The sequence below is a fragment of the Enterococcus hulanensis genome, assembly GCF_005405485.1.
Classification (GTDB): domain Bacteria; phylum Bacillota; class Bacilli; order Lactobacillales; family Enterococcaceae; genus Enterococcus_A; species Enterococcus_A hulanensis.
On sequence record NZ_BJED01000001.1, the window covers coordinates 57672 to 173014 of the forward strand.

General features: G+C 40.2%; 105 protein-coding genes and 1 riboswitch (2 of these 106 cut by a window edge). Of the genes, 85 read left to right on the top strand and 20 right to left on the bottom strand.

Going from position 1 to position 115343, the window contains the following annotated elements; genetic code table 11:
* The 8 genes from xylB to FFR60_RS00285 form a co-directional block, all read left to right on the top strand.
* Positions 1–666, top strand: the final stretch of a protein-coding gene (xylB, locus tag FFR60_RS00250) for a xylulokinase (protein WP_249354916.1). Its footprint begins 807 nt before the window's first position; the window shows 666 of its 1473 coding nt (coding positions 808–1473); its start codon lies off the left edge, out of view; it ends in the stop codon at positions 664–666.
* 293 nt (positions 667–959) lie between these two features.
* Complete coding sequence (locus FFR60_RS00255; protein WP_137662499.1) at positions 960–1943, top strand: AraC family transcriptional regulator; 984 nt, start codon at positions 960–962, stop codon at positions 1941–1943.
* A 148-nt stretch (positions 1944–2091) separates the two neighbouring features.
* A complete protein-coding gene (locus FFR60_RS00260) occupies positions 2092–3420 on the top strand; it encodes an MFS transporter (protein ID WP_137662500.1) in 1329 nt (442 codons plus the stop codon).
* A gap of 26 nt (positions 3421–3446) precedes the next feature.
* Positions 3447–5036, top strand: a complete 1590-nt coding sequence (locus FFR60_RS00265) for an alpha-L-rhamnosidase-related protein (RefSeq protein WP_137662501.1) — start codon at positions 3447–3449, stop codon at positions 5034–5036.
* 108 nt (positions 5037–5144) lie between these two features.
* Positions 5145–6506, top strand: coding sequence for an MFS transporter (locus FFR60_RS00270; RefSeq protein ID WP_137662502.1), 1362 nt, complete (start codon positions 5145–5147; stop codon positions 6504–6506).
* Between the two features lie 94 nt (positions 6507–6600).
* Positions 6601–7494, top strand: a complete 894-nt coding sequence (locus FFR60_RS00275; protein WP_137662503.1) for an AraC family transcriptional regulator — start codon at positions 6601–6603, stop codon at positions 7492–7494.
* 131 nt (positions 7495–7625) lie between these two features.
* The gene (locus FFR60_RS00280) at positions 7626–10004 is read left to right on the top strand and encodes a glycyl radical protein (protein WP_137662504.1); all 2379 of its coding nucleotides are present in this window, start codon (positions 7626–7628) and stop codon (positions 10002–10004) included.
* Between the two features lie 3 nt (positions 10005–10007).
* The gene (locus tag FFR60_RS00285; protein WP_137662505.1) at positions 10008–10784 is read left to right on the top strand and encodes a glycyl-radical enzyme activating protein; all 777 of its coding nucleotides are present in this window, start codon (positions 10008–10010) and stop codon (positions 10782–10784) included.
* 48 nt (positions 10785–10832) lie between these two features.
* On the opposite strand, the gene FFR60_RS00290 is transcribed toward FFR60_RS00285, so the two are convergent.
* A complete protein-coding gene (locus FFR60_RS00290; protein WP_137662506.1) occupies positions 10833–11666 on the bottom strand; it encodes a Cof-type HAD-IIB family hydrolase in 834 nt (277 codons plus the stop codon).
* A gap of 555 nt (positions 11667–12221) precedes the next feature.
* Between FFR60_RS00290 and FFR60_RS00295 the strand changes: the two genes are divergently transcribed.
* The 3 genes from FFR60_RS00295 to FFR60_RS00305 are packed head-to-tail and all read left to right on the top strand — an operon-like array spanning position 12222 to position 13789.
* Entirely contained in the window at positions 12222–12659 is a 438-nt protein-coding gene (locus tag FFR60_RS00295) for a hypothetical protein (RefSeq protein ID WP_137662507.1), read from the top strand.
* A gap of 9 nt (positions 12660–12668) precedes the next feature.
* Positions 12669–13298 carry a TetR/AcrR family transcriptional regulator gene (locus FFR60_RS00300; RefSeq protein WP_137662508.1) on the top strand — a complete coding sequence of 210 codons (630 nt, stop codon included), beginning with the start codon at positions 12669–12671 and terminating at the stop codon, positions 13296–13298.
* Positions 13299–13303: 5 nt separating this feature from the next.
* Complete coding sequence (locus FFR60_RS00305; protein ID WP_137662509.1) at positions 13304–13789, top strand: flavodoxin domain-containing protein; 486 nt, start codon at positions 13304–13306, stop codon at positions 13787–13789.
* A gap of 251 nt (positions 13790–14040) precedes the next feature.
* On the opposite strand, the gene FFR60_RS00310 is transcribed toward FFR60_RS00305, so the two are convergent.
* The 3 genes from FFR60_RS00310 to FFR60_RS00320 all read right to left on the bottom strand — a co-directional run bounded on the left by FFR60_RS00310 (position 14041) and on the right by FFR60_RS00320 (position 15839).
* Positions 14041–14487: a pyridoxamine 5'-phosphate oxidase family protein gene (locus FFR60_RS00310; RefSeq protein WP_137662510.1), complete on the bottom strand. Its 447-nt coding sequence runs from the start codon at positions 14485–14487 to the stop codon at positions 14041–14043.
* Positions 14487–15086, bottom strand: coding sequence for an ECF transporter S component (locus tag FFR60_RS00315; protein ID WP_137662511.1), 600 nt, complete (start codon positions 15084–15086; stop codon positions 14487–14489). The genes FFR60_RS00310 and FFR60_RS00315 overlap by 1 nt, the downstream gene beginning before the upstream one ends.
* Before the next feature lie 128 nt (positions 15087–15214).
* A riboswitch (FMN riboswitch) is annotated at positions 15215–15331 on the bottom strand.
* Between the two features lie 88 nt (positions 15332–15419).
* The gene (locus tag FFR60_RS00320) at positions 15420–15839 is read right to left on the bottom strand and encodes a GNAT family N-acetyltransferase (RefSeq protein WP_137662512.1); all 420 of its coding nucleotides are present in this window, start codon (positions 15837–15839) and stop codon (positions 15420–15422) included.
* A gap of 228 nt (positions 15840–16067) precedes the next feature.
* Between FFR60_RS00320 and FFR60_RS00325 the strand changes: the two genes are divergently transcribed.
* The 10 genes from FFR60_RS00325 to FFR60_RS00370 all read left to right on the top strand — a co-directional run bounded on the left by FFR60_RS00325 (position 16068) and on the right by FFR60_RS00370 (position 26027).
* Positions 16068–16316, top strand: coding sequence for a PspC domain-containing protein (locus FFR60_RS00325; RefSeq protein ID WP_137662513.1), 249 nt, complete (start codon positions 16068–16070; stop codon positions 16314–16316).
* 351 nt (positions 16317–16667) lie between these two features.
* Complete coding sequence (locus FFR60_RS00330; protein WP_137662514.1) at positions 16668–17150, top strand: PTS sugar transporter subunit IIA; 483 nt, start codon at positions 16668–16670, stop codon at positions 17148–17150.
* Between the two features lie 20 nt (positions 17151–17170).
* The gene (locus FFR60_RS00335) at positions 17171–18007 is read left to right on the top strand and encodes a PRD domain-containing protein (RefSeq protein WP_088934719.1); all 837 of its coding nucleotides are present in this window, start codon (positions 17171–17173) and stop codon (positions 18005–18007) included.
* Between the two features lie 124 nt (positions 18008–18131).
* Positions 18132–19583 (top strand): PTS transporter subunit EIIC, encoded by a 1452-nt coding sequence (locus tag FFR60_RS00340; RefSeq protein WP_137662893.1) that lies wholly within the window; start codon positions 18132–18134, stop codon positions 19581–19583.
* A gap of 27 nt (positions 19584–19610) precedes the next feature.
* Complete coding sequence (locus tag FFR60_RS00345; protein WP_137662515.1) at positions 19611–20459, top strand: Nif3-like dinuclear metal center hexameric protein; 849 nt, start codon at positions 19611–19613, stop codon at positions 20457–20459.
* Between the two features lie 24 nt (positions 20460–20483).
* Complete coding sequence (locus FFR60_RS00350; RefSeq protein WP_137662516.1) at positions 20484–21224, top strand: ChbG/HpnK family deacetylase; 741 nt, start codon at positions 20484–20486, stop codon at positions 21222–21224.
* Positions 21225–21500: 276 nt separating this feature from the next.
* A complete protein-coding gene (locus FFR60_RS00355) occupies positions 21501–21785 on the top strand; it encodes a PspC domain-containing protein (RefSeq protein ID WP_242550696.1) in 285 nt (94 codons plus the stop codon).
* Between the two features lie 208 nt (positions 21786–21993).
* Positions 21994–23745: a daptomycin-sensing surface protein LiaX gene (liaX, locus tag FFR60_RS00360; protein WP_137662517.1), complete on the top strand. Its 1752-nt coding sequence runs from the start codon at positions 21994–21996 to the stop codon at positions 23743–23745.
* A gap of 15 nt (positions 23746–23760) precedes the next feature.
* Positions 23761–24051 (top strand): PspC domain-containing protein, encoded by a 291-nt coding sequence (locus FFR60_RS00365; RefSeq protein WP_137662518.1) that lies wholly within the window; start codon positions 23761–23763, stop codon positions 24049–24051.
* Between the two features lie 416 nt (positions 24052–24467).
* Positions 24468–26027, top strand: a complete 1560-nt coding sequence (locus tag FFR60_RS00370) for an AcpB/EbpR/MafR family transcriptional regulator (RefSeq protein WP_137662519.1) — start codon at positions 24468–24470, stop codon at positions 26025–26027.
* A gap of 169 nt (positions 26028–26196) precedes the next feature.
* On the opposite strand, the gene FFR60_RS00375 is transcribed toward FFR60_RS00370, so the two are convergent.
* Positions 26197–27015, bottom strand: a complete 819-nt coding sequence (locus FFR60_RS00375; protein WP_137662520.1) for a helix-turn-helix domain-containing protein — start codon at positions 27013–27015, stop codon at positions 26197–26199.
* A 442-nt stretch (positions 27016–27457) separates the two neighbouring features.
* Between FFR60_RS00375 and FFR60_RS00380 the strand changes: the two genes are divergently transcribed.
* The 7 genes from FFR60_RS00380 (at position 27458) to FFR60_RS00410 (ending at position 34583) form a co-directional block, all read left to right on the top strand.
* A complete protein-coding gene (locus FFR60_RS00380) occupies positions 27458–28435 on the top strand; it encodes a C-terminal binding protein (RefSeq protein WP_137662521.1) in 978 nt (325 codons plus the stop codon).
* A gap of 11 nt (positions 28436–28446) precedes the next feature.
* Positions 28447–29613 carry a hypothetical protein gene (locus FFR60_RS00385; protein ID WP_137662522.1) on the top strand — a complete coding sequence of 389 codons (1167 nt, stop codon included), beginning with the start codon at positions 28447–28449 and terminating at the stop codon, positions 29611–29613.
* A 29-nt stretch (positions 29614–29642) separates the two neighbouring features.
* Positions 29643–30860 (top strand): LeuA family protein, encoded by a 1218-nt coding sequence (locus FFR60_RS00390; RefSeq protein WP_137662523.1) that lies wholly within the window; start codon positions 29643–29645, stop codon positions 30858–30860.
* A gap of 23 nt (positions 30861–30883) precedes the next feature.
* Entirely contained in the window at positions 30884–31945 is a 1062-nt protein-coding gene (buk, locus tag FFR60_RS00395; RefSeq protein WP_137662524.1) for a butyrate kinase, read from the top strand.
* A 16-nt stretch (positions 31946–31961) separates the two neighbouring features.
* On the top strand, positions 31962–32876 hold the full coding sequence (locus FFR60_RS00400; protein ID WP_137662525.1) for a phosphate acyltransferase: 915 nt from the start codon (positions 31962–31964) through the stop codon (positions 32874–32876).
* A 131-nt stretch (positions 32877–33007) separates the two neighbouring features.
* The gene (locus FFR60_RS00405) at positions 33008–33706 is read left to right on the top strand and encodes an alpha/beta hydrolase family protein (protein ID WP_171004835.1); all 699 of its coding nucleotides are present in this window, start codon (positions 33008–33010) and stop codon (positions 33704–33706) included.
* Between the two features lie 298 nt (positions 33707–34004).
* On the top strand, positions 34005–34583 hold the full coding sequence (locus tag FFR60_RS00410; RefSeq protein ID WP_137662527.1) for a lytic polysaccharide monooxygenase auxiliary activity family 9 protein: 579 nt from the start codon (positions 34005–34007) through the stop codon (positions 34581–34583).
* Between the two features lie 72 nt (positions 34584–34655).
* Here FFR60_RS00410 and FFR60_RS00415 read toward each other — a convergent pair whose 3' ends face one another.
* From FFR60_RS00415 to FFR60_RS00430, 4 genes are all read right to left on the bottom strand, one after another.
* The gene (locus tag FFR60_RS00415) at positions 34656–35429 is read right to left on the bottom strand and encodes a response regulator transcription factor (protein WP_137662528.1); all 774 of its coding nucleotides are present in this window, start codon (positions 35427–35429) and stop codon (positions 34656–34658) included.
* A complete protein-coding gene (locus tag FFR60_RS22870; RefSeq protein WP_249354917.1) occupies positions 35426–36220 on the bottom strand; it encodes a GHKL domain-containing protein in 795 nt (264 codons plus the stop codon). The genes FFR60_RS00415 and FFR60_RS22870 overlap by 4 nt, the downstream gene beginning before the upstream one ends.
* Positions 36221–36879: 659 nt before the next feature.
* Positions 36880–37488, bottom strand: a complete 609-nt coding sequence (locus tag FFR60_RS00425) for an accessory gene regulator B family protein (RefSeq protein ID WP_137662531.1) — start codon at positions 37486–37488, stop codon at positions 36880–36882.
* An 81-nt stretch (positions 37489–37569) separates the two neighbouring features.
* Positions 37570–37929: a LytTR family DNA-binding domain-containing protein gene (locus tag FFR60_RS00430; RefSeq protein ID WP_137662532.1), complete on the bottom strand. Its 360-nt coding sequence runs from the start codon at positions 37927–37929 to the stop codon at positions 37570–37572.
* A gap of 346 nt (positions 37930–38275) precedes the next feature.
* On the opposite strand from FFR60_RS00430, the gene FFR60_RS00435 reads away from it, so the two are divergent.
* Together FFR60_RS00435 and FFR60_RS00440 are read left to right on the top strand one after the other, a co-directional pair.
* The gene (locus FFR60_RS00435) at positions 38276–39439 is read left to right on the top strand and encodes an NlpC/P60 family protein (RefSeq protein WP_137662533.1); all 1164 of its coding nucleotides are present in this window, start codon (positions 38276–38278) and stop codon (positions 39437–39439) included.
* 211 nt (positions 39440–39650) lie between these two features.
* A complete protein-coding gene (locus FFR60_RS00440; RefSeq protein WP_137662534.1) occupies positions 39651–40082 on the top strand; it encodes a hypothetical protein in 432 nt (143 codons plus the stop codon).
* 98 nt (positions 40083–40180) lie between these two features.
* Here the strand turns inward: FFR60_RS00440 and FFR60_RS00445 are convergent, their stop codons facing one another.
* The gene (locus FFR60_RS00445; protein ID WP_137662535.1) at positions 40181–41635 is read right to left on the bottom strand and encodes a helix-turn-helix domain-containing protein; all 1455 of its coding nucleotides are present in this window, start codon (positions 41633–41635) and stop codon (positions 40181–40183) included.
* Positions 41636–42066: 431 nt separating this feature from the next.
* Here FFR60_RS00445 and FFR60_RS00450 point away from each other — a divergent pair, with 431 nt between their 5' ends.
* The 13 genes from FFR60_RS00450 to FFR60_RS00510 all read left to right on the top strand — a co-directional run bounded on the left by FFR60_RS00450 (position 42067) and on the right by FFR60_RS00510 (position 62577).
* Complete coding sequence (locus FFR60_RS00450) at positions 42067–42783, top strand: WxL domain-containing protein (RefSeq protein ID WP_137662536.1); 717 nt, start codon at positions 42067–42069, stop codon at positions 42781–42783.
* A gap of 23 nt (positions 42784–42806) precedes the next feature.
* On the top strand, positions 42807–43502 hold the full coding sequence (locus FFR60_RS00455; RefSeq protein WP_137662537.1) for a WxL domain-containing protein: 696 nt from the start codon (positions 42807–42809) through the stop codon (positions 43500–43502).
* 23 nt (positions 43503–43525) lie between these two features.
* A complete protein-coding gene (locus FFR60_RS00460; protein WP_137662538.1) occupies positions 43526–44599 on the top strand; it encodes a WxLIP family cell surface protein in 1074 nt (357 codons plus the stop codon).
* Positions 44600–44607: 8 nt separating this feature from the next.
* Positions 44608–44934, top strand: coding sequence for an LPXTG cell wall anchor domain-containing protein (locus FFR60_RS00465; protein WP_137662539.1), 327 nt, complete (start codon positions 44608–44610; stop codon positions 44932–44934).
* Positions 44924–48520, top strand: a complete 3597-nt coding sequence (locus FFR60_RS00470; protein ID WP_137662540.1) for a WxL domain-containing protein — start codon at positions 44924–44926, stop codon at positions 48518–48520. Before FFR60_RS00465 ends, FFR60_RS00470 begins: the two co-directional genes overlap by 11 nt.
* Positions 48521–49067: 547 nt before the next feature.
* Positions 49068–49466 carry a DUF4430 domain-containing protein gene (locus tag FFR60_RS00475; RefSeq protein ID WP_137662541.1) on the top strand — a complete coding sequence of 133 codons (399 nt, stop codon included), beginning with the start codon at positions 49068–49070 and terminating at the stop codon, positions 49464–49466.
* Positions 49453–50016: an ECF transporter S component gene (locus FFR60_RS00480; RefSeq protein ID WP_137662542.1), complete on the top strand. Its 564-nt coding sequence runs from the start codon at positions 49453–49455 to the stop codon at positions 50014–50016. The genes FFR60_RS00475 and FFR60_RS00480 overlap by 14 nt, the downstream gene beginning before the upstream one ends.
* Before the next feature lie 30 nt (positions 50017–50046).
* Positions 50047–50403, top strand: coding sequence for a hypothetical protein (locus FFR60_RS00485; RefSeq protein ID WP_137662543.1), 357 nt, complete (start codon positions 50047–50049; stop codon positions 50401–50403).
* A 736-nt stretch (positions 50404–51139) separates the two neighbouring features.
* Positions 51140–51703 carry a winged helix-turn-helix domain-containing protein gene (locus tag FFR60_RS00490; RefSeq protein WP_171004836.1) on the top strand — a complete coding sequence of 188 codons (564 nt, stop codon included), beginning with the start codon at positions 51140–51142 and terminating at the stop codon, positions 51701–51703.
* A 217-nt stretch (positions 51704–51920) separates the two neighbouring features.
* Positions 51921–59939 carry an InlB B-repeat-containing protein gene (locus FFR60_RS00495; protein WP_137662545.1) on the top strand — a complete coding sequence of 2673 codons (8019 nt, stop codon included), beginning with the start codon at positions 51921–51923 and terminating at the stop codon, positions 59937–59939.
* Positions 59940–60069: 130 nt separating this feature from the next.
* Complete coding sequence (locus FFR60_RS00500) at positions 60070–60738, top strand: response regulator transcription factor (protein WP_137662546.1); 669 nt, start codon at positions 60070–60072, stop codon at positions 60736–60738.
* Positions 60722–62083, top strand: coding sequence for a sensor histidine kinase (locus FFR60_RS00505; RefSeq protein ID WP_137662547.1), 1362 nt, complete (start codon positions 60722–60724; stop codon positions 62081–62083). Before FFR60_RS00500 ends, FFR60_RS00505 begins: the two co-directional genes overlap by 17 nt.
* Entirely contained in the window at positions 62080–62577 is a 498-nt protein-coding gene (locus FFR60_RS00510; RefSeq protein WP_137662548.1) for a hypothetical protein, read from the top strand. Before FFR60_RS00505 ends, FFR60_RS00510 begins: the two co-directional genes overlap by 4 nt.
* 123 nt (positions 62578–62700) lie before the next feature.
* Here FFR60_RS00510 and FFR60_RS00515 read toward each other — a convergent pair whose 3' ends face one another.
* From FFR60_RS00515 to FFR60_RS00530, 4 genes are read right to left on the bottom strand one after another with little or no spacing between them, the layout of a single operon-like run.
* Positions 62701–64242: a glycoside hydrolase family 43 protein gene (locus tag FFR60_RS00515; protein WP_137662549.1), complete on the bottom strand. Its 1542-nt coding sequence runs from the start codon at positions 64240–64242 to the stop codon at positions 62701–62703.
* Positions 64236–64916, bottom strand: a complete 681-nt coding sequence (pgmB, locus tag FFR60_RS00520) for a beta-phosphoglucomutase (protein WP_137662550.1) — start codon at positions 64914–64916, stop codon at positions 64236–64238. Before pgmB ends, FFR60_RS00515 begins: the two co-directional genes overlap by 7 nt.
* The gene (locus FFR60_RS00525; RefSeq protein WP_137662551.1) at positions 64909–67734 is read right to left on the bottom strand and encodes an alpha-L-rhamnosidase; all 2826 of its coding nucleotides are present in this window, start codon (positions 67732–67734) and stop codon (positions 64909–64911) included. The genes pgmB and FFR60_RS00525 overlap by 8 nt, the downstream gene beginning before the upstream one ends.
* A 14-nt stretch (positions 67735–67748) precedes the next feature.
* Positions 67749–69437 (bottom strand): glycoside hydrolase family 3 protein, encoded by a 1689-nt coding sequence (locus tag FFR60_RS00530; protein ID WP_137662552.1) that lies wholly within the window; start codon positions 69435–69437, stop codon positions 67749–67751.
* A gap of 278 nt (positions 69438–69715) precedes the next feature.
* On the opposite strand from FFR60_RS00530, the gene FFR60_RS00535 reads away from it, so the two are divergent.
* Positions 69716–70735: an AraC family transcriptional regulator gene (locus FFR60_RS00535; RefSeq protein WP_137662553.1), complete on the top strand. Its 1020-nt coding sequence runs from the start codon at positions 69716–69718 to the stop codon at positions 70733–70735.
* A gap of 13 nt (positions 70736–70748) precedes the next feature.
* Here FFR60_RS00535 and FFR60_RS00540 read toward each other — a convergent pair whose 3' ends face one another.
* Positions 70749–71711: an AraC family transcriptional regulator gene (locus FFR60_RS00540; protein WP_137662554.1), complete on the bottom strand. Its 963-nt coding sequence runs from the start codon at positions 71709–71711 to the stop codon at positions 70749–70751.
* 115 nt (positions 71712–71826) lie between these two features.
* Here FFR60_RS00540 and FFR60_RS00545 point away from each other — a divergent pair, with 115 nt between their 5' ends.
* The 9 genes from FFR60_RS00545 to FFR60_RS00585 all read left to right on the top strand — a co-directional run bounded on the left by FFR60_RS00545 (position 71827) and on the right by FFR60_RS00585 (position 80612).
* Positions 71827–74217, top strand: coding sequence for a DUF4982 domain-containing protein (locus tag FFR60_RS00545; protein ID WP_137662555.1), 2391 nt, complete (start codon positions 71827–71829; stop codon positions 74215–74217).
* A gap of 138 nt (positions 74218–74355) precedes the next feature.
* Positions 74356–75573: an MFS transporter gene (locus FFR60_RS00550; protein ID WP_137662556.1), complete on the top strand. Its 1218-nt coding sequence runs from the start codon at positions 74356–74358 to the stop codon at positions 75571–75573.
* Between the two features lie 163 nt (positions 75574–75736).
* On the top strand, positions 75737–76099 hold the full coding sequence (locus FFR60_RS00555; RefSeq protein ID WP_088934796.1) for a MoaF-related domain-containing protein: 363 nt from the start codon (positions 75737–75739) through the stop codon (positions 76097–76099).
* A 254-nt stretch (positions 76100–76353) separates the two neighbouring features.
* Positions 76354–76947, top strand: coding sequence for a type IV toxin-antitoxin system AbiEi family antitoxin domain-containing protein (locus tag FFR60_RS00560; RefSeq protein ID WP_137662557.1), 594 nt, complete (start codon positions 76354–76356; stop codon positions 76945–76947).
* Between the two features lie 10 nt (positions 76948–76957).
* On the top strand, positions 76958–77107 hold the full coding sequence (locus FFR60_RS00565; protein WP_242551333.1) for a hypothetical protein: 150 nt from the start codon (positions 76958–76960) through the stop codon (positions 77105–77107).
* Positions 77108–77162: 55 nt separating this feature from the next.
* On the top strand, positions 77163–77963 hold the full coding sequence (locus FFR60_RS00570; protein ID WP_137662558.1) for a DUF4931 domain-containing protein: 801 nt from the start codon (positions 77163–77165) through the stop codon (positions 77961–77963).
* Between the two features lie 73 nt (positions 77964–78036).
* Complete coding sequence (locus FFR60_RS00575; protein ID WP_137662559.1) at positions 78037–78903, top strand: helix-turn-helix domain-containing protein; 867 nt, start codon at positions 78037–78039, stop codon at positions 78901–78903.
* A gap of 265 nt (positions 78904–79168) precedes the next feature.
* The gene (locus FFR60_RS00580; protein WP_137662560.1) at positions 79169–79915 is read left to right on the top strand and encodes an LPXTG cell wall anchor domain-containing protein; all 747 of its coding nucleotides are present in this window, start codon (positions 79169–79171) and stop codon (positions 79913–79915) included.
* Positions 79916–79955: 40 nt separating this feature from the next.
* On the top strand, positions 79956–80612 hold the full coding sequence (locus FFR60_RS00585; protein ID WP_137662561.1) for a CPBP family glutamic-type intramembrane protease: 657 nt from the start codon (positions 79956–79958) through the stop codon (positions 80610–80612).
* Between the two features lie 99 nt (positions 80613–80711).
* Here FFR60_RS00585 and FFR60_RS00590 read toward each other — a convergent pair whose 3' ends face one another.
* Positions 80712–80948, bottom strand: a complete 237-nt coding sequence (locus FFR60_RS00590) for a hypothetical protein (RefSeq protein ID WP_137662562.1) — start codon at positions 80946–80948, stop codon at positions 80712–80714.
* Positions 80949–81258: 310 nt separating this feature from the next.
* Between FFR60_RS00590 and FFR60_RS00595 the strand changes: the two genes are divergently transcribed.
* The 7 genes from FFR60_RS00595 to FFR60_RS00625 all read left to right on the top strand — a co-directional run bounded on the left by FFR60_RS00595 (position 81259) and on the right by FFR60_RS00625 (position 90759).
* A complete protein-coding gene (locus FFR60_RS00595; protein ID WP_137662563.1) occupies positions 81259–82476 on the top strand; it encodes an MFS transporter in 1218 nt (405 codons plus the stop codon).
* Positions 82477–82844: 368 nt separating this feature from the next.
* Positions 82845–83624, top strand: a complete 780-nt coding sequence (gene proB / locus FFR60_RS00600) for a glutamate 5-kinase (RefSeq protein ID WP_137662564.1) — start codon at positions 82845–82847, stop codon at positions 83622–83624.
* 21 nt (positions 83625–83645) lie between these two features.
* Entirely contained in the window at positions 83646–86885 is a 3240-nt protein-coding gene (locus tag FFR60_RS00605) for a M14 family metallopeptidase (protein ID WP_137662565.1), read from the top strand.
* Positions 86886–86900: 15 nt separating this feature from the next.
* Positions 86901–87581, top strand: a complete 681-nt coding sequence (locus tag FFR60_RS00610; RefSeq protein ID WP_137439081.1) for a 5-oxoproline transporter, DUF969 family subunit — start codon at positions 86901–86903, stop codon at positions 87579–87581.
* Positions 87582–87593: 12 nt separating this feature from the next.
* Positions 87594–88538, top strand: coding sequence for a DUF979 domain-containing protein (locus tag FFR60_RS00615; protein WP_088934841.1), 945 nt, complete (start codon positions 87594–87596; stop codon positions 88536–88538).
* A 29-nt stretch (positions 88539–88567) separates the two neighbouring features.
* Entirely contained in the window at positions 88568–89212 is a 645-nt protein-coding gene (pcp, locus tag FFR60_RS00620; protein ID WP_137662566.1) for a pyroglutamyl-peptidase I, read from the top strand.
* Between the two features lie 95 nt (positions 89213–89307).
* A complete protein-coding gene (locus FFR60_RS00625; RefSeq protein ID WP_249354918.1) occupies positions 89308–90759 on the top strand; it encodes a DUF2142 domain-containing protein in 1452 nt (483 codons plus the stop codon).
* Between the two features lie 44 nt (positions 90760–90803).
* Here FFR60_RS00625 and FFR60_RS00630 read toward each other — a convergent pair whose 3' ends face one another.
* Complete coding sequence (locus FFR60_RS00630) at positions 90804–91451, bottom strand: FusB/FusC family EF-G-binding protein (RefSeq protein ID WP_137662567.1); 648 nt, start codon at positions 91449–91451, stop codon at positions 90804–90806.
* Positions 91452–91730: 279 nt separating this feature from the next.
* Here FFR60_RS00630 and FFR60_RS00635 point away from each other — a divergent pair, with 279 nt between their 5' ends.
* The 4 genes from FFR60_RS00635 to FFR60_RS00650 all read left to right on the top strand — a co-directional run bounded on the left by FFR60_RS00635 (position 91731) and on the right by FFR60_RS00650 (position 94864).
* On the top strand, positions 91731–92174 hold the full coding sequence (locus tag FFR60_RS00635; RefSeq protein WP_088934844.1) for a MarR family winged helix-turn-helix transcriptional regulator: 444 nt from the start codon (positions 91731–91733) through the stop codon (positions 92172–92174).
* 15 nt (positions 92175–92189) lie between these two features.
* Positions 92190–92684, top strand: a complete 495-nt coding sequence (locus tag FFR60_RS00640) for a GNAT family N-acetyltransferase (RefSeq protein ID WP_137662568.1) — start codon at positions 92190–92192, stop codon at positions 92682–92684.
* Positions 92685–92927: 243 nt separating this feature from the next.
* Positions 92928–93944 carry an NADH:flavin oxidoreductase gene (locus FFR60_RS00645; RefSeq protein WP_137662569.1) on the top strand — a complete coding sequence of 339 codons (1017 nt, stop codon included), beginning with the start codon at positions 92928–92930 and terminating at the stop codon, positions 93942–93944.
* Positions 93945–94252: 308 nt separating this feature from the next.
* Positions 94253–94864, top strand: a complete 612-nt coding sequence (locus tag FFR60_RS00650; RefSeq protein ID WP_137662570.1) for a DUF6287 domain-containing protein — start codon at positions 94253–94255, stop codon at positions 94862–94864.
* A 234-nt stretch (positions 94865–95098) separates the two neighbouring features.
* On the opposite strand, the gene FFR60_RS00655 is transcribed toward FFR60_RS00650, so the two are convergent.
* Positions 95099–95500 (bottom strand): effector binding domain-containing protein, encoded by a 402-nt coding sequence (locus tag FFR60_RS00655; protein WP_137662571.1) that lies wholly within the window; start codon positions 95498–95500, stop codon positions 95099–95101.
* 97 nt (positions 95501–95597) lie between these two features.
* Here FFR60_RS00655 and FFR60_RS00660 point away from each other — a divergent pair, with 97 nt between their 5' ends.
* The 10 genes from FFR60_RS00660 (at position 95598) to FFR60_RS00705 (ending at position 102736) form a co-directional block, all read left to right on the top strand.
* Complete coding sequence (locus FFR60_RS00660; protein ID WP_137662572.1) at positions 95598–96494, top strand: helix-turn-helix transcriptional regulator; 897 nt, start codon at positions 95598–95600, stop codon at positions 96492–96494.
* 324 nt (positions 96495–96818) lie between these two features.
* Entirely contained in the window at positions 96819–97088 is a 270-nt protein-coding gene (locus FFR60_RS00665; protein ID WP_242551139.1) for a DUF2187 domain-containing protein, read from the top strand.
* Entirely contained in the window at positions 97078–97299 is a 222-nt protein-coding gene (locus FFR60_RS00670) for a hypothetical protein (RefSeq protein ID WP_249354919.1), read from the top strand. Before FFR60_RS00665 ends, FFR60_RS00670 begins: the two co-directional genes overlap by 11 nt.
* A gap of 218 nt (positions 97300–97517) precedes the next feature.
* Positions 97518–97901: a hypothetical protein gene (locus tag FFR60_RS00675; protein WP_137662573.1), complete on the top strand. Its 384-nt coding sequence runs from the start codon at positions 97518–97520 to the stop codon at positions 97899–97901.
* A gap of 49 nt (positions 97902–97950) precedes the next feature.
* Positions 97951–98646 (top strand): DUF2922 family protein, encoded by a 696-nt coding sequence (locus tag FFR60_RS00680; RefSeq protein WP_137662574.1) that lies wholly within the window; start codon positions 97951–97953, stop codon positions 98644–98646.
* A gap of 439 nt (positions 98647–99085) precedes the next feature.
* Positions 99086–99742: a YczE/YyaS/YitT family protein gene (locus tag FFR60_RS00685; RefSeq protein WP_137662575.1), complete on the top strand. Its 657-nt coding sequence runs from the start codon at positions 99086–99088 to the stop codon at positions 99740–99742.
* A 417-nt stretch (positions 99743–100159) separates the two neighbouring features.
* Positions 100160–100741, top strand: a complete 582-nt coding sequence (locus FFR60_RS00690) for an Asp23/Gls24 family envelope stress response protein (RefSeq protein ID WP_137662576.1) — start codon at positions 100160–100162, stop codon at positions 100739–100741.
* Between the two features lie 26 nt (positions 100742–100767).
* A complete protein-coding gene (locus tag FFR60_RS00695) occupies positions 100768–101016 on the top strand; it encodes a GlsB/YeaQ/YmgE family stress response membrane protein (protein WP_137662577.1) in 249 nt (82 codons plus the stop codon).
* A gap of 335 nt (positions 101017–101351) precedes the next feature.
* Complete coding sequence (locus FFR60_RS00700) at positions 101352–101927, top strand: hypothetical protein (RefSeq protein WP_137662578.1); 576 nt, start codon at positions 101352–101354, stop codon at positions 101925–101927.
* A gap of 236 nt (positions 101928–102163) precedes the next feature.
* A complete protein-coding gene (locus tag FFR60_RS00705; RefSeq protein ID WP_137662579.1) occupies positions 102164–102736 on the top strand; it encodes a hypothetical protein in 573 nt (190 codons plus the stop codon).
* Between the two features lie 159 nt (positions 102737–102895).
* Here FFR60_RS00705 and FFR60_RS00710 read toward each other — a convergent pair whose 3' ends face one another.
* Positions 102896–103333: a MarR family winged helix-turn-helix transcriptional regulator gene (locus FFR60_RS00710; RefSeq protein ID WP_137662580.1), complete on the bottom strand. Its 438-nt coding sequence runs from the start codon at positions 103331–103333 to the stop codon at positions 102896–102898.
* Positions 103334–103549: 216 nt separating this feature from the next.
* On the opposite strand from FFR60_RS00710, the gene FFR60_RS00715 reads away from it, so the two are divergent.
* From FFR60_RS00715 to FFR60_RS00750, 8 genes are all read left to right on the top strand, one after another.
* Positions 103550–105289: an ABC transporter ATP-binding protein gene (locus tag FFR60_RS00715; RefSeq protein WP_137662581.1), complete on the top strand. Its 1740-nt coding sequence runs from the start codon at positions 103550–103552 to the stop codon at positions 105287–105289.
* The gene (locus FFR60_RS00720) at positions 105276–107156 is read left to right on the top strand and encodes an ABC transporter ATP-binding protein (protein WP_137662582.1); all 1881 of its coding nucleotides are present in this window, start codon (positions 105276–105278) and stop codon (positions 107154–107156) included. The genes FFR60_RS00715 and FFR60_RS00720 overlap by 14 nt, the downstream gene beginning before the upstream one ends.
* Before the next feature lie 132 nt (positions 107157–107288).
* Complete coding sequence (locus tag FFR60_RS00725) at positions 107289–108044, top strand: hypothetical protein (protein ID WP_137662583.1); 756 nt, start codon at positions 107289–107291, stop codon at positions 108042–108044.
* 348 nt (positions 108045–108392) lie between these two features.
* The gene (locus FFR60_RS00730) at positions 108393–109136 is read left to right on the top strand and encodes an SDR family oxidoreductase (RefSeq protein ID WP_137662584.1); all 744 of its coding nucleotides are present in this window, start codon (positions 108393–108395) and stop codon (positions 109134–109136) included.
* Between the two features lie 16 nt (positions 109137–109152).
* On the top strand, positions 109153–110007 hold the full coding sequence (locus FFR60_RS00735; RefSeq protein ID WP_137662585.1) for an aldo/keto reductase: 855 nt from the start codon (positions 109153–109155) through the stop codon (positions 110005–110007).
* Positions 110008–110020: 13 nt separating this feature from the next.
* The gene (locus tag FFR60_RS00740; protein ID WP_137662586.1) at positions 110021–110422 is read left to right on the top strand and encodes a MerR family transcriptional regulator; all 402 of its coding nucleotides are present in this window, start codon (positions 110021–110023) and stop codon (positions 110420–110422) included.
* Between the two features lie 27 nt (positions 110423–110449).
* Positions 110450–111142, top strand: coding sequence for a flavodoxin (locus FFR60_RS00745; protein ID WP_137662587.1), 693 nt, complete (start codon positions 110450–110452; stop codon positions 111140–111142).
* An 80-nt stretch (positions 111143–111222) separates the two neighbouring features.
* Entirely contained in the window at positions 111223–111801 is a 579-nt protein-coding gene (locus FFR60_RS00750) for a histidine phosphatase family protein (protein WP_137662588.1), read from the top strand.
* Between the two features lie 40 nt (positions 111802–111841).
* Here FFR60_RS00750 and FFR60_RS00755 read toward each other — a convergent pair whose 3' ends face one another.
* Positions 111842–112714 (bottom strand): MurR/RpiR family transcriptional regulator, encoded by an 873-nt coding sequence (locus tag FFR60_RS00755; RefSeq protein ID WP_137662589.1) that lies wholly within the window; start codon positions 112712–112714, stop codon positions 111842–111844.
* Between the two features lie 251 nt (positions 112715–112965).
* On the opposite strand from FFR60_RS00755, the gene FFR60_RS00760 reads away from it, so the two are divergent.
* The 3 genes from FFR60_RS00760 to FFR60_RS00770 all read left to right on the top strand — a co-directional run.
* Positions 112966–113985, top strand: a complete 1020-nt coding sequence (locus FFR60_RS00760; RefSeq protein ID WP_137662590.1) for a Gfo/Idh/MocA family oxidoreductase — start codon at positions 112966–112968, stop codon at positions 113983–113985.
* Between the two features lie 21 nt (positions 113986–114006).
* Positions 114007–114984, top strand: coding sequence for a Gfo/Idh/MocA family protein (locus FFR60_RS00765; protein ID WP_137662591.1), 978 nt, complete (start codon positions 114007–114009; stop codon positions 114982–114984).
* An 82-nt stretch (positions 114985–115066) separates the two neighbouring features.
* On the top strand, positions 115067–115343 hold the beginning of the coding sequence (locus FFR60_RS00770; protein WP_137662592.1) for an aldo/keto reductase. It continues 704 nt past the right edge of the window; the window shows 277 of its 981 coding nt (coding positions 1–277); the start codon lies at positions 115067–115069; its stop codon lies beyond the right edge, outside the window.

Consider the following 115343-nt stretch of genomic DNA (forward strand, 5'->3'; position numbering starts at 1 on the left):
ACAGATGCGGAAGAACCTAAAAATTTAGGTAAATATCATTATTTTAATTCTGTAATAGAAAACGTTCATTATAAAATGGGAGTGACTCTTTCGGCAGGTTATTCTCTGGATTGGTTCAAAAAAATCCTCTCGCCAACAGAATCATTTGAAAATTTCACGAAAACCGCTGAAGAAAGTATGATCGGAAGTCATGGAATTACCTTTTTGCCATATCTTTTTGGTGAACGAAGTCCCTATTTTGATACTAATATGACTGGTTCGTTGATTGGTTTACGAGCGCATCATAAAAAGGAAGATATTGTTCGAGCAATCATGGAAGGAATTGCCTTTTCACTAAAAAATGTATACGAAAATATGGGGTACGGGCAAACTAGTCGAATCAAGACTTTTCGTATGACAGGCGGAGTCACCAAAAACCCATTTTGGTTACAAATGTTCGCAGATATATTTCAAGCGAAAATCGAAATACTGGCCTTTGATGAAGGACCGGCATACGGCGCACTATTATGTGCGGTGTCAGGAATGCAGGATGAAGAAATAATCGAAAGCTGGATAGATACTAATTATGTTAAGCATACTTACATTCCAACAAAAGAGGGCAAAAAATACGAAATACCTTACCAGCGGTTTATTCAATTTTCTAGACAGCAATTGACTAATCATTAAATCTTTAAAACTAAAATCAATCAAATAGTAAGCAAATAAGTGTACTCAAGCTTATTTGCTTTTTTCTATTCTTGAGTAGCTAAATGAATTATTTTTGAGAAATTTTATCGTGAAGACTATGATTTAAAATCGTTTTTGAGATAATAGAGACAAAATAAATTCTATTATTAGTGAGAAAACCCTTATGAATAGAGACAGTTTATAAGGACAAGCAGCGTATCAATTCACTTCAAAGATTTAGTTGCTTTTAAGGTGGAACAGTTAGTGTCTGACGCAATTTTGGAGGAACTCAAATGAAACTAGAGGAACTAAAGGATTTACTGTTGCAAGAAAATGAAATCGAAAAGATCCAACGTACAAAGGGCTATAATGTCAATGATCAGCATCTGCCTTTTGAAGAAGTTGAGATTCCTAAAATGCCAAGCAGCAGCTTTTTTAAAGAGGGCAACATTTTCATTAATAAACATCATCGGTATTCAGAAATGCCCAAGCACACGCATGAATTTGTGGAGTTCAACTATATGCTGTCTGGAAGCTGCACACAGTATGTTAATGAGAAAAAGGTGGTGTTGAATGAAGGTGAAATCATTTTGCTAGATAAGGATATCGTTCAACGAATTGATCCATTAGGTCAAAATGATTTATTGATCAATATTTTGCTGAAGGATGAATCAATCACAACGGATATCATCATCAATATGGTCAAATCGACGGGATTAGTCAACGAATTTCTAATGAATGCTTCAAATAAATCTGGCGCACATGATGCTTTTATTCACTTTCATTGTGGGAAGAATGATGAGGTTCAGGAGATCATTCATAATCTGATCTTGGAATATTTTCAAAAGAAAAGGTATTTTATGCGCGCGGCCAACCTATTGCTGTCTCTCTTATTGATCGAATTAACGCGGATGATCGAAGAGGAGAGCTTGGACAATTACCAGAAAAAAGATGAAGAAATCATCAATATCTTAAAGTATATCGATGTTCATTTTAGACACCTTAGTTTGAAAGACTTAGCCGATGAGTTTGGCTATAATCCAAACTATATGGGAAATAAATTGAAAAAGGAAACTGGCAGGACCTTTCAGGATTTGATCAATTCTGCCAAATATCAGACGGCCTTGGAGCTGATGAAGGAAACGGATAAAAGTATCGAAGATATCGCCTATGAAGTTGGTTTCTATTCATTGCCTTCACTGTACAAATTGTTTGCTAGATTCACCGAAAAGACGCCGAAGCAAGTGAAAATACAGATAATTAAAAATGAAATTTAAAAGACTTTCCTTTTTTGAAGGAAAGTCTTTTTCTGTAGTTTGGATAAAAAACATCTGGTCATAGACCATAGTTGGAAATGTGTAATACGCTTACAATTAGCTCGTAAGTTGATCAGCTGATTAGAAAGATGAAATGGAGTGTGTGATTGTGAGTAAAAAAAATGATTCAACAAATTCATTAGTGAAAAGGTATTCACCTTTGGCGACTGCGGCTGGAATAGGTTCTATGCTGGGCTCAGGCTGTATCGTCGGCTTGTCTGCGACGATTCCTGTTTGGCAAAAGGGGTTGGAATTAACGACTGGACAAGTTGGGATTCTTTCAGGTGGTTTGACTTTTGCGATTGCCTTTGGCTCGATGTTTGCAGGAAATATCAGTAATGGATTCGGCTTGATTCGATCGTTTAATTGGCTAAATCTTTTCTATGCGGTTGGTGCGGCGATCTGTATTTTTTCAAATAGTTTCTTGATGCTGTTAGCAGGAGTGATCGTTATGGGAGCGTCATCTGGAGCAGATTTACCAATTAGTTTGACTGTGGTTTCCCATGATGCACCGGATGAAACGACATCGGCTAAGCTGGTTTCTTCAACACAAATCTTTTGGCAAATCGGTGTTTTTATTTCTTATATCTGTTCCTTCTTACTTTCTGGGATCGAAGGTGTTCTGGGGGCGCGGATCGTTTTTGCTATTTTATTCGGCTTTGCAGTAGTGACTTGGCTATGGCGGACACTTTCAGCGAAGTTCAAAATCTTCCATGAAGAAGGCTATGCCCGCCAAGCGGCTAACAAGACGATTACTGAACAAGGCCAAGAGGTATCCTTTAAAACCGTGCTTTTTGGTCAGAACAAAAATAAATATTTAGGGTTCTTCTTAGCCATTATTACTTTTTATGTGTGTTGGAATTTATTGGCAAATACATGGGGTCAATTCCAGACCTATGCGTTAACAAATGCTGGCGCAACTCAAACCCAAGCTACTGGATTGGGAATCGTGCTAAACATTGTTTCTTTAGCTACTACAATTATTTTCGCATCGATTTCTGGTGGGAAATTCCGCAACAAGGCTTTCTTCATCGGTGCTTTCGTACAATTTGCGGCGATGGTAGGCATGGCATTAATCGGCGGCGGAGCTGGCTTTATCGCTTTAGCTATTACGATTGCTTTTTATAATTTCGGTAATCCATTAGCTGGTGAAGCGATTTATAAAGTGTGGACCCAAGAATCATTTCCTGCTGAAACTAGAGCATCGCTTCAAGGCTTCATCAATGGTTTTTCACGATTATGCTGCGGACTTTTTGCTTTTGTTACTCCTTACTTGGTGATGCCGGATCGCATCCAATCATCAATGATTGGATTTGCAGGAATCGTCCTGTTAGCGACCATCGCTGGGATCGTCATGATGAGATTGCAGAAAAAATATGGAACGTCTGAGAATCATAACGTCGAGGCTATTCAAGATACCGATGTCACAGTGCAATAAAAAGAGAGTTAGTGAGGAGAATGAGCATGGCTTTTACCTTTCAAATTAATAATGATGTGGTTTGGGATTATGATAAAAATTTATTAGAAAGAGCAGAGGCGAATATTCCTGCATTGCTTGAAACAGAAGTTCGACCAATTCGGATCGTGGAGCGGATTCCTGAAGATCAGCGAGTAAATGACTTTGAATTACGCGAAAGCAAAAAGAATATTTTGTCATTAAATGATTACTCACTTGGCAGAGATGAGTCGTTGATTTTAGATTTAGGGGATCACTATGTCGGGCAATTTAGTGTTGATATCGCTTCGGTCGGGTCACCGATGGATGCACCGCTATATTTACGATTGAAATTTGCGGAGGTGCCCTCAGAATTGTATGCCGATTCAGCGGATTATGACGGTTGGCTATCGCGATCATGGATTCAAGAGGAATATGTCCACCTAGATGTATTGCCTGCAACATTGAAATTACCTAGGCGTTATAGTTGCCGTTATGTGGAGTTGACGGTGATCGATACTTCGCCTAAGTGGAAAGCAAGCCTCAGTAATCCGTTGTTTGTCGCTAAAAGTTCGGTTTCAATGGATCAATTGCCAGCTGTCACTATTGAAGATGAGGAACTGAAAGCAATCTACAATGTTTCTGTAAAGACGCTGCTGGATTGTATGCAGACTGTTTTTGAAGATGGCCCAAAACGAGATCGCCGATTATGGCTGGGGGATCTGCGTTTGCAGGCTTTAGCAAATTATTACACCTTCAATGATTTGTTTTTGGCTAAGCGCTGCTTATATCTTTTTGGCGGCATGCGTACAAATGATGGGAAAATCCCAGCGAATGTGTTCACAGAGCCAGAGCTGACACCGGATGACACGTTCTTATTTGACTACAGTCTCTTTTTCGTGACCTCGCTATATGATTATGTTGAGCACACAAAAGATTATGATGCCTTAGAAAATCTGTATCCCATCGCCAAAAAAGCTGTCGATTTAGCGCTTGAGCAAGTGGATAGTCAAGGCCGATTAGTTTTAACAGAAGATTGGCCGGTCTTTGTCGATTGGTCCAATGATTTCAAAAAATCAACGGCTGGACAGGCCATCATGATCTATACCTTGAAAAGATTTTTAAAAATAGCAGAAGCCTACAACGAATCGGAAAAAGCACACTATCAAAAACTATTAAATCAGATGGTCGATTTTTCCAAACAAGCCTTATTTGATACTGAACAAAAACAGTTCATTATCGAAGGAACGAATGAAGTGAATGTCGCAAGTCAGGTTTGGATGGTCTTGGCGGAAGTCTTTGATAAGAGAACAAATAAACGCATCATGCGAGAAATGATGAAGAATCATTTTCCTATAAAAGGAATCGCGACACCTTATATGTATCACCATGTGGTAGAGGCACTGTTTATTGCCGATTGCTCAGAAGAAGCGATTAAGTTGATGAAAGACTATTGGGGAAAAATGATCGAGCTTGGAGCAGACACTTTTTGGGAAGCCTTTAAACCAGAAGATCTAGAGTTCTCCCCCTATGGCAGCCCGATCCTCAACAGCTATTGTCATGCTTGGAGCTGTACACCGGCCTATTTGATTGGGAAATATTTGTTGGTAAACAAGTAAAGACAGTTGTCTTTGGATAAAGATGGCTCGAAAAAGCAGCTAGTATTCGAGCCATCTGCTAACACGTCGTTTGTAAGAAATGTCATGGTTATAAAAAGGAGTATTATTATGGAAACTACACAAACGAATCAATTGAAAAGAAAGCGGCTAATGAAGTGGCAGCAGCGGATTGGTTATGGCGTGTCGGATTTGGCCTGCAATCTGATTTGGCAAATGATCTCGCTGTATCTTTTGTACTTTTATACCGATATTATGCATCTGAATGCTGCATCCATTAGTTTGATGTTCGTTGTTACTAGGTTTGTGGATGGTATTACGGATTTGCTGGTAGGCTATTTGATTGATCACACCAATACACGATGGGGGAAATCACGCCCATATTTTCTTTTCGGCGCGATTCCATTTGCTCTTTTTGCATTTCTTTGCTTCAATGTGCCTGATTTTTCAGCTTCAGGAAAGTTAGCGTATGCCTATGTGACGTATTTCGGTTTATCATTGGCCTATACTTTAGTAAATGTTCCGATGGCTTCGATCTTGCCTAGTCTTACGAATGATACGGAGGAAAGAACCGCACTATCGACGTCGCGTAAATTCTTTGCCTTTTTAGGAGCAACGATCGTAAGCTCGACAGCGTTGACTTTAGTGGCGTTTCTCGGAAATGGTAATGAAAGAGTTGGCTTTAAGATTGTTATGGGAATTTTTGGGATCGTCGGCTGTCTTTTATTCTTCTTCACCTTCTTTAGCGTGCGAGAATTGCCGGCCCAAGGATCAAAAAGTCTTTCGCTGAAAACGGTCTTTCACTCTTTAAAGCAAAATAAACCTTGGTTGATCTTTGCTGTTAATATTCTCTTTATGTGGACCAGCTTCTTCATTCAATCAAGCGCGTTGGTTTATTATTTTACAGTTGTTGTTGGAAATAAAGCACTCTCGATCACTGTCGCAACTATTATGTCGATCGTTCCAATGTTCGCAAACTTTTTCGTCCCGATCTTAGCCAAAAAAATCGGGAAGAGAAATCTCTATACGTTGTCTTCCAGTATTCAATTACTAGGATTGGTAATCATTATGTTCGCTGATAAGGCAGTATCCGGTATTTTGTTTGGTGCATTTATTTCAGCGATCGGCTACGGAATAAAGGAAAGCATCTATTTTTCGATGCAGGCAGATCCGGTTGATTATGGCGAATGGAAGACTGGGGTCAATGTCTCTGGTTCACTTTCAGCCATCAATGGATTTTTAGGAAAAGTCGCGCAGGCAATCTCTGGCGGATTAGCTGGCGCTTTACTTGCTTGGGGAATGTACCAGCCAGGTGAGGCGATTCAAAATGGAAAAGCACTTTTCGCGATTCAAGCCATGTATCTATATGTTCCAATGATTTTGATTATATGCTCAATTATCACGATGCAGTTTTACAATTTAGATAAGATTTATCCGAAGATCAAAGCTGAGTTAGAAGAAAGAAAAGAATGAGTAGGGATCGAATTGAAAATTTGTTAAATAACTTGTATTAATCTTGCTAAACATCGTTATAATTAAAGAAAAGCTCTCCATGGAAAGGCGAAGAATGATGGTTAAAAAAGCAGATTTGTATGAGAAAAACAAATATGAAAATACGTCGTTTCCTTTTGAAATCTATTATGTAAAAAAATACTCGATGACTCCGCTAGGTCGCGGATTTGATAATCTTCATTGGCATGAGGAGATTCAATATACGGTAGCGATCCAGGGCGATTTGACTATTCAGATTAATGGTCAAAGCTATCTGCTTAAAGAAGGTGAAGCGATCTTTATTAATTCACAGTATCTGCATATCACTAAACAGATGAATGAAACTGGTCGCTACTTTAGTATCAATTTCAGTACTAAGTTGTTGTCTTTCTTTTTAGGGAGTCTAATGGAACAGGAATATGTGGTTCCATATGTAAATGATTATCTATTGCCTGTTATCATTTTTGAACCAGAGGTAGCTTGGAAAGAACAAGTGTTGAAGAAGTTGTTTGAAATAGAAGCCATTTACTCAAGCAAAACAGATTTTGCTTGGCAATATAAAATTTCCTCATTATTGTGTCAAATTTGGTATTTGATTTTGTCGAATGCTGAGGTAAAGCAAAAAGCGAATATCAACTTACTAAAAAAGAAGCAAGAAAGAATTCAATTGCTAGTTGATTATGTAAAAAATCACTTCACCGAAGAATTGAGTATCGAAGATATTGCTGAAGCCGCGCACATTTCTGTTTCAGAATGCAATCGATGTTTTAAACAATATACGGATTATTCACCTTATGAATATTTGATTCAATATCGAATTTCTGAAGCGTCTGCTCTGCTGCTTCAGTCGGATCAAACAATCGATAATATTGCAATCAAAACAGGCTTCAACGATACTTCTAGTTTTATTCGCGCCTTTAAAAAAAGGATTGGTTTAACACCGCTTAAGTACCGTAAATCTCATAGTTAAGTAAAAACTTGCTGATTCAGCAAGTTTTTCATTTTGACAAGATATGTCGATTTTTTGGTTAGATATCGAAACAATTTCATTTGTAAATAGCGTATGTTAAACCTATCACAATAAGTTTGGAGGTCATATTAATGAAAGAGTATCTAAAAAGAATTCAGCGCATGAAAGAAACTGTCACTAATACACGCCCTGAAGTTGACTTGGAAAATGCGCGTATTTTGACTAAATCGTTTCAAGTTACAGCTGGTCAGCCGCTAGTTATTCAAAAAGCGAAAGCATTCAAAGCACAGTGTATGGAAAAAACAGTCAGAATCTATGATGACGAGTTGATCGTCGGTTGTGCAGGCAGCAAGCTTCGAGGCGGAATCATTTGTGCTGATACATGCTGGTCGATACTAGATGATGAACTAGAAACGATCAGTGAACGGAAGTATGATCCATTCTATTTAACTTCAGAGGACAAACAAATCTTTCTTGATGAAATCAAACCTTACTGGAAGGGGCGTTCGACTTTTGAAGCATGGCTAGAGCAAATTCCTGAAGAAACAAAGGATTTGCGAGATACAGGTGTCATTTATATCAATCGAAAAGCGGTCCGTGGATTTGGAGAGGTAACGGCTGGGTATAAACAAGTCATTAATGAAGGTTTAGAAGGGATTCGCAAAAATATCTGCACACAAAAAGAAAAACTTGATCTGACTAGACCGGGCGATTATGAAAAAGACGTCTATTTGCAATCATTGCTGATCACGATCGACGGAATTGAGATATTAGCTTGTCGCTATGCTAAGGAAGCCGCCAAATTGGCTCTCAAAGAAAAAGATCCAATTAGAAAACATGAATTGGAGACAATTGCGGAAACCTGTGAACGTGTGCCTAAATATCCTGCTCGAAATTTTCGTGAGGCACTGCAATCGCTATTTTTTTATCAAATTTCAATTTTTATGGAACAGAATGCGGCCAGCTATAATCCCGGCAGGATGGATCAGTATCTTTATCCCTTTTATAAGAAGGACATTGCTCAAGGAGAATTGACTGGAGAACAGGCTCAGGAGTTGCTGGATTGTCTATGGGTAAAATTTAGTGAATCCTGTTTATTCCAAGACGCTGAAACTGCGGAATTTGCGGCAGGTTATCCAATGTTTCAAAATATTTGTGTTGGGGGAGTCGATACTTCGGGAAAGGACGCAGTCAATGATTTGTCGTATCAAATTATTCAAGCAACAATGGATGTTCAATTATATCAGCCATCATTATCCGTACGCTACAGTCTAGCCAAAAATCCGAATAAGTTTTTGCGCAAAGTCGTAGAATTAATTAAATTAGGAACAGGTTTTCCTGCATTTCATAATGATGACATTGGGATTCGGATGCTAATGAATAAAGGTGTTCCGTTAAAAGAAGCGTTTGATTGGAACCCTTGTGGTTGTGTGGAAACGAATCTTGAGGGACGAACAAAGCAATATACAGCTTTAGCTGATATCAATTTAGGCAGTATGTGTGAGTTTGTTTTTACTAATGGAGTTAATCGTAAATCTGGTCGCAAAGTATCAGTTGAAACAGGAGATCCTAAGGAATTTCGAAACTATCAAGCATTTGAAGGTGCTGTTAAGGAACAGTTGGTTTATGCAATCAGAGCATGCGTGATGGGGAGTCATGTTATTGATGAAATCTGTATGAATCGACCAGTGCCGGCGCTTTCCCTTACCCACCGAAAATGTATCGAAAAATGTTTGGACTATTCGCAAGGCGGCGCAAAATACAATGTCGGTAACGGTATTATTATGATTGGTGTGGCCGATCTGATCAATAGTTTGGCAGCAGTAAAGTCGTTGGTCTATGATCATCATTTAGTAACCATGGACGAACTAACCCGAGCATTAGCATCCGATTTTGTTGGCTATGATGAAATCAAAGAACTGTGTGAACGAGCGCCCAAATATGGCAATGATGATGAAGCAGTCGATGATATCGCCAATGAGATATTTACTTTCATTGCGGATGAAATTGAAAACTATCAAAGTAAATTTGGAAAAATGACACCGGGTATTTTGCCGGTATCAGGGAATACACCGTTTGGTCTAGTGGTTGGGGCACTTCCCTCTGGCAGAAAAGCTTGGACGCCATTAGCTGATGGCGTGAGTCCTAGCGGCGGAACCGATACGAATGGACCGAGTTCAGTCATCAAGTCCGTATCTCACATTCCACATGATCGGTTTGTTCAAGGAACACTCTTGAACATGAAAGTAGAGCCGGATTTATTGAAAGACGAAGCAGGGATCGCTCAAATGATGGCCCTATTAAAATCGGTTTGTTCTTTAGGCTTGTTCCATGTGCAGTTCAACGTAATTGATCGCGAAGTTTTGCTAAAAGCCCAAGCACAACCTGAAGCTTATAAAGGATTATTGGTTCGAGTTGCCGGGTACACCGCTTATTTTGTTGAACTAGGCAAGGATGTGCAAGACGAAATTATTGGCAGAACTCCGCAAAAAGGCTTTGTCACAGGTTGATTTATGGGACAAGGGACTGTATTGCGCATAGAGAAAACATCGATTTATGATGGAGCAGGCTTGAGAACGGTCATTTATTTAAAAGGCTGTCCATTGAGATGTCAATGGTGTTCGACTCCAGAATCACAAAATCGTAAAATCGAAAAAGGGTTCGGTCAGGTTATGACAACGAAGGAAGTAATGAAGGAGATCGAAAAGGACGCTGTATTCTTTTTTCATTCTCAAGGAGGAGTGACGATCAGTGGTGGGGAGGCGTTGATTCAGGTTGATTTTGTACGAGAAGTGTTGAGGGAGTCCGTTTATTTAGGAATCAATACGGCGTTGGAAACCAGTTTTTTTGTCGATTATCCTGAAATCAGGAAGATTGGCCCGTTCCTGAATACCATTTATATCGATATTAAACTTTTTGATGCTGAAAAACACAAACAATGGACTGGAGTTTCTAATGAATTGATTTTTCGAAACATTGAAAAATTTACTCAGGAGTTCCCAGATTGTTCAGTACACATTAGAATTCCAGTCATTCCAACAGTGAACATGGATCAGGACGAACTTTTGAATATTGTGAAGTTTGTAGGAGAACTCTCTGCTGTGGAAGACTTAGAATTATTACCATATCATCGTTATGGACTTCAGAGTTATCAACAATTAGGTGTGAAATATAGTATGAAAGAGATAGAAACACCGTCAGAAAGCGAGATGTTTGAGCTGGCGGAATTCCTCACAGCTCGAGTTCCAAACGTAAAGGTCTTAACTATGTCGAAAATTTTTGAAAAATAAGTAACAAAAAAACCAGCTAAGTTGAAAAGGTTAGCTGGTTTTCAATATTTATAAGTATTTCTCCAACCCAACCGCGATCCCATCTTCATCACATGAAAGGGTTACGTCATCGGCTATTTCTTTCAAATCATCGACAGCATTTCCCATAGCGACACCGATTCCGGCGTATTCAATAATCGAACGGTCATTATGGCCATCACCGAATGCGATCATATTATAAGAATGAATGCCTAATTCAGGGAAAACAGTATTTAACGCTTTGGCTTTATCAATTCCTTTATCTGTGAACTCAAAATAGAAGGGAGCCGAAAATGCGGCAGTGACTGTTTCCTTAAATGGCGCATAGATTGCTTCAACATTCTCCTGTAGATATTCCGGTTGCGCTGCGATCAAAATTTTATTGATCGGGAAGGCAGCGAAGTTTGCCAGATCGTCGATTTCACAAAGCTTAAAGTTACCGCCGCGAGCTTCATACTCAATAATGTTGAAATCACCATCAGGTAAATGCAGCGTCCCGTTGTAAACGTCATTTACATAAAGATAGTCTTCTTTGTCAATCATCGGCAAAACATCGAAATGTTTCAAATGATCTAAGATTGCTTGTCCTGTTTCGACACTCATCGCTTGATTGAAAACAACTTGTTTTGTTAGGCAATCCGTTACTTGCGAACCATTATAAGAAACGAGATAGCCTTCATATTTTGTCATTTCCAGCTCTTCTGCCAATTCAAACATCCCCGTCGTTGGGCGTCCTGAAGCTAAAATCACCTTGATGCCTTTTTCTTGAGCTGCGATCAAGGCTTGTTTAGTTTTTTCTGAAATGATTTTTTCTGAGGTTAATAGCGTACCATCAATATCCAGTACGATTGCTTTGATATCCATTCCATCACATCCTAATTATTCTTACCTCAAGTCTACTATCAGCAAGTTCGAGTGTAAATGGTTTCATTTGTAAATCGCGTTGGAATTTGTTTCTATCTAAAAGCTTTCGGACTGCGGGATGTTCTGTCAAAATCAATACCGAGAAGTGTCCTCAGACTTTACTTGAGCCAGACTAAATTTATATGTGACAAATAAATAGTTAAAGCTAGTGAACGTATCGATCGTACCATAAACTGCAACCAAAGATCTGCTTTATTCATGCAGCCACAAATCAAATTACCAAACAAAATCAGTAGACCGAGAATAGTGCGTTATGATCAATTGATTATGCGAACATCTCGGATTTTTCTCCAATCCAGATCAGGATAACCATTAAAAGCAAAGAAACATAAACCATGTTAGTATCGCTGGATCAACAGTAGATATTGGATATGGAACAATCGTATTAAAGGAGAATTTTTGAAAAAGGGCAAGAACATATTGACAGGATAACGATTGTTCGCTAAACTACAGAAAAGAGAACGATCGTTAGCTAAAGTCTGAAAGGAGATCACAATGAACCTCTATTTTGGTGATGCAATCAGCATCAAAACAACTATTTTGCTTATGAGCTTCCTTATTTTTCTATGTATTATGGTTAAGAAAAGAGCAGAAGTCCGTCATTGGGGATGGTTTATTCTAGGCACTTGTTTTGTTGGTTTGTATATTTGTATTTTGGGAGCGACTAGAGATGGTCTGCACTTCACAGTGCAACAAGCGATTGATGGTTCAGTTGATAGGGGTCTTTTTCCGTTAGTCAGTATGCAAGCGATTTTCGGTGCAGTCTTAGGAATCGTCATTGTCATTTCTGCTATTCTTTGTCTATTTCTTAAAAAACAAAGCACGAGAAAAAAATTGTTTTTCATTATTGTTGGAAGCATGCTTTTAAAAATTATTATGATCGAAGCATCCAGAATCATGCTTGTTGTCACTTCAGCAAAGCTATTTTTATAGGAGGCCATCATGTCAAAACCAAATACAAAAGAAAAAATATTACTTTCTGCCTTAGAGCTCTTTTCAACAAAGGGCTATGAAGGAACATCTGTCCGTGATCTTGCAAGAGCAGTTGGTATACGCGAAAGCTCGCTGTATAAGCATTTTAAGAATAAGCAAGCGATTTTTGATGCGATCTTAGAGTATATGGAGAGCTATCACAATGAAAAAATGAAGGAAATGGCGATACCGTTAGGAGAAATTGAAGAAGTAGCAGGCGAGTACAGTGCGTTTTCCTTAGATCATCTCTATCAAATCAGCTCAGCCTTATTCTTAATGAGTTTCAAAGATAAAGTGGAAATCCAATTCAGACGCATGCTGACAATTGAACAATTTTCAAATCCTGAAATAAAGAAAAGCTATAAAAAATATTTTATCTCGGATATTTTAAACTACCAAACGACACTTTTTTCCAAGATGATCCAGCAGGGTCGTTTTATCGATTGTGATCCAAAAGTACTGGCTTTGCAGTTTTATTCTCCAATTTATACCTTATTAGCTCTATATGAAGGGCAACTGGACAAAGAAGAAGAGGCTCTTTCCATTCTAAAGGAGCACATTTCTCAATTTGAGAAGAGCTACAGAGGTGAAGGGAAGTGAGGAATATGAATACGTTGATTGTTTACGCGTCGCAAAAAGGCAGTACAGCCGACTGTGCGAACTATTTGAAAGAACAGATGATGGGCAAAGTTACTGTGTTGAATGTTGAGGAGAAAATTCCGAAGCTTAACGACTTCGATACTATCATAATTGGTGGCTCCATTTATATGATGAAGATACAGAGAAATATTACGTCCTTTTGCAAACGAAATAAGCAGCAATTACTTGAAAAAAATCTTGGATTATTTGTTTGCTGCTATACAACAATAGGCGATGCCGATTTTTTCGAAACCTTCTTTGATAAATGCTTATTGACCCATGCTAAAATGACGAGCATTTTTGGTGGAGAAATGAGGTATGATCGCTTAAACGTTGTTTACCGTAAACTATTTCAATCGTTGAATAAAATTGAAGATTTTCGCAAAGGTTTTGTAGAACCAGAAATAAATTATGAAGAGATAGATAGATTTGCGAAAGCTATCTATGAATAATGAAAAGAGAGAACAGAGACGCAAATTTGTGTCTTTGTTCTCTCTTTTTTCAATGTGGATGGAAGGATTCGAACCTACACCTCGTTTTAAATGAAACAAACCGTCGTTTTAAGTCCCACTTCTGAGTTTAAACACCAAGTTCATCCACACCAAGAGTGTACGTCGGCTAGCTTATAGAAAGCTTAACTAGAGGATAAGAAATGGTAAAGTGTTTAAAATAAAAAGGGAAACGATTCGAATCGTTGTTTTAACTAATCATACTTCTCAACTTCTGCTTTTTCCTGCTCAAACAATTGAAAGCCGTGATCGTCTTGGTCTTGATCCCAGATTTCGACTAGTTTAGGAACTATCTCAATCAAAATTTCACTATCTTTATGGGGATAGGCGTTATAGCTTTTTTCCCAGTATTTCTGATATAGCTTTTGAAAAGACTGATCTGCTTGATCAACGACTAAGCCGTGATTGACGGCGATACCTTCGATTTGTACCCCCCAGTAGCAAATTGCTACTTGCGGATTTTCGAGTAATTGCTTGGTTTTACGGAAATTTTGATCTGTTTTAAATAGGATTTTTTCGTCATGAATGATGACACTGACATTTCGCACCATGACGTGGTCGTTTAAGCTTGTAGCCAACGCCATAATTTTTTTCTGACCCAGCTTTTTATAAAACTGCGTGATTGCCTCTTGAAATTCCATTATAAAAACTCCCGTCTGAGAAAAATTGCCCGCAAGCGGTCTAAAGAAAAATAGACGATCGCGGTGGTCACACCATACTTGATTAGGTTAAAAGGGATAATCCCGATCACGACTAATTTCCAGACACTGTCTACCATTGGATTGACGGCCTGAGTCATGGCGATAATGGCTTCCATCGACAAACCGTACAGTTTGGTATAAAACGGGATAATAAAATAAACATTTGATAGACAAGCCACAAAAGTCACAACGGCTGTGCCGGCTAACATGCCCTTTAGCGCTGAGCCTTTGTTCGTTGTACGCTGATAAATTAAACCTGCCGGTAAAATAAAACTAACACTCAAAAGAAAATTTTGGATTTCTCCGGTAAACATCGAAGCAGTACCAACGGTGGCCAGCTTGATCAAAAGTTTGATCAGCACGATGAAGATCCCTGAAACAGGACCTAAAAGAAAGGTTCCCAATAATTCTGGTACACCGGCCAAATCAAACTCCATAAAGGGCGGCATAAACGGCAGCGGGAACTTGAAGAGCATCAACACGTAGGAGAGAGCACCAAAAATCGCGATCATTACTAACTTTCTTGCAGTAAATTTCATTTCAACACACCTTTCTTGAAACATAAAAAAGAACCTTACAACAACATTTGCAAGGCACAGTCAAAGTAGAAAAAGGGTGTATTGATTCGTCAAATAGCGTTTGTTATCTGAACGATCAACAAACACACGCTTTTCTTCTTCCATCCAGACTGTACTGTCGGTCTCAGAATTGCACTGAGTCAGCCAAAAAAGGCTCGCGGACTATCACCGCCGGTCGGGAATTAAACCCTGCCCTGAAGAACTTATTGTGTTTATTTTCACATGACTTTAAAAGAATTGCAAGCGTTTTTTAGATTGCCTGCAAATAAAACAGTCCTTCATTGAATAGGAGAACTAGCGATAAATCATATTCCAATACGCATCACGAATTTTTACTTCATGGACTTTTTTCCAGCCTTCTTTTTCATAAAAGGCCAGAGCTGGGGCGTTCCGCGATAAGCATTTTAATTTCAGTGGCCGTTGCAGCTGTTGTTTTGCTTTTTCCAAGAGCTGGTGACCAGCTCCCTGACCTTTGAAGCTGCTGTCGACAAATAAGCAATGAATGAAATTATCTGGCACGTATAAAGAAATAAAGCCGATGATCGTCTGCTGGGATTCCGCGACAAAGATGAGTTCGTCCTCAGTATCACGATCAAAATCTTCTATATGCATCAGCTCCGGATCATCCCAATAAAAAGTTTCTCGCCGACTTTCTAGATAGAGCTGCCGTAAACTTGGCTTATCCTGTGTTGTCATTTCACGAATTTGAATCAAACGAACACTCCTTTTGCTGATTATTTAAAGTGAATTTTATCATTTTTTTGGTAAATCGCAATGATTAAGGCAGGGGGCTTCTTCGAAATAGGTACTAGAAAAACTCCTACTAAATGACTAGCTGAAAAATGGTTCTTTTGACCTATGACGAAACATCGGAGCTTCGGCATAATATAGTCATAAGATAAAAACACATCGCAAGTGGGAAAACAAAAGGAGAAATTTAAAATGATGAAAAAAATGACGAAATCACAAAACGATCGGGTATTAACGGGTACATTAGCAGGAATCGCAGAATATTTTGGAATTGATCCAACATTTGCACGGGTAATCTATGTCCTTATGAGTTTCTTCTTGATCGGCTCACCGATTATCCTTTACATTTTATTGATGCTGGTTGTGCCAAATGCTGAGAGCACTCATCAAAACCATGCAGCCTACGGATATTCTGCTGGCAATGGAGGAAACGAATTCTAAATTTTAAAATTTTCAGGAGTCCTTCTCCTGTTTTGAATAAATCATTTCACTTTCTTAAAGCACCCTCGCTTAATAGCAGGGGAGCGATTGATCATGGCTTTTCATTTCCAAGAAATTTGCACATTGGGCAGTCTGTATCAGCATCACTTTCAGTCTTTGGCGAGACTAATAGTGATGCTTTTTTCTTTCTAAAAGAACTGGTTGACACCGTTTGCAGACGTGTGCTATTCTTAGTTCAATTAATAAGGATTGTAACTCTTTGAGGCATTACCTTTAAAAACAAGCAGAAACTGGTTGTTTTTTTTGGCACCTCAAAGAGTTTTTTATTTTTTCAATGAAAGGACAAGAAAAATGTTCGAGCGATTTAAGAAAAAGAAAGCAGATCCGCAGCTCTATGCTCCGGTAAATGGTCAGTGTATTTCTTTAGAGCAAGTGAAGGACCCGGTGTTTCAAAGCAAAATGATGGGTGAGGGGACGGCCTTTATTCTTGAGGATGATACGATCTACGCGCCATGTGATGGAGAAATCTCGATGATCGCAGCGACCAAGCATGCGATTGGTTTAAGAGCCGACAACAAAGCAGAAGTGTTGATCCATGTTGGACTTGATACGGTAAATCTAAATGGAAAAGGTTTTTCTATTTATAAACAAAGCGGTGATAAAGTAAAACGCGGCGAAGCGGTGCTTAAAGTCGATCGTTCATTGATGGAAAGTGAGAATATCGACTTGACTACACCGATGGTGGTTACTAACAGCAGCGAATTTCAATTGACTATTGTTGATCAAGGATTTAAGGTCGCTAAGGGAGAATCCGTCGTCATTACCTGTGAATAAGTGAAAGGAGCAGCATGCACATGAAAGTTATCAAAAAAATTAATAACAACGTGGCCGTCTGTCTTGATAATAACGATCATGAGCTGATTGCTTTTGGCAAAGGGATCGGGTTTCCCAAAATGCCTTATGTTTTGGAGAATCTGGCGGGGATTGATCGAACCTTTTATGGAATCAATGACTCCTATTTTGAGCTGATTCAGGAAATCCCGGAGGAAATCATCGAATTGACGGCTAGAATCGTTGATATTGCACGGAATTATCTGAACTGTAATTTGAATGACAACATTACATTTACCTTGGCAGATCATATCAATTTTGCGATTGATCGGCAAAAGAAGAAAATGGTTTTTAATTATCCGATGGCACATGACCTGCAGTATTTCTATCAGCAGGAGATGGAGATGGGGGAGATTGCGGTCAATATGATTGCCAAAGAGCTGCATATTTCTCTGCCAAAGGAAGAAGCAGCGAGCATCGCAGTGCATTTAATGAATGCAAAAGTAGCAGATGAGCAGATGGTTCATTATGAGAACCACCAAGCAGCAGTCGATGATATCACGAAGATCGTGGAGCGAGAGCTGCAGATCACGATCGAAAAAAAGGATTTTAATTACTCTAGGTTTGCGACGCACCTGCTTTATCTACTAAAAAGAAAAGATAACGGCGATGAGATTTCTAGTGAAAACAAAAAGCTGTATCGAGATATGACGAAGGAATTTCCCAAAATTTACGCCTGTGTTCTAAAAATCAGTGACTACATCACGACAACGCTTCATTGGCGCCCCAGCGAAGAAGAATTGATCTACCTGATGCTACATTTAAATCGATTATATGCAAGAATGGATTGTAACCAGTAATGGGCATTACCAGTGCAGATAAAAGCAGAGGCTTTTGTTTGTGCTGGTTTTTATTTTTCGAAAAAGCTGATCAGCGAAAACGTTTAAGCAAATTAACCACTTAATGAACTAAGGAGGAATAAAGATGAACAAGGAAAAATTAGCAAAAGAGATTATAGATAATATTGGCGGAAAAGAAAATGTCACTCATGTCGGTCATTGTATGACGAGATTACGTTTTAACCTTAAAGATAAGAGTGCTGTTGCCATTGATCCGATTGAAAACCTGGATGGCGTGATGGGAGTTCAGTTTTCAGGCGGACAATTTCAGATCATTATTGGACCAGGGGTTGAAGATCTTTATGAAACGTTAGTGAAGCTGGGGGATTTTGGGGAGCAGCAAGGCCAAACGATTAAGTCGAATCCCGAGCCTGCTGCCAAAAAGGAACGTTTTTCATTTAAAACTATTTTAGATAAAATGATGGATACTATCGCAGGCTGTTTGACCCCGATTTTGCCGATCTTGATTGTCGCAGGTCTGATTAAAATGCTGGCTGCGTTAGTTGGACCATCCATGTTAAATGTGGCGAGTGAATCCAGCGATATTTATCGCTTGCTAACGTTTGTGGGCGATGCAGGCTTCTATTATTTTCCTGTTTTTGTGGGACTTTCAGGAGCTAAGAAATTTGGCAGCAATCAGATGATTGCGCTCTTGATGGGTGTAATCTTAGTTCATCCTTCTTTTGTCGAGATCGTGGCTTCTGGAGAGCCATTCAGTGTTTTTGGTATTCCAATGACACCTTCTAGCTACTCGTCAACGGTGATTCCAATGATTTTGATTACTTGGGTCATGTCCTATGTAGAAAAATATTTGAAACGATTTATCCCGACGGCGCTTTCGACGCTGTTTGTTCCGCTTTTGACGGTGCTGATCATGTTGCCATTAGGACTTTGTCTGCTGGGACCGTTGGGGACGATCATAGGTTTAGGATTAGGTAATGGATTGATTTTATTAAGGGAACTATTTGGACCTTTTGGTGTAGCTATTATTGGGGCTTTGTATTTGCCGATTGTGGCTACAGGCATGCATTTGCCGCTTATTGCTACAGCCTTAATGTCAATCACGACGCTGGGATACGACAACACCGTCTTAGTTGGCGCGCTTGTTACGGTTTATACCAGTTTGGCGATTAGCTTAGGATTTATGCTGAAATCAAAAGATCCCCAGAAAAGAAGTTTAGGATTAAGCTGTTTTGTTTCTCAAAGTCTTGGTGGTGTGGGTGAGCCGACTCTTTTCGGAATACAATTCCGCTATAAACGAACAATTATTTACTCAATGCTGGGTGCGTTTGCCGGATCGCTTTATGCGGGCTTTATGAATTGTGCGGTGTATTTTGTTGGAGCTTCAAACTTCATGGCGGCCTTGGGTTATACTGGCGGAGCTAGTTCAGGTATCTTTCATGGAGTGATCGCTTGTGGGATTGGCTTTGTTGTCACATTTACGTTGATTATGGTCTTCGGCTATGAGCCGAAAACGGCTGTCAGTAAGGAAGAAAGCGAGCCGTCTGTAATTCAAGAATTATCAGAGGAACAATAATTTTAAATAGAAGGAAAGGAAGACGATATGCTAATTCAAGAAGTTATTGAAGGAATCAAGCGTTACTATGGCGGGATCGGTTTTGATGGTCAAACCATAGACGATCAAACCACTCGTGACCAAATTCTTTATGGAGATGCGGCACAAGTTTGCACAGGAATCGTAACTACCTGTTGGGCAAGTGCGGCGGTCATTCAAGAAGCGAAGGCAAAAGGAGCCAATTTGATTATTTGTCATGAGGCATTATTTTGGAATCACGGCGATCGGACAGATTGGCTAGCAGAGACGAAAAACGAAACCTTTTTGCAGAAAAAAGCACTGCTGGATGATGGCGGGATAGTTGTTTGGCGAAACCATGATTATATTCATTCAGGGATTCCATTAGACGACGGCAGTTATGCGGACGGAATCTTTTACGGGTTGATTCAAGAGCTGGGATGGGAGGCGTATGCGGATCGTTCATATCATTTAGAAGTGCGGCTGAATTTTCCGGAAACGACTGTGTCGGCGATCGGGAAAGAATTGATTGAAAAATTAAAGTTAAATGGCGCAAAGGTAATCGGTAGGCTGGACACAAAAGTTCGCAAAGTCCTGATCTATGGTCATGTAGTTGGTGACGATAATGAGTTGATTAAAAGGCTGGAACAAGAAGAGATTGACCTGTTGATCACGATGGAGCTTTTTGATTTTACTGCAAGTGAGTATGTTGAAGACAGCAGCCTGCTACTTGCCAACAAAGCAATTTTGACTTTGGGGCATTTTAACACCGAAGAACCTGGGATGAAGTATATGCTGGATTATCTAAGTGAGATAGTTGGGACAGATATACCAACCTATTTCGTTCAATCTGGCGACATGTATCACTATTTGACCTGATCTTACAGGAAAAGAGGGGAAACGATGAAAAAGATCATTGTGCGGGCAGACGATCTCGGCTATTCTGAAGCAGTTAATTACGGGATTGCGAAAACGGTTAGACAAGGAATCATCAATAATGTCAGTCTTATGGTTAATCTTCCTGCGGCAAACCAAGGCTATCAATTGCTTGCGAATAGTCCTTGCTGTTTAGGACTGCATGTGAATATCAGCAGTGGAAAACCATTATCAGCTGCTGAATCCATTCCATCTTTAGTTGAAGGTACGGTATTCAAAAAATCAGCGGTCTATAATCAGGCAAAAACGGATGTTGTCGCTTTCGAGGAAGCGCTACAAGAAGTGCAAAAGCAGCTGGAGTTTTTTAGAGAATTAACCGGAGCTGATCCTGCTTATCTGGATATTCATGCAGTGCTCAGTCCTAATTTTATTGAAGCGGCTAAGAGGATTGCAGATCAAAATGATCTTCCCTTTATTGGGATTCCTTCTGAAAAGGGAATGTCGATCAATCATCAACAGATCAAGCTGCAAATCGCTGCTGGTGAAAATGAAACGGAGCTGCTGCAGTTTTTCAAAACGACAGTAGAGGATCAGGATCAAACCGTGCCGTTATTGGTTTATCATCCCGGATTTATTGATGCGGTCCTCATCAGAAATTCTTCCTTAGTAAACAAACGTGTTTTTGAGACCTCATTTTTGACCAGCAAAGAGTTGATCGATTACATTCAAGAAAATGATATTCATTTATTGAAGCTGACAGATATTTAGTGAACCAGAAATCAGGTGTTTCGCAAAGCAAATTGCGGAACACCTTTTTGGCGGTGGGCTTCATTAATTTTTTTTGATCAAGAAAACTAAAAAAACTCCTGCCAAATGACTAGACAAAAAATCAGTCTTTCGCCCTATGACGAATCAAAGCAGTTTCGGCATAATATAGACATAAGATAAAAACACAGCGCAATTGAAAATAAGAATAAACAAAATTTAGGGTAGACAGGGTTTTTCAAAATTAGTATTTTGGGAAAATTAAAGGAGAGAATGATCATGATGAAAAAAATGACGAAATCACAAAACAATCGAGTATTAACGGGTGCATTAGCAGGAATCGCAGAATACTTTGGAATTGATCCGACTATTGCGCGTGTAGCGTTTGTCTTCAGCTGCTTTTTCTTAGAGGGAGCACCAATTTTACTGTATGTTCTATTGGCAGTGCTTATGCCAAAAGCAGGCAGCAGCAAGCAAACATACGAAAAAACTTATACGCATTCGACAAATGGTCAACCTAAACAGGCAGAATCAACTTCTGATGATGCATGGAGTGACTTTTAGAATAGAAAACAACGATTGATTACTGTCAGTCTTACAATAGAGCGAAAGGGTGAACTGCTAAAAAAGCGGTCCACTCTTTTTTTATGGATGCAGAAATTTTTCGATACTTCGAAAGACTTGGCTAAAAGATAGTCCTTTCGACCCATGACGAACGAAAAATGTTTGTGCATAATAGAAACATAGAACAATTCGTTGAGGAGCGATTAACATGAACGAACGGGAAAAAATATTAGAATCAATCAAAAAAGGCATCCTTTCACCAGAAGAAGGATTAGATTTGTTAGAAAGTCTTGGATTAAAAGATACAGAGACAAAAGCGGAAGAAACGCCAGAACCACAAGCTGAAAACATACCCGAACCTGAAACAACATCAGAATCCGAAACAACCGAACCAGAAAAAGTGGTTGAATCGGAAGAAGAATTTGAGGTTGAAGAAACACCAGAAACCGAAGCGGCGTCGGATTTTGAAGATCCTGCAGCATTTGACGAAGTACCCGAACAAGAGTATGAAGAAAAAATCATTTCAGAAGAAGTGCCGGGAATTAATGAAGAACCCGCACAGGAACCTGAATTGGAAGCCGAACCAACCGAAATCAAGCATGAGGAAAAGCAGCCGGCGGACAGTGTTGCCAGCATGATCGATGAATGGGAAAACAAGGCGGAGCCTGAACCAGAGGAAACCGATCCGGTCAGATCAAAAATCGATGAGTTCGATCTTTCGTTGCAAACCAAAATTGAAACTCTTCGGGTGAAAAAAGAAGAGTTTAGAGAACTGAACCTTGAGGCTGGACTAGGGATTATCTCATCTGAGAATGAAGCTTTATATAATCAAATGAAAATCGAATTGAAGGAACTCGAAGAAGAGATCGAATTATTAAAGCACGAGCGAAAAGCAATCGATGAAGACCTGTTCGCTTCGCCGGAAAGACCGTATGTATCCGATGGATTTTTTGAAGTGCCGGATGATTTTGAAGAACAAAAATACCGTCCAATGGATCGCCCGCAAGTCGAGCCGAATGATTGGGCTAGTCGAATTGGTCGTGTGGTGAATCGGGCGGCGAAAACTGTTACTGATACGGTGAATAATAGCGATTTTGATTTAAAGAAAATTAATCAGAAATTTTACGGAACCGCCAAGACCCACTTTAGTCATCAATTTACCTTTGAAGATATTGATGCGCAAACAATCGATATCAAGCTGGCTAAAGGAAAAGTGATCTTGAAAACCTGGGAAGATGAAACCATCAACGATGTTAAAGTAGAGGCAACAGTGTCACTGCTTGGCCAAATGGAAGAACCAGACCCAATCGATGCATTCTTGGAGCGCAGCCGCATCGATGTGAATAACTACCAAATCTTATTCCATGTGCCAAATAAAAGAGTCGATGCTAAGCTGACGTTCTATTTGCCAAAACGTCAGTACAATAACTTGGCACTTCGTTTATTAAATGGTGACTTGATGATTGAAGAGCTTTCAGCAAAAAATTCATCGATCAAAGCCACCAACGGAACAATCTTGATTAAGGAACTGGAAGCTTCGATGCTGGAATTTGAAGGAGTAAACAACGAGATTGAAATTCGGGAAGGTCAGATTTTAGATGCATCGATCGAGACCGTTACCGGAACGATCATCGCAAGAGCGGACATTGTACGATCAGAGTATTCGTTGATTAATGGTGATATCAAAGTGACCGCTAAAAATAATAATTTGAAAAAACTTGAGGCGCAATCAGTCAACGGCGATGTGAAAGTGTCGTTGCCGCAAACAATCGGGATAGAAGGTTCCGCTAAAACAGGAATCGGAACCATCAACTATCGGTTTGCCAATTGTGAAACCGTTCAAGAGCGCAGCGGCAATACACAAAAAGTATTACATTTTCAACGGGCGGCAGAAAATGCTGCACAAATCGAAGTTTCTTCTAAGGCAGGCAGCATTTACTTAAAGGACTTCGATAAATAGAAGGGAACGACTAAAATGAGAAAACGAATGACGAAATCACACACAAATCGCATGTTAACAGGAACGATTGCAGGGATTGCGGAATATTTTGAGATTGATCCGACGATTGCACGCGTTATCTTTGTTTTCCTGAACCTCGTATTAGTAGGGACACCGATTTTCTTTTATATATTGTTAGTACTGATTGTTCCAAAGGCGAACAGCGGTGAGAGTGCTTATCGCGAAAACTACGAACGCCCTAGAAGAACGAAGGCGCAGCGCAGGCGAGCAGATATTGAAGAAGAGGAAAATTGGAGTGATTTCTAATTTAATAGCGTCGGTTTAATGACGAAACATAAAGTAATCAGACATTTCTATTTTTTTAGGAATGTCTTTTTTTGTGAGGAACAGGGCGAGTTGTTATGTTAATGAGAATTTGCTGAATTACAGCTATAATCATTTATCAAATTAATTTCTAATAATCAAGAAATCATTAATGAGAATTCAATCGTATATAAGTTTAGATAAGTTGAATTTAATAATGTTGTTACGAAAAATACTCAAAAAACACTATATATTTGAAGCGGAAAAAGGTAAAATAAAAATGGAATAGCACTTACTAATAAAACACTATAGTTATTTTATCTCTTTTGAAGAGAATAATCTTAGCATGAAACTAGGCTTTCAAGATAGAACTATCAACGTGTTCACCTATCAACTTTAACTAATTTGGAGGAGAAAGAATGGATTTTCGCCAGGTCTTAGGAGTAAGCAACAGACGCAGATTAAAATTGATTGAGCTATTGTATTATAACCGGGAGGGAACACCGAGCGAGAACCTCACCAGTGAGTTGAAATGCTCATTACCGATTTTATTGAGCGATATTAGTCTGATAAATGGACAGCAGAATAAATATTTTTTGGTTGAAAAGGATATGGGATTGTACCGTGTCAAACTTATGGAGGACATCAGCATTGGAAAACTTTATGCGGAAGCCCTGACCAGTTCGCCGGAATTTCAAATCGTGGAGCAGCTTTTGTATGAGTTGCATGACAATATCAGCGAATTATCAAAAGCACTGTATTTGAGCTCGTCAAACACCCAGCGCTATTTAAAAAAACTAGAGCCTTCGCTTAAAAAAGCCGGGATTCATTTATGCTACCGACCGTTGCGTTTAGAAGGCGAGGAAAAAACGATCCGTCATTTTTATTATCGCTATTTTATTGAAAAAAATTATTCATTGAAAACTATCTTACCCAATGTAGATAGTTCCCAATTACGATCCATTGAAAAATTTGTTCAGGAGTTTATTGAGATCAATGGATTATATAAAAAGCATATTTTTAACAAACGGTTGATCTACAACATATTTATAAGTTTATGGCGGATCGCAAATGGTCATACCTATCCTAAGGAGGAGCTGCGGACGAATGGGCTGCTGCTGCCGGAAAATGAAGTCGCCTACGCTTTCAAAAGTATGGTTTCCAAAGTTTATCAGCTAAATTTGACCGATGAAATGATGCGGGATTGCTTATGGCTTTCCTATTCGGATGCAATTATCTTTAATAAAGAGCATAGAGAACTGGCTCTAGCTGATAATCCCCGCTATCGCCAATTATTTCGCAAACATTTAACTTTGACGAAAGCATTTATGAAATTAATGGGAGATCCCCTTGACGAAGAACGGGTGTTGGATCTGACGACGGTACTGTTGAATGATGTTTATCTTTATGATGAGAAGGGAGAATTTTTGACGATTCTGCGAAAAAATCGAACGATCTTTTTAGAGATGGTCAAGATTATGCACCAGCATGCAGTAGAAAAGGTCACAGAAATTGCGCAGGACTTTGTTCAAAAATATAGAATCTATCAAGACGAGGATTTCATCACCAATTATGCTTATCTATTATTAACAGCAGAGGTCGATAGTTTAGAACGATTAGCGTCACAGGATAAAACGCTTCATCTGCTGCTGATTTCGGATCTTTCGCCAACGGAGGAGGCGTTTATCTCGAAGGTCATCACCCAGATTGTTTACGGAAATTTTGAAATCCATCATTTCGAAGACATTTGGGATGGGGAGGAAGAGTTAGTCGAGAAAATTTTGACCTATGATGGCTTGATCACCACCGGATCAAGAGAAGGGCTGCCAAAAGATTTCCCTTTGGTGTCGATGGACCCTTATGTAACCCCGCAGTCGATCGTCGCGATTCAAAACCTAGTGAATGAACTTTCCGAAAAACTATTCCGAGCATCTCTGTTAGAAGAGAAATTGTTTTCTCAAGAAATCACGGATTACTAAGTGATATTAAAATAATCAGACTCCTGCTAGTTGCGGCAGGAATCTTTTTTGAGTTGGGAACGATACTTTATAGATTAGATGAAAAAAATTCGTGACAATCAGACAATGACCAAAATAACTGTAATTAACGAAAACCGCCTGAATTCAACTGAAATTCAGGCGGTTCCTTTTATAATATTCGTTCATAGAACCAGAGTAATTGTGCATCCTCTGTACTTTCATTACACCAACCATGGTTTTCTTCTGAACTGTAGCTGAGACAGTCGCCTTCTTCCAGATAGTAGACTTTTTCTTCTCCAATAGTGAAGGTTACTTTTCCTGATAACACAAAAACAATTTCACTTCCCGAGTGGGGCTGCATCGTGGGACGTTTAGAACCGGGCTTCAATGTATACATCATGAAGGATAAACGTGAGTTTTCTTGCTTCAATAAGTTCTCAATCGTCAGGCCGCTGTTTTTATCGATAACACGTATACGTTGGTCTTTTCTTACTAATTGTGAAGCCTCATCTTGATCAGCCGGCAGGTAGTACAAGACATTTTCACCGTAATAATCGGCAATTTTCTGCAGAACTTCTAGGCGAGGGTTCACTTGCATGTTTTCGATTTTTGATAGATAGGATGTGGAAATGCCAACAGCTTCAGCGACTTCTTTGATTGTCTTGTTTTGCGCTTTACGACTTTCTTTCCATTTATCGTTAATCAGCTCTTTGCTCAAAGTGTTGTCTTCATCTGAATGATTGCTGCTTAAATTATAGGAATCAGCCATCATTTTTACAGCCTGCGTGCCCATTTTCATATCAATGGACCAGTTTTTGATTTTTTTAAGCGTTTCAACATCTTGCTGATCAAAAATACGGTAGCCGTTTTCGCTTCTTTTAGGTACGAAAAAGCCATGCTGCTCCCAATTTCTAATTGTTGCAGGAACGACATTCAATAGTTTGGCCACATCTTGAATTTTGAAATATATTTTATTATTGGTCGACATTTGTTTGTCTCCTCTTTATCAAATAAGATAATTACTCTACTAAATTTTGCTGAATGAATCCTCTTTAATTTTAGTGGAATTTTACTAACCTTGTCAATCATACTGAGCATCAAGGAGAATTTTTGTATAAAAATCTCATAATCCTTAAAAAAAGAATCGTTTTTTTTAAAGAAAGTTCTTTTTTTATTTTCGTTATTTTACATGAGGGGATTCAATTGTTTACTTCTACTATGTAGTTCTTTTCAATTTCTTTTTTGCTATTGTGTTATTGAAAAATTAGAAAGGGGAGGCTTTATTGTTAGTGAATTTCTTAACTTTTAAAAAACTGTTTACAAAGTTAGGAAAATGTTTTAGGATGATTTTGAAAACGCATTCATAAAAACTTTGCGCAAAGTCGATTGAATATTTTCACCGTTTTTCTCAAAAAGGAGGAGGCTTTTTTATGAAAGTTGTACTGTTAGATTCGCAAGTAATTAGTGGCTACAATTATGCCATTGAGCGAAAAATTGTTGAGAATGCTGGTTTTGAATTTGTCATGGGAACTTGTAAAGATGAAGATGAAGTCGTCGAAAAGTATCGTGATGCGGATGCGATTTTGAACATTGCTACAAAAATGACGGAAAAAAGTATTAGCCAATTAACAAACTGTCAAGTGATGATTCGCTATGGGATTGGTGTCAATGAGTTTGATATGGATGCTGCGAATAAAATGGGGATTAGGATCTGTAATGTGACCACCTATTGTATTTCTGAAGTGGCCATTCATGCGACGGCATTAGCACTCGCATTGTCTAGACAATTGAAGCATTTTGATCAGGCAGTCGCACGAGGGGTTTGGAATCAAGAACTAGGAAGAAAAATGCGTCGTCCATCAGCACAAACAGTCGGGTTAGTTGGCTTTGGGAATATATCCAGACAAATAGCCAAAAATTTTCAAGGTTTGGGGTATAGCGTAGTAGCTTACGATCCATATGTTCCACTGGAAGTTTTTAAAGAAAAACAAGTAGAACAAGTTGATTTGGATGCACTTTATGCGACTGCGGATATCATTTCTTTGCACCTGCCAGAAACAAAGGAAACAGCAGGAATGATCAATGCAGCGGCATTTAACAAGATGAAGGACGGTGTTATCTTAATTAACGCAGCACGTGGAGGACTAATTGATACAAACGATTTAGTGACGGCACTTAAAGCTGGGAAAGTTGGCGGTGCTGGCTTGGATACCTTATCAGTGGAACCGATGAAGGATGTCGATCATCCGCTTTTAGGAATGGAGAATGTTATTCTTACGCCGCATATTGCTTATAATTCAGCTGAAGCTAATCAAGAATTATTTGCTTCGGTGGCACAAACAGCGGTCGATGTATTAAATGGCGAGAATCCAGCGAATATTTTGAACAAGAAGGCATTGAACTTATAAGGAGAAGCAAAATGGACAAAAAAGAAAGTACTTTTCAAAGTTTGCTCGTTTCATTTGGTTTAGCTTCTGTCTGGTTTGGGATATATATTGGTCCGGGATTTTCCGGCGGTGCTCAGTTGGTAAGTTTCTTTGTAGGACAATCATGGCTGGGGGTTTTTATTGGCCCTTTGGTAACCACAACGGTTGCCGGAATTATTTGTTATCTGGTACTGGAATACTGTCGAACGTTTGAGCTGTATGATTTTCGTTCTTTTTATGATCGTGTTTTTGGAAGATTTAATTTCTTCTTTGCCAATGTAAAAGAATTTTCAGCGATATTAGCTTGTATTACTATTTCAGCATTAACCTTTGCTACAGGTGGACGTTTATTATCTGAGTTTTTCAATGTGTCGTTTGTTGCGATGGGGCTGCTTTCTTTTGGGATAGTGGCAGTGTTGATTCTTGCAGGACAAAAAATTGTTCTTCGCTCGGCTTCTTTTATAGCTATCGCCTTGATCTTATTGATCGCTTATATTGCAGTGCGAGGCGTTCCGGAATCATGGGAAGGAATGAGTAATTATGTTTCCAATCGAACAATCAATGCGCCGATAAGTCAGGTGCTGTTACAGATCATTCTTTACATTAACATCATGGTGGCCTTTATCGATGCCGTGATTCCAGCTTCCAAAGGACAAGTGAAGACGAGAAAGCATTCACTTGGAACAGCGATTATCGGAAGCTTAATGGTTCTTATTTCTACGGTTGCGATGAATATTATTTTTGCAGCGGGGATGCCTCAAGTTGCGGGAGAGGATTTACCGACCTTGTGGAGTTTGAATCACATTATTGGCGCCGGCTTCAGTGTTCGTTTACTTTATACTGCAATCGCTTACTTAGCGGTACTATCTACTGGTGCAGGATATTTGTACGGAATGATTGAACGCTATCAACTATTAGTCCACAAAGTCTGGAAAGGCTCATCTTATAATGCTCGACGGATATTGCTTGTTGGGATTCTTACAGTGTTGGCTTTTTATTTCGGCCGTGCCGGGATTCCGCAAATTGTTACTACAGCCTACGGGATTATTGGCAGGATCAATATTCCTCTGTTTGAAATTCCGTTTCTAGTATTATTGCCGTATCAATTGTATAAGTATCAAAAAAACAGAATAGCAGCAGAAATTGAATTGCCTGAGTAGAAAAATAAATATATAAGGAGGATTTATAAATGGGTTTTAGAGAAGAAGGAAAATGGTGGGTAAGTCCCTCAAATTATGATGAGAAAGTGACGAAGGAATTTAAGTTTGTAGATCATATCCAGTTTTTAGACACCACACTTCGCGATGGCGAACAGCAGCCAGGAATTGTTTTGACGAAGGATGAAAAAGTTGAAATTGCAAAAAAATTAGATGCGGTGGGGGTTCATCGGATTGAAGCCGGGACACCTGCGGTAACTCAAGAAGATGCCGATGCGATTAAAGAGATCACTAGTTTAGGATTAAAAGCAGATATTTATTGCTTCGTTCGAAATATGGTGAAGGATATGGAATTAGCTAAGGAATGCGGAGTAGATGGCGTAGTTGCCGAGATTCCCGGAAGTGAGCATTTACTGGCTAAAGGAATTAAATGGGGAGCAGAAAAAGCGATCAAATCTGCGGTTGAAGCAACTGCCAAAGCGCATGAGCTGGGTTTGAAGGTGCTATTCTTCCCAGCGGACGGCTCGCGGGCAAGTATGGATTTTCTAATGGATACGGTCCAAGCGATCGTTGACGGCGGCGGACATATGGATTCACTGGCATTAGTAGATACTTTTGGTGCACTTTCACCTGAGGGCGCGCGCTTGAGAATCTCTCAATTGATCGAACGTTTCCCAGAAACACCGATTGAATGTCATTTCCATGATGACTTTGGTTTAGGGACAGCGACTTCATTAGCAGGATTAGCAGCAGGGGCATCGGCTGTTCACGTAACAGTTAATGGTATTGGTGAACGGGCTGGTTCGGCTCAGCTTGAACAGGTAGCTCTTTCATTGGAAGCTTTATATGGGCAAGATACCGGACTTGATTTGTCTAAACTGAAAGATTTATCCGATACAGTAGCACGACTTGCAAGAGAGCCAATCAATCCTACTGCACCAGTAGTAGGGGATGCCATCTTCGGTTGGGAAACAGGAATGCCTTCAAGCTTATGGGAAAATGCCCGCAAATCCGATCCATTAGTAATGCTGCCTTATCGTTGGGATCTAGTGGGTAACAGTGAACCTGTTTTAGACTTAGGTAAAAAATCTGGAAAAGACAATTTACGTGTTTGGCTTGAACGTTACGAGCTTTCCGTAGACGAGGAAAAGAAAATGGACTTGCTGATGGCTGTTAAGGCTAAAGGAATTGAGCTGCATCGCACACTAAATGAGGATGAATTTAGAGAATTGGTTAAGGAATTTCAATAAGAACAGAAAGTGGGTTAAGTGAAATGAAAGCATTGATTTTGAATTTAGGAGGGACCTCTACCAAAATCGCTTTATGCGAAGATGAGAAAATTATTCTAAAAGAAACGATTCGGCATTCAACTGAAGAGCTTGAAGGGTTTAAAAAAATTTGGGATCAATATGATTATCGAATGGCAAGCATTCTTTCATTTTTAAAAATCAATCAACTGTCTATATACGAGTTAGACTTGTTCATTTCACGTGGCCCTTCAGTGAAACCGCTAGAGTCTGGTGTCTACGAAATAAATGAAGCAATGGTGACTGACGCAAAATCGGGTGAGTTTGGTCAACATGTCTGTAACCTGGGCTGTGCCATTGCACTAGCATTTGCTCAGGAGAATGGAAAGAAGGCGCTGATTGCCGATCCTCCTTGTGTAGACGAAATGATTCCCATTGCAAGATATACGGGACTTCCTCAGATTACAAGACACAGCTATTTCCAAGCGCTAAGTCATAAGGCTTTTTGCAGATTTATCGCGTCAAAATTAGAAAAAGATTATCGTGAGCTTTCTATTGTCATTACCCATCTCGGTTCAGGAATCTCCTGCGGAACTCATAAAAATGGAAAAGTCATCGATATTACCAACGGGTTAGATGGGGATGCGCCCTTTGGCATGGATCGCAGCGGGACCCTTCCGGCAGCTGATTGGAAGAAGCTGATTCAATCTGGAAACTATACTAATGAAGAGTTAGATTATATGTTAAACGGCGGAGGGGGCTTGATGGCCCATCTTGGAACGAATAATGGGGAAGAAATCGAACGGCGAATCGAGCAGAGAGATGCGAAAGCGTTAGAGGTATTTGAAGCAATGGCTTTTCAAGTAAGCAAAGCCATCGGAGCTGCTGCTGGAGCAATGGGCGGCAGACCGGATGCGATAGGAATTACTGGCGGGTTAGCACATTCTAAACACTTTGTTGATTTTATCAAGAAACATGTTTGGTGGATGGCGCCAATCTATGTAAAGCCTGATATTGATGAACTTGAAGCCTTAAGCTCTGTATGCATTCCGGCATATTTTGGTGAAATCGAGATCAAGGACTATTGATTAAGTAGGAGGCATTATGCAAATTACAAATTTTAATGAATTGAATACACACGTTCGAAAGACCACTCGAGTAAAAATTGTAATTGCGATGGCAGATGAGGAGGAAGTGCTACTAGCAGATAAGGCGATTGAAGATGGTATAGCAGAGTTTGTCTTGATCGGAGATAAGGAGCGGCTTCAAGAGCTGATCGTAAAGCACCATCTGTCACCAGCAAAATTCACGATCGTTCATGAGACGAATCATAAAAAAGCGGCTTCTGCAGCAGTGGAAATGGTAAAAAACAAGCAAGCCGATATTCCAATGAAAGGACTGCTTCATACTTCTGATTTTATGGGCGCAGTTCTGAATAAGGAATCAGGTTTTGAACGTATCAAAAGAATCAGTCAGGTAACGATATTTCAAGACCATTCGAATAGCTTAAAATTCTTAACCGATTGCGCGATCAACATTGAACAAACGTTATCTGTGAAAAAAGATATCATTGAGAATGCTGTTCATCTGGCTCGAACTTTTGGAATCATTTGTCCCAAAGTCGCATTATTAAGTGCTGTAGAAACAATCAATGAAAAGATGCCCGATACGATAACTGGTGCGATATTGGTGCAAATGAACAATCGCGGGCAAATTAAAGATTGTATTATCGATGGACCGCTGTCTTTAGACAATGCTGTATCAAAAGAAGCAGCTGAAATCAAAGGTATCCGCAGTTCAGTGGCTGGAGCTGCCGATATCTTAGTCGGTTCATCTTTGCAAGAGGCGAATACATTAAGCAAGTCCTTGAATTTCTACGCGAAGTTTCCAACTGCTTCAGTAATTCTAGGCACAAAGGAACCCTTCATCATGACTTCAAGAACAGATACGCTGCAAAACAAAGTAAATTCAATCGCCGCTACCTGTTGGCTTTTTCAAAAGCAAAATGATCCAAATTAGATAAGTAAGTTCGATGGTCTAGATTATTCTCAAGTATTTGATTATAATCTAGGCTATTTCTATTCTATTAGGCTGCAATAATGAGTATGATGAAAGTAGAATACATGTATCTAAAAAGAAGGAGAATCACTATGGAAAGAATATTTTATCGAGACAACGAGCAGTGCTTTATCGATGTTGCCAAACCAAATGAAGTGACCCAAACAGATTTGATTATCCTGATCCATGGGGGATATTGGCGCGTCGATAAAACCTTGGGAACAGTTGCGGACATTCAAACATATCTTACGAAAAAAGGGTATGTGGTTTGCAATATTGAATATCGAAGAGGAGAAAATAATCCTTGGCCAACCCCATCACTGGATGTAAACAGTGCCATTGAAAAAATAAAGCAGGAATTTCCTACCGAAAATTATGTTCTCATCGGTCATTCTGTCGGTGGTCAATTAGCCTTATTAAACGCGGGAGAGCAAGATCGAGTGATTGCGTTAGCACCAGTCACAGATTTAATTTACACTAGGGATCATCATTTGGGCGATGATGCGGTTCAAGAATATTTTGGCGAAGAAGCGAGCGACACAGAGCTAGTGAAAGCTTCGCCATGTCATCATCTACCCTTGAAAGCAGCTTCTTGTTTGCTTATTCATGGAGCTGATGATGTCAGAGTGGACGTTGGAACGAGTATTAGCTATTTTCAAGAAAATTTGGCTGTTAAAAACAATATTGAATTGCTGATTTTACCTAGAATGGCCCATCAAGATATTATTAATCCGATCCATGATCATTTCAGCTATTGCTTACAGTGGATCAAAGGGAATATGGATAAATGATTAGATAGCAGCTCGAAATTCTTATTAATCAATTTTTTTTCAATAATATGGCGTTTTGGATAAAAGAAATCGCTTTTTAGCTGGTATCGTTTTGTAAGCTTGATAAAATTTTGAAATAACAAATTTTTAAAATAACGACCATTATATATTAGTGATTTTTTTACTTGTCAGAAAGTAGTTACAATCTGCTAAGTTATCATGATGCTTGATTGTTTTGGCTGCATAGACTCGATAGAATTATAACTGAGCTAGCTCGAAAAAATAAAACTGCTTTTATTAAAATTCAGGGGGATGCTTTATGAAGAAATTGAGTCATTGTCTAGTTGCTACTATTATAGTGTTTGGTTTATTTGGGTTTGCTGTGCCGGGATTGGCCCATGGGTATGTAACTTCACCAGGAAGTCGTGCTTATTTAGGAACGTCTTCAGGCGGGAGGCTAAATCAAAATGTTGGACGAGCACAGTGGGAGCCGCAAAGTATCGAAGCTAAGAAAAGTACGTTTATCGAAGGAAAGATCGCCAGTGCAGGGGTCAGCGGTTATGAGCCGTTAGATGATCAATCATTGTCACGCTGGCACAAAAATTCTATCTCGTCGGGAAACCTAAACATCTCTTGGTTTTTAACCGCGCCGCATAAAACAAGTACTTGGGATTACTACATCACAAAACCCGGTTGGGATCCTGACAAACCATTGAAAATTAGTGATTTCGAACTGATTAAGCAAATTGACGATCATGGGACTCTGCCATCTAAAATAGTTAATCAGCAAATCACCATTCCAAACAATCGGAAGGGCTATAATATTATCTTGGCTGTTTGGAACATTAGTGATACTGTGAATGCCTTCTATCAAGTGATCGATGTGAATATTCGCTAACAGATCAGTAAAAAAGTGTGTTTCGAGTTCATTTTAAAGCAATAAAGAACCATCCATTCTGATAGTTTTCTTTCAGAAATGGATGGTTCTATTAGTTTTTTGAAAAACCTGATTAAGAGCGTTCATTTTTTCAAGAGCGCTCTTTATTTTTCGTCTAGAGATCATGCAGGAACGATCTTCATCAAAATAAATCAACCCTTCAGCACGATCGATTTGAGCAATATTTTCTAAATTCACCACAAAGGAGCGATGTGCTTTGAAAAAACGCGGATCTAAATTCTCAATCTCACCAAGAGTCGCGTAAAAATTCACTAGTCGATTCTTGCAGATGAGACGAAGTTTATGAGAAATATCAGTCGTCTCAAAATAAAGAATATCGGAAAAGGGTACTTGAAAGCTAGTGTGCTGGTTATTAAAAATAAACAGTTCTTCCTTTTTTCCAGTTGATCGAACGTTTAAAAGATTCTCAAAGCAGTCGATTAAGCGCTGCTTCATCTCGTCGACTGGGCTGTCTTTGGCAATAAAATCAAACGCAGAAACCTTATAGGCATAAGTGATCGGAGCAAATTCTGAATGCGTGGTAATAAAGACGATCACTCCATGAGCATCCACTTGCCGAATCTGACTAGCGACTTCTAAACCTTTCCGCTCCTCACCGTTAAGCTCGATATCCAAAAAATAGATATTTTGATCAACAGTTTCTTGAACCTTCTCTAAAAGAAAATCAGGTCTTGCGGTAGTAATTATCGATTTTACCGACCAGCGTTTTTCCAGCAAAATTTCTCGAATGATTAAATCCAATCGTTGTTGCTGTAAAATGTCGTCTTCTAATAAGAAAATATTCATTGCGGAAACTCCTCCTTAATCATCAAAACCTGTCGAAACACACCAAACTGATATTCTGTTTGTAATGAAAGATTGGTGTAATTTTGTAAGATTGCTTGAACCGTAGCCAATCCTAATCCACGATTTTCACCTTTTGTCGAATAGTCTTTTTTAAATATTTTTGTGATATCAATCACTTCATCTGGACAAGAATTTTCAATGATAAGCTGAATTTCATTCATAGTCTCATCTCTTAAAAAGACAATCGTCAAAAAAGGATTCTCGGCTTTTTCGGCTGCTTCAATTGCGTTATCCAGCAGGATCGAAGCAATACGGACATAATCTAAAATATCGATCGCTTCATTTTGAATAACATCGTCGATTTCGATATTTACCGGAATATTTTTCTGCCAAGCTTGGATAATGTGGGTAGAAAAGATTCCTTTGATCGGCAGTGTCTTTAGGTTGTTCAGCCGAGCGAGGGAATAGTGCTCATCATCTAGTGAAATTCCTTCCTGATTCAAGATTCGATTGTACGTATCTTCAATGATAGAAAGATCCTTTGTTTTAATGCTTTCATTCAAGCTGATCAGAACATTATGATAGTCGTGGCGAAATCCCCGAAGCTCTCCATACATCGCTTCAATCTGTTGCACATAAGAGGTAAGATCAGCCAATTGGTTATCCTTCAACTCTTGGATACGCTGTTTATCCATTTGCCGTGTCTTAATGTTCAAATAGACGATTAATAGGATAATCACTAGGATAAACACGACGATCAGATATTTCCGAACAGGATTTTCACCTTTCAAAACATATTCCTCAATCCAGTAATTACTAAACTGAATAATACAGCAAAGTGTTAGTAAAACATTAATGATTAAAAGAAAAATCTGGTTCCAATTGTCTTGATATTTCTCTAAAAAAGAAATGCTAGGTCTAATCAAGCGCAATAAAATCAGATTGCATATAACGGAAAAGACTGGAGATATAGTCATATTGATGACGTACATATATTGATCGAAAACATTTTCTCCAACAAAAAAGAGTATAGATGAGTTCATAAAATAGGCAAAAACAACATAGGAGAATGTCGTATATATTCCGAAAAACCATATTAAGTTAATAGAACAATCCTTGTTTAACTTTTTGCCGATGATAAAGAAATAAATCATAATTGCCAAAAAAATCCAGTAATTAAGAAAAAGATATACAATAAGCGAAATTACTGGAAGAATTACCATTGTTCTAAATGGAATTTTTTTAGCTGTTAACTTTGTATATAAAAAAAGTTGACAGGCATTTTCAATGCACATTGCAACGAACAATGTAAGAATTTGGACCCTATCCATTACGAGTCATTTTTTTTAATTTTGGATTTTCGGGTTCATATCCCCAAATAAAACATGGGCGGTCTAACAATATTATCGAAGCCGCAACAAGAACCTTCGAAATGTTTCTCAGCAAAAAGTTAGGGTTGGATTTGATAGTTTTCATAATTTTTATAGCTCCTTTTGTTTAATTTATAAAATAATGGGTGGATCATTAAGATTTCCACCAGTAAACCAATGATTAGCAGAGTACCCGCTTGAGCGCCTACAAGGAATAGGGATACACAAATAATTGAGAACGCGCTGATTAGAGCGAATAGCTTTTTCCTTTTCCGTTCACTTACGCTAACTAAGGGGTTCTTTTCTGTATCGGCCGGCGCATAGAGAAAGACGCACAACAGAATAATTACAGAAAGAATCAGCATCCAAGGAGTCGATAGGGTAAAACTCGTTTCTTGGAGGACGAAAGGAATGCCAACAAACGTAGCTATTCCAAAAAGTGAACAAGCAATGGAAGACTTCGCATGCCAGCCATTTGCGTGCCATCTCAAAAGAACATAGGCTAGATTCATAATGAACGTTTCAAAAAGTAAACCGAATAAAAAGGAAATAAAGTAAACCTGAATACTTTTTAAAATATTGATCAACAGGATTTCTAAAGAGTATTGGACGTTTTCAAACTCTTCCTCGGTCATAAAATTTTGTGCTCGAAGCTTTTCTAGTATAAATAAGGTGAAAGTGTGTGTCATAGTCAACTACCTCTTGTGCTATAGTTCGCATTACTTTTTGATTGTAATCCTTTTTTTGTCTCACTACAATGTAAACCAGTATCAGGCTTCTTGTTCTGTTAAGAGAATGTCCTTCAGCGATTGCTTTAATGGTGCGTATTTTCTTCGCGAGAAAGGACAGTTATTATTGAAGGAATCGTCCAAAAAGTAAACACGTCTTTCGTATTTATTGATTTCTCGAATGGTTAACAGGTTAACGATAAAGGAGCGATGACAACGGAACAACCAGTTTTGATACGCATCTTCGTAGTTGTTCAAATCTCCTGTGCAATAGTATTTTTCGTTTTTTGTCACAAAACATAAAGAATGATCTTTAGTCGTGTCGACTGTGATATAGAGTAAATCCGACGCTTGGATAATAATTGTGCCTTTTTTAGTTTCTAGAATAATCGGTGCTTTCATATGAAGAAACCTCCTTAACGGCAATTTTAAAGAATTTGTTGCAAGTTGATAAGGGTTTTGTCGCGAATGGTCGAAAAATGATCGCGAATGGTCGTCGCTCCCACATGAAAGTCTACAAAAGTATATTCTCGTGTTCTTTCTTAAAGCGAGAAAAGCATAATGATAAAGACTGACAAAACAAGGGGATGCAATTGCAGGATAATTATTGTACAATGTTTGTGGTTCTTAGTTATTTTATAGAATTGAGAGCTTCGAAGATTCTTGCTAGCTAATATGCTTATACTGAGAAGAATTCGAATAGCTTTAATTTTTAAATTTAATCTAATAAGAAAACAGGAGTTATTTTATGAAAAAACATATAGGGTTACGATTGTTTAGCACTTCTTTGGCACTAATAGGTTTGATTACGTTGGCAACTACAGAGCTTGTTGCTGCGGAAAGTACCGACTCGACGATCCAGATGGAAACAAGCAGTTCTTCAAGTTCTGTAGCAAGTCCGAACAGTTTGATCGAATCAGAAAAAACATCCAATTCTGTCAATGCGCCGGATACAAGTTCCGCAGAATCAGATGACCTAGAAGAAGCCAAAGCTATCCAAGCCGGATATTCAGAACAGCAATTTGAACAAATCATGAGTATTCCCCAATTAGCAGCAGCTGATCTACCTCCGATGCCGCGATCGACTAGCCAACAGAATTCTGTTGTAGCTAAAGCCAGAGACCAAATCGGCAAGCCGTATGCTTGGGGTGCTTCAGGCCCAAATTCATTTGATTGCGGCGGTTTAGTCAAGTACGTTTATAAGCAGGCAGTGAATGTTGACTTGCCAATGGGAACGACAAATCAGGAGAAGTATGGGACTGAGGCAAGCCTGAATGCTTTACAGCCGGGAGATCTGCTTTTCTATGGCAGCAGGGGAGCTACCTATCACGTAGGAATATACATTGGAAATAATCAGATGATCCATTCGCCTCAACCGGGGCAGACAGTCACGGCTGTTGATATCAGCTATTTTTATCCCAATTTTGCTAGAAGAATTTTAAATTCTAATGGAACAGATCCCAATGTTTACCCTTCGACAGATGGACAAGCAGCAAATGAACGCTTCATTTTTAGAATGTACAATAAAAACGATGGGCAGCATCACTATACACAGCTAACAAGTGAGGCGATCAATTTAATCAAGGTTGGCTGGAATTACGAAGGTGTCGGTTGGGTATCGCCTTCATCGGGTGCTTCTGTATACAGAATGTACAATCCCAATAATGGCAGACATCATTACACTCCCCATACTTATGAAAAGAATGACTTAGTAAAAGCAGGCTGGAAGTATGAGGGCGTTTCATGGTATACAGGAGGAAATGTTCCCGTCTATCGTCTGTATAATCCGCAAGCCGCACCAAGAGAGGACAGCCATCACTATACACCGTTAGCTTCTGAACGGGACAGTTTGGTTAGAGCAGGCTGGAAAGCTGAAGGTGTAGCTTGGTATGCCACAAGAATTCTTAAATAACTTTATCTATCAGGCACTTGTGATTGGAAAATCGCAGGTGCTTTTTTGCTGATTTTTTACTCAAAAAAAATAATTAAGAATTCTGCCTTGCGTTCAGGATTAAAAAATGACCGTTGAGGATTGAGAGGGTTCTTTAGTAAAAAAGTATTCTATTATAGTTTAGTACAGGAAATAAAGCAGCTTGGACAGAAAGTGAGGAATCGAGGGGCGGATGAAACTCATAAAACAGCTTGATACAGGGATTTATCAGGTGTTGCACAAATTTAGAAAACTGACTAAAAAACAGCAGAGAATCGTTTATGGTTTGCTGATTCTTTTCGTATTCTTTTTAATCAATTTTATCAATGCGCAGTTTGTCGACAATGCGATGTGGCTGGAGGGGAATTGGTCTAGTCAATCCAATCGTTATACGATTAAGACTAAAAATGGTGAATGTCAGTACTGGAATATTAAACAAAACGACTTTTTTCTGATGGAGGATGCTCAAATTGCTGTGAATTCTTCTAAGGGCAATATCGTTCTGACAAAAAGTGGCAGCAACACAGAATACCACCTCATTAAAATCGATAAAAATCACTTAGGATTGCAGATATTTAACAATCAAAAGAAAATAAAAGAGCTGAAATTGAAGAGAGCGAAATGAATGTTTGCACAAAAAATAATCCGTCCGTAGCCAACTGGTTACGGACTTTTTCTGTTGGGGTTTCTTAACTGAACTTGCTCAACGAAACACAAGTCATGCTAATAAAATTTTTTTTGAAAGATACTTAGCAATTGGGCAAATAGCTGTTGTTCTACTTTGTCCGTGAGTCCGCTGATAGGGACTAAGAAGAATGGGACATCTGGATCTGGTACTTGTTCTTTGAAGGGGCTGATGAACAAGTCGATGTCTGGGCTGGCTTTGTCTTCAAAGGTTGTGTTGACAAAAGTTAGCAGCGAAAAGAGCTGCAGCAGTTCCTGGACCAGCTGTGAATTAGGAATCGGTGTGATACCGACATTAACGACAATGCTTTCTGGCTGCCAATAGGGCTGGATGATATAGACAATGGTTCTAGTAAGCTCATTGAGTGTCGGTGCTGCCCATTTGAACTTTGTTCTTCTAATGACTTTTGTCAGAAATACTTTGATCACACTGGCTAATTGAGGATTCAATTTGATCGTCAGTGCTTCTTCCTGCTGGAATTCACGCAGGGCTGGAGTGGCTTGATTTTCTAAATGGAACAGCAAAAAGGCTGAATAAAAATTTAGTGAGATCAGTTGCAAGCTGTCAGGATCTGAAATGTCGCCTTCGTCTTTGAGCAGCGTTAAAAGTTCGTCCAAAACAACCTGCAGCTCGTCGTTTTGTTTCGTTAGTGTCTCCATATAGAGGGTCAGATAAGGTACCCTAAAGTCTTTGATATCCAAAAGCGTTTCTGAATAAAACATCTTGTAAGTCAGAGAAGCCATTTCAGTTTCAAGGTGGCAAGCTAGGACCTTTTGCTTTTCCAAATAATATTTCATAGGCACTGTTTCTTTTGGCGGATAATAGACAGCTTTTAATGGAAAGGAGTCTACGTAGTGTTCTTGCTCGATCCGCAGCTTTGAGATCAATAAGAAGACGAGTGCTTCATTTGTATTAATATGTATGGAATCATAGAAGCCGATTTGTTTCAGTAAGGTCAGTTCATCCTCTGAATCCAGAATCGCCATAATCTCGACGCCTAAAGAACCAATCCAAAGAATGGAATGAAACATTGCCCGAATCTCAAATTCTTGCCCTTCAACCGTCATTGACGATAAGCGAATTCTTATATTGTATCTTTCTAGTGAGGCAATGAAGGGCCTCAAGAGTCTGCGCACGGAGGACACACTGATAAAAAACTTTTTACTAAAATCCTTCAAATCAAATTTTGGATACATCAGCATATGGAGTATGAGCTGATAGGGCAAGGATTTTTGGACTAAAAATTGATTGTATTTATTTATTTCAAAAAAATCATTTGACCAGATCACTTTGTGCTGCGGGTTTAATAGATGATAATCAAATAATTCTTGAAAGTCCTTGTTGATTTCTTCGATTAAAAAGAGGGTGGTTTCTTTGGAAAAGGGGAGTCGTTGGACAAGTTGATTGATTGAATAGGTCCCGTTTTCTAATTCGGTCAATAAAGCCACGATCTGCTGTTTTTTGTTTTCTTCGCTACATAATATGGAATTCATCAGTTCCTCCTAAATTACGTCTAATAACACCTAGTTACAAATAAACTATCACAACAACAAATCGAAAAAATTCCAATTTTCCAACCAAAAAGAGATTGTATTTAGAAAAAACAGTGGATAGCCAGAAGTGAAATAACTAAGAAATATACTGAGCATTGATAACATTTCCTATTTTTCAATAAGTAGTAAGAAATACTATAACTATTGTAACGCATAAAAATCTGTTACATCACTAATAAAGTTGTTTTCTAATTAAAGGAATCTACTCTTATCCTCATTTTTTAGTTATAGAATGTTTTAGATTAGAGTTGTTTTTCTAATCCGATCGTTTGATCGCTTTTTTTGATTCGAAAATTGTGATTGTGGTCGACTAATACGGTTACAGGGTACAAAAAGTCAGTGTTGTTTACAGTAATAAGGAGGTGTTTGAAGTGAAAAGGGGGATGTTTGAAAAAATTTTCTTTGCAGGATTGGTTAGTGTGAGTATAGGTATCGGGGTCACTGGGAATGTTGCTGCCAATCAAGCAGACTCAGAAGGTGAGATCGAGTTGATTCCACATGAATCTCCGACTGACCCAAAAGATCCTGCAACTCCATCTGAACCACAGAAACCAATTGATCCGAATAATCCAGCGACGGATAATAAAGGTCCTTTATCGTTGGATGTGGTACCAAAGGGATTCTATTTTGGTGCACAAAAAATGTACCACGCAGCTCATAAATATCCAGCGGTTGGAGCAGTTGAACATAAGCAGTATCTGCAAGTGACTGACAATCGTGGTGAAGGAAGTTATGGCTGGACATTAAAAGTTCGACAAGATGGGTATTTACGAAATAAGCAGTCAAGGTATGCGTTGAAGGGTGCCACCTTGTTTCTTCCAAATGGAGAGGCAAGAAATCGAAATAATCATGAAGGAGCTACTGAAATTGATCCTGATTTAACCACGCATAATGTGGAAGTCACAAATGAGGAAAAAATCATTTTTAGTGCACCAGATGATGCTTCAAAAAAGGCAGGGAAATCTGTCTCAACAAATTCTTGGCAGTCACAAGGTGTCTCACTGACGATTCCAAAGGGGACAGCCAGAGAAGGCGAGTATTCCAACAAGATTTACTGGATCCTAACTGATGGCGGTCCAACAAATTAAAAAACAGAGGAGAAAATATAAATATGAAAAAAACGAAATTAATAGTTGCGGGTTTAATGATGAGTACGATGCTGATCGGAGGCGTTTCGCAAGCATTCGCCGCGGATTCTACAGGTGAAATTACCTTTACAGAAAACCAAGGTGGCGGAGATCCAAGTGATCCAGAAGATCCATCGAATCCTAAACCAGATCCTAAGCCAGACCCGACTCCCGAAGTTGGTCCGCTGATTATCAAGGTCGTTCCTAAGTTTGATTTTGGGACTCATGAAGTAGAACAAGCAGGGAAAACTTATGATGATACTGAAACCAAAAACACCTATATTGAAGTACGTGATAATCGTAGTGCTGGTATCAACGGCTGGGAAGTTACCGCAAGCCGGACAGAATTTTCCGATGGTTCAAAAGAGCTGACTGGCTCGGCTTTATCATTGCCAAAAGGTATCGTACGAAATAGTATCGCCAGTACCGAACAGGGAAATAGTACGACAGCTGACGAAGTGCCAGAAGCTTCGATCAAGGCATCAGCCCAAGATATTCCTTTGACCGGCTCATCTGCGAAGGTTTTGGAAACGGTAAAAAAACACGACCTTGTAGGTAAAGCCAATACAACCAGCAATATTATTGAAACGGATCGTACATCATTGACAGTAGCACCAGGGACAGCCGCCGCTGGTACGTTTACTTCAACGATCACTTGGACAATTACAGCAGCACCATAAAAAGTTTAGAAAGGAAGAATACTGTGAAGCGTTTAAAACAATTTTTAGTCTTTCTTTTGGCGGTTTCTGTTATGCCGTTTTCGCAGGTGTTTGCAGAAGAAGAGAGTGCAGGATATAGCGTAGCAAAAGTAGCCCCTACGACATCGCAAGTCAATGAGTCGAGTTCCTTTTATGATCTGTTAGTAACGCCCGGAGAGGAGCTTACGATCCAGTCGGAATTAACGAATCATGACTCAGCGCCTGTCAAGGTGAAAATGGCAGATTACACTACCTATACAAATGCGAACGGGGAAATAAATTATTCTGCAGCATTGAAAAAGAAAGAGGCAGATAAAAGCTTGAAGGTTCCTTTTTCTGAAATTGCGGAAATTGAAGACGATCCGATCGTTACACTTTCACCAGGAGAAAAAAGAATTGTTTCGATGAAAATCAACATTCCGCAGGATGCTTCTGAAGGTGTCATTTTAGGATCGTGGTATTTTGAAAAGGAAACAGAGGAACAAACGGACGATCAAAAAAAAGATACTAAGAAAACCGGTATCACGATTGAAAATAAGTTTGCTTATGCGATGGCAGTCAAATTGACCGTGGAAAAAGAAATCAGCGCACCGAATTTGAAGCTGTTAGAGGTTTCACCGGATTTGAACAATTATAAAAAGGTCATCAATGCCACGGTTCAAAATGATCGGCCGGCGATTGTTTCCAATTTGAATTTTAGCGGAAAGGTAACGAGAAAGGGCGAAACGACGCCTTTGATTACTGGAAAGCTGGAGGATCGAAAAATGGCACCGAATTCTAACTTTCAGGTACCATTCTTTTTAGGAAAAGAACAATTAAAATCAGGCGAATACTCCCTTCATTTGAAGGGGACAACCACTGATGCGAAGTGGGAAGCAAAATCATGGGTATGGATAAAAGATTTCACCATCACTAAAGAAGAGGCAGCTAAACTGAACAAGGAAGCGATCAACGATCCTGAGCCAAAGCCCAATTATTTGGTCTATCTTTTGTACGTCATTATTGGTTTGCTTGTCTTACTTCTATTGATTACTCTTTTCCATAGAAAAAAGAAGGAAAAAATTGAAAATGGAAAGTGAGGAAAGCGATGACACGTTTTGCAGTAATTTTTTTCATTTTACTGGGGTTTCTGACAACGACTTCTCCTATTTCCGCAGATGCTTCTTCAAAAGCAGAGTCTGAGGTAACCATTCAATTATCTGGCTGGGGCGATGACACCCATGAAGGAAAAGCCAACGGGCTGAATACAGGCTCGGGCGATTCTGTTCTTTCTTCAGCGGTAGCTAAGGTGTTGCCTAAAACAGGCGAGATTTTAAGCAGCAGCTTCAGGCTGTTGGGGATTTTATTTGTACTAGGCGCGCTGTTTTTCGTTTTTCTAAAACGAAGAAGGGAGGAAGCAAAGGATGAAGCGTAGATATTTTAACTTATTTTTCTGTGCTGCTCTATTTTTCAACTGTTTCCTTCCCGCGGCGAAGGTCATTGCTGTGGAAAAGGATTCTGGTGCGGTAGATCCGCAGGTGCAGATGTCATTAGACGGAAAAAAAGAAGCGTCTGTCACGAAAAGTCTAAAGAGCCTATCTTTGGCTGTCAGCTATAAACAAGTACAGCTAGACGAGCGGACGTATCAAGCGGATCACTTGGTCATCGAGCTTCCATCAGGCGTAACCTACTCGGATGGAAAGACGGGGTCTGTATCCTTTGATAAGGCTTCAAGAGAAATAGTGATTGATTTAACAGAAGTTCCTGTCCAAAGTATTGAGCTGGGGCTTGATTATGACCAGCTGGCGGATCAAACCGTTTTGGAGGGAACCCATTATCTAAATAATCAAGCCGTCGGAACATCGGAAGAACTGACACTGACAAAAGAACCAAACAAAGGTACGGTGGAAAAGAATACAGCGGAGTCTCAAGCAATGATTCCGACTGAAGAAGAAACTGACCGCTCTAAAGCAATGGAGTTCGGAACGACACCTATGCCAAGAGCCAATTTAGATCTTGGGATGGCAACGTCTCGCCAGCTGCCTGTTCAAACAGTGACTGATGGACAATTTGGAAATGTCAGCTATTTTGATGTAGGCACCTACGATGAGTGGGCCGCCGCTCTTACCGCAACAAATAATAATAAACAAGAGATTACTTATATCAATCTGACCGCAAGCTTTGCATTGGATACGGGCACCCATTTTGAAAATGTTGATACGAGCAGCCGCAGCTACACGACTACTAAAACCGGCAAAAAATTGGTTGTGAATGGCAATGGACAGACTATCGATAATCGCGGTCGTCGGCTGGAGTTTGACGGCAGACCATGGGATGTCGTTTTTCAAAATCTAAAGCTTCAAAGTGCAAATGCTTGGGGAGCTGTAGACGGGTATAATTCAGCCCCTCGCGGAATCTATACCTTTCATGATGTGCATCAAACTGGTCATCAGCTCTATGAGGGATCTAAGGGTCGAGTGATTTTATCAGGGGATACTTCCGCAGTGATGGCTTCTGATATGAGATATTCATCGAATATTGATGGACAAGATATTTATATCAATACCGGCTATGGAGCGGGGAGCGGGAATATCAATGCTGGTGAAATATATATCAAAGCTGATGCTCAAGTGCTTTTGAAAAACGGCCATCTAGGGGCAGATATAGTTGCTTTTAAGGATGGGAATATTTATTTTGAAGAAGGGGGTCAAACCTCTTTAACACTAGATAACACTGAGAAAAATACTAAATGGAATAAATGGGGCGGATTAAGAGATTATGCAGTGAGCGCATTAACAGTGATTGACCGACCTGTTTCGAGTGAGCACTGGAATGCAGCTGAAATTCCAAGCGGTTCTTCCCTTGTCGGTCTGAAAAATTCGATCCACCTAGCAGACAATACGCAGTTAACCATTCGAAATGGGGAGCAGCGCAAAGAGTACGCTGGCGCTGTTCAAATTTTAGATTCTGGCGGAAAATTTAGAGTAGGAAAAAATGCGATTGTCAATATCTTAGTGGAAGAAGACAGCAGTAATGATTCCAGCTCTCACTGGTCCACCAGAGGAAACAGCCAAATTCCTGTATTCTTAAAGAACGGTGCTCGCTTTGAAGTAGCTGAAAATGCAAAATTCAAACTCGACGTTGGCAAGAGCATCGCAACGGGAAACCCAGTGAGCTCTTTAGGACCAGTGATCAAGTCAGACAGCCAGCTGGATTTGTCGATTGATGAGAGCGCCCAGTTCGAAGTTAAGGCAGCTAGTGATAGTTCTCTTATCCAAGATAATGGTAATGGCGGCAGTATCATAGTCGCAGATCAAGCAACACTGGATTTAGGCTTTACTGAAGCTGCGAGTGAAGGGCTGATCGACCTGCAAGCAGGTTCTGTGAGTATCCCAACGAGCGGAGAATATATTCATCGAATCCGACAATGGAATAATGGGAACTATGATGAAGCTGCTCCGACTGAGGAATACCATCCGATTGATGGAACAAAAATTTCCTATTCAGGTACAAATATTACCAATCGGACGACTAACTTAGCCGCGGGATTTGCCGATAGTTCGCCAAGTGTCAAAGAGAAATTTGAGAATAACTTTACGTCAAACGCTCAACGCATCGTGGTTGATCCTGTCGTGTTCAATGTCAAGACGATTGATGAGCTCACTAACGAAACGAAAGCAGAATATAGCGTCAAAGGAACCGCTGAGCCGCCAGGCGGAAAAATAGAGCTGTCCGGCGGGCCATTAGCTGGACTGTCGGTTGCCGAAAAACAGGTACTCGTGCAAACGGATGGCAGCTACGAATGGAAAGGAACGCTCTCACGCCCATTTTATTGGGGTGAAACGATCCGTGCCAGCTATGTGGGCCATTCAGACAAATACGCAGAAACAGTTGTTGAAGACGTGACAAAACCAACGGGGGCAGGGCGAACGATCCACCTTGTCGAAGGCGAAACAATTCCGATAGATAAGGCATTTATCGCAAGTGTTGAAGATACCAATGCGTTAGAGACAAGTAAGGACGCGTTTGACTATTCCTTTTTAGGCTCGGCGATTAATTCTGGCGGAGCAGCCACGATCACCAACGGTCAAGAGTCGCAAGAGTTTTTGGACCAAGTGATCATCGACGATACCCGCGGGAATCATTCCGATCCTGTCGAGGTACGATTGATCGTGCATAAAGCCAATACGATCAATTCGATGATGGCGCAGGATTTGACCGTGCGCTGGAGCGATGTTTCTGGCTTTACAGTAGGGTCAACGGATTATCAAGCCTATCTTAAAAATGGGATGAAGGCGAAAGCTCAAACAATCATTGCTGGAAACCTGATCGATTTATCTTCAAGCATTCAAATTGAAAATAGCTCGTCTATTCCTAATACCGTGGGAGGTCCGTATGTTGTTCGATTCGTTGTTATTGCTGACGCGGCGAATCAGCTAGGGGCAGATCTGGTCAACGAAGTGCAATTAACGGTATTGCCTAATTTGACTGATCCGCGCGACCCATCAGCACCTGATCCGACTGAAAACGAAAATGAAGGAACAGGCGAACATGGTGAGCTTCGCTTGGATTATGTACCATCAAGATTTGACTTAGGGAGCAAAGAAATTCAGTGGAAAGATATGGAGTATCAAGCGATTGGTACTTCTGACCAGTGGATTCAGATTGCGGACGAACGACCAGCAGCTACCGGCTGGACATTAAAGGCTGCAGCGACACCTTTTGACTCTGGGACAGATCAATTGACAGGGGCAAGTTTGATCATCCCCAAAGGCGACATGTATAACAAAAAGACAGCAGGTGCGGCTAATTCAAGTGGACTGGTGTCAAAAGGCGATGTTCCATTAACCACCACAGCCTCTGCCTTGTTTACGGGCGACGGGGTGAATTCTAAGAATGAATCGACCTATGTTTGGAAGAAGAACCAAGTAAAGCTCAAGGTGCCAAAGGGTCAAGGAAAAGTCGGACAAACCTACAGGTCTACAATCACCTGGACTGTAGAAGCTGGTGCAACAAACTAAACCAAGGAGCAATCAACTAAAGTTATAGTCGATTACTCAGAGCAAAAGATTGAGAGCTGTTCTAAAGGGGATAATGCCTTTCAATATGATTGGGAAGCCGCGGAATGAAACGGCTTTAGACTATTGGATCAGCATGTAAGCAATTCGCCTTTTGTTTTTCTTTGGCTGCACCAGAAATAGACTAGCTCAACCATTTGATGATGGTTGAGCTTTTTTGTTTTAAGGACGGTTGGCATATTTCACTTACCAAAGACGCTTTTCTGACTTATTCATGATAAAAAGCAATTATTTTTTATTTAGTAGTACATATTTGTTTTGTCGTGCAAAAATGGTGTCGGAACGTTCTTAATGATTTCTTTCCAACAATAAATCTGTTATTTTGAATATAGATATCTGTGTTTTCTCTGCGACCAAAAGCTTGTGAATAGTAATATTTTAACTTTTGGGTAGGGGAAAGTCGGAATGATCCATTTTGACAGATTTTTGTACTAGTTTTTTTAATAAAAAGGCTTTGTTTTTTATTATGAAGTTTAAAGGGGAGAAAAGGATGAAGAAAAGCGTTTTGTTTTTAGCGGCATTAGTGAGTTTGCTGGCATTTAGTGGATGTACAGACAAATCGGCGGAGTCGACAGACAGTTCAACCAAAGTCTCGAGCAGCCAAAAGACCGAGAGTACTGCAACGATCACTTTATTAGATGGAGAAAAAGAGCTTTCGAAAAAGGAAATCACATTTGATAAGGGCGAAAATTTATATGATGTGCTAAAGAAAAATTATGCTGTTGAGGATGACGATGGCATGATCACCTCGATCGATGGCCATGCTCAGGATGCTAAGCAGAATAAATATTGGGTCTTTACAAAAAATGATGAACAAGTCAATGTTGGCGCAAAGGATGTTGAGCTGAAAGAAGGAGATCGAGTGGTGTTTAAGCTTGAACAATTCTAATCGAACGATCTATTCGGTATTTTCATTAGGGGTAAAAGAATTGAGCCTGCTGTCAATGATGGTGGCACTATGTGTAGTCAGTCGAACATTTTTTCAATTTATCGTCAATGTGCAGCCGGTTACGGCGATCCTGCTGATTATCACGATCTATTGGGGAACTTATCAAGGGTTGATAGTGGGTCTTCTTTCGATTCTTATCACTAATTTTTATATGGGGATGGGTGTTTGGACGATCGCCCAAATAACCACGTACTTTTTGATTATCCTGCTGACCGGACTGTTGAAGAAGGTACCTAAATTTAAGCAGAGCATTATGCTTCAAGCCATTTATGCCGGAATTACGGGTTTGCTGTTTGGCTTGCTTATTTCAGCCGTTCAAGCGCCTTTTTTAGGAATATCCGCATTTCTGCCCTATTATTTAGCCGGAGTTCCGGTCGATGTGATGCATGCATTTGGAAATGTCGTGTTCTATTTGCTGCTAGCCCCGATTTTGCGGAAATTATTAACACAAACGATCCAAAAATGGTATGGTGGAAAGACCAATATTTAGGCAGCCCATGGCTCGTTATTTGTTAAGGGGATGAGAAAAGCGAACACAATAGACGAACTCTATCTCAGGATAGTCAAAATAATTGAAGAAGAACTCCAGCAGCCAGCTAAAAGCTATTCCAGCGGGAAATTTACTGGTGTGGGGTGGTTATTTCCTGCCAATGTTAAGGACAGGGAAGGATCACCGCTGATATCGGTGAAGCAATACGAAAAGACTGTGAACCTCTATCTCTTTCTATTTGAAAATGGTCAATCGATTATTTCTCAATATGAATCAGCCTTCAAAAAAAGCAACATCGGAAAAAGCTGTATTCGGTTAAAAACATTAACACCTGAAAAAGAAGCAGCTATACGCGAATTGGCTCAGAAGGCTGAGGAGAGAATTTAGTAGAATCTCAACAATCAAAATCCCCCTGCGATCGCAAAATCGCAGGGGGATTTTGATTGTTGCTCATTTAAGAAATTAATAGCTGACAGATTAATTATACTTATAAGTATTTATTAATTTTGGAAAACAAAAGACTATAGATAAAAACTGCGAAGCTCATCAATGAGTTTCGTTTTTTTTATGCAACAAAATACAAAAAATATTTTGACTAGAGAATTCACCGCACGTAAAACTCCTTAAGAAAATCACATTTCTGATGAAAGCATCGTCTTAATGCTAAAAATGTTAATGCATCTGTTGCGACGTGTGTGCATTTCAACATACAAAAAAAGAACTTCAAAAAACTTCAAAAAACTATTCATTAAGAAGATTGAATGAAGCCGCGATTTATTAATATAATTGAGAAAATAATATTTTAAGAGATGAACGAAGAGAAAGATAATAATAATGTGTTTTGAAAGTTTAGGAAACAATTATGTACTGTTTATTTTACCGTTGTTCGAGAATATGAAATGCTTCGGATGATGAATTTAAGAAAAGAGTGTGAGTAGAACAAATGCGACCAATACTGATATTAACCAAAAATCTTTTAATTGAACAGCAATTACAAAATCAGTTACAACATCTAAATTATGAAGTTCTATGTTCAGTGGAATTACTGAATCAATTAAAAATGAATGCTCAATCAATGAGAAACAAGATGGATAGTCAACGAAATTTTCAAAAGAGTTTCCTAATGGATTATCAAGCAATCATTTTAAGCGAAACTATTTCTGATAGTGAAATTCAAGAGTTGATAGCCAATAGCCAAATTATCAAACAAATTCTTTTAAGAAAGGTAGTGGAAGAACCTTCAAAGAGAGAAAAGGAGCGTTTAAAAAATATGGGAAGTGTTGATTGGATTCTAGTTGATAACTCCATCCATAGATTGAGAGAACAATTATCAGAAAAACTCTCAGTCCACCAAAATGATGAATCCATAATTACCTTTTTATATCAAGATGAAGGATTAACCAGTGACACAGCGCAACTTAAGAACAGTTTATCAAAACGTGAAAAAATGACTTTGGAGTGTCTGTATAAATTCCAAGGAAAGGTTGTTTCAAGAGAGGATTTGTGTTCGTACATTTGGAATGAAGAGCCAAGCAAATCTCGTTTATCACAAACTTCGATGTTAATTAGGAAAATAAAGGAAAAGATGAAAAGACTTGGTTTTCATGATGAAATGATTCAGACAATTTGGGGTGAAGGGTATCTCTTATCAAATAATTTTTCAAACAATAGGATTCAAGCTAGATAAGAGTGTTATCTAAATGGTTAAGAAAGGAATAATTAGTGATATATTTTCAAGCGCAAGACCAAACATAATGTTTATGCTGATTAAAAAATTATTTTAACGTTTGTTTAGTGGGAAAATAAATTAAAAGTTGCTAAATAATAACTCTAATATTACAATGATATTAGTAAAACTTAATCTCGATGATTAATTTTTTTAGTAACAGGAAGGAAGGTAGTTAATGAAGAGAAAGAGCTTGATTAATTTAGTCTGTGTTGCGGTTTTAAGCCAATATGGTTTAACAGCAGTAACTACTTTAGCCGCAGAAAAAGAAAACGTTGTAACCGAACCATCTAATAGTGAGGAATTAAAGACAAACAATATTTTAGAAGATATACCAATGTCATCGACAGAAAATAAGGAGGAGGCTGTAGCTGAATCTGAGCTTGATGCTGTTGAAGCTACTACGAATTCTACTACAGAAGAATCAGCGGAGATAGTAGAAGCCAAAACACTTAATTGGGAATTCAAAAATCCGCAGCAAGTACTTACTGCTGGTGATGATTTCGCAGTGAAAATCAAAGGAACCCAAGCAACAGCGAAGCTTGAGTTGCCAGAAGGTATCGAATATGACTCAGAAAAGAATGTGGAGGAACTTCGTCCACTGATTTCCTTTGCTAAAGAAAAACGCGAATTGACGTTGACTAAAATTGACGAATATGAAGAAATCGAATTAGTTTTAACAGTTGAAAAAACAGGTGACTACGAACTACAACTTTCTGATGAAGTGAATAAAAAAATGAGCGATAAGCTTATTTTTACCGTAGCTGAAAAATCTGAAGAATCAACAGAAGTGAAGAAAGAAACAGAGAAAAAAGAAAGCAAAAAACAAACAAGAGCTGGGCAAGATTCTCGTGTTGGAATGGATATCTCTTCAGATCCTGCAAGTGAAATCAATTCAGCAAGCCAACGTGTTCTTTACACGACTACAATCTCTCATACTGATTCAACTAAGTCCTTAAATAAAGGAAAAATCGTTATTACGATCGAAAATGGGAAATTTAAAGATTATCCTAAAGCATCAGATTATACTACTCTAAAATCATCTACACTAAGTCCAGAGGGTAAGACGATTACTTTGGAATTAAAAGACGGCTTTGCTTCTGGGGACTTTGAGTCATACTCTTATAGTGCTTATTCTTCTGTTGGTACAATTGAAAATGCGGAAGTGAAAGTAGTAAATACTTTTACCGGAGAATTTAATGGAGAATCAGATAGTTTTACAAACGTAAAAGAAAAAGTACTCCCTATTAAATCAACAAGTGTAAATCCTGTCGCTCCGGGCACTTCTTCTTGGTACCTAAGTCAGAGTGCCGCTTCAAATTCTATTTATCCAGGAGGCAAGCTTAACACGTATTATGGTTTGACGAATAGAGAACAAAATGAAGGATTTGAAAATTTACGAATTAAATTCCATTTCTCTAATAAAGATAAGATTGAATGGTTTAAAAGTATAAAAACAACCTATAATCTCTATTTTCAAGGTGGAGGGTCTGAGTATAAAAATATTGATCCGGCGACGATTGAAGAAGTTGACGATGAAACATTCATTTGGAATGTTGGAGAATTAAATCCAATTGATATTTCTAAGCTGTATCCTAATTTAGAAGTGAATGCACCGGATGAAGCTCAACCTGGTGAACAGTTTACGTTAACTATCACTTATATGGATGATGACACAGATATTTTGAGTGGCATTTATGATTATACTGTAGAAGCTGATGAAACGATGGTCAATTTCAATTCTAAATATGATGGAAGAGGAAACCAACTATTACCTAATCAGAAATTTTTGAGTAGCTACAATTTTGAGGGGAAAGTTTCAAAGGCATTGACAGACTTAACCGTTACAGTTGATGTTCCAGACAGTGTTTTACCTAAACGTGTTTTGAATGGATGGTTAGAGAAAAATAGAACCATTCAAAAAGTTGAGTATTTTGATGGAACTAACTGGCAAGAAGTACCAGTAAATGAGGATGAAAATTTTGATCTGCCAGATACTGAAATAAAAAAAATAAAGCTTCATTATCTTGAAGTAAAGGACAAATTTACCTGTTATCAACCATTTAGGATTGAATGGAGCGTCAAGGAGTCAGTGAGTTCTGGAACGAACTTCAAATTGATTCATGCTATTGAATATACTGATTACGCTGGTGTTAAACAAACGCCGGATGTCTCTTCGGAAGACTTAGCCTATGAAGTTAAAGACGATATTATACCAATAGAAACAAAGACAAGTGTCTATCAATACAATAAAACAGGTGACTTCGATAAAGGGACAGTCTCTACAGGCGATACTTTTAAAATGAACTATCGTATTGGAGCTGAACAGGGAGAAGTAAAGAAACCGTATATTTTTGTTAAATTGCCTAAAGGAATCAAGGTAAACAATGTCCATAATACCATTCAGTACCCTTATGCCAATGATATTAGATATAATTTATCTCCTTCTTATGGAACCACTGTGACTCCAATATCTAAAGCAAATAATACTGGGACATTTGAGGCTGCGGATGGCAGCATTGTTTATTACTATAAGGCAGACGATACTTCACTAACCCGGGAAGATTATCTTCAAATGCTTTTTATTGAAAATGAATATATTGTAGAAAATATAAAGTCTGGTGTTTATGAAATTGAAGTAGGTATAGGATCATTAACTGAAAATTATGATGATGTGACACTTGGAAGTGGTTTTGCAACAGCCAGTCTTTCTGCTGAAATGAAGACCAAGCTAGATTCAACAGCAATGACTTATTACTCAAAGAAAACAAAGTTGACAGTTGGTAAAATCGATAAAGTAACCACAAGTGTTGCTGTAAAGGGAAGTGAAGATGCGGCGTGGCTAGATTCTTCTAAAACTGGGAAAGTGGTTCCAGGGAAAAAGGTTTCTTACCGTGTTTCAATTAAAAATGAAGGAACAGAAGATTACTCGAATGTTCAATTAGTTAATATCCTGCCTTATGTAGGAGACAATTTGGTAAGTAGTCCGACAGCAAGAGGTTCGCAATTCCAAATTAATCCAGATTCTGGCGGGGTATCAGTAAATTATAACGGTGGAGCTGCAAGTGGTGTAACACTTGAATATGCGATGTCCAATAATCCTATTCGCTTTAGTTCACCTTCTGGAACAACGATTGGTACGGATCCTTGGACCGGAACAGTTTCTGACTTTTCACTTGTTCGTGCAATTCGAGTAAGTGCACCTTTCGTCACGCTGAAACCAGGTGATGAAATCACGTTGGAATATAGTGGGGTTGTTGTCTTAGATGCGCAAAGACCACAGACTCCAGGAGACTTTTTTGTAGCTAATAATAGTGTGGCATATCGCTTTGAAACAAATGAAGGGGTTATCCGAGCTGGTGAGCCAGCAGTATCCAAGGTAGCTACTACACAGGCCGAAGAAGATGGACTAATTTCAGGAAATGTCTATATTGACTTAGATAAGAATGGTAATAAAGCTGGGACTGAACCAGGCTTGAACCAAGTACAATTTGAGTTGTTCAAAAAAAACAGCAGTAATAAATTTGTTTCGACAGGTTTGACCAGTGAATCTTCTTCTAACTCATCTGGCGATAGTGGGATCTTTGGTTTCACTGATTTAGAGTATGGTACCTATAAAGTCAAAGTAACCTTACCATCAAGTAAAGGCGCGGAATTCATTACTGGCGGAACTGATGGTGTTGATAAGATTAATGATACGACTGCTTGGGTTCAAAAGAGTGGCGTAAGTGAGTTTACTATCAATGACTCATCAGGCACTTCTCACGAAATCAAAGATCTAAGTGTACCGTTATACGTAGCCACCCCATTAACTGGAACGATCAGCTTCAAGAATAAGGAAGGCAACGTGGTAACAAGTGATTACGGTAAAGGCTTCAAGGTTGAGCTTTATAAGGATGGCGAATCTGCACAGATTGCGGAGACAACGGCTAAAGCAAATGGAGCCTATGCCTTTGAGGATTTAAGCATTGACAGCACGGCGAAATATAAAGTGAAAATCACGATACCAAGCGGCAAGAACTTTGTGTTTACTACAGATAATTCTGCTGGTGAAATTACGATTGATATGGAACCAGGTCTTGGTACCACAGATCCAACCGATCTATTTATTACAGATACAGACATGCCATCGGCAAGTATCGCGCTGGATAACGGGCGCGGCATCGGCAATGATGTCAACCCAGATTCAGTAACTTTGACAGCAAGTGATAAGACAACATCTATCTCGACCGATTGGAAAATCACAAAAGGCGGTACGACAGAATATTCTGGAACATCAACAGATGGTTTGATTTCTTTAGAAGACGAAATCAACTACTTGATTGGGGATAAAAAAGCAGGTGATTACACTGTTGAAATGACTGTGACTGACTTTGCAGGAAATCAAACGTCTGTAATGAAGAATTTTAGTATCAAGTTCGCTAATGTGAAATACATGGTAGATTCAACAGAGCACGCAAAAGAAGAAAACCTACTATTATATGTAGATAAATTGACGAAACCAGCAACTGACCCGACAAAAGAGGGTTATGTCTTTGATAAATGGGTGAAATCCTCGGATAAATCTGAATGGAATTTCTCCACTGGTGAGATCTCAGAAGAAAATCTTATTTTAGAAGCAGCCTTCAAGGCAGCGGAACAAACAATTCGATTTGATATCAATGGTGGAGAAACGTCAAGCAAACCAGCGGATATTGAGGCGGATACAGGAGATACAGTTGACTTAAGCAAAGTAAAAGAACCAAGGCGAACAGGCTACACCTTCAAGCATTGGTACAAAAAAGGTGATGCGGCGAAAGCGGATGTTGGAGCCACAGTAACAATGCCAGTGGGCGGTATGACTTTAGTCGCTGAGTGGGATGCAAACAGTTATAAAGTGACCTTTAATGCTAATGATGGTACTGGTGCAATGGGGGATCAGGATTTCAAATATGATGCAGCACAAAACTTAACTGCAAACAGCTTTACGAGAGAGGGATATAGCTTCCAAGGATGGGCAACAGACAAAGGCGGATCTAAGAAATATGATGATAAGCAAAATGTAAAAAATCTAAGTGATAAAAAAGATGGGTCTGTTACTTTATACGCAGTATGGCAAGCGACTGAACAAACTATCACATTTGATCTAAACGGCGGCGATTCAACCAAACCAGCAGACATCAAGCAAGCAACAAATTCGGATGTCGACTTGAGTACCGTCTCATCGCCAACACGAACAGGCTATACCTTCAAACATTGGTACAAACAGGGGGATTCAACGAAAGCCCCTGTATCAGGGTCGATCAAGATGCCAGCAGGCGGTATGACTTTAGTCGCAGAATGGGAAGCGAATGACTATAAAGTTGTTTTTGATAGTAATAAAGGTACTGGATCGATGTCGGAGCAAAGCTTTAAGTATGGGACAGCACAAAATCTGACTGTGAACAGTTTTACAAGAGCTGGTTACAGCTTCCAAGGCTGGTCGACGGATAAAGAGGGTGCTTATATCTATTTGGATGGCGCTTCAGTAAATAATTTAACTGCGGATAAGAATGGTACTGTGGCACTTTACGCGATCTGGCAAGCAGAAAATCAAGTTCTGCAGTTTGATGTGAATGGTGGGGCTCTGTCGTCGAAACCGAGTAATATCATTGGAAATACTGATAGCACGATCGACCTGAGTAGTGTGACAGCACCTACGCGAACAGGCTACACCTTCAAGCATTGGTATAAACAAGGAGATGCTGCGAAAGAAGATGTCGGCCCTTCAGTAAAAATGCCCGCGACTGGTTTAACTTTAGTAGCAGAGTGGGAAGCTAACCGTTACACTGTGAAATTCCATAGTAATACAGGAACCGGCACGATGTCATCTCAAAGTTTCAAATATGACGAAGTGAAAAAATTGACAAAAAACAGCTTTATTAAGGACGGGTACACTTTTATTGGTTGGGCAACAGCTGCGAATGCGCCTTCTAGCTATACCGATGAAGCAAGTGTATCGAACTTAACTGCTAACGCGGGAGATACATTTGATCTTTACGCACTGTGGTCAGCAAGCGCTCAAGTGATCCAGTTTGATGTGAATGGTGGGGATGCCTCTAGCAAACCAGCAAATATCATTGGGGAAACTGATGAGATTCTTAACTTGAGTGGTGTAGCAGCACCTACGCGTAAAGGATATGTGTTTAAACATTGGTATAAAAAAGGTGATACTACAAAAACGGATGTCGGCAATTCTGTAACAATGCCAGCCAATGGCTTAACCTTAGTAGCAGAATGGGAAGCAAATCCTTATAAAGTTAAGTTTCACGCAAATGGCGGAACGGAAACGATGGTTGACCAAGACTTTATTTATGATAAAGATCAAACTTTGGCAGGTAATAAGTTCAAACGTACCGGTTATACCTTTGCAGGCTGGTCAACTACCGCGACAGGTACAGCTATTTATGCTGACAAAGCAACGGTTTCTAATTTAACAGATAAAGCAAATGCTGTTTTCGAATTATTTGCAGTCTGGACAGCAGATAATCAAACGATCCAGTTTGATATTAATGGTGGAACAGCAACGAGCAAACCTGATGATATTGTCGCTGGAACAGACAGCAGTGTTGATCTGACAAAAGTAACAGCACCCGCGCGTAAAGGTTATACCTTTAATCATTGGTACAAGCAAGGTGATACAGCGAAAGCACCAGTTAGCGGCACGATTATGATGCCAATTGGTGGCTTGATCTTAGTTGCTGACTGGACAGCCAACGATTACAAAGTAACATTCGATGCGAATGGTGGAATCGGTACGATGGCAGACCAAGATTTTGTTTACGATACTGAGCAAAAATTAACTACAAATACTTTTCTCCGGATGAACTATGACTTTGCGGGTTGGTCAACCACGAAGACTGGTAAGGTTGAATTCACTGATGAAGAAGTTGTTAAGAATCTAACAGGTGAAAAAGATGGCAATAAGACATTATATGCAATTTGGAAAATCCAAGAACGAGTGATTTCCTTCGATGTCAATGATGGTGATCTAACGACACAACCAAAGGATATTAAAAAAGGAATTGGCGAGAGTGTTAATCTCGATGTAGTAACAGCGCCAATGCGTGAAGGTTATTCGTTCAGTCATTGGTACGATAAAGCTGATGCTGCTAAGACGGTTATTTCAGGAACGATTCAAATGCCAGAGAACAACCTGATGTTAGTTGCAGCATGGAACGCAAATCATTATAAGGTGAAATTTGACGCAAATGGCGGCACTGGAACGATGAAAGATCAAGCCTTTATCTATGATACGCCTCAAGAGCTGACAGAGAATGCCTTTGAACGTAAGAACTATAACTTTGTTGGCTGGTCAACTGAAAAAGACGGCATTGTAGCTCATTACGATAAGGCTACTGTTAATAATTTGACAGCGAAGGATAGTGATACGTTCACGCTTTATGCAATTTGGGAGAAGAAACCCGCTATTCCAGTCTTGAAGGCAAACAGTATTGTTTTGACCACTGATCAAGTTGAAGAATTCTTAAAAGACAATACCTTAGAAAGAAAGATTGCAGAGCTTTCAAATGCGAAAGTCGTGGATGAAAATACGAATGATGTGATAGCCACATATGAGAAAATCAATGTCGATATTTCAAATGTGAAAGACAAAAAAGGCGTCTACCAAGCAACACTCTCTTATGAAGCTAAAGCACGCTCAACGCTAGATTCAAAAGAAATCGAGGTAACAGTCATAGAAGCTACGAAGACGCAAAAGATTACATTTGACGTGAATGGCGGCGACGAGAAGAGCAAACCAACGGATATTAGTGCTAAAGTTGGAACAACAGTGAGCTTGAAGGATATTAAAGCACCTACAAGATTAGGTTACAGCTTCATTGGTTGGTTCAACGACGAGACGAAAGTCGGCGACACCGTTGAAATGCCAAACAACGGAATGACACTAGTGGCTCATTGGTCACTAAGCGGTAACAACGATAGCAGTTCAAATGGAAATGGTGCAACTGGCGGAAATACTGATTCAGGTACTGGCTCAGGAGTAACAAACACAAATATTTTAGCTCGTACAGGATCAATTACTACTGGTAAATCATTACCGCAAACCAATGACACATCAACAATCGGTACGTCTATTGTTGGTGGTATGCTGGCATTACTAGCATTATTCGGTTTCAAAAAGAAAAAAGATGAAGAGTCTGAACCGGAATCGAAGTAAGAAATAATTAAGTATATACAGAATCACTAACTTAGCGAATGAATCTGCTAAGTCGGGTGATTCTGTTGTGTTATCTATAAATAAGTTGCCATACAGGCGATCAATTAAACATAGATGGGAACATTGATAGATGAAAAAAATTTTATTAGTAGATGATTCAATAGAATTTTGCAACTTCATGCAAGAATTTTTAGAGACCCATGATTTTGATGTGTTAACTACGCAAGATCCATTGGAAGGCATCACGCTTTTCCGTAAATCAATGGTGGATTTAGTGATCACGGATTTAAAAATGGGAGAGATCGACGGCATACAATTTATGACCTTAATCCAAGAATCCTATCCTGACGCTAAGGTCATTATCTTGACCAGTTCGGAAAGTGAAGAGGATGAATTTCGCAGTTTGGATCTTAAAGCAGATGAGTACTTAAAAAAAGGGACCTCTTTAAAAATCATCCTGAAGCGTATTATGCGTGTATTGGAACAAGAAAATAAGAGTTCAGAAGAGGTGCTGTTCAGCAAGCGTGAGGACTTAACCATCAAGAAACGAACCAGACAGGTTTATAAAAATAATGAGTTGGTTATGCTGACAAGAAAAGAATACGACTTATTGGTAATGTTTCTTCAGAATAAAAATCGTGTACTATCTCGGGAAGTTATCTTTCGGACTGTCTGGAATAAAGAGAGTCAGCTAGTAGATTCACGTGTAATTGCGACGCATATCAAACAGATACGCGCTAAGCTGTCTCTAACTAGTCTCTATAATATTAGAGGAGTTGGATATGAGTGGGCTGAGTAATCGCAAGTTTAAATTAGTAGTGGTACTGTACGTTCTTTTAATAGCAATGATCGTAATGCTTTTTTTACTCTACCCAAGTATTTACAATCATATTGAGAAGCAGCAGCAAGATCAAAAAATGGAACAAGTGGAAAAAATCTTAAGTAAGAATGATCAACTCTCAGATCGTTTAGCAGAGGCAGCAAAAGATTCAACGGTGGAACTGGTAGTTTTGAAACAGCAACGGTTGATCTACGAATCTTTGCCGCTAAAAGGCAATTTGTCTGAGCTGAAGCAATTTGTCCGCAAAGAAAATTTGGTCTATCAAAAAACGTATCAGTATAAGGAGTATGTTATTTGGATTGCTTTCTATCCTCAAAAAATACAGCAGCAATTTAATCAGTTGATCATCTTTATTTGTTTGTTGATCACAGCGCTAGTGTTGTTGATGGTATTAGTAATCTATTACATCTATTATCAGCTTTTAGAACCATTGAAAAAGCTGCGCACGAGTATCCTAGCTCTGAAGAAGTTTAATTTTGATCAGGCGATTTTGGTTACTGAGTATAAAGATGAAAAGGGTTTGTTAGCTGACTTGAGTGCTTTTTCAAAAGATTTGAAAATGAATATGGATGAAATTGGTACAAAATTTACCGATCTGGAGCTGCAGCTGCAAGCAGAACAAGATTTAAACGCCTATAAAAAGAAGTTAATCAACTCTTTGATCCATGATCTCAAAACACCGCTGAGCATCATGATTATGTCAGTGGAGCTTCTGCTGGAAAATGAACGGCTGCCCGAAGCGGTCAAAAATCAATTAAGTGAGCTGCTCAAGCGGCAGAATACGACTTTGATGAACATCAACGAAATTTTAAAAGCATCGAATCAGCAGTTGGAGATCGTGACGGACGAACCGATCGATTTAATCCCGATCATTCGCCAGACTTTGGAGCATTTTCAAGTATTGATGAAAAACAAAGGGCTGTTTGGCGATATTAATATGCCTCAGCGAGTCACATTGAAAATGTCTCAGATCGAAGCAGAGCAATTGCTCCATAACATCCTTTCAAACGTGATCAATTATTCTCCAGCAAATGAAGAATTTACCCTTGATGTTGATGAAAAGGGGGATCAGTTGATCCTGACAGTCTCAAATGAGGTAGATGATCTAAATCAAATTGACTTTGAGCATGTCTTTGATTTGTTTTATCATTCCCAAACGGCTAAAAATGAGTTTAGCACCGGATTAGGCATGTATACAATCGCGGCGATCGTGCAGCGGAATAAGGGGACGCACTCTTTTTATCCTCATGAAGGAAAAGCGTACTTAAGGATCATATTGCCGATAAAGAGGGCATCGCTATGAAGAAGTTACTATTGATTATAGTTCTATTATTGACGATGGTACCGCTAAAAGTTTTTTCTGAAACGGAACTGCCTAATGAACCAGGAACATATCCAATTAAAGTGAGTTATGTAGAGGATGGAAAAGAGTTATTCAAGACCGTCTATGTAACTGTACGGAGTGAGGATACTGAGATCATTGGCGATGTTGCTATTGATGCGAAAGCATTTCTATTGACTACTCATCAGGTGGAAAAGATAACTGCTAGAGAGGCGATTGATTATAGTGGAGCGAGAGCATGGAGTATTGTTGATGTAACTGTTAGCGAGGTTTTGTTGAATAACCCAGATTTTAATAGTTCCAAGATTCCATTTGAATCTAGCTATTGGCAGGTACAGCTGGTGATCAGCATTTTTCTTGCACAGCTTTTAGCAATCCCGTTATTGTTAGTACTCTTTTCATCCAGAAACATCGTCCAAATCGTCCAAGAACTGACCGACTTTTTCTCAAGGTAATTTTTTTTAGGCTGAGACTTCAAATAAATTCAAAAAAATCTATCTTATATTCAGAGTGAGGATGTCAGCGAAGAATAAATAAACGCATGGGAATTTCCCCATGCGTTTATTTTGCATATGCAACTATTTTTTTAGAGCTGCTCGTGTAACGGAGTCGATCACAAACTCGGCACCGTTCAAGGCATAGACGCCTTGGATATCGCCGGTATTTAAGGCGGCGATAGCTTCATTGGAAAAGTGCAGGGCACTTGTCTCGAAATGGATCGTTTTCTTACCATCAGTGACACGGAAGGTCTTTGTCTCTGCTTGGTTGATTAACTCAAATTGAGTCGGCAATGTATCGAGTTCGCCTAATTTTTCTTCGACGATGAGATCCTCGACTTTTTGATAGCGAGTAACGACCAGCTTGCGGCTTTCCTCGCTGACTAAAAGTGCAGCAAAATGGGTATTATTGATTAGGCTGACGATACCAAACGCGCCATCCTTCAAAGCACTTTTTTCATCGACGTTGACAGTAAAGGCTTCGGCGTGTTCGGTTTGTCGAACTCCGAGAAAAGCTGGTGTGGCTTCTTGCGCGATCGTAGTTGCGTTGCCTTTCAGTGTCAGCTTTCCATTTTCTAAGAGCCTCTCCTGATTCAATGGGGCTCGCAGGCTGAGCCATTCTGGATTTAAGTCGGGCGCGTCGAAGTGGTCGGTGAAGCTGGCAATCTGTTGTTCATTGGTCAGTGCGGCTTGATGCTCTGGATAATTGTTCAAGTCAACTGTCTCGCTTGGTACGCCAGTGTAGATTTCCGGCCATTCATCTTTCCAAATTACGGGATACAGCAGTGTTTCTCTGCCTAAATTCGTAATTTGCTTGAAGCCGACAGCAGCGGGGCGAGTGCCAAGACAGGTTAGCCACCAATTTCCCTTGGTATCTTGAAAAAGATCCGCATGACCGATATTTTGTAACGGCTCATCGGCGCGATCGCGATTTGTAAAGAGGGGATTGATTGTTTGATTGTCTTCATAGGGTCCCCACAGGTTATCGGATTTGAACATCGTGATCATATGTCCGACACCTGTTCCGCCTTCTGCCGCTAATAAATAGTAGGCGTCCTTTTGTTTAAGGATGTGCGGACCTTCGACATCACGACCGCCAGTCCCAAAGCTGATGACTTCTGGACCGCGGAGAATTTCTCCGGTAGTCAAATTAATTTCGGCCATTTGAATGGCTTTGGTTCCTTGATCGTCGATATAGCCCGTGAAGGTCACATAAGTCCGACTGTTTTCCTGATAAAGATCAGGATCGATTCCCATAATGTCGATTTCGATACGTTGCTTTTCCCAAAGGATCTCTCCATTTGAGGTTAGGCTTCCTTTAATAATGAAGTTTTTGAACTCCGCAAAATTCGTAGTGATCACATAAAAATATCCATCAAAGTAGCGGATACACACAGCAAAGATTCCTTCATTGGATTTTGCTTGGGTTAGATCGGCTTGCTCTTTTTGAGTAACGACACTGGGAAGCTTGGTCCAGTTCAGCAAATCGGTGCTTTTACTTAAAGCGATCCCTGGATAATATTCAAAGGTGCTATTGACTAAATAATAGGTGTCTTCTACTAAAACAATGCTGGGATCGGGATACATCCCGCGCAAAATCGGGTTTTGATAATGGGTTACCATATGGCATGCTCCTTTTTGAAAATGTCGTAAACGGCGCGAACATCGGCTAGATTTAATTCTGCCGTTTTTGTGAAGGTCTTGAATGCTGCTTTGAATTCCGCGTTTGTTCCAATGGCGATAGGCAAGGCCCCGCTGACACTAATAGCAGTGATGCCGGCGATTGAATCCTCGATTCCGACACATTCTGCCGGTTCGAGGTTCAGGGCCTTGGCCGCTGCTAAGAAAATATCGGGCGCGGGTTTTCCTTGGGCTACTTTACTAGGATCGGCAATCGCATCGAAAGCGTCGGTCAATTGAAGCTTGTCTAAAATAGCTGGGCCATTCAAACTTGCCGAGGCTAAAGCCAGCTTCACCTCATTTTCCTTTAGCTCCGCAATAAATTCGCTAATGCCCGGCAAAATATTTCTTGGCGATAGATCCTTTAAGGAAGCAAGGTACAGCTCGTTCTTTTCTATTAATAGCTGTTGAAACATACTGTCTGAAACACTAACGTCTAAGTGATCCAGAATCACCTGCAGCGAGTCGCCGCGGCTGACGCCTTTGGTCTGTTCTTCTAAATGGTCAGGCAGTTCAGCAGCAAAATAACTATTCGCTAGTTTTTGCCACGCCTGAAAATGCAGGGAGGAGGTGTCGGCGATGACACCATCTAGGTCAAATAAAGCCCCTTTAAACAACGGCAACAGCCTCCCGTTCACTTAAAATCGGTGTCTCGACTAAGACTGCGTTGATTTTTGCTAAATTTTCAGGTGAGATTTGAATAAATGGCAATAGGGTATTCAGCTTGGTCAAGGACATCGTTCCTAGTCCGCCCTGTATCGCGGCTGGATCGTTTCTGAAGAAGTCTAAAACAGGATCGATTTGATCAATTTTTTTGACTAATAGATTATCTGCCATGATTTCCGCTGCCGGTGTTTCGCTCGTATAGTGCTCAATATAATTTTCACTTGGAATGTAGCTGATCGCATAGGTGCCGCAGGTAAGAGTGAACTTGCCGCCGATTTTTTGCTCATTATTTACAGTAACAGGAACATTTTCAGCTCTTGGTAAATCAACATTCACGATACTACCAAACGGCACAGACAGGTTGATCTTGATCGTATGCTCTGAATCCGCTTCGATCTGTGATTGAACAGCCAGTTTTCCATAAGGAGTGTCGAAATGCCCTTTTATCTGCTTCAAGCGATAATCGAAGAGTGGGGCGAAGGTTGCCTTTTGATAACCCGGAGCATCGCTTTGAATTCCTAACAAATAATTATATGCCCACTCCATAATGGCACCAAAGCTGTAATGGTTCAGCGAATTCATTCCTTCTGGATTCATGGAGCCGTCTGCCTCTACTGAATTCCAGCGTTCCCAAATTGTTGTTGCCCCAAGATTTACTGCATACAGCCAGCTCGGGAAATCCTCCAAAAGAAAAATCTTGGTAGCCAATTTATGATAGCCGCAGCGCGATAAGACTTGGCAGATAAACGGTGTGCCGACAAAACCAGTCGTCAAATGATCGTTATCCTTTTTCAAGCGAGCAACTAAATCCTTGGCGACACGTGCTCGTTGGGCTTCTGGGACCAGCTCAAAATGCAGCGCAAGTGCGTAAGCAGTCTGTGTGTCTATTGCTAAACGACCATTGGCAGTGATGTATTCCTCCAGAATCGCCTGTTTAATCTGTTGGGCCTGTTGGCGATAATGAGCGGCATCCGCTGGGAAATCTAGGATATCTGCGGTGTTCGCCACGATAATACTAGAATAGTAATAATAGACCGACGCGATAAAATCTTCCTCAGTTTTTCCAGTAGGCAATGCCGGATTTTCGCCATCCAGCGCTAACCAATCACCGAACTGGAAGGTTCCCGTCCATAGCTGATCACTGCTGCTATTTCGGCGAATCCATTCTACCCAGCTCTTCATGGCTGGATAATTTTGCCGCAGAATCGCTGGATCACCATAAATCTGATACATATTCCACGGAATAATGGTAGCCGCATCGCCCCAAACAGCTGCACCGCCGTCTGGATTTCCCATCGAAGGTGCGTACATCGGCACCATACCATCGTGCAGGGCCTGCTCCACAGCAATATCCTTAGCGTACTTTTTAAAGAAAGGAAAGACATTCATATTTAAGGCCGCGGTATTTGAGAATACTTCCGCGTCACCCGTCCAGCCCAACCGTTCATCTCGTTGCGGACAATCGGTCGGGATATCTAAGAAATTGCTTTTTTGCCCCCAAAGAACATTTTGGAAGAAGCGATTGACCTTCGGATTGGTCGTTTCGATGGTACCAGTCGTCGGCATCTCTGAATAGAGCACCGCTGCTTGGAAATCTTCTGGTTTTAAGGACTGTGTGTTTCCTTCAACTTTGACATAACGATAGCCGTAGAAGGTAAAGTGGGGACGAACCCATTTTTCTTCGCCATCAGAGATATAAACGAATGCCGCTCGTGCTTCCCGCAGGTTGTCGCGATAGAAGTTCTCTTCCTGTAAAATTTCGCCCATTTGAAAGACTAATTTAGTGCCTTTTGGTTCCCGATTATAAAATTCCATCCAGCCGGTCTGATTTTGGCCGAAATCAAGAACATATTCATCAGCGGGTGTATGAAGGATTTCTTGGACAGGAAGCCGATCCATGATTTTGACAGGCAAGCTTAAACGATCCTGCAATAGACGCTTGTCTTGGTCTAAGATCATGACAGGCTGCCAGTTTTCCGGCAGGATCGTATCATCCAAATCCTCACCATAATAAATCTCAGACTTCGTTATTTTCCCGCTAGTCGTAAGCCACGTTTGGTCAGTCGGAATGATTTCACCACGGCCATCTTCGTATTCCAAATGGTATTCAGCAATAATGCGGTGATGATCGCCATAGATATTTGCCATCCCGCCGTCAAATCCCAGAGTTCCTTTGTACCAGCCATCACCTGTTGAAACCAACAACTCGTGCTTTTCGGCGGTATTGAAGGCTTCCGTCACATCATAGGTTTGCACTTGTAGCCATTGGTCATACGCTGTTACGCCAGGTGTCAAATATTCGTCTCCGACTTTTTCACCATCAATATAGGTCTCGTAAACACCTAGACCAGTGATATACAAACGGGCCTGTTTCACCTTTGTATCGAGAGTGATTTCTTTTTTGAAGAGGGTGTTTTGAATCGTTTTGTCCGAATGAGCGATCCAATCGGCTTCAAATGGTTCATTCATTTTTCCGGTTTCAAAAAAAGTCGTTCCGGTTACTTGGTTTTGATTTTGGTCTTCAAGGGTAACTTTGACTTGATAACGAGTTCGAGGACTCAGCACTAAAGGCACTTCAAAATAATTCGTATCAAAGGGCAGCTTTTCTGTCTGATAAACAGGCTGATCAGGATGTTCGGTCCAAATCGTCAGCTGTTTGGTTAGCTGAATGAACTGATCGGCTGCTACAACGAAATCAATTCGCAGATCGTCTAGCTGAAAACCGATGGGTTCGGTCATGTGATTGATTAAAATGCTCGAGATATTCATTTTTACGCTCCTTTTTATAGTTTGGTGGTAAAATCGCCGCAGAATGGATCAACTGGACTGATGCCTTCGAATGCTTCAGCGCCGGTCATTTTACGGATCACCGCCGCGATACTTTCTTTATTGCCAGTATAGGTATTGATATAAGTAGAGATCGCCGGCACATCAAACAAGTGATACGGATTCGCAGTTGAGATAAAGACGGTTGGGATCGACTTCATGAACCACGGAGCATCGGCAGCCATTAAATGAATCCAGTCCAAACGGGTCGTTGTCTGATTGCTGGCGGTTTCGACGTTGGCGACGTATAGTGCCAGATCAAATTTTTCTTTCATTTCGGCTACGCCTTCTTCAAAAATCTCATGAAAGTCCAGGCGGCTGCGGTCATACAAAGTGACTTCAAAACCAAGTGATTCCAGCTGTGTTTGGAAGTGTTCCGTGACTTTTCCGCCTTCTTTAAAGCCGCCATCGTCTGAGTCTCCAAGGACTACCATGCGAATGCGGGGATAGCGTTCAACGGTTAATGGTAAGAGCTGATCGCGATCTTTGACTAGTGTGACCGATTTTTTAGCCGCCGCCGCTGCTTTTTCCGCGTGTTCTGCTAAGTTTAGCTCAAGGGGAGCAGATAGTTCTTTGAGACCGAATAAGCCATGAGCCATTTTGGTACCAAGAATTCTTAAAACGGCTTCTTCAATCCGTTCCATTTCCAGTGTGCCATCAGCTACCGCTTGTTTAATAAAAGCATAATCCTCATCAATATTTTTATTGAACAGGATCATATCGACGCCAGCGTTGATAGTGGCCGGCAATAGTTTTTCGCGCGGCATGATCGCGTTATAGCCCAGCATCGGGGTAGCATCAGTGATGGTCAAGCCGTTGAAGCCTAAAGTTTCTCGCAATAAGCCGTCAATCAATAATTTTGAAGCCGAAGCTGGTTTTAATTCAGCGTCCGCGATTTCCGGCATCAGCTTGCGTTCCCAAGCAGGCTGGAAGATATGACCGATCATGATGCTGGCGATGCCTTGATCGATAAAGGTTTGATAAATTTTGCCGTAAGAAGCCATCCAATCCTCAGCAGAAAGAGAATTGACCGAGCTCAGTAAATGCTGATCCCGTTCGTCGACACCATCACCGGGGAAATGTTTGATTACTGGCAGAATTTGATTTTCCTGAAGTCCTTTAATCTGTGCTTCCGCCATTTGGATCACGCGCTCCTGATCGCTGCCGAAGGTCCGAGTATTTGTGATTGGGTTGCGGAAATTTTGGTCGATATCCACGATCGGTGAAAAGGACATATTGCAGCCAACCTGTGCCGCTTCTTCTCCAGCAACATTTCCCAGCTCATAAGCGTGGGTGGGATCATCGGTCGCCGCAATCTGTAACGGCATACCGAACCAGGTACCTTCGGAAATGATCCCATTGCCGCCAGCTTCTAGGTTGGCAGAAAAGAATAGCGGAATGTCGCTTGCTTCTTGAGCAGTGGCAAGTTCGCGTTTGATTTTCTCAGCAGCGGCAGGGCGATACATCATCCCGCCAGGACGATAAGTTTCGATAAACTTCTTGATATCTACCTGATCCTCGTCTTGACCGATCACAAAAAAGAGCTGACCGATTTTTTCTTCAAGGGACATTGCCTGCACCTTGTCTTGCAGCTGTTGAATTTGTTCTGGCGTTAAATTGTAAGGTTTTTTCGTAAGATCTAACATAAATGATAAGCCTCCATAAATTTATATATACTTGTTCACGCTTTCATTCTAGCTTGGAAAAAGTAGAGATACTATTGCGAAAAAACATCTGCGGTGTGTCCATTTCACTGCTCCTTTCATTTCGTGGCAATCTGTGCTTGCTTGAATAAATCATTCATGAGATAGTTTAGGCGAAGCGGCAAATGAAGATAATAGAAAAAAACGACTTATAAGAAGGAAACCTATAATTAATCAACTTTTTAGCCAGTAGAAGGAATATTTAGAAAGGAGAAAAATCAATGGAGGCGGAAATTCTAAAAATATTGCAGGAAAAAAATCACCCTCGGGATTGGGAAGCACTGGGGCCGGAAATGCGGCCAAGACGTTCAGGTATGTTGAAAAACGAGCCGGTTTATGAATTCTTTCATACGCTGGATGATTCGCTGGAGGTTAATTTGCAGTCCATCGCGATCTCTGTGCAGCCGGTGAAATCCTACATTCCTTATCATGTCCATGACTATGTCGAAATGATCGTTCCGATCGTGGGAGAGTGTACGGTCATCACTAAAAATGATCGGCTGGAGCTGCAGCAAAATGATTTGATCATCATCGGAAATCATACCATTCACCGAGTGGAACCGATCAGTGAAGAGAGCATCGTGATCAATCTGACACTGAAAGACACGGCGTTCACGTTAAACGATTATCATTTTATGTACGAGGACCGCGTAACAAAAAAAGTCTCTTCATTATTATTCTCGCTGCTTTCAAATGAAACCCAAGGGGAAAATATTTATCGACTGTTTCGGACCCATCAGGATGGGAAGATTCAGACATTGCTGGGGGATATTATTCAAGAGTATTATCATCCCGATACCCAATCAAATCAGATCATTCGGCTAGAGCTGTTGACTTTATTTGCGCGGCTGATCCGCTCTGCGGCCAATGAACAGGAAATGATCGCTAGTGAGGATGATGCTTCCGTTAATTTACTTTCGCTGCTTTTGTATATCGAAAAGAATTACGCCCAGATCACTCTTGAGGAAATGGCGCAGCACTTTGGCTTTAATCCGAATTATTTATCCTCCTATTTGAAAAAGCACACTGGTCTTACGTTTATCAAGCTAGTCCATCTGCAACGGGTAAATGTAGCCGCCGAATATTTGACCTACACCAATGCGCCGATCGAACAGATCGCATTGAAGGTGGGCTATGAGAATCCGTCGTATTTCTATAAAATGTTCCGGAAAAACTTGAAAATTTTGCCAACAGAGTACCGAGAAAAATATTCGATCCACGCGAAAAAACCGATTGAGTGATCAATCGGTTTTTTTAGAGCTTGAATCTTTGTCGATATTGATTTGGCGAGAGTCCTGTTTGTTTTTTAAAATAATGATAGAAGTAAGCTTCACTGGAAAAGCCTAAACGTTCCGCGATTAATTGAATGGTCAAATCCGTAGTGTTCAACAGCTGCTGCGCCTTTTGCGTACGAATCATCTGGGCATAGCCGGCAATGGTCATTTTGGTTTGTCGCTTTAACAGCCGATTCAGATACTCCGCATTGTAATGAAGGGCTGCTTCGATCTCTTTGCGTGAAATATTGCCAAAACGACCTTCGATCAAATGAGTGACACGATTAACGAGATAGGCTTCCTTGGATAAGTCCAAGTCGATTTGCTGGAGCGAGAATAAATTGGTATTTTCCAGTGCATCTAATAATCGTAAAATCAATCCCCGCTGGAAGTAGGTCCGACCGATTTTTGCAGTGGCAACCTCCAGCTGCAGCGAGTCGAGAATGATATGAAAACCAGCACTCTGCTGCGGCAGGCAAGGTGTCACTTCAATATAGCTACGTTTCCACTGGGAGTCTGATTGGAGATTCTGTCGCAGAAATTGAAAAATCGGTCCTTCGCCGCAATCATTCATAAATAGTTCCTGTAACAAAGCGGGCGATAAATTTAGGAAGACCACACTGCAGCCGTCAGAAAGAATTTCTCGATGCAGAATCTGCGTATTCAGCAAACAACCTTCACCTGCCCGGAAAAGATATTCCTTATCCTCGATAAAATTAGTCAATTCCCCATTCAAGACATACATCAATTCAAAATTTTGATTTTTATGCAGCGCTTGATATTCTTCATCCTCAAAAGCAACGATCTCGCCATCTTGGACTTTTGTGTAAAGCACTTTTTCGCCAATTTTTTGTTTATAAAAGATCGCAATCGGCGAGTAGGTCGTAATTTGCGGAACTTCTGTATTTGCCGCATGAAGCTTGGAAAAAGGATCGTTTGACATAAGACACCTCCAAAAGGTTGGGAAAATGCAGGAAACGTTTTCTCAAAGTTGGTATTTTTCATTATATCACAGAGCAAGACTGCCTAGAATGAGGGTATGAAAGGGAGGAACGCTGATGCGAACAACAAAAAGCTTAAATCAAGAATGGAAATTTCATTACGGAGAAATCGGTTCTCCCAATAAGACAGCTAAAAAAGCCCATGCCTTAGGCGGCTTAACGGCACCAATAACAGGAGAAGCGGGCGAACCCGTTAACTATGGAGCAGGAGGTGAACATTTCTTAAAGCTGATTGCTCAAGGAAACCTTCAACAGGGCTTGAAAAATTTGGCCGGGACAGTGCTTGATGCTGCATTAGATCAAAGCTGGCAAACGGTCAATCTTCCTCATGATTGGAAAATCAGCCAACCCTATGTGCAAGATCCAGCACTTTTGATGTCAGGCTCAAAAGCAGATGGGATCGGATATTATCGCAAGACTTTCGATTTAGCAGAGGAGCTGATTGGTCAGCAGAGAGTCATCCTGCATTTTGAGGGCGTGATGCGTTCGGCAGATGTATGGTTGAACGGTGCGTATCTAGGAAATAATAATAGCGGCTATACCAGCTTTTCTTTTGATATCACTGAGATGGCGAGATACGGAGATGAAGGGATTAATGCCTTGCTTGTTCGTGTCGATACGACAACAGGTGCGGAAGGCTGGTGGTATGAAGGCGCAGGAATTTATAAAAATGTGTGGTTGGAACTGGTACCGTTAACGGCGCTCGATCGTGAAGGGGCCTATATCTATACTAAAGAGCTGCGACCGGATTATGCCTTGATGGGCGCGGAGCTCAGTGTAGAAAATAATTCGCAGGATCTAGTTGAGGTAGCTCCGACGATTACCATTAATGATCAGGTGATCCAATTTGATCAACAGGTGATACCACCTTATGAGAAACGGACATTTAACCAAGAGTTCAGACTTTCTGCACCGATTTTCTGGTCGCCTGAGGAGCCCCATCTGTATGAAGCTATTTTTCGCATCCCTACTGATGAATGTCGAAAAAAATTTGGTGTCAGAACCTTTGCTTATAATACAAACGGTTTTTACTTAAATGGCGCATCCTATGAATTGCGCGGTGTGTGCGAACATCAAGATTTTGCTGGAGTAGGAGTAGCGCTGAATCAAGACTTAGTAGACTATAAGGTGAAAATGATGAAGGCGATGGGGGTCAATGCTTGGCGCAGTGCGCATCACTTTGCTTCAGAAGAATTACTGAAGGCCTGTGATCGGTTAGGGATCATTTTGATGAATGAAAATCGGCTGTTGGAAAGCACGCCTTGGCGGATCGCTGATTTAGAAAAAATGGTCATCAAAAGTCGAATGCATGCTTCTGTTGGCTTTTGGTCTGTTGCGAACGAAGAGATCATCGGCAACACTGCATTAGGCAGTCGAATCGCTGAACGATTAGTACAAACGATTAAGCGGAATAACTATGAAAGCTTAGTTGTTTCTGCCGAACTGTTGAATCCTGAAGGCAAGGTCGAGAAAAGTTATTTGACCAACTATGATGTCCTCGGAGTCAATTATCCTGAAGCGGATGCGATGGGACCGGGTGCAATCAAGATCAAGGAAAATCACCCAGAGCTGCCGATCATGAGTACAGAAAGTGCTTCTTACTTTTCGACCCGCGGAATCTATCGAGACAATGAGGAAAACTGTCAGTGTTCAAATCTTGGTTCAATGTTTTCTATGATCTTACCCGGAAAACGCCAGCCGGGAGATCCAGGTGTAGGCGGGACTGCTCGACCAGAAAAGGTGATGGCTTATTTGAACAAGCATTCCTATATGGGCGGTGTTTTTCTATGGACGGCCTTTGATTATTATGGCGAGCCCTCCCCATTTGGCTGGCCAGCGATCTCCTCGCAATTTGGGATTGCGGACTTATGCGGCTTTCCAAAGGATTATTACTATTACTATCAAGCAACATGGTGTGAAGAACCCGTGATTCATCTCATGCCTCATTGGAACGAAGAAGGATTGGACATTGATGCAGACGGTCGTGTATCCGTTCGAGTTTTCAGCAATGCGAGTGAAGTAGAGCTTTTCGTCAATGAAAAAAGCTATGGTAAAAAGACAGTTGAAGCACACATAGCGAACTGGGAGGTTCCCTATCAAGCTGGAAAATTAAAAGCGGTGGCTTACAAAAATACCCGCGTCGTCGCTGAAGCTAGTCATGAAACTAGTTCTGTGATTCAAACGGTTAAAAGTGAACGAATTTTTGCCGGCAGGGAATATGACCTGTATAAACTAGTCGCGTTGGACAATCAGCAGCGATTTGTTCCAACCGCCTGTGAACAGGTAGCCGTAAGTGTCGAAAACGGAGAAATTGTTGGTCTGGCTAATGGCGATCCTGCCAATCATGATGCTTACAGCCTGACAAATGTTCGATTGTTTCAAGGGCAGGCCTTAGTCATTGTGCGGGCAGAAAAAGAGGCCGGATTAAAAGCAGTGATTCAAGCATAAAAAAGCAGACAGAAAAAGACCACCTATGAAAAGACCACAAAGCGCATGAATTTTGAATATGGTGAGGAGTTTTTTTCTGTCTTATACTTTGGATGTAATTTGAAAGCGGAAACAAAAATATGAAGGAGCGCAATTATTATGAATAAGAAAAAAATCTCACTTGCTGTTGGAATACTAAGCATGAATCTGTTGCTGATGTCAGGGACGGTCGTTGGGGCAGCCATTGCCGCCATTTCGAAATCTTTCCCTCAAGAACCAATCTCCAAGGTCCAAATGCTGAGCTCGATCCCGCAGCTTGGACAATTAGCAGCAACCTTAGTCTTTACGTGGCTAACGTATAAGCTGACTAGAAAAAATATTGGTGTCGTGTCGGTAGCGATCGTCGCTATCAGCGGCCTGCTGCCAGTTTTCTATAATAGCAGCTTGAATATCATCCTAGCGTGTATGGTCGCTTTGGGCTTCGGCTTAGGATTGATTAGTAACGTTGGCCCTGTATTATTGCAGGAACACTTTGACGGTGAAGAACGTGCAACGGTCATGGGCTGGGCAGTGGGCTTCAATAATCTTGGAATGATGGGCTTTACAGCTATCGGCGGCATGCTGGGCAGTGCCAATTGGAAAAATCTGTTTTGGGTTTATGGCGCAGCTATTATCATTTTATTAGTCGTTCTAGTTCTAGTGCCAAAAGATCGCAAGCTTTCTGAGACAGAGGTTTCGAATCAGAAAAATATCAGCTTTGGTAAAACAGTAAAAAGCTTGAATGGCTATGTTTATGTGATGTTGATCGTTACCTTCGTAACCTCATTGTGTTTGATGATTTTCTTGGCAAACCAATCATTATTATTAGCTTCAAAAGGAAATGGTACCGCTTATACGGCGATGGTCACTGCATTAGGAAATGTTGGCGGAATTTGTACCGCTTTTGGGTTGAAGTATATTCGTAAGCTCACGAAAACCGATACGATGGCTTGGGGATTTGTCGCTTTTGCACTGTCGTATATCTGTATCGTTTTCTTTAACAATCCGGTACTGCATATCGCCGGGAACATGTTTTCAGGGATGGGTATCGTAATGGTCAATGCAACGATTCCTTATGAGCTTTCAATCCTAGCCAATCATCAGCAATTCCCGGTAGCGATCGCCATGAACACTCTAATCGCTTCTGTGGCAGGCTTTTTGGCACCAATGCTGTTAGCTGCGACAAAAATTTCAGCAGGAGCGAATTCGTATATCGCGGGTATCGTTATCAGTGGAATCACGGCCGCAGTGCTGCTAATCACCCGTTTAGGCAGCCGAATCGAAAAAAAGTCTGAACAAGAAACAAACAAGCAGCTGAAAGAGTTTCAAGAAGCATAGCTTTACTATCGAGAATAAAACAGCAGTAAGAGAGTAATTTTTTTTCTTGCTGCTGTTTTTCTATGAATATGATGGCGCTCTCAAAAATACCGGTGCATTTCATTCATAAAACCTGTATGCTAGAAATAGAAAAACTAATACTATAGATAAAGCAGGTGCATATATGAAGAAACATCCATTAGAAGGCAGAATAGCAGAGATCAAGTTTGATTCTGGATTGCAATTTCGGATTGATTTTTTAGCGGATAATCAGCTGCGCTGGACTTCCATTCGCGAAGAAGATGCAGGGGCGACAGATGTCGAGACGATCCATGTGGAAGAATATCCTGGTGGAATCTTTTCTATCGATTGGGTAGAGGAATCAGGACTCTGTGTTTCCTACACCGTTGATACCGCCAATCAATTCGTAAAAAGCTTTATGACATTTACTGACGAAAACTACCGCGGAGGCCGCAGACCATTTATCCATGAAGGACCGTTTCATCTTATTTTGGAAAATGGCGAGCCGGATCTAGCTCCGCTGTAATAACTGAATTAAATTCAATGAAGAAGCCATCCTATAAACTTATGGATGGTTTTTTGTTTTATAAGTGTTTTATAGCAAAGCGTCTTTACGCCTTCGATGATTGTTAAACTAACTGTATTAACTATAAAGAACTGAAGCGTCAGCAACAACAAAAAGAAGTTGAGTTTTAGGAAGGAATCCAAGGTTCTTGTTGTACAACTAAACTACTTTGATATAATGTAAGTAGTTTAGTTGTACAAAAAGGAGTATTGTTTATGTCGAAAAAGCTTGATGAATTATTAGAAAAGAGAGATGGAAATCTTTCTATGAAAGAGGCTCGATTAGAGGGAATCAGTCCATCGACCGTACAAGCATATGTAAAATATGGACGTTTACTTGCCATTGAGAGAGGCTTTTATGTGTTGGATGGTCATGGAATTGATGAGCTTTTTTTACAACAAAATAGATTTTCGCGTGGTATTTTTTCTTATGAGACAGCACTGGATATTCATCAACTATCTGACAATATGCCTGCAGCAATTCATCTTACATTTCCTAAAGGATACAATGTTAGTCGGAAAGAAATGAAAGCTCAGAATTTGAAGTTTCATTTTGTCCCAAAGAATATTTATGAATTAGGCAAGATTGAAGGGCTCTCTTTTCAAGATAACCCTATTTATTTATATGATAAGGAACGGACGTTGTGTGATATTTGGAGTTCTCGATTTGATATGGCGTATGATTTAAAGTTGGAGTCATTAAAAAACTATATGTCGAGTAAAGAGAGAGATCCAGGAAAGTTAAGTGTCTATATGGATAAACTATCCGTATCAAAAGAGATGCACACACATATGTTAAGTCTGATTTGAGGAGGATATTATGACACCAACACAATTTACAGCTAAAACAAGAAATTTAGCAAAACAAAATAATTTGAACCCTCAGTTAGTTCAACGTCATTTTATGATGGATCATTTTGTAGAAGCAATTGCGGAATCTGAGTATAAGACAATTGATTGTCTATTTTAAAAAGTGGATTCCAGTTCTTCAAAGCTTTATACTTTGGGTGAAGGAGTTTTGATAGATGAAAGAAAAAAACCAAAAGCCGTTGATTTTTTCTCATGTAGCAGCACAGGGAAAACCACGGCACATGAAAGCCGAGACAAACGGCTGTCCATTTTGCGATTATGAAGAGAAAGAAAATATTTTAGCTGAAGATGGGGAGCTTCTTTGGATCAAAAATAAATATCCGACTTTAAACAATACCTCCCAGACATTGATTATTGAAAGTAAGGAACATAACAGTGACATCTCTACTTATACAAAAGAAGAGAACCGTCGACTGATTCAGTTTGCTCTAAAATGCTGGAAGGAAATGAAGCAAGATCCGCGCTACCAATCCGTTTTATTCTATAAAAATCACGGTCCATTGTCTGGCGGTTCTTTGAAGCATCCCCACATGCAGATCGTCGGGTTAGAGGATGTTGATGGGGAAAGCCAGATTCAGCTGGAGAATTTTGAAGGGGTATCTGTATTGGAGCGTGATGAGCTGTCAATTACACTTTCTAAGTTTCCCACGATGGGCTTTTTAGAGATGAATCTGATCGTCGAGTGGGAGGAAAACAGCGAGCTGTTCGCAGATTATTTACAGCAGCTGGTTTGTTTTGTCCTGCAAGATTATTTTCACGGTCGTTGTGATAGCTTTAATCTCTTTTTCTTTATAATAGAAGGAAAGCTGATTGCGAAGGTTGTGCCAAGATTTATTGATTCGCCTTATTTTGTCGGCTATCGTCTGTCGCAAACCTTCACGGATGAGCATTTAGCTACTATCGGCAATGAGCTGAAAATGTTTTTGACGGCTGATGACAATCAGGAGAACCAATAATTTTTCCCGATTCGTTCAAGCTGTCCCAAAAAATGATAGCGGATTATAAAATAGTTACTGGAGTGGTACAGCGATGGAATTTGGACCAAAAGTCAGAGAAATTCGCCAAAAAAAGGGCTTCTCGCAAAAGGAAACATACAACGGCATCATATCCAAGTCTTATTCGATCGAGTTTGAGAAGGGAAACCATAAAATTTCGACTGATTTGCTGATCGAGATCTTGGACCGTTTGTCGATGGATATCGACGAGTTCTTCTATATTAATCGAGGCTACTTGTTAAATCCTTACTCAGATTATATTTATCGCTTGTCCAATTATTCAAACTTTCATGATGCGGCAGCGTTAAAAAAGATGCTGACTGAATATGAGGTCTTTGACGATATCGTCAATCAGGTCCGCTGTGCGGAGATTCGCTGCCGAATAAGAATGATTGAGAATATTAAGGAAACAGGCAAGTTTGATCCGGCGGTCATTTTGAAGGAAGATCGCCAAACGATCCAAGAATACTTAATCAACATCGAGACTTGGACGCTTCAAGAAGTCCAGCTATTCGGCAATACGATCGAATTTTTAGAGTTTAGTACACATTTTGAATTGTTCCGAAATCTCTCGAAGTCGTTAACGCTTTATATGGAGTACGATAAAGGGCGTGAGATTTTTTGTGCGATGCTGATAAATTTGATTACACAATCGATTAAGCACGATTATTTAGATTATGCCGAGGTATTAAATCAGCAATTAAGACTATTAAGCACCAACTACAAGGAGTTTTTTCATAAAACAATTTCCTTCTATTTTGAAAAAGTAATCTCCTTCAAAAGGGGAAGCAGGTCAGACTATCAGGAAGCAGAGCAAATCTTACTGACGATTTCTAAACTAGGTCAGCCGGCGATCGCCAAAGAGCTGAATGCCTTACTAAATTCAAATGCCATAAAGTAATTCAAAGCGGACGGTTTTTGTCGGCTTTTTTTATGGTCCGATATTTCGGACTTTAATATTTTCTAAGAAAAAAACGCTCTATACTATCGAAGGAAATTACGAATAACTTGAATAGTGAGGAGCAGAAATGAAAAAAACGAAATGAAGCATGGACCCACAGTTTAGGAGTCAATCACAAAAGCTGGAAAAATTAAAAAAAATGATTCTGACAGAAAATTGCTCGAAGAATCAATATAGATAACGAAGATTGAGAGGGGATTTTATAATGAAGAAAAAGAAATGGATGGTGCTGATTGCTTTATTCAGCATGATATTGATTGGAACGGGCTCTACTGCAAATGCGAGTGTTGATCCGGCCAAGCCGACACAAGATGGTGATAACTGGTACAGCAATGGGACAATCGTCGTAAAAGACGGAAGCTATTGGTACGACAAGAATGGAACAATTCTATATACTGAACCTCAAGAATCAAGTTCCGCAAGTGAATCGACAATCAGTGATGAAAGCTCAACAGAAAGCCCGAATAGTGAAACGAGTGCGACTCAAGAGACTCAAACGGAAAGCACGAACCAGCAAGGAAGTTCAACTTCTACATCAAATGTCCCAGAAGAAACACCGGCAGCCGAGACTAACACGGAGATAACCACTCGCATTGTGGCTGAACATCCCGAAGAAAACGCTAAGCCGACTACACAAAAAGCAGCGGCAGCCAGTTCAGTGCCGGTTTCGGAATCAACCGACTCATCGAGTCAATCACAAACGCCATTATCAAAGGAAAATCCTCAGGCTGAATCAGAAGCATCGCAAACTGAAAAAACATCTACACGAGCTTCAGTCCAAAAGCCTAAAGAAAATCCGGCAAATTATTCTAAGTCCGCTGGCGAACTGCCTAAAACAGGAGAGGCACAAAGTCGTCTATCTGTCTTTTTTACTGGATTAGGAATTGTTTTTGCTATTCTTGCCAGCAGCTTGTTTTTCTGGACTAACAAGCAGAGAACTAAGAAACACTAAATGGATCGTATATGTTTAACAAATTTAGGAGGTCCTCCAAATGAGAGAATTAATCGAAAATACACCAATCAAAAAGTGGGCGATTGTGCCTGCGTTACTCACAACAGCCATAGGATTCTATGTTTTATCTTATGGATTTTTAGGCTCAGGCTTCTTTAGTCCAGTAGCGTTAGCACTCGGTTCGGGGGTAGGAATCTACCTATTATATGGATCAGCTGCAGCAAAAGCCTTTGGCAAATCAGCCAAACCGATCAGTACCTTTTTTCTAGGCTTGATCGCTGCACAGCTTGTGGCATCAATCTCTGGTATTGTTGTGAAATTTCTGCTAAACGTTCAAGTGCAGCCAGATGAAGCGGTGAAGCACATCGATGTTCTTTTCCTATTCAAAGCTATTCCGATGATTTTTGGCGAGGAGCTGCTTACCTTCGTTATACTGTTTATTGTCACAGGACTACTAGCTAATTCCTACAGCTACAAAAAGGCGCTAACTATCGGTGTTATCGTCAGTACGCTGGTTTTTTCTTTGCTTCATCTGCCATCGTATGATTGGAATCTTATTCAGGTATTGTTGATTATCGGAATGATTCGTATTCCATTTACTTTAGCCAGCCTGCGGAGCAATAGTCTGTGGGAGGGGTTTGCGGTGCATTATGTCTATGATACACTCATTTTCGTTGTCATCTTATTGTTTAGATAGTTGGAAAAACTGTGATGAAGAACTACTGAAACAAAAAAATATTACAGCAAAAAGCCATCCCCACTGAAAAGCAGGGAATGGCTTTTTATGTTGAAGCTATTATTTATTCATTTGTTTTTCGCAATCGGTTACGGCAGCTTTCATTGTATGAAAGCTGTTGATATCGATATCGTAGATAAACAAATTCATTTTCAGCGATTTGATTTCTCTCAAATTCAAAACAGCAAATAGGCTGGTAACGGATTTGGACTTAGAATTACTAAAGTTTGCCTTTTCTAGCGAAGAATACATTCGATAATTAGAAACATAAACATGGATAGGATAAAAGTTGGTCATTGATTTCACATCCTTAGTGGTACCCAATAACCATAACATCAAAAGTGGCATGCAAGTAAAAGAAAGGACCATCGTAAGCGAAATGTAAGAACTATTAAAAAGCAAAAAACCAGCTGTTTCCGCAACTGGTGTGGAGCTAAAGTGATGTACTTCGATTAGTGTCTCTAGCTCGTAGTCAGTATAGCACACAGCGTTTTTAACGTATTATGATTGAGACATGATTATAAGGAAAAAACCAACCCTCCACTATGCCACCACGCTTACGTTTCTTAGTAAACTATTTTGGTACTAAGAAAGTGAGGGAGATATTATGGTGACAGGAGAGGTGCAGGGACACTCGTCATTATGGCGTCGGAGGGCCGTGCTATTTATTATCAGTCAGGGAATCACTTTATTTGGTTCGTCGATTGTTCAGATGGCGATTATCTGGCAGGTGGCGTTAGAGACATCATCTGGATTTTGGTTGACGGTGCTTACGTTAAGTTCTACTATTCCGCAAATGCTTCTTTCTTTTTTTGGCGGAGTGTGGGCGGACCGCTATTCGAGAAAGCGGCTGATTATACTAGCGGATGCGGGGATTGCGGTAGTCACATTGGTCTTAGCGCTGATATTCATGTTTGGAAAAACAGCCAACATTCTTCCGCTGCTGGTTTTGGTATCCGCTCTGCGTTCGGTTGGTTCGGGGATACAAACACCGGCTGTGAGTGCGGTTATTCCTCAGATCGTACCGGAGGAACAGCTGATTCGGTATAACGGGATCAATAGCAGCATGATGGCTATCGTGCAATTTGCTTCTCCAGCAGTTGCCGGAGCTGTTTTATCGATTGGTTCTTTTCACTGGTTATTGTTACTTGATGTGGCAACGGCATTGATCGGCATCATTCTCTTAAGCTTTGTCACAATCGCGAAGCTGAAAAAAGCAGAACAGAGTGAACAAACATTTTTTGCGGACATGAAAGCTGGAATTTCTTACGCAGCGAAGGAGCTGGTTGTTAAGCGGCTGCTGCTCACGTATGGTGCATTTATTTTTCTTTCTGTTCCGTCCAGCTTTTTAACGGTGTTAATGATCGAACGAACCTTCGGAAATAGCTATATGTACTTAACAGTGAACGAAATGGCTGGTTTTGCCGGAATGGTACTAGGCGGAATTTTACTGGGAACTTGGGGCGGCTTTAAGCAAAGAACTAGGACACTGGTCTTCGGGCTGGTCTGCTTCGGCACATTTTCGTTGGTACTGGGCTTCACATATATCTTCTGGCTATTTGCAGTAATACTGTTTCTGATGAGCTTTTTCATTCCCATCGTTCAGACTGCCACCACAACGATGCTTCAGGAACATGTTCCGGCGGAGAAGCAGGGTCGCATTTTTGGGCTTCTAGGTGCGATGTATAGCGGATTTATGCCGCTGGGTACGGCGATTTTTGGCCCGCTTGCAGATGTGATTAAAATCCAATGGCTGGTAATTGGTTGTGGTATTTCTTTGGTGATTCTTGGTTTGCTTCGGCTTTTTCATAATGAAGAGAACTAAAAAATTTACCTATCTAATCTATCTCTGCCAAAGACTTCGATAATTTATCAAAGTCTTTTTTATGATACGACTCGTTATTTATATCTGATTATAAGTTTTTTTATAATTTTAAATTTGTGAGAGATTCAAATGATGCCGTTGATAAAATAACCATGATTAGAAAAAAGGGAAGAAAATCAATGTTTTTAATTATACGATAATCTGAATAACATAAATGGGCTTTTGAAGAAAGTGTTGTTAGGTTAGAAAAATAAAATATTTTCATGGAGAGAGATTTGTGATACTATTAGCAGAAAATAATAAACATGCAATAGACGAGATTAGTTCTATTTAGTTTTTCGTCTGTTTTTTATAGTTAAGGTGTAATTATGAGAGAAGATATAAAACATGCAGATATCATTGTGGTAAAGGTCGGTACTAGTCTACTAGTGTCACCGGAAACGGGAGTTCTTGAACCAGCTATTTCAAAACTGGCTGAGGTGCTGTCTGAACTGATGGCGACTGGAAAGAAGCTTATCTTAATTTCTTCGGGAGCTGTGGGTGCTGGCCTTACGCAATTAGGTGCGGTCTCCAAGTTTACGGCAGCGGCTGTTGGTCAGGGGATATTGACCAGTCTCTATGAAGCGGCGTTCAGAGAACATGAGCAAGCAATCGGACAGCTATTAGTGAGTCGTGAGATTTTAGCGGTAGCAGAAAGTCGACAGGCTTTTACTGAAACGATCCATGAACTCTTAGCTCATGGAATTTTACCGATCATTAATGAAAATGATGCAGTAACGATTGATGGAGAAGAGTGCCAAAACAAGTTTGAGGATAATGACGAATTATCCTTATTAGTAGCCGAAGCGGTTCAAGCAGATTTGCTGGTGATGCTGACGGATGTCAACGGCTTATATTCGGAAAATCCGTTAGTCAATGAACAGGCGACGATGATTTCTCATTTGAGTGAAATTGATCAGCGTTTATTGGAAGAATCCGATCCTCACTTGGGAGAGCTGAGCCGCGGCGGGATCAAGAGTAAGTTAAAAACAGCGACAGGGGCATTGACTGCAGATATTTCCATGGTTTTGGCAAATGGCAAGAGTCCGTATGTGCTGTTTGATATTTTGGCAGGACGGGAAGTCGGAACTTTGTTTAAAAAACATTAATACATAAAGGGAGGGAAAGTGATGTTAAGAGTACAGGAGCAATTACCTTTTTCCAAACAGCGAGAAGCGATTCAGGCGGCTTTGATCTCAGGATTTTTTAGTGAGCAGGCGACATTTCCAATTGCTAGTACGACCGAGGGAGAGTTCGCGCCATCCATGGAGGAGTTATCTGATTGGGTGAAAAGCAAGACTCGAACTGAAAAACAGCCGGAGGATTACCAAGCGACCAATGAGTATGCGGAAGCGGTGATCGATTTTGAGTGGCGCGATGTAACAGGCTTAGAGAAGATATTTAGTACCGGCCCTTTCTTGCGAGATCAGAATCATGATTTTTTGCCTGATGAGCTGGCGTTGAGATTGATCATTCCAGAAGAGTGCGATGGCTCGGTCATGGTGGCGGCGAGTAATTTTGCCTTTCGTCTTGGGATGGAGACAACGTCTATCAATGATTGGCTGTTAGTTGAGAAATATGAAGGCGGTCCTGCAATTTTATTCAGAGAAGCAGAACGCTGCCAAATCCTGCAACAGGATGAGCTGGTTATTATAGAAGGAACAGGAAAAGAGCTGGAGGAGTTTTCGGCTATTTTGTGTGAGCAGTTTCCACAGCTTTCGACTTTTGAAACGTGGACCAGCTATCTGCAGAAGTTGGTCGACAGTTTTCTGCTGAAAAATTTGGATGGGCAGCTAGCTTATGCTGCAAGTACAGCGACAGATAATGTGACTGTCTACGTATCACCAGAACTTCTGCAGCGTCAAAAAGAAATCGAATCGGCTTTTCCTAAGACGACCTTCATCAATCATCGATCCATGGTTGAGGCTTGGCAGAAAGATTTTGATTTGACTTGGGAAATCGATGAGTTTTTACAGATGCTCACCTCTGTTTATCCGAAAATTCAGGCAGGAGATCAGGTAGAGATTCAAGGCGTTCTAAGTGAAGATCGTCAAGTACGAAAAGAATTGAAGGGAAAAATCGAAGCAGAGTTAGCGCAGCGTAAGGCAACAGGCTCTGTTGAATTGATTTGTGCTCATAAGCAGGGTTTTTCGTGGATCAACGAGGTACTTATTCCTAAGCTGAAAAGTCAGAAAATTGAAAAGATTACAATTGCTTTTAAGCCGTTTTTACCGGATGGTGTGACGGAATGGACCGAGGAGTCGGGGGCGACGCCTTCTTATAATAATGTAAATGGTCATGATCCGGAGAAATGGAATGACTTGCCGATCCGCTATTTGCAGGAATTGTATCCGATTCAAGATAATTTGATGGCGGCCTTTGATTTGAAGGCAGATCAGGTCGAGTTTGTCACCTATTCTGGCGAGGAAGAGCTGACCTATGAGGTAGCGGTGCAGACTGAGTCGGGTACGGAGCGCTGGACTTATCAGGCAAGCTACTCTGAAAGACCTTACCTTAGCGAGTATCCGGGAATGGGCAAGGTTCATCCGCCGACTGGCAGACTCCAGGTGAAAATCAATGGGGAAAATTATTTAACAGAAGAATTCGCGACGGACATTGAAAAAATCTGGACGCATTATCAAGAGGATGTATTACCGAAATGTCGGAAATGGATCGAAAAACGAGCAGCAGGAGAAGTTTCGAAGGATCAGCAGCCGTTGTTTGCTCAATTAAAGCTAGATATTCTTGCTAGCGAACCCGATGAGCGTCTTTCTAGCCGAAATGATTTGCTGTCGAGTTTAGACGCGCTGCATGAGGATCTTTATTTTGCCGGAGCCGATTATTTTAAAAATTATGGCTTGGAGGCCTGCGGCGAAATGTTTGAAGAACCGGGATTGATCTTACCGGTGATTCGTCAGAACACTGGGCGACCACAATTTAAAGCAACGCTTTTTGAACAGGTAAAAAAGGAGCCGCAAATTATTACAGAGGGTCAAGTCTTGGCTCACCCGACTGATCGCAAAGAAGTGAATTGTACGCTTCAATCAATTGCTTATCATCAGCAGCAATTAGTTGCGACGATCAAGGTCGATGGTGTAGCGGCGAATGTAGTAGCAGCTTATGCGAAATTATTGGAGCAAGGGCTAGTGGCGCAGGAGTTTGATTTTGGTTTATATGACGGGCTTGTCTTTCAAGTGGCTGATCAGCGTTTTGCAGTAAGAAAAATGCCAGAAAAAGCAGAAGTCGAACAGGATTTAACGATCGATCAGATTGATTTATTACCAGATCAAGTCATTGGCTATGAGGAATATTTGACGATTATTGATCAGTTGAAGCGAGTGCCGCAGATCGCGGTTTATAAAATAGCTACTTCATATTTGGGTCGAGAAATCTATGCAATCGAGTTATTACCGAAGCACGCAGGTTCCGGTTATCTCTCGAAAACGAAGCGATTGACGAATCATCCATCAGAGATCATCAACGCGCGTCATCATGCCAACGAAGTTTCGGGAACGAATGGCGCCTTCTTACTATTGAAGGAATTATTGATCGATCCGAAATATCAGGATCTGGCGGACCGATTGAATCTGGTGATTGTACCTTTAGAAAATGTGGACGGCGCGGCGATTCATTATGAGCTGCAAAAGACGACGCCTGAATGGAAATTACATGTGGCACGCTTTAATGGCGTTGGAAAAGAGTTTTACCATGAATATTTCAATCTTGAAACGCAGCATACCGAAGCAATGGGGATGACTCGTTTGTATGTACGCTTCGTTCCTGATGTGATGGTGGATAACCACGGAGTACCTACCCACGAATGGGAACAGCCATTTTCCGGTTATACTTCACCGTCATATAAAGGCTTCTGGCTTCCTCGTTCATTGCTGTACGGCTATTTTTGGGTCGCGACGAATGATGAATATCGTTCCAATATCGTGTTGAATAAACAGATTGAGGATGCGATCGCGGATGCCATCGGCGCTGTTCCGGAAATGAAGCGATGGAATGAGGAGTGGGCGGCACAATTTGAAGTGTATGCTCATAAGTGGCTGCCTAAGATGTTTCCGGCAGATTATTACAAGGAAATGATCAATTATTGGATTGGGTTTGAAGCTGATCCGCAGCATCGTTACCCATCGATTCGTTTTCCGTGGCTGACCTCGGTAGCTTATACAAGTGAGGTCGCGGATGAAACGGCCCAAGGGGAATACTTAACGCTGTGTGCTCAAGCCCATGTGGTTCATGATTTAGCGACGATTGATTTGCTACTGGAGGCAACCACTCTTTATCAAACTTCGTCAGTTTTAACAGACGAGGAAATAACTATCAGCTATACTCGGCTGCGGCCGATTATTGCATCACATTAAGGAGGAAAATTTTATATGGAATTAGTTAAGTTAATAGGTATTTTAATTGTTATTATCGGCTTTGCCTTAAAGCTAGATTCGATTCTGATCATCTTAGTAGCGGCGATCGTTACAGCGATCACCGGTGGTTTGGGAGTCGAAGGATTGTTGACGACATTAGGAACCAGTTTTGTTTCTAACCGTTCGATGGCGATTTTCATTTTAATCATGTTAGTAACGGGTACTTTGGAACGAAATGGTCTGAAGGAATCTGCGGCGAAGCTGATTGGAAAAATCAAAAATGCTTCAGCTGGAGCGGTAATTGGCGCCTATGGTGTGATGCGCTCGATCTTTGCGGCCTTCAATATTAGTTTTGGCGGTGTGGCAGGTTTTGTCCGTCCAATCATTATGCCAATGGTGATCGGTTCGATTGAAGCCAAAGGCAAAGAGCCAGAAGAGGATTATGTTGAAGAATTAAAAGGAATGTCATCAGGGATGGAAAATATTGCTTGGTTCTTCTTCCAAGTATTGTTCGTTGGTGGACCAGGAGCTTTGCTGGTGCAGGCGACACTAAAAGATTTAGGATACGAAACAAGCCTGCTTGATTTGGCGAAGGTTGAAATTCCGGTGGCCTTGTTCGCTGTTATTGTAGCGATTGTTTACTACTTCTTAAAAGATCGAAAACTTTACAAAAAATACTACGGTAACGATAAGTAGGGAGGAAAGCAGATGTCATTTTTTCTAAGTCAAGAAGTCTTATTATCTGAAAAATTACTTGAAATTATATATATTATTATGGGAGCTGTCGCTGTCTATACTGGGATCAAAAATGCCCGCGACAAAGACAACGCGACGCCGATCGGAACAGCGATCTTCTGGTGTGCATTAGGTGTGGTAATGATGTTTGGCCGCTGGATTCCGCCAATGATCAATGGGGTATTAGTCATTATTATGACCCTGCCGCCAATTTTTAAAAAGGTCAGCAAAGGAAAAGAAAGTGCGCCGACAGAAACGGTTACTAAGAAAATGGCGGATAAGATTGGGATGAAGATATTTATTCCGGCCTTATCAATGGGGATCTTTGCGATTATTTTCGCGGTGTTTACTCAATTAGGCGCTTTAGTTGGTGTCGGAGTTGGTGTATTAGTAGCAATCGTTATTTTGATGATTTATTCAAATTCAAACAAGCCAAAGGTATTCTTAGATGATGCCGAACGGATGCTGTCAACTGTAGGTCCATTAAGTATGTTGCCAATGCTGCTAGCGAGTTTGGGTGCGATCTTTACCGCGGCAGGAGTTGGGGAAGTAATCTCAGAGCTGGTAGCGAAAGTAATACCTAAGGGCAATGTGAATTTAGGGATCATTGTTTTTGCGATCGGCATGATGCTGTTTACGATGATTATGGGGAATGCCTTTGCGGCGATCACAGTAATGACAGTCGGAATTGGTGCGCCATTTGTTTTAGCTTATGGTGCTGATCCAGTCTTGATCGGTATGGTAGCCTTGACCTGCGGGTATTGCGGGACGTTGTGCACACCAATGGCGGCGAACTTCAATATCGTGCCTGTCGCGATGTTAGAAATGAAGGACCGTTTTGGCGTTATCAAGAACCAAGCTGTTTTAGCAGTTATTTTCTTAGTATTCCAAATTGGCTATATGATTCTATTTAAATAGAAATATTTTGAAAGAAAAAGGTGAATGTGATGAAAGTATTAATTACCGGTTTTGATCCCTTTGGCGGAGCAAAAATAAATCCTGCGTTTGAGGCAGTAAAATTATTGCCTGATACGATTGAAGGAGCAGAGATCCATAAATTAGAAATCCCGACTGTTTTCAAAAAGGACGGCGAGGTTCTGGCAAAGGCGATTGAAGAACAACAGCCAGACATTGTCATTTGTGTCGGACAGGCAGGCGGTCGTTCAGATATCTCGATCGAAAAAGTTGCGATCAATTTAATGGAAGCCCGTATTCCAGATAACGAACAGCAGCAGCCATTGAACCAAGTGATTTTCGAAGACGGCGAAACAGCTTATTTTGCGACAATTCCAGTTAAGGCAATGGTCAGCAAAGTCAAAGCAGCAGGCATTCCATCAAGTGTTTCATACACAGCAGGAACATTCGTCTGTAACGATATCATGTATCGCTTGCTGTATTTAGCAGATAAGCAAAACAAAAATATCAAAGGCGGATTCATCCATGTTCCGTATTTGCCTGAACAAGTTTTAGACTTGCCGATTGGAACGCCAAGTTTGTCAGTTGAGACGATTGCTAAAGGTCTGGAAGCCGCAGTTGCTGCCGCAGTGACAACGGATGAAGATCAAAATGTCGCAATGGGAACAATTATGTAAATATAATAGAAGGAAGATCGAGCATTGTAATTTGTGCTCGATTTTTTTATTAAAATAATTCCTTTATTGCGAATATCGGAAAGGGTATAATTGAAATGGTCATTGAATGGGGTGGTATTATCGATAAATTAACAGACGGGGGCTTGAATATGTTAGGTACTATAAAAAGAATCACTTTTCCTAATCGACTGTTTTTACTGTTAGCAGTCATCTTCGGATTATTGATGATCAACATTGTTCCGCCAGTTCAAGCACCTGATGAGATCGGTCATTTTATTAAGGCGTATGCTTTTTCAGAATTAAAGGTGAAGCCTCAGGCTGTAAGCAAGAAGTTCTCAAAAAACGAGAGTACCTGGGGAAAGTTTGGTTTTGAAGTTCCTTATGAAATGAAAAGTATGAATTCCTATGCTGTAGATAAAAACGGTAAGAACGCAAAATATCCTTATCAATATAAAGTCGATGCGCAGAAAATCAAAAATGGAGAAAAGGCCTTTATTGGTACCGGTGGGATCACGAATTACTTCTTTGTTAATTACATTCCTCAAATTATCGGTATCAAAATAGGAAAAGCATTAGGAAAACCTATTATTTGGCAATATTACGCTGCAAGGTATTTAAATTTGATTTTCTATATCTTGATCGTATCGCTGGCAATCAAAAGATTTCCTTTTTCGAAATTAGGGGCAACGATCCTTGGCTTGAATCCGATGGCGCTCTTTTTGGCTTCCTCAGTTTCTGGCGATGCGATGATCATTGCAGTGAGCTTCTATTTTATCTCATGGATCTCATCGTTGATTGGAAAAGAGACAATCTCCGACATGAAGCTGGCTTTCAGCGCGCTATTAATGGTGAATTTAGTTTTATTAAAACCGACGCTGATCGTATTAGGAATGTTGTTTTTCTTGATTCCCAATAAGTCTTTCAGTATTAAGCGAAAAGCGATATGGGGAAGTAGTATTTTTGTTGCCTGTATTCTGTTTTATGTATTGTGGAATCGAATGATGATCGACCAGCAGCTTCTTTATCGTGATTTTGCGAATCCTAGTGAACAGGTCACGAAGTTTTTAAAAGAGCCATCGCTCTTTTTTGAGAATTTTCGCGACAATTATCTATTTGGAACAAAAGGCGATCATATCGTTTACTCTTTTGTCGGGATGTTTGGTTTGCTAGATGCGCCGATGGGCTTTCACTGGGTGGTACTATACTGCATGACACTGGTTGGTGCCTGCTTTGTGCAGGAAAAAGACAGTCAAGGGCTCATTTTTCATCAGCGAGTGATCGTGGTGGCGATGATGTTTCTGTATACGATCTTGACATTTTTCGCTCTTTATCAGATTTGGAATAAGGTTGGTCGCACTGCTTCCATCGAAGGATTGCAGGGCCGTTACTTTATTCCGGCGAGTTTACTGATCGTTCCGTTGTTTTCCAGTAGAGAAAAGATTCTCAATATTAAAAATAATAAGTTGAATATTGCCGCTTCGCTGGGTATCATCTTAGTTTTGATTGCAGCGATGATCACATTAACAAATAGATATCCGGTTGGATAAGTAAAGAACCTCAACGATAAATTTATCGTTAAGGCTCTTCTACTTTATTTCGTCACCGTTTCCCAAAAGCGTTCGAGGGTTTCTAATTGTGTTAACTGGCGATTGCATTGATCGCTGTTTGTGCAAATATAGTTGCCTTTTTTCGTGTAGGTTCCATCGCCGGAAGATTTGGTCGTTGCCAAAAAGAAGGCGACAGTACTGATTTGATTGCAGATAGCACAATGGCCTTTTTGTACGTCTGTACTAAAGGTTCCATAAACACCAGTGAAGCGGCCATCGATTTTTCGCAGCAGGTACTTGCGATTCGTTCCGCTGTCGTTCCAGCCGAGATAACTTAATTCACGAAAATCCAAGGTATCCAATTCTGGATACTGCATTTTTTTGACTTTGCGAAAGCTTTTTTCGATTTGTTTTGTCGAGGGAGCGTCCATTGGAATGATAAATTGCTTCATTTCCGCAAAAAGCTTTTCGAATTTCTCTCTAGTGAGTCCTGTATCAAGAAATTTCTCCCAGTAAGCTTCCAGCAATGGATCGCGGCTGAAAAATTCTTCGGTTTTTCCTTTGATTAATGTCTGCAGAGTCGAAATCGTTTGCTTATCATTGACTGAATGGTAGGCACTGATAAGTTCGCTGACTTGTTGTTTGCAATACCAATATTCGTATGGTTTTAAAATTAATTTTTCTGTATTCATCGTTTTCCTCGTTTCTGGTCTTTGAGGAAACTTTTTCCATCAAAGAACTAATAATTTACTGATTCATTATTAATTTCTTTGAACGTACGATACAAGATGAGCTTATCATCATGATCTCCTCCTTGTGCTGCATGATCCACACCTTCGATAGAATAAACCATTCCGGGCATTTCTACAAGCTTTTTTGATTAATCAAAAATAGTTGCCAAAGTAAACTAATTGTTTTATACTCAAATTAGTTGATATAGTAAACTATCAAAGGGAAGGTCGTGATACTGCGTGGATACCCATGAGGTTCGAAAGTTTAATCGGTACTACACGAGAATTTTAGGTGTATTTGATCAAAAGGTATTTAATCTGGATTATTCCATGATTGAAATGCGGATCTTGGGAGAAATTGGCCGTCATCCTAGTATTACTGCGAATGAACTGACAAAATACCTGAATATCAAAAAAAGTTATTTGAGCCGGAAGCTAAGCAAACTGGAACGAGATGAGTATATCTTCAAGGAGAAAAATTCTGAGGATAGCAGAATTCTGCATCTTTATCTTTCAGAGAAGGGCTTGGAATTGAACAAATACGTGGAAGAGCAGTCTGATCAAAAAGTTTTGGAATTATTAGAACCCTTAGACAGTGAAAATTATCAGGAATTGGTCGCTGCCATGAAGACGATTGAAAAAATATTATACAAAGTTGTTCCCAATGAGCTGGAGAACGAATAAAAGGAGCTGATTGCAGTGTCAGAAGTAAAGATTGTTCCATTTGAAGAAAAATATACGCAAGAAGTGGTTGATTTGATTCTTCCGATCCAACGAGAGGAGTTCAATATCGCTATTAGTATTGAGGACCAGCCGGATCTGTTAAAAATCAAAGAAGAATACATCGATACTGGCGGGAATTTTTGGGTTGCACTTTCTAATGAGAAAGTCGTAGGGTCGATTGCTTTAGTGAAGCTGGGAAATCACAATGGTGCGATCAAAAAAATGTTTGCGGCAAAAGAATTTCGCGGGGAGAAGCAAGTCGGGAAAAACTTGCTGAATACCTTAGTTGCTTATTGTAAGGCTCAGGGATATGAGCATCTATACTTAGGGACCGTCGATGTGCTGAAGGCAGCTCAAAAGTTTTATAAGAAAAACGGCTTTGAGCTGATCGATAAAAGCGAAATACCAAAGGACTATCATTTAATGGACGTCGATACAGTCTTCTTTATGAGAGATTTAACGAAGGATTAAACTATTAAAGCCCTTAATTACATCAAAAGATGTCGTTAAGGGCTTTTTGATGATTGGGATTAATAAGATAAAAATATCGCAAAAGAAATAAGTGAGCTAAAGTATATTTAACGTATAGTCATTTAGAAGAAGCAGGTGCAGTTTTTTTATCCTTGTGAAAACCCTATTATGAACGCTAGGAAACTGATAAACTAATAGCATAAAGAATTCGATAATTTTATCTGTAAAAAAGGAGGTCTGGTCATGAGTTTATTAACGTCGCCAATCAACATTGGGCGGTTAGAACTCTCCAATCGTTTAACGATGCCGCCGATGGCAACCGCAAAGTCCAACGAAAATGGAGAAGTAACACAAGAACTTTGCGACTATTATGCTGAGAAATCTGCTGGCGGTTACATTGGATTAATTATTTCAGAGCACAGCTATATCAATCCAGAAGGCAAGGCCAGCAAGGGACAACTGTCTATTGCTAAAGACAGTGATATCGAGGGATTGGAGAAGTTGACTGCTACTATCCATCAAAACCACACGATAACTTTTGCGCAAATCAATCACGCCGGCGGGTTAGCCAAAGAGGAAATTACCGGTCACCAACCGTTGAGTGCTAGTTCCGTCGAGATGCCTAAAGGATCTAGAAGTAAAGTTGTGCCAACAGAAATGACTCAAGAGGATATCCAAAAAGTGATCACTGATTTCGCAGCCGCTGCGTTGAGGGCAAAAAAGGCTGGCTTCGATGGGGTGGAGATTCATGCTGCACATGGCTATTTATTGACGCAGTTTTATTCCCCTTTAACCAATAAACGCACGGATCAATACAACGGAAGCTTGATTGAAGGAAGAATCCGACTTCATTTAGAAATCATTCAGGCGATTCGTGAAGCAGTTGGAAAAGACTATCCGATCGCTATTCGATTAGGTGCAAGCGATCATCGACCAGGAGGAACAACGATTGCTGATAGTGTGATTGCCGCACAAGAATTCGAAAAAGCGGGCGTCTGCTTACTAGATATTTCAGGCGGCTTTAGTTTTTACACCCATCCTGATTTGAAAGAGCAAGGATATTTCAGTGATTTAACAGAGGCGATCAAGCAAAACGTCACAATTCCAGTGTTACTGACAGGCGGTATTGTGGAGGCTGAGGTGGCAGAAAAACTGCTGCGTGAAGAAAAAGCGGATATGATCGGTGTGGGGCGTGCCATTCTGAAAGATTCTGATTGGGCGAAACAGGCGATTAGGACATTGGGCAATCAGGAAAACTGATAGGACTCTGAAGGATTTGTTAAATACTCTAAAAAAGTGGGGCAGCTAAGGCTGTTCCACTTTTTTAGGCTTAAACTATAATTCTGCTTTTAAAATCAGTTCTTGCTGATGGGCTAAACGTTGATTCTACGATCGTGGGCTTAGGGAATCCATATGTAAGAAGCACGATGAAAGAAATCGGCTATTTGACCGAAGCAGATATTCAGCAATTGAAAAACGGATAAGTATCTACAGAATGAAAACGCTAGAAATAATGTGATACAATTAAAGAAATGAAAGAGGCTTGAAAACTAATTAGGAGGGAAGACATGAAGTATCTAAGATTTCTTTTAATGATTTCATTTATGAGTACTGTTTTAGTCGGCTGCACAAATAAATCAACTGATTCGGATAATTCTTCCAAAGAAACAAGTGAAAAGGTAAGTTCCAGTTCGGTTTCAGAAACTACTATAAGTATCAGTCAAGAGTCTAGTTCAACGTCAGTAGAGGTCCCAGAAGCTACTACAAATAGTTCAGAGCAGCAAATTGTGCCGATGGGGTTGTCGGAAGAGGCAATCTTGAACAGCGATTATGCTTCATTGAATGGCACTTGGACAAACTCACATGGCTACCAACTAACCTTCAATAATGGTACCGTCACTTTATCTGGCGAAGGAACTGGAGGAAGAACTGAATTTTCATTGAGCGACCCCCAAAAGCAAAGTAATGTCATTTTTCTGTCATTTGATCCAGCTCCTCTACCAAATGGAATGAATTTAATGATTGCTTTAAAGGGGACTAGTCCAACAGAAGGCCTAGATGCAGATGGCACTGATTCAAATTATGATCGAATTATTATGGGAAATAATGGAGGGACTATGTTGTTTGCTCTTAAAGAAAACGGGGGCATTCCTGATACCGCCTATTATAGAGAAAAATAATAGATGGAGTATTTTAATGACCTTTACAAACGCAATTTTCCCGAGTCAGTTGTGTTCTTGTAGCTAAGAAAGCTATTAGTTACTACGTAAAGTTTTTTGATAAATACTTAATAAAGTGAAAATCGCCCTGTAAACCATCGATTTTGAAGGTTTATGGGGTGTTTGCTTTTGTACAAAAAGACAGCGAACCCAGAAATTAAACGGGTTCGCTGTCTTTGGTATGGTGCCGATAGTTTACTGAATAGCGATAAAAATAGAAATTTCCCCAGCAGGAGGATAGTTTTCAAAATCAAAATCATACACTCGCTGGATTATTTGTGCTTCTTCCTCTGACCATATCTTCTTCCAAGCATTTAGGACGCCCAATTCGTCAGAGCTATCTACTTTGTATTCTTTCCACTGATACTTCGAAGTATCAAAATCCTCCTCTGACTTGGTTTCTTTACAGATAGAAAGAGAATAGTCCCCTTTATAATCACTTTCGTAATCATGATACACCGCTGCTATACTTTTTCCTTGTTCCTTCGCCTGTGCGATAAAGGCATTACTTTGCTGCCATAGGCCCATAATTTTTTCCTGAATAGCTGCGTCTTTAAAATTATTTGTTCTAATGGTATTCGAAATTGAAAATTTCATTTCAAAACCTCCTCTATAGTATGGTTTAATAGTACTATGGAAACTATGACATCTAATGTCATAGTTTATAAAAAAGTTTTTAAGAGGAGAAAATCTATTGAATAATGGTCGGTTATTTGGCATTATCTATCATCTTTTGAGCGCAAAACGAACGACATCCAGAGAATTAGCTACTATGTTTGAAGTATCTGATAGAACCATTTTTAGAGATATAAACGCACTCAGCTCTCTAGGAATACCGATCTGTGCAGAAACGGGCAGAAATGGCGGCATTTATTTGATGGATCATTTTGTGCTAGACAAGGTTTTATTTTCAAAAGAGGAACAAGAAAGTTTGTTGTTAGCATTAAAGGGCATTAAAGCTATCGAACCGGAAAAAAGTGAGCAGGCCTATTCAAAATTGCAATCCTTGTTCAAGCTTCCCGAGGATAATTGGCTGGAGGTGGATTTTTCTCCTTGGTATCAGGAAATCGACGGTGCCCAATTTGATAGGCTCAAATCAGGAATTTTAAATAAGAAGAAGGTCGAATTTGAGTATATAAGTCAGTCCAATCGACTGGAGAAAAGGATGTGTAATCCATTAAAGCTGGTTTTCAAATCACAAACCTGGTACCTGCAGGCCTTTTGTTTAACTAAAAAAGCTTTCAGAGTTTTTAAAATCAGCCGCATGCAGTCGCTCAAAATAATCGACGAAACTTTTACTCCGATGGTTGCTCCTGAGATAGCTGTTCCCGAAATGAAGGGAGAGATGATTGATCTTTCGTTAGCCTTTTCTAAAGAAATTCTTTATCGAGTATTTGATGATTTTGATCATCAAGACATAACGATTCAAAAGGATGGCACTGCGATAGTAACCACTCAAGTAATTGATCAACGTTGGCTAATTAGACATTTGCTGTCTTATGGGAAACACATGAAAATTTTGAGTCCAGACAGTATTAAGGAACGAATGAAGCATGAAATAGCGGAGATACGATCAAATTATGATTTTTAGGGTTGCTAGAAGACTATTTTTTAAAATCAGCTCTAAAGCTGCAGCAGGATTGTTTATAAATTAAAAGCGAATGACTGGAAAACCTTCGATAATGGAGGTTTTGTGGTTGTTGGCTTTTTTGTTGTCTTCCTTCTAAATATTAATTTTTCATTAAGCTTTTCTCAGTATAGCCTCTCTAATCAGTTAGAATAAGGAGAAATCACTAGCTAAAAGGCAGCGATAGTTATCGTAATGTCAGGTTTTGAACAGTTTTAAGATTGACTATTAAGAAACGATAAACGGTTTGCGTACTTTTTATAAAGAGTAGAAGAAGGGTGAGATGTTTTGAAAAATAGTCGTCAGGCAATTCCCAGCTCCATCATGGAGGTGCGAGAAAACACCTACAATATGCAGTTTATCGTTGGTGATGCGGTTGATTTTCTTTTCAACGAAGGCAAGAATGCTCTATCAGGCACGGTGCTCAAAAAATACACCAACAGCTGTTTGGTGGACATCAGTCAGGATTCTAGACTGACGAAGGATGAAATCGATCAATACAATCAAAGGGTAGTCGTCAATTATAAAAAGATCAAAGGAGTGGTTCATGATGAATGAAGCGGAGTTTGAAGATTTAGAGCTTCACGTACTTACACTTGCTTTTCAAATCAATGGCTTGAAGCAAAAGAAAAGCAGCTTGACTCGTGAACAACGGACGTCATTGGAAATTCTCGAAGAAGACTATCAGTATTATAAAAGCCGATATGACCAGAAAGTAAAAAAGGTGGAGAAAACAGTTCCCAATGAAGCGGATTTTGGCGATTGGTAGCCTAAAATGAATCAGATGGACGATTATACAGGTGTATAGTCGTTTTTTTTTATCATGCAAAAACGCTTGATATAACAACGATTCGTTACTGATAATTACTATACTTAATTTAATATTAATTTTTTGGTGTGTAATTTGGTTGCAAATAAGCGTATTTTGATTATGTAGATATCTCACACCATAAAATTAAAACTATTTTTGATGAAAGGAGGAGTTTTTTGAAAGAGTATGGATTAAGCAACAAAAAATTGTTTTCGCTTTCACGTAAAACTTTGGAAAAAAGAATCAGCAGCTACTATCATACAACAAACGATGGAACGGCCACCCTCGAGATGTTGATCACGCTGCAGGTCCGAGAAGAATTGTGTAAAGCGGATTTCTCATATGTATTAAGAAGTCTTGTACAGCGAATCTTTTTAAAAACCAGATCTACTGCTGCCATGCGTCGCTATTATTTATATTTTATTGATTATTTCGGAAAAGAAGATTGGCAGTTATTGTCGGTCAAACTGTTTCCTGCGCAAACGTTTATCTCCGAAAAGCTTGAGCATCTTTATAGCCAAGTCATTGAAAAGTCGCTGACAAGCATAGCAGAATCATGACGTAAGGGTTAGGAAGGAGGCAAAAAATACGAAAAAAAAGGGGTAAAAAATGATGAATACATTTACATTAGATGCAGAATTTGAAAATAGCAACGGCAAATCACATCATTTTCATTTTAAAAATTTTGATGTGTCAAAAACAGGGGAGCAAATCCGTTCCTCATTAGAAAAATTAACTAAACTGAGTCTGTTTGAAAAGGATGGCGTTCAATTATTTAAAAAGGTGAAGCATGCGACCGTCATTGAAGAAAGAGTAACCGATCTTTTTGATGATTCAGCGAAATTCAAGAATGCGCCAAAACCTGCAAATGATCCGTTGAACGCGATGATGAAGGCGGCAACCAGCAGTCCGATTGAAGAATCCGTAAAAACGGAGATTGAACCAACACCAGTAAAAACAGCAGCTGATCTAGCAGCTATCTGTATCCCGGAAGACTTGCGGATTACAGAAGAACGACCAAAATCGGATGTTTTGATTCAACACATTGAATTTCCAGAAGGGCTCGATCCGTGGTCGCTAGATCAAGATCAAGCCATATCACTGATTTCGGCCTGTCTGCCAGAAAATACGGTGCCGGTCAATCTAGAGGTTGATGATAAATCCGTTCCTGCTAGCTTGATCGTTACAGCAATGGTGGAAGAAAGAGCGGCTCCGTCCAAGGCTCCAGCAGCCAATCAGTCGCCACCAGCGCAGCCAAAGAAAAAACGAAAGCGGTTACTCGATCGCGTTCGCAGGCGAGAGTAGCTAATAGATTTCATCTCATCAAAAATCCAACGTTGGTATGGGCTGGAATATTCAGTAAAAATCAATGTGAATAAAAATTTTAGCCCGTTTTATCGCGGGCTATTTGTGGTGAGTGGATGCCAGCAGATTGAATAAACACTTTTTTGAAAAGAACTCGATCGCATTGTCGAATCTTTTTTCAAGGAGAGAAACTGGGTGGACATCAAAAAAATGAACCGTTGATTTAATAAATCTGTTAAAGGAATGGATCAGCTGAAGCTGGTGAAGTGATCCTTTTTTTGAATTTCCATTGACAAATATAAAAAAGACAAGTAGCTTTGCACTATAACTGAAAAATTAATTCCAGTATCTTAAAACAGTGAACATCATTTCAGAGGATAGAAATGAGTCTAACGGTCGCTGAATATCGGCGGTTTTGAGAGTAGAAAGAAGGATGTTGATGAAGGGCTATAGTGTACGGTTGGTTCGCCTGATTTTTGGGCTGTTTTTATTTGCTTTGGGGTCGTTTTTGACGATTCAGGCAAATATCGGGTTGGCTTCATGGGAAGCATTTAGTATGGGGATCGCTAATTTAACGGGTCAAACATATGGAAATATTTTGATCATTAGCGGAGTTGTGATTCTAGGTGTGGATGTACTGTTGAAGGAAAAGGTCGGCTTTGGTACGATTCTGAATACGATTTTGATTGGTGTTTTTGTTGATATGATCCAAGCATTTGAGATCATTCCCCAGATGCACGGTTTTCTCTCTGGTGTCGTGATGTTGTTGTTGGGGCAAGTATCTATTTGCATCGGAAGTTTTTTTTATATCGGTGTCTCTATGGGCTGCGGACCGCGGGATGCGCTGATGGTGGCGCTTGGGAAACGTCTACCAAATGTTCCGATTGGAATCGTTCGTGGATGTATCGAAGGTACCGTACTGCTGATCGGTTGGTTATTAGGAGCTAAAGTCGGTATTGGAACAGTCATTTCGGTCTTTGGCATCAGTTTTATATTGGAAACAACTTTCAAACTCCTTCATTTCGATGTGACGAATGTGGAGCATGAAAGTGTTGTGGAGACGGTCAAGGCTATAAAAACTGAATATGTTAGATAAAACACTCAAATACTTTTTTCGAGTGTTTTTTTTATTGCGGCTGAAGAAACTTATTTGATAGAGTCGAACAATTTTTAGATATTGTTATTTATCTCTTTCGAAAAGTAAGTGAAAAAAATCGCTTAGGCTGCGTCAATGATTTTTTCATTATTTCATTTTCCTGACAAACGCTTTTTTACTCAAAATTTAGCCTTATTTTTCAGGTTATTATGATGTTGCGAGCAGATTATTGTTAAAACTAAATAAAATAAGTTATGCTATTTAGTGAAGTTAACAAGTGATTCTGATAGCTTCAAAATTCATAAAATCAAAGCTTAGTTATTTTATCATGCGCATGATTGGAGCTCAGGTTGCTCAAATTGAGTTTTGTTTAATCGTTTATGAGAAACACTTTTATACTAACAGGAGGAAAATATCATGGTAGACAACTTTGAAAACAACCACGTAAATGAAAAAGCAGCAGCACCCAAAACATCAGATCAAAATGTTCATGCCGACGTAAAAGGTGACGTTACTTATGACGACAAAGTGATTCAAAAAATCATCGGCGTTGCGATCGAACAAATTGATGGATTATTAACTGTCGACGGAGGATTCTTCTCGAACGCTAAAGAAAAATTAGTTAATACAGATGATGTTACTGCCGGAATCGAAACAGAAGTCGGCAAGAAGCAAGTTGCTGTGGATATGGATGTTGTCATTGAATATGGCCGCGATATTACAGATGTTGCTGAAAAAATCCGCAAAGTGATTCGCGCTGAAGTTGCGAAGATGACGCATCTAGATGTCATTGAAGTGAACATTCATGTGGTCGATGTGAAGACTAAGGCAGAATTCGAAAAAGATAGCGAGACCGTTCAAGACAAAGTAACGAGTGCTGCTAAAACCACTGGAGAATTCGCGTCAGAACAAACAGACAAAGCAAAAGACGCTGTAAACCGCGGAACGGATAAAGCACAAGAAAAAATCGAAAACAATCAAGACACACGAGTAAAATAATTACACACTATTAGGAGGAATTTATCATGGGTTTATTATGGTCATTAGTTATTGGAGCAGTTATCGGTGCAATCGCCGGAGCAATTACAGGTAGAGGAAATAGTATGGGATGGATCGCTAACATCATCGCTGGTTTAGTCGGTTCTTGGTTAGGACAAGCGTTATTAGGTTCTTGGGGGCCTTCATTAGCTGGGATGGCATTAGTACCATCAATCATTGGTGCGATCATCTTAGTATTAATCGTTTCTTTCTTCTTGGGTCGTTCAAATAGGTAAAAACGATGGTAGTAATTGTGGATATGCAGGATCGAATGTTGGATGCTGATGACATTATTCTCAAGACACTACACATCGCCGACAGATTCACTGATCAAAGTAAGAAAATTAACTAAAATATAGATAGAAAGAAGCTCTTGCACATGAAAGAAAGTGCAAGAGCTTCTTTGTGCTTGTCGCTAAGTTTTAATGAAAACCATTCTTTATAATTGCGCATTAATTTTTGAATGATTTTTTTAAAAAAAAGGTTTTTAACTAGTAAAGGTCGTATAGGAAAAGGGCGTATATTATCTTATACTGGGATTGGAAAAGGGAGATTCAGGGGGAGTTAATAGATGAAGCTAAAATATACTAAAAAACAGCTTGATTTTGGAGAGTATCGGGCTGGTCGGGTTATTTGGATTCGGACTTTAAAGGGTGAATCACTGGTTAAACTGAATGTTTTGGATAAGGATGGGGTTCTCTTATATCGGGTTACAGAGCTGCCGGGAGATACCACTTATGAGATTGAAGAAGGATACCTCACGCTGGAACATCTAGAGACAATAAAAGATCTTATCTCTCAGAATTATCCTGATTTTGATCGAGAGGATGAGGAGGAGGTCGATTTCATGTTGGGGGATTTTGGGCGCAAAATTGCTTGCTGTCAATGGCTGGCGCAGGATAGTAAAAAAAGCCAACAAATGATCGTTGATTCTGTTTTATATTCAACGAATGATTACATAGAAGATGAAACATTCCAAACAAATTATTTTGAGAAGGGTCTAACACATGATGAAGTGCTTAAAAAATATATGGCACCAAAACTGATTGAGAATAGTACATTTAATGCGCTTGAAGTGACGATTTCTGAATCGGGTATCGTGAGTAATTATCAGGTGACGATCGAAGAAGTGCAGGATTATGATTGATAAGTGAATGGATTTGAGAGAAGGCGCTGATTTCAAAAATATTTTACTTTTATGAACTTTTAAGGATCACAATGATTTTGGTCAGATATCTAGGCAGATAACGAGGATTACTTTATACTGAAGGTGGAAAGAGAAATAGCCTAGATTTTGGGAAATACTGGCAAAAAAATGAAAACGGTTTAGATTTAGGGCGAGATTGCCTGTTTAAAAATAAAAAGATCAGGGAGAAAAAACGGGTGAAAATAAAATATTTGAAAAGGCCGCAGAGGTATGGCGATTATCAGGCTAGTCGGGTTATTTGGATTACTACATTAAATGATGAGTTGTTGGTCAAGTTCAGTATTTTGGATAAGGATGGAAATCTGCTCTATAAGATAACCGAACCTCCAGAAAGTGAAGATTTTGCCCTGTCTGATTGTGTCTTATCTACAGAGCAGCTGGAAGAAATCAAACTTCTTTTAGGCGAGAATGATCCTGATTTTGAATGGAATTTGAGTGATGAGGAAGAGGTTGTTTTTATGCTGGGCTTTTTTGGAGAAAGTCTTGCAAGGCGACATTGGTTGGCCAGAGACAGTAAAAAGGACACCGGCGTGATTGTTGATTACATTTTTGATTCTAGTGAGAAAACTTCAAAAGGCGAATTTTTTCAAATTGATTATTTCGAAAAAGGGATCACGGAAGATGAAGTCATTGAGAATTTTTTACTTCCTAAATTAATTGAGCGTGAGGAACTAGATACGGTTATGGTAAATATTGCCGAAGCCGGGGTGGTCAATAGCTATCGAGTCACGATACAGGGAACCGAATAACTTTTGTTTAATTGTTTTTTTAGGCAGGTACATTTATAGGTATCTGTCTTTTTTGCTGCAAAAATAAGTTCAATAAGCGTTGATCCTGCATTCAAAAAAACTATTCTGGCAAGCTAAATGCCGGAATAGTTTTTTGAAATAAGCAAAGTTATTCTTTAATTATACGCGAGAATCATCATCTGCAATCAGGATCGACTTCTGACTCACTTTATGAACGAGTTCGATAAAAATGGTTTTCTCGATATCCGTTAAATCGGAGGTCACCAGCTGCACCCAAGAATCATGTGCTTCTCTAGCTGAGCTCATAATCTCATGAGCTTTAGCGGATAGTTCGACCAGGAAGGCTCTTGAATCATCTGGATTGACACGTTTATAGATAAAGCCTTCTTTTTCTAGCTTCGTCAGCATTTTGGCTACGGTACTTTTATCCATATCTAATTCTTTGCAAATTTGGTTTTGAGTGATCGCGCCATTGTCATCTAGGCAAAATAGAAACATCACTTTTCCATTTGTTAAGCCTAGGGGAGCTAGCAATTTATCAAAGCCCATTTGCATTTTTCGATATAAGACAGATATGTCTCTCGTAATGATTGGCATAAGCACACCTCTTTTATGTTGGTATTGCAACTTAAATATTAGCGCTTTAGTAAGATAATGTCAAATGGTAATTGCTTGATATAAATAAAACGTTGACATTATTGCAAACGTATATATATTATTATAGTTGCAATGCCAACTATATAACTATTGAAGAGCGCTTATTTTTTTAGCGAGATAGTTGGTATGCCAAATATATTTAAGGAGGTTGCTAAATTGATAAAAACATTAATGGGGTCAATCAGGGAATACAAACGTGATTCATTTTTATCCCCTTTTTTCGTAATGTTGGAAGTAGTGATGGAGGTGCTGATTCCGTTACTGATGGCTAAAATCATTGACGAGGGGGTTGTAAAACAAAATATGAATTACATCATGCGGATGGGTGTGATTCTGATTGTTTTAACGCTTTGTGCTTTAGCATTTGGGATTATCTCCAGTCGTTTTTCCGCATCTGCATCTGCTGGCTTTGCCAAAAATATCAGAAAGGATATGTTTTCGAATATCCAAAAATTTTCGTTTTCCAATATCGATAAATTTTCGGCCGCGAGTTTGGTGACAAGAGTATCGACCGATGTAGTAAATGTTCAAATTGCGTATGAAAGTATTATTAGAGTTGCCATCCGTTGTCCGCTCTTGCTTATTTTTTCTTTGGTCATGGCGATGTCTGTCAATTTTCAGCTGTCATTGATTTTTATGGCCGCGATCCCAATTCTGGGAATTGGTTTATTTTTGATTATTAGTCGTTCGCAGCCGATTTTTCAGCGCGTATATAAGGTCTATGACAGACTGAATAATGTCGTCAGAGAAAACATTCGCGGAATCAGAGTAGTTAAAAGCTTCGTCAGGTCCGAAGAAGAGAATAGAAAGTTTCAAGAAGTCTCACAGGAAATCTACAATGATTACACCAAAGCGGAGAAAATCATGGCTATTAATGGTCCCTTGATGCAATTTACAGTTTATACATGTACGCTGCTGATTTCTTGGTTCAGTGCCAATTTGATCGTAAGCAATGTTATGACGACAGGCGAGCTGACTAGTATGATTACCTATTTGATGCAGATTCTTACTAGTCTGATGATTTTGGCTCAAATTTTTACGATGCTGACGATCGCGCAAGCATCAGGAGATCGAATTGTTGAAGTGCTTGGAGAAAAAAGCAACCTGAACAGTGGGACTCTTTCGATTGAAACCGTTCCAGATGGTTCTATCGAATTCGAGAATGTTAGTTTTAGTTATCAGGAGGATTCAGATAAGCTGTCTTTGAGAAATATCAATCTGATGATTCATAATGGTGAAACAATCGGAATCATTGGAGGGACGGGAAGCTCCAAAAGCACCTTGGTCCAACTAATCCCACGGCTTTATGATGTTACTTCCGGCGTGTTGAGAGTCGGAGGGATCGATGTTCGAGAGTATGATCTATCTTTACTGCGTAATAATGTCGCGATGGTCCTGCAGAAGAATGAACTGTTTTCGGGCACAATCAAAGAGAATTTGAGATGGGGCGATGAAAACGCGAGTGATTCCGAACTAGAAAGAGTGTGTAAATTGGCACAGGCCCATGATTTTATTAGCGCACTGCCGGATGGCTATGAGACAGTCATTGAACAAGGGGGAAGCAATGTTTCCGGCGGCCAAAAGCAACGTTTATGTATCGCCAGAGCCTTACTGAAAAAACCGAAAATCCTGATTCTCGATGATTCTACAAGTGCAGTTGATACCAAAACAGATGCGATGCTGCGGCAGGCATTTAAAGAGGAGATTCCGGATACAACCAAATTGATTATTGCCCAACGCATTTCATCTGTTCAAGATGCAGACCGAATTATTGTTTTGGATGCTGGCGCCATCAACAGCTTCGGTACACATGAAGAGTTGTTGGAAGAAAGCCGAATTTATCGCGAGATAGTCCAATCTCAAACGAAAGGAGCGAAAGTCGATGAAGCAGAATAGACCAGCAAGCTTAAAGGGCACACCGACATCTAAACGATTATTAAAATATGTAACGACTGACTTCAAATTACCAACGCTACTCGTTGTACTATGTATTATTATCAGTGCGGCGGCCGGAGTCGCGGGTTCGATGTTCCTTCAGATCTTGATCGATGATTACATTACTCCGCTGATTGGAAGTCAGGGGCAAGGCTTCAATGAGTTATTCAAGGCTTTGATAATCATGGGCGGGATTTATTATATCGGTGTCGTTTCAACCTATATTTATGGACGAACGATGGCAATTATTGGGCAGGGAGTCCAAAAAGAAATTAGAAATAGTATGTTCCGAAAAATGCAGGACCTGCCAATCAAATATTTTGATCAAAATTCGTTTGGCGACATTATGAGCCGCTATACAAATGACGTTGACACACTGCGTCAAATGCTTAGTCAAAGTCTTCCGCAGCTCATTAATTGTGTGGTAAGCTGTACGTTCATTTTCTTTGCGATGCTGTATACAAGTCCGCTTTTAACGTTGGTGGTTGCTTGTATCCTTGCTATCCAATTGATAATCACTAAGAAAATCAGCAGTCACAGCAGTTCGTGGTACGAAAAGCTGCAAAATTCCATTGGTGTCATAAATGGCTATACTGAAGAAATGTTAGCCGGACAAAAGGTGGTTAAAGTCTTTTGTCACGAAGAGCAAGCCATGTCAGGCTTCAATGAGTTGAATGAAGAACTTTACTTCAATGCTACTTGGTCTGCCAGATATTCCAATATTTTGATGCCAATCATGAATAATTTTGCCAACATCCAATATGTCGTTCTTGCTTTAGTCGGCGGTGCGTTAACAGTCAGTGCTATCTCTCCTATTAGTCTAGGGGCTTTGGTCGCTTTTCTGCAATTGTCTAAATCCTTTAGTATGCCGATCGGCCAAGTTTCGCAGCAATTAAGTTCGATTGTGATGGCGATGGCCGGTGCTCAACGCATTTTCGCCTTGATGGACGAAGAGCCTGAGGTGGATAACGGATATGTAACGCTCGTAAATGTCAGATACGAAGATGATGGGAAGGTTGTTGAAGTTAAAGAGCAGAATGAGCAATGGGCTTGGAAGCATCCGCATAGTGATGGGAGTGTCAGCTATACCCCCTTACAAGGAGATATTCGTTTTTATGATGTTGACTTTTCTTATGATGGAAAGAAAGTAATTCTAAAGGACATTAATCTATTCGCCAAGCCGGGACAGAAATTAGCTTTTGTGGGAGCGACCGGTGCTGGAAAAACGACGATCACGAATTTAATCAATCGCTTTTATGACATTGATGATGGAAAAATCAGGTACGATGGCATCAACATTCATAAAATAAAGAAAGCCGATTTACGACGTTCTCTAGGAATCGTTTTGCAGGATACGAATTTATTTACAGGAACGATTCGGGAAAATATTCGCTATGGTAATTTAGCCGCGGATGATCGCGCGGTTGAAGAGGCGGCGATTTTGGCTAGTGCCCATGACTTTATTATGCAGCTTCCGAATGGATATGACACGATCATAGACGGGGAAGGCAGCGGCTTATCACAGGGACAAAAGCAATTGTTGTCAATCGCGCGAGCAGCTATTGCCAATCCGCCGGCGATGATCCTTGACGAAGCTACCAGCAGTATTGATACTCATACCGAAGTTCTGGTTCAAAAAGGCATGGATTCGCTAATGTCTAACCGTACGACTTTTGTAATCGCCCATCGCCTTTCGACTATTCAGAATGCAGATGCTATTATGGTAATGGCTGCTGGTCAAATCATTGAACGGGGAAACCACGACGAATTGATCGAAGAAAAAGGACAATACCATCAACTATATACAGGCGCTCTCGAATTAGAATAGCCTGTCAGTATGTAAAAATTCGTGGAGTATTCTTTTTACGAGTAATACTATAGCAGGAAAAAAATAATAGGAGGATATACGACATGAATGCAGAAATAAAAAACAGACCATATCGTTACGGTAGCAATTATCATGGTTAAGTTTGGTTTTGTAAAAGTAATAGCTGGGAAAAGCAGCGGAAGAATTGGCCGCTTCGTCGGTTATGACCTCGATGATTTAAAGGCGAAAATTGCCTTTGGCTTTGAAAATGATGTTTTGACGTATACTAACTGCAAGTTTTATAGTCTAAACAGCATCAGTAATGAGATCCAGAAGCAAGATCTGATCGATCGCTACTTTGATATTAGACAAGAGTTGAAGGCAATCGATGTCAGAGGGCATCCTGAAATCAAAAAATATTCCACAGAGCACACAAGTCTGATCAGTGAGCTTAATATGATTTGCGGTCTATTCAATCAAATTTTTTCAATCGCTAAATTAGATAAGCATCAGAAGGACCAGAATGTCATTATATTTTGTTCCTTCTTGGACCGGTTATGGCTCAATGAATTCATTTTAGATTTAGAGCTGAAGAACTTCAACGTCGCGATTGACGATCATAGTCTACAAGAAGAGAAACTGAATGAAAGGTTGTTCGATTCATTGGAATTGGCGGTCCACTTTATTATTCTTGAGAGCGCCGCTGAAGACGCTGATTTTTGCAGCTGGGAGCGCTCGTTCTTCAGCGAAAATATTGATTCCGCCACTCAGACGTTGTCTATCATAACTCCTGACCGAAGTAGAGAAAACATCAAAAAAGGAACGTATTATTTCGGAGAAACTTTTAGTTCGCAATATGAGAAATCGTTCTATCATTTAACTCAGAGATTAGAGTTTATGACTGATTAGTCTTCAGTATGGGGTTACTCAATTCAGAAAAGCAACACAAAAAGATTATTAGTGAAGGTAAAAGGCTGAGAGCTGATCTCAGCCTTTTTTGACTATAAAGTAAGTATAAAATTTTCAGATGAATAAATCGCTTTGTAGCGGGTATATCCATGTCTGGCTTCACGAACTAGCTTTATCGGCAATAAGCAAAAACATTTCGAAATTTGAGAAGCAATTTAGAAATATTTTGGTCTTATTGCTCAAAAGCTGAGCGAGTTCGCGAAGCCTTTCTTATACTTTTCGCAAAGTTTTCTCTTGCCTTGAAGTGAACTCCAAGGTGTATGCTTTATTCATCAGGAGGGATTTCTTATGACAGCAAGTAAAGTAATCGTTATTACAGGAGCCTCAAGCGGGATCGGTGAAGCGAGTGCAAAGTTACTGGCCGCAAAGGGCAATAAAGTTGTTTTAGGGGCACGACGTGAAGAGAAGTTGAAGCAAATCGTTGAAGAAATCAAGGCCGATAATGGTGAGGCGCTTTATCAACTGACGGATGTCACCGATAGTGAAGACGTTGAAAAACTAGTCAAACTGGCGGTTGATACTTTCGGCAGGATCGATGTATTGATCAATAGTGCAGGAATCATGCCTCATTCCCCACTCAAGGATAAACGAATCAATGATTGGGATCAGATGATCGATATTAACATTAAAGGAACCTTGTACGGGATCGGCGCGGCGCTTTCTTATATGAACGAACAAAAAGCGGGACAGATCATTAATATCTCTTCGGTTGCCGGTCATTATGCTCATGCGGGCGGTGCAGTTTACTCGGCAACTAAATGGGCGGTTCGTGCAATTAGTGAATCGCTGCGGGAGGAAGTGGCACAAGACGGATCGAATATTCGAGTGACGATCGTTTCACCGGGAGCCATTAATACAGAGCTGTTATCCTCTGTAACTGATCCAAAATTGAAGAAAAACTATCAGCAGTTTTACGACAGCTTTGGGATCTCAGTCGATCGGGTCGCAACGACCATACAACAAGCAATCGATTTACCTGCGGATGCTGCTTGGAATGAAATTATTATTCGTCCGACAAAACAAGTACAATAGAAGGGAAGAAAAAAGTATGGATTATGTAACATTGAATAACGGAATTAAAATGCCGATTTTAGGATTTGGCGTGTTTCAAATCGCTGATTTAAACGAGTGTGAAGCAATCGTTTACCAAGCGATCACTCATGGATATCGCTTGATTGATACGGCCGCTTCTTATGGTAATGAAGAAGCAGTCGGTAAAGCGATCAAACGCAGCGGTGTTCCTCGTGAGGAATTATTTATCACCACAAAACTCTGGATCACCGATGCGACGTATGAAGGAACCAAACAAGCTTTTCAACGTTCATTGGATCGGCTGGGGTTAGATTATTTGGATCTTTATTTGATTCATCAACCGTTAAACGATGTCTATGGTGCGTGGCGGGCGATGGAAGAACTTTATGAAGAAGGTAAAATCAGAGCAATCGGCTTGGCCAACTTCTATCCTGATCGTTTGATTGATCTAGCTGTCTTTAACAAAATCACCCCGGCGGTGAACCAAATCGAAGTCAATCCATTTTTCCAACGAGCAGAAGATCAAAAAGTAATGCTGGAAAAAGGTGTGCAAATGGAAGGCTGGGCCCCCTTTGCGGAAGGCAAGAAGGATTTATTCAAAAATGAACTGCTGCAAACCATTGGCGACCAATATGGGAAATCAATCGCCCAAGTTATTTTGCGCTGGCACATCCAACGCGGGATAGTAGCGATACCTAAGTCAGCGAATGTCGATCGGATGCAGCAAAACTTTGACGTGTTTGACTTCCAGCTATCGGAGGCTGACATGCAGAAAATCGCGACATTGGATCAAAACCAATCAAGCTTCTTCGACCATCGCGATGCGGCAGCAGTGGAACGCTTGGTAGGTATGGTGAGAAATACGAATTAAAGGAGTGGAGTAAATGAACATTAAAGAAGTTAGTGAAAAGTACGATCTTTCCCCGGACACGATCCGCTATTACGAACGCATTGGGGTGATCCCACCGATCACTCGTGATAAAAATGGGTATCGGGACTTTTCTGAAAAGGATTTGAACTGGGTCTACTTTGCCAAAGTTTTGCGCAATGCCGGAGTATCGGTGGAAGGCTTGATCGACTATGCCAGCCTTTCTCGTGAAGGCGGCGAAACACTAGGTGCTAGAAAAGCGATCTTGCAGGAGCATTTAGATGATGCGGAGAAAAAAATCAAAGCGTTAGAAGAAGCGCGGGATTATTTGAAATATAAATTGGATAATTTTGACACTCATATGGTGAATTACGAAAAGGAAAAATTACAGATCAATAATGAGTTGAAGGAAGAGTGATGACTTACCTGGGAAGGTGGAACACAAATGAAAAAAAGCTTCGGGATTATCGCAGCAATTTTTACCGTTACAATGTTGTCAGCTTGCAGCAATAATGCAGCAGAGGATTCAACTACAAGTGAAAGCAAGAACGAGACTTCGGTTTCGACGATTCAAGACAAAGAAAAATTCGGCAATTCGTTAGTGGTCTATTTTTCGATGCCGGAAACCAATGATCCGGAAAATATGACGGAAGAAGAAGAGAACAGTGCAGTCGTGATTGCTGGTAAGGTCTTAGGTAATACACAATATGTCGCCGAAACGATTCAGGAACAACTTGGGACAGAAATTTTTAGGATCGAACCAGAAACGGCTTATCCAACCGATCATGAAAAATTAGTTGACTTAGCCAGCCAAGAGCAAGAGGACAAGGCAAGACCAGCCATCAAAGAAAAAATTGCATCGATCGATCAGTATGATACGATTTTTCTTGGCTATCCCAATTGGTGGGGCGATATGCCGATGATTCTTTACAGCTTTTTAGCTGAAACAGATTTGGCAGGAAAAACGATCATTCCGTTCAACACCCATGGCGGCAGCGGCTTTTCCGATACGATCAATTCCATCAAGCAGGAAGAACCGGAGGCGACAGTGATTGAAGAAGGCTATTCCGTCAATCGAGATGCGGCTGCGGAAAGTAAACCAGAGGTCATTGCTTGGCTGAATGATCTGGATATCTAACTATTGAAGGGATCGTTGCGAGTTCTTTTCGCAGCGATTCCGTATTGATTAAAAAAATAAAATCTACAAGGAGTGATAAAATGAAAACGGTCTACTTGATGCGTCATGGGGAGACGCTGTTTAATCAACAGAAGAAAATTCAAGGCTGGTGTGATTCACCGTTGACAGAGTTAGGCAAAAAGCAGGCATTGATCGCCAAAAACTATTTTATTGAAAATGAGATCGAGCTTGATAGTGCCTACTCTTCAACCTCAGAAAGAGCCTGCGATACCTTGGAGTTAGTGACCGATTTGCGTTATTCAAGAGTGAAGGGCTTGAAGGAATGGAACTTCGGGGATTTAGAGGCGGAGCATGAGTATTTAAATCCTCCTTTGCCCTATGGTGATTTTTTTGTGGCCTTTGGCGGTGAGGGAGAGCAGGAATTTCGAGCACGAGTCGCAAAGACGGTTCTTGAATTAGCCCAAGCTGATGCAGGAGAAAATATTTTAATGGTTTCACATGGCGCTTCATGCAGACAATTCATGCGGGCGTGGGAGCATACGAGCAAGGTTGAATTGCAGGGGAGAATAACGAATTGTTGTATTTTGAAGTTCGCCTTCGATAAGGATCAGTTTGAACTGTTAGAAATCATTAATCATGACTTCTCTGGGATTAGGTAAAAAAACCGATTCTACTTGAAATTTAAGTAGAATCGGTTTTTTATGTTTTCGGATCATCCGACAATATGCCGTTTTCGATCCATTCGTTTTTCTTTTTAAATGCAGCGAGATTTTGTTGAAACTCCTTTGCGTATAACAAAGAAAAAAGAGTATCCAAGATATACTCAAAGGCCACTTGCGAAGAAAAGGTGCTGACCTTTAAGAAGTCCATCTCTTCTTGAGTGAATACGATCGCCTGAGCAGCAAGCGGGATCAAGTTTGATTGACTATTGCCGGTAAGCAGCACAGCAGGAATATTTTCGTTCAAAAAGTGTTTCATCATCCGCTCATATTGTGGAACTCTGGCACGATAGGTGATAAAAATCGCGCAGTCTCTACTTGTCAGGCTGGCGGCATTCCAATCTTCATCGGCATATTCGTCGGCGATGATCAAAAATTTATTGATTTTTACCAGCTTGTTTTGGAAGCTGCGGGCGCGAATCTGGGAATCCCCTTGTGCGAATAAGAAGATTCGATCTGCCTTTGCCAAAAGATCGACAGTCTCATCCAGCACTTGCTCATTTAATTGAGCGTAGGTACGTTGGACCGTATTAATCGTCAGATCGGCAATTTTTTTGGCGATGTCATTTGTTGAGTCCTGCGGCAGAAAGGGAAAATTAGCATCAACTGGATTGGAACGATAAAGTTCGCTGTGAGCGATCTCCGAAACAGCGATCCGAAAATCACGAAAGCCGTCATAGCCCATTTTTTGTGCTAAACGAATCACTGAAGAATGGGAGGTATAGGTATTATTCGCCAGTTCTGCGACATTGATCGCCGGGATCGTCGTCAAATTCTGCAAAATATAGTCTGCGATCCGTTTTTCGGTAGTGGTCAGGTCCTTTTGCAGCCGCAACTTATCAATTAAAAGCATGTTATCACCTTCTAGTTTGTTTTAATGGATTTATTTTTTAGAAATATTTCTCACACTGGTATCATACCGTAATTTCGCCGATTTCAGAAGAATTGTTCGTTAGTTGAAAGAAATTTTGGTACAAATGTTCAGGATTTGACCGGAAAGACACGAATGGCTGGATTAAACGTCCTGTTTTACTGAAAACTCTTTTCAATCAATCGGATTCTTCTATAATAAAATTATCAAAAGAAATCTGGAGGGATTTATTCATGTTAACCATCGCATATATCGGCAACGGAAAGAGTACCAACCGTTATCACTTACCCTTTTCAACAAAACTAGCGGACAAAATCAAGGTCAAAACAATCTATTCACCAAGCGGACGAATCACATGGGAGAAAAATCCCGGCACGAATTACATTTCGGAGATCAACGATATTTATGATGATCCGGAAATTCAATTAGTTGTGGTAACGACACCAAGTCCCTTGCATTTCAAATTAGGCAAGGAAGTCTTAGAGCATGGGAAAAATGTCTTGATCGAAAAGCCGTTTACCGAGACTGCTGAAGAAGCGAAGGAATTGTTCCGTTTGGCAGAAGAAAAAGGCTTGTTCATTCAATGTTATCAAAATCGTCGTTATGATTCCGACTTTTTAACGGTTCAAAAGGTCATCGAAAGCGGTGTGCTGGGAGATTTGTTGGAAGTTGAAATGCATTATGATTACTATCGCCCAGAGGTTCCAGAAAGTGTTGAGAAATTTTCGATCGGAACGAGTTACCTTTACGGCCATGCCTGTCACACCTTGGATCAGGTAATCTCTTATTTCGGCCGGCCGGATGATGTTCATTACGAAGTGCGCCAGCTTTTAGGCGATGATCGAATGAATGACTATTTTGACTTGGATTTATTCTATGGTCGCATGAAGGTGTCGGTGAAATCCAGCTATTTCCGTTTGAAGGAACGCCCAAGCTTTGTCGTTTATGGGAAGAAGGGGGTCTTTGTCAAAGAGACGAAGGACCGTCAAGAAGAGCATTTGAAGATGTTTTATATGCCGGAAAACAAGGATTTTGGGATTGATTTGCCTGAGCACTATGGTACGCTGACTTATATGGATGATGCGGGTGTGTTTCATGAAGAAAAAGTTGTTTCAGAGATCGGTGATTACAGTCGTGTGTATGAAGATATCTATGAAACGCTGATCAACGGCAAACCAAAAGCCGTGAAGGATGAAGAAACGCTGCTGCAAATCGAAATGCTGGAAAAAGGGATTCAACAAGTTTCAAAATAGTCGAAGAAAGAAGGGGTATTGATGAAATTAGCCATTTTTGGTTCGGGTAAGATTGTCCAAGAATTTTTACCAATTACGCAAGACTTGCCTGAAATTGAAGTAAAGGCCATTTTGGGAACGAAAAGAAGTCAGGAAAAAACAGAAAAAATCCAAGCGGAGTATGGGATCGATGCGTCATATACCGACATCGATGAGTGTCTGAAAAGCGATGCTTTCGATACGGTGTACGTAGCAGTGCCGAACCACCTGCATTACAGCTTCGCGAGAAAAGCTTTGGAAGCAGGCAAGCACGTTATCTGTGAAAAGCCGTTTACGCTGAAGCATGCGGAGCTTTTAGAATTAGAAAAAATTGCGTTAGAAAAAGATTTAGTCCTGGTAGAAGCTATCACTAATCAATATTTGAAAAACTATCAAGGAATCAAAGAAGCCAGTCAAAATATCGGCAAATTAAAAATCATTGAATGTAACTACTCGCAATATTCTTCTCGCTATGACGCCTTTAAAGAAGGAACGATTTTACCTGCCTTTAATCCTAAAATGGGCGGCGGGGCCTTAATGGATATCAATATCTATAATATTCATTTGGTAGTCGGTTTGTTAGGCAAACCGCAGAAAGTTCAGTATTACGCGAATATCGAGCGCGAGATCGACACATCCGGCATGCTGATACTGGATTATGGGGATGTAAAAGTTGTTTGTATTGGTGCGAAGGATTCTGAAGCGACGATTCGTTCAACGATCCAAGGGACAGAAGGGTCCGTCGTGGTGAATGGTCCAACAAATACGCTGGAGAGCTACACTACCGAATCTCTTTCTGGAGAAAAAGCAACCTTTGACCATAAGGATCATCCACATCGTATGTTTGATGAGTTCAAGCTGTTTAGTCAGGTGATTGCTGACAAGGATATGAGTTTTGTAAAACAGCAGCTGGAGCATAGTAAGATCGTGATGGAGATTGTTGAAACAGCGATTAATGATGCGGGGATTGTTTTAGGTTAAATCAAACTTTTTAAATAAGATGCTTGCCTTAAAGTGAACTTCAACGTGTATGGTAGGAGTAGTTAAGGAAGGTGTGAAATAGATGGAATATGCAAAACTTGGGAATACAGGATTAGATGTTTCCAGAATTTGTTTAGGTTCGATGAGTTTTGGCGATCCTAAAAACTGGATTCACAAATGGGTTTTAGAAGAAGCTGACAGCAGACCATTGATCAAGAGAGCTTTGGAGCTGGGCATCAATTTTTTTGATACGGCCAATGTTTATTCTTTAGGCCGCAGTGAAGAGATCCTTGGCAAAGCGCTGAAGGATTATGCCAGTAGAGATGAGATCGTCCTAGCGACGAAGGTCCATCAGAAAA

Excerpts from the sequence above, each read along its gene's own strand:
- FFR60_RS00745 (WP_137662587.1), top strand. The coding sequence starts at position 110,450 with ATGAAAAAAAGCTTCGGGATTATCGCAGCAATTTTTACCGTTACAATG.
- FFR60_RS00265 (WP_137662501.1), top strand. The coding sequence starts at position 3,447 with ATGGCTTTTACCTTTCAAATTAATAATGATGTGGTTTGGGATTATGAT.
- FFR60_RS00440 (WP_137662534.1), top strand. The coding sequence starts at position 39,651 with ATGAAACTCATAAAACAGCTTGATACAGGGATTTATCAGGTGTTGCAC.
- FFR60_RS00285 (WP_137662505.1), top strand. The coding sequence starts at position 10,008 with ATGGGACAAGGGACTGTATTGCGCATAGAGAAAACATCGATTTATGAT.
- FFR60_RS00725 (WP_137662583.1), top strand. The coding sequence starts at position 107,289 with ATGGTTAAGTTTGGTTTTGTAAAAGTAATAGCTGGGAAAAGCAGCGGA.
- FFR60_RS00330 (WP_137662514.1), top strand. The coding sequence starts at position 16,668 with ATGTTCGAGCGATTTAAGAAAAAGAAAGCAGATCCGCAGCTCTATGCT.
- FFR60_RS00340 (WP_137662893.1), top strand. The coding sequence starts at position 18,132 with ATGAACAAGGAAAAATTAGCAAAAGAGATTATAGATAATATTGGCGGA.
- FFR60_RS00530 (WP_137662552.1), bottom strand. The coding sequence starts at position 69,437 with ATGTTAGATCTTACGAAAAAACCTTACAATTTAACGCCAGAACAAATT.
- FFR60_RS00685 (WP_137662575.1), top strand. The coding sequence starts at position 99,086 with ATGAAGGGCTATAGTGTACGGTTGGTTCGCCTGATTTTTGGGCTGTTT.
- FFR60_RS00650 (WP_137662570.1), top strand. The coding sequence starts at position 94,253 with ATGAAGTATCTAAGATTTCTTTTAATGATTTCATTTATGAGTACTGTT.
- FFR60_RS00585 (WP_137662561.1), top strand. The coding sequence starts at position 79,956 with ATGAGAGAATTAATCGAAAATACACCAATCAAAAAGTGGGCGATTGTG.
- FFR60_RS00270 (WP_137662502.1), top strand. The coding sequence starts at position 5,145 with ATGGAAACTACACAAACGAATCAATTGAAAAGAAAGCGGCTAATGAAG.
- FFR60_RS00290 (WP_137662506.1), bottom strand. The coding sequence starts at position 11,666 with ATGGATATCAAAGCAATCGTACTGGATATTGATGGTACGCTATTAACC.
- FFR60_RS00710 (WP_137662580.1), bottom strand. The coding sequence starts at position 103,333 with ATGCCAATCATTACGAGAGACATATCTGTCTTATATCGAAAAATGCAA.
- FFR60_RS00535 (WP_137662553.1), top strand. The coding sequence starts at position 69,716 with ATGGAGGCGGAAATTCTAAAAATATTGCAGGAAAAAAATCACCCTCGG.
- FFR60_RS00735 (WP_137662585.1), top strand. The coding sequence starts at position 109,153 with ATGGATTATGTAACATTGAATAACGGAATTAAAATGCCGATTTTAGGA.
- FFR60_RS00485 (WP_137662543.1), top strand. The coding sequence starts at position 50,047 with ATGAGAAAAGCGAACACAATAGACGAACTCTATCTCAGGATAGTCAAA.
- FFR60_RS00760 (WP_137662590.1), top strand. The coding sequence starts at position 112,966 with ATGTTAACCATCGCATATATCGGCAACGGAAAGAGTACCAACCGTTAT.
- liaX (WP_137662517.1), top strand. The coding sequence starts at position 21,994 with ATGAACGAACGGGAAAAAATATTAGAATCAATCAAAAAAGGCATCCTT.
- FFR60_RS00280 (WP_137662504.1), top strand. The coding sequence starts at position 7,626 with ATGAAAGAGTATCTAAAAAGAATTCAGCGCATGAAAGAAACTGTCACT.
- FFR60_RS00500 (WP_137662546.1), top strand. The coding sequence starts at position 60,070 with ATGAAAAAAATTTTATTAGTAGATGATTCAATAGAATTTTGCAACTTC.
- FFR60_RS00295 (WP_137662507.1), top strand. The coding sequence starts at position 12,222 with ATGAACCTCTATTTTGGTGATGCAATCAGCATCAAAACAACTATTTTG.
- FFR60_RS00540 (WP_137662554.1), bottom strand. The coding sequence starts at position 71,711 with ATGTCAAACGATCCTTTTTCCAAGCTTCATGCGGCAAATACAGAAGTT.
- FFR60_RS00510 (WP_137662548.1), top strand. The coding sequence starts at position 62,080 with ATGAAGAAGTTACTATTGATTATAGTTCTATTATTGACGATGGTACCG.
- FFR60_RS00565 (WP_242551333.1), top strand. The coding sequence starts at position 76,958 with ATGACACCAACACAATTTACAGCTAAAACAAGAAATTTAGCAAAACAA.
- FFR60_RS00550 (WP_137662556.1), top strand. The coding sequence starts at position 74,356 with ATGAATAAGAAAAAAATCTCACTTGCTGTTGGAATACTAAGCATGAAT.
- buk (WP_137662524.1), top strand. The coding sequence starts at position 30,884 with ATGAAAGCATTGATTTTGAATTTAGGAGGGACCTCTACCAAAATCGCT.
- FFR60_RS00630 (WP_137662567.1), bottom strand. The coding sequence starts at position 91,451 with ATGAATACAGAAAAATTAATTTTAAAACCATACGAATATTGGTATTGC.
- FFR60_RS00380 (WP_137662521.1), top strand. The coding sequence starts at position 27,458 with ATGAAAGTTGTACTGTTAGATTCGCAAGTAATTAGTGGCTACAATTAT.
- FFR60_RS00365 (WP_137662518.1), top strand. The coding sequence starts at position 23,761 with ATGAGAAAACGAATGACGAAATCACACACAAATCGCATGTTAACAGGA.
- FFR60_RS00655 (WP_137662571.1), bottom strand. The coding sequence starts at position 95,500 with ATGAAATTTTCAATTTCGAATACCATTAGAACAAATAATTTTAAAGAC.
- FFR60_RS00370 (WP_137662519.1), top strand. The coding sequence starts at position 24,468 with ATGGATTTTCGCCAGGTCTTAGGAGTAAGCAACAGACGCAGATTAAAA.
- FFR60_RS00470 (WP_137662540.1), top strand. The coding sequence starts at position 44,924 with ATGAAGCGTAGATATTTTAACTTATTTTTCTGTGCTGCTCTATTTTTC.
- FFR60_RS00615 (WP_088934841.1), top strand. The coding sequence starts at position 87,594 with ATGTCATTTTTTCTAAGTCAAGAAGTCTTATTATCTGAAAAATTACTT.
- pcp (WP_137662566.1), top strand. The coding sequence starts at position 88,568 with ATGAAAGTATTAATTACCGGTTTTGATCCCTTTGGCGGAGCAAAAATA.
- FFR60_RS00555 (WP_088934796.1), top strand. The coding sequence starts at position 75,737 with ATGAAGAAACATCCATTAGAAGGCAGAATAGCAGAGATCAAGTTTGAT.
- FFR60_RS00570 (WP_137662558.1), top strand. The coding sequence starts at position 77,163 with ATGAAAGAAAAAAACCAAAAGCCGTTGATTTTTTCTCATGTAGCAGCA.
- FFR60_RS00385 (WP_137662522.1), top strand. The coding sequence starts at position 28,447 with ATGGACAAAAAAGAAAGTACTTTTCAAAGTTTGCTCGTTTCATTTGGT.
- FFR60_RS00345 (WP_137662515.1), top strand. The coding sequence starts at position 19,611 with ATGCTAATTCAAGAAGTTATTGAAGGAATCAAGCGTTACTATGGCGGG.
- FFR60_RS00390 (WP_137662523.1), top strand. The coding sequence starts at position 29,643 with ATGGGTTTTAGAGAAGAAGGAAAATGGTGGGTAAGTCCCTCAAATTAT.
- FFR60_RS00410 (WP_137662527.1), top strand. The coding sequence starts at position 34,005 with ATGAAGAAATTGAGTCATTGTCTAGTTGCTACTATTATAGTGTTTGGT.
- FFR60_RS00325 (WP_137662513.1), top strand. The coding sequence starts at position 16,068 with ATGATGAAAAAAATGACGAAATCACAAAACGATCGGGTATTAACGGGT.
- FFR60_RS00755 (WP_137662589.1), bottom strand. The coding sequence starts at position 112,714 with ATGCTTTTAATTGATAAGTTGCGGCTGCAAAAGGACCTGACCACTACC.
- FFR60_RS00455 (WP_137662537.1), top strand. The coding sequence starts at position 42,807 with ATGAAAAAAACGAAATTAATAGTTGCGGGTTTAATGATGAGTACGATG.
- FFR60_RS00765 (WP_137662591.1), top strand. The coding sequence starts at position 114,007 with ATGAAATTAGCCATTTTTGGTTCGGGTAAGATTGTCCAAGAATTTTTA.
- FFR60_RS00625 (WP_249354918.1), top strand. The coding sequence starts at position 89,308 with ATGGTCATTGAATGGGGTGGTATTATCGATAAATTAACAGACGGGGGC.
- proB (WP_137662564.1), top strand. The coding sequence starts at position 82,845 with ATGAGAGAAGATATAAAACATGCAGATATCATTGTGGTAAAGGTCGGT.
- FFR60_RS00720 (WP_137662582.1), top strand. The coding sequence starts at position 105,276 with ATGAAGCAGAATAGACCAGCAAGCTTAAAGGGCACACCGACATCTAAA.
- FFR60_RS00350 (WP_137662516.1), top strand. The coding sequence starts at position 20,484 with ATGAAAAAGATCATTGTGCGGGCAGACGATCTCGGCTATTCTGAAGCA.
- FFR60_RS00525 (WP_137662551.1), bottom strand. The coding sequence starts at position 67,734 with ATGAATATCTCGAGCATTTTAATCAATCACATGACCGAACCCATCGGT.
- FFR60_RS00300 (WP_137662508.1), top strand. The coding sequence starts at position 12,669 with ATGTCAAAACCAAATACAAAAGAAAAAATATTACTTTCTGCCTTAGAG.
- FFR60_RS00255 (WP_137662499.1), top strand. The coding sequence starts at position 960 with ATGAAACTAGAGGAACTAAAGGATTTACTGTTGCAAGAAAATGAAATC.
- FFR60_RS00700 (WP_137662578.1), top strand. The coding sequence starts at position 101,352 with ATGAAGCTAAAATATACTAAAAAACAGCTTGATTTTGGAGAGTATCGG.
- FFR60_RS00730 (WP_137662584.1), top strand. The coding sequence starts at position 108,393 with ATGACAGCAAGTAAAGTAATCGTTATTACAGGAGCCTCAAGCGGGATC.
- FFR60_RS00690 (WP_137662576.1), top strand. The coding sequence starts at position 100,160 with ATGGTAGACAACTTTGAAAACAACCACGTAAATGAAAAAGCAGCAGCA.
- FFR60_RS00315 (WP_137662511.1), bottom strand. The coding sequence starts at position 15,086 with ATGAAATTTACTGCAAGAAAGTTAGTAATGATCGCGATTTTTGGTGCT.
- FFR60_RS00670 (WP_249354919.1), top strand. The coding sequence starts at position 97,078 with ATGATGAATGAAGCGGAGTTTGAAGATTTAGAGCTTCACGTACTTACA.
- FFR60_RS00405 (WP_171004835.1), top strand. The coding sequence starts at position 33,008 with ATGGAAAGAATATTTTATCGAGACAACGAGCAGTGCTTTATCGATGTT.
- FFR60_RS00400 (WP_137662525.1), top strand. The coding sequence starts at position 31,962 with ATGCAAATTACAAATTTTAATGAATTGAATACACACGTTCGAAAGACC.
- FFR60_RS00375 (WP_137662520.1), bottom strand. The coding sequence starts at position 27,015 with ATGTCGACCAATAATAAAATATATTTCAAAATTCAAGATGTGGCCAAA.
- FFR60_RS00275 (WP_137662503.1), top strand. The coding sequence starts at position 6,601 with ATGATGGTTAAAAAAGCAGATTTGTATGAGAAAAACAAATATGAAAAT.
- FFR60_RS00545 (WP_137662555.1), top strand. The coding sequence starts at position 71,827 with ATGCGAACAACAAAAAGCTTAAATCAAGAATGGAAATTTCATTACGGA.
- FFR60_RS00560 (WP_137662557.1), top strand. The coding sequence starts at position 76,354 with ATGTCGAAAAAGCTTGATGAATTATTAGAAAAGAGAGATGGAAATCTT.
- FFR60_RS00645 (WP_137662569.1), top strand. The coding sequence starts at position 92,928 with ATGAGTTTATTAACGTCGCCAATCAACATTGGGCGGTTAGAACTCTCC.
- FFR60_RS00610 (WP_137439081.1), top strand. The coding sequence starts at position 86,901 with ATGGAATTAGTTAAGTTAATAGGTATTTTAATTGTTATTATCGGCTTT.
- FFR60_RS00425 (WP_137662531.1), bottom strand. The coding sequence starts at position 37,488 with ATGACACACACTTTCACCTTATTTATACTAGAAAAGCTTCGAGCACAA.
- FFR60_RS00505 (WP_137662547.1), top strand. The coding sequence starts at position 60,722 with ATGAGTGGGCTGAGTAATCGCAAGTTTAAATTAGTAGTGGTACTGTAC.
- FFR60_RS00435 (WP_137662533.1), top strand. The coding sequence starts at position 38,276 with ATGAAAAAACATATAGGGTTACGATTGTTTAGCACTTCTTTGGCACTA.
- FFR60_RS00305 (WP_137662509.1), top strand. The coding sequence starts at position 13,304 with ATGAATACGTTGATTGTTTACGCGTCGCAAAAAGGCAGTACAGCCGAC.
- FFR60_RS00490 (WP_171004836.1), top strand. The coding sequence starts at position 51,140 with ATGGATTATCAAGCAATCATTTTAAGCGAAACTATTTCTGATAGTGAA.
- FFR60_RS00475 (WP_137662541.1), top strand. The coding sequence starts at position 49,068 with ATGAAGAAAAGCGTTTTGTTTTTAGCGGCATTAGTGAGTTTGCTGGCA.
- FFR60_RS00495 (WP_137662545.1), top strand. The coding sequence starts at position 51,921 with ATGAAGAGAAAGAGCTTGATTAATTTAGTCTGTGTTGCGGTTTTAAGC.
- FFR60_RS00445 (WP_137662535.1), bottom strand. The coding sequence starts at position 41,635 with ATGAATTCCATATTATGTAGCGAAGAAAACAAAAAACAGCAGATCGTG.
- FFR60_RS00430 (WP_137662532.1), bottom strand. The coding sequence starts at position 37,929 with ATGAAAGCACCGATTATTCTAGAAACTAAAAAAGGCACAATTATTATC.
- FFR60_RS00355 (WP_242550696.1), top strand. The coding sequence starts at position 21,501 with ATGATGAAAAAAATGACGAAATCACAAAACAATCGAGTATTAACGGGT.
- FFR60_RS00580 (WP_137662560.1), top strand. The coding sequence starts at position 79,169 with ATGAAGAAAAAGAAATGGATGGTGCTGATTGCTTTATTCAGCATGATA.
- FFR60_RS00605 (WP_137662565.1), top strand. The coding sequence starts at position 83,646 with ATGTTAAGAGTACAGGAGCAATTACCTTTTTCCAAACAGCGAGAAGCG.
- FFR60_RS00740 (WP_137662586.1), top strand. The coding sequence starts at position 110,021 with ATGAACATTAAAGAAGTTAGTGAAAAGTACGATCTTTCCCCGGACACG.
- FFR60_RS00515 (WP_137662549.1), bottom strand. The coding sequence starts at position 64,242 with ATGGTAACCCATTATCAAAACCCGATTTTGCGCGGGATGTATCCCGAT.
- FFR60_RS00575 (WP_137662559.1), top strand. The coding sequence starts at position 78,037 with ATGGAATTTGGACCAAAAGTCAGAGAAATTCGCCAAAAAAAGGGCTTC.
- FFR60_RS00695 (WP_137662577.1), top strand. The coding sequence starts at position 100,768 with ATGGGTTTATTATGGTCATTAGTTATTGGAGCAGTTATCGGTGCAATC.
- FFR60_RS00415 (WP_137662528.1), bottom strand. The coding sequence starts at position 35,429 with ATGAATATTTTCTTATTAGAAGACGACATTTTACAGCAACAACGATTG.
- FFR60_RS00335 (WP_088934719.1), top strand. The coding sequence starts at position 17,171 with ATGAAAGTTATCAAAAAAATTAATAACAACGTGGCCGTCTGTCTTGAT.
- FFR60_RS00310 (WP_137662510.1), bottom strand. The coding sequence starts at position 14,487 with ATGGAATTTCAAGAGGCAATCACGCAGTTTTATAAAAAGCTGGGTCAG.
- FFR60_RS00465 (WP_137662539.1), top strand. The coding sequence starts at position 44,608 with ATGACACGTTTTGCAGTAATTTTTTTCATTTTACTGGGGTTTCTGACA.
- FFR60_RS00750 (WP_137662588.1), top strand. The coding sequence starts at position 111,223 with ATGAAAACGGTCTACTTGATGCGTCATGGGGAGACGCTGTTTAATCAA.
- FFR60_RS00680 (WP_137662574.1), top strand. The coding sequence starts at position 97,951 with ATGATGAATACATTTACATTAGATGCAGAATTTGAAAATAGCAACGGC.
- FFR60_RS00590 (WP_137662562.1), bottom strand. The coding sequence starts at position 80,948 with ATGACCAACTTTTATCCTATCCATGTTTATGTTTCTAATTATCGAATG.
- FFR60_RS00595 (WP_137662563.1), top strand. The coding sequence starts at position 81,259 with ATGGTGACAGGAGAGGTGCAGGGACACTCGTCATTATGGCGTCGGAGG.